At 24.2% G+C, this 115,343-nt stretch carries 156 protein-coding genes and 3 pseudogenes; 77 read left to right on the top strand and 82 right to left on the bottom strand.

Annotated features, from left to right (window positions below):
- The first annotated feature begins 64 nt into the window (after nt 1-64).
- The 4 genes from AACL03_RS00800 to AACL03_RS00785 all read left to right on the top strand — a co-directional run bounded on the left by AACL03_RS00800 (nt 65) and on the right by AACL03_RS00785 (nt 1,144).
- The gene (locus AACL03_RS00800) at nt 65-247 is read left to right on the top strand and encodes a hypothetical protein (protein WP_339038797.1); all 183 of its coding nucleotides are present in this window, start codon (nt 65-67) and stop codon (nt 245-247) included.
- Nucleotides 248-297: 50 nt separating this feature from the next.
- Nucleotides 298-420 (top strand): hypothetical protein, encoded by a 123-nt coding sequence (locus AACL03_RS00795; protein ID WP_338959729.1) that lies wholly within the window; start codon nt 298-300, stop codon nt 418-420.
- Between the two features lie 26 nt (nt 421-446).
- Nucleotides 447-590, top strand: coding sequence for a hypothetical protein (locus tag AACL03_RS00790; RefSeq protein ID WP_338959726.1), 144 nt, complete (start codon nt 447-449; stop codon nt 588-590).
- A 71-nt stretch (nt 591-661) separates the two neighbouring features.
- Nucleotides 662-1,144 (top strand): hypothetical protein, encoded by a 483-nt coding sequence (locus AACL03_RS00785; RefSeq protein ID WP_339038794.1) that lies wholly within the window; start codon nt 662-664, stop codon nt 1,142-1,144.
- Nucleotides 1,145-1,168: 24 nt separating this feature from the next.
- On the opposite strand, the gene AACL03_RS00780 is transcribed toward AACL03_RS00785, so the two are convergent.
- On the bottom strand, nt 1,169-1,462 hold the full coding sequence (locus tag AACL03_RS00780) for a hypothetical protein (RefSeq protein WP_252319642.1): 294 nt from the start codon (nt 1,460-1,462) through the stop codon (nt 1,169-1,171).
- A gap of 119 nt (nt 1,463-1,581) precedes the next feature.
- Here AACL03_RS00780 and AACL03_RS00775 point away from each other — a divergent pair, with 119 nt between their 5' ends.
- From AACL03_RS00775 to AACL03_RS00765, 3 genes are read left to right on the top strand one after another with little or no spacing between them, the layout of a single operon-like run.
- A complete protein-coding gene (locus AACL03_RS00775) occupies nt 1,582-2,445 on the top strand; it encodes a hypothetical protein (RefSeq protein WP_338959718.1) in 864 nt (287 codons plus the stop codon).
- A 40-nt stretch (nt 2,446-2,485) separates the two neighbouring features.
- Nucleotides 2,486-6,478 carry an ABC transporter permease gene (locus AACL03_RS00770; protein ID WP_339038792.1) on the top strand — a complete coding sequence of 1,331 codons (3,993 nt, stop codon included), beginning with the start codon at nt 2,486-2,488 and terminating at the stop codon, nt 6,476-6,478.
- Between the two features lie 20 nt (nt 6,479-6,498).
- Complete coding sequence (locus tag AACL03_RS00765) at nt 6,499-7,497, top strand: ABC transporter ATP-binding protein (protein WP_338959714.1); 999 nt, start codon at nt 6,499-6,501, stop codon at nt 7,495-7,497.
- 588 nt (nt 7,498-8,085) lie between these two features.
- Here AACL03_RS00765 and phoU read toward each other — a convergent pair.
- From phoU to rpmB, 5 genes are all read right to left on the bottom strand, one after another.
- Nucleotides 8,086-8,763, bottom strand: a complete 678-nt coding sequence (gene phoU, locus AACL03_RS00760; protein ID WP_174480791.1) for a phosphate signaling complex protein PhoU — start codon at nt 8,761-8,763, stop codon at nt 8,086-8,088.
- A gap of 37 nt (nt 8,764-8,800) precedes the next feature.
- Entirely contained in the window at nt 8,801-9,580 is a 780-nt protein-coding gene (gene pstB / locus AACL03_RS00755) for a phosphate ABC transporter ATP-binding protein PstB (protein WP_400255247.1), read from the bottom strand.
- A gap of 80 nt (nt 9,581-9,660) precedes the next feature.
- Nucleotides 9,661-11,682: a phosphate ABC transporter permease PstA gene (pstA, locus tag AACL03_RS00750; RefSeq protein WP_339038789.1), complete on the bottom strand. Its 2,022-nt coding sequence runs from the start codon at nt 11,680-11,682 to the stop codon at nt 9,661-9,663.
- A gap of 14 nt (nt 11,683-11,696) precedes the next feature.
- Nucleotides 11,697-12,662 carry a PstS family phosphate ABC transporter substrate-binding protein gene (locus AACL03_RS00745; protein WP_338959705.1) on the bottom strand — a complete coding sequence of 322 codons (966 nt, stop codon included), beginning with the start codon at nt 12,660-12,662 and terminating at the stop codon, nt 11,697-11,699.
- Nucleotides 12,663-12,925: 263 nt separating this feature from the next.
- Nucleotides 12,926-13,117, bottom strand: a complete 192-nt coding sequence (gene rpmB / locus AACL03_RS00740; protein ID WP_252320665.1) for a 50S ribosomal protein L28 — start codon at nt 13,115-13,117, stop codon at nt 12,926-12,928.
- A gap of 218 nt (nt 13,118-13,335) precedes the next feature.
- Between rpmB and AACL03_RS00735 the strand changes: the two genes are divergently transcribed.
- The 3 genes from AACL03_RS00735 to AACL03_RS00725 all read left to right on the top strand — a co-directional run bounded on the left by AACL03_RS00735 (nt 13,336) and on the right by AACL03_RS00725 (nt 14,968).
- On the top strand, nt 13,336-13,683 hold the full coding sequence (locus AACL03_RS00735) for an HPr family phosphocarrier protein (RefSeq protein WP_252320667.1): 348 nt from the start codon (nt 13,336-13,338) through the stop codon (nt 13,681-13,683).
- Nucleotides 13,684-13,792: 109 nt separating this feature from the next.
- Nucleotides 13,793-14,314: a transcription elongation factor GreA gene (greA, locus tag AACL03_RS00730; protein WP_339038787.1), complete on the top strand. Its 522-nt coding sequence runs from the start codon at nt 13,793-13,795 to the stop codon at nt 14,312-14,314.
- Between the two features lie 231 nt (nt 14,315-14,545).
- A complete protein-coding gene (locus tag AACL03_RS00725; RefSeq protein WP_338979630.1) occupies nt 14,546-14,968 on the top strand; it encodes a hypothetical protein in 423 nt (140 codons plus the stop codon).
- Between the two features lies 1 nt (nt 14,969).
- Here the strand turns inward: AACL03_RS00725 and AACL03_RS00720 are convergent, their stop codons facing one another.
- Nucleotides 14,970-15,173, bottom strand: a complete 204-nt coding sequence (locus tag AACL03_RS00720) for a hypothetical protein (protein ID WP_338959696.1) — start codon at nt 15,171-15,173, stop codon at nt 14,970-14,972.
- Nucleotides 15,174-15,388: 215 nt separating this feature from the next.
- On the opposite strand from AACL03_RS00720, the pseudogene AACL03_RS09950 reads away from it, so the two are divergent.
- A pseudogene (locus AACL03_RS09950) lies at nt 15,389-16,634 on the top strand (ISNCY family transposase).
- A 141-nt stretch (nt 16,635-16,775) separates the two neighbouring features.
- Here AACL03_RS09950 and AACL03_RS00705 read toward each other — a convergent pair.
- A complete protein-coding gene (locus tag AACL03_RS00705) occupies nt 16,776-17,267 on the bottom strand; it encodes a hypothetical protein (protein ID WP_338980346.1) in 492 nt (163 codons plus the stop codon).
- Nucleotides 17,268-17,299: 32 nt separating this feature from the next.
- Complete coding sequence (locus AACL03_RS00700; RefSeq protein ID WP_339038780.1) at nt 17,300-18,160, bottom strand: hypothetical protein; 861 nt, start codon at nt 18,158-18,160, stop codon at nt 17,300-17,302.
- A 130-nt stretch (nt 18,161-18,290) separates the two neighbouring features.
- Here AACL03_RS00700 and AACL03_RS00695 point away from each other — a divergent pair, with 130 nt between their 5' ends.
- The 13 genes from AACL03_RS00695 (at nt 18,291) to AACL03_RS00635 (ending at nt 29,590) form a co-directional block, all read left to right on the top strand.
- On the top strand, nt 18,291-19,241 hold the full coding sequence (locus AACL03_RS00695) for an IS30 family transposase (protein WP_339038665.1): 951 nt from the start codon (nt 18,291-18,293) through the stop codon (nt 19,239-19,241).
- A gap of 271 nt (nt 19,242-19,512) precedes the next feature.
- On the top strand, nt 19,513-19,710 hold the full coding sequence (locus AACL03_RS00690) for a hypothetical protein (protein ID WP_339038778.1): 198 nt from the start codon (nt 19,513-19,515) through the stop codon (nt 19,708-19,710).
- A 38-nt stretch (nt 19,711-19,748) separates the two neighbouring features.
- Complete coding sequence (locus AACL03_RS00685) at nt 19,749-19,946, top strand: hypothetical protein (protein ID WP_339038776.1); 198 nt, start codon at nt 19,749-19,751, stop codon at nt 19,944-19,946.
- Nucleotides 19,947-19,961: 15 nt separating this feature from the next.
- Nucleotides 19,962-20,120, top strand: a complete 159-nt coding sequence (locus AACL03_RS00680) for a hypothetical protein (RefSeq protein WP_338959443.1) — start codon at nt 19,962-19,964, stop codon at nt 20,118-20,120.
- Between the two features lie 40 nt (nt 20,121-20,160).
- A complete protein-coding gene (locus AACL03_RS00675; RefSeq protein WP_174481134.1) occupies nt 20,161-20,349 on the top strand; it encodes a hypothetical protein in 189 nt (62 codons plus the stop codon).
- A gap of 1 nt (nt 20,350) precedes the next feature.
- Nucleotides 20,351-20,536 carry a hypothetical protein gene (locus tag AACL03_RS00670; protein WP_174480219.1) on the top strand — a complete coding sequence of 62 codons (186 nt, stop codon included), beginning with the start codon at nt 20,351-20,353 and terminating at the stop codon, nt 20,534-20,536.
- 17 nt (nt 20,537-20,553) lie between these two features.
- On the top strand, nt 20,554-20,928 hold the full coding sequence (locus AACL03_RS00665) for a hypothetical protein (protein WP_339038774.1): 375 nt from the start codon (nt 20,554-20,556) through the stop codon (nt 20,926-20,928).
- A gap of 18 nt (nt 20,929-20,946) precedes the next feature.
- The gene (locus AACL03_RS00660; protein WP_339038772.1) at nt 20,947-22,131 is read left to right on the top strand and encodes a hypothetical protein; all 1,185 of its coding nucleotides are present in this window, start codon (nt 20,947-20,949) and stop codon (nt 22,129-22,131) included.
- Between the two features lie 14 nt (nt 22,132-22,145).
- Nucleotides 22,146-23,864, top strand: coding sequence for a hypothetical protein (locus AACL03_RS00655; RefSeq protein WP_339038770.1), 1,719 nt, complete (start codon nt 22,146-22,148; stop codon nt 23,862-23,864).
- A 3-nt stretch (nt 23,865-23,867) separates the two neighbouring features.
- On the top strand, nt 23,868-26,219 hold the full coding sequence (locus AACL03_RS00650) for a hypothetical protein (RefSeq protein ID WP_339038768.1): 2,352 nt from the start codon (nt 23,868-23,870) through the stop codon (nt 26,217-26,219).
- Between the two features lie 4 nt (nt 26,220-26,223).
- Nucleotides 26,224-26,346 carry a hypothetical protein gene (locus AACL03_RS00645; RefSeq protein ID WP_255495924.1) on the top strand — a complete coding sequence of 41 codons (123 nt, stop codon included), beginning with the start codon at nt 26,224-26,226 and terminating at the stop codon, nt 26,344-26,346.
- 18 nt (nt 26,347-26,364) lie between these two features.
- A complete protein-coding gene (locus AACL03_RS00640; protein WP_339038766.1) occupies nt 26,365-27,612 on the top strand; it encodes a hypothetical protein in 1,248 nt (415 codons plus the stop codon).
- On the top strand, nt 27,557-29,590 hold the full coding sequence (locus tag AACL03_RS00635) for a hypothetical protein (protein ID WP_339038765.1): 2,034 nt from the start codon (nt 27,557-27,559) through the stop codon (nt 29,588-29,590). Before AACL03_RS00640 ends, AACL03_RS00635 begins: the two co-directional genes overlap by 56 nt.
- A 58-nt stretch (nt 29,591-29,648) precedes the next feature.
- On the opposite strand, the gene AACL03_RS00630 is transcribed toward AACL03_RS00635, so the two are convergent.
- From AACL03_RS00630 to asnS, 28 genes are all read right to left on the bottom strand, one after another.
- Complete coding sequence (locus AACL03_RS00630) at nt 29,649-29,930, bottom strand: hypothetical protein (protein WP_339038764.1); 282 nt, start codon at nt 29,928-29,930, stop codon at nt 29,649-29,651.
- 17 nt (nt 29,931-29,947) lie between these two features.
- On the bottom strand, nt 29,948-30,133 hold the full coding sequence (locus AACL03_RS00625) for a hypothetical protein (protein WP_281748210.1): 186 nt from the start codon (nt 30,131-30,133) through the stop codon (nt 29,948-29,950).
- A 1-nt stretch (nt 30,134) separates the two neighbouring features.
- Nucleotides 30,135-30,323, bottom strand: a complete 189-nt coding sequence (locus AACL03_RS00620; protein ID WP_339038762.1) for a hypothetical protein — start codon at nt 30,321-30,323, stop codon at nt 30,135-30,137.
- 146 nt (nt 30,324-30,469) lie between these two features.
- Nucleotides 30,470-31,297, bottom strand: coding sequence for a hypothetical protein (locus AACL03_RS00615; protein WP_339038760.1), 828 nt, complete (start codon nt 31,295-31,297; stop codon nt 30,470-30,472).
- A 1-nt stretch (nt 31,298) separates the two neighbouring features.
- Nucleotides 31,299-31,496 carry a hypothetical protein gene (locus AACL03_RS00610; protein WP_339038758.1) on the bottom strand — a complete coding sequence of 66 codons (198 nt, stop codon included), beginning with the start codon at nt 31,494-31,496 and terminating at the stop codon, nt 31,299-31,301.
- 12 nt (nt 31,497-31,508) lie between these two features.
- Nucleotides 31,509-31,745 carry a hypothetical protein gene (locus tag AACL03_RS00605; RefSeq protein ID WP_174480108.1) on the bottom strand — a complete coding sequence of 79 codons (237 nt, stop codon included), beginning with the start codon at nt 31,743-31,745 and terminating at the stop codon, nt 31,509-31,511.
- Nucleotides 31,745-31,882: a hypothetical protein gene (locus AACL03_RS00600; RefSeq protein WP_339038756.1), complete on the bottom strand. Its 138-nt coding sequence runs from the start codon at nt 31,880-31,882 to the stop codon at nt 31,745-31,747. Before AACL03_RS00600 ends, AACL03_RS00605 begins: the two co-directional genes overlap by 1 nt.
- A complete protein-coding gene (locus tag AACL03_RS00595) occupies nt 31,875-32,120 on the bottom strand; it encodes a hypothetical protein (RefSeq protein WP_339038754.1) in 246 nt (81 codons plus the stop codon). The genes AACL03_RS00600 and AACL03_RS00595 overlap by 8 nt, the downstream gene beginning before the upstream one ends.
- A 263-nt stretch (nt 32,121-32,383) precedes the next feature.
- Nucleotides 32,384-32,647, bottom strand: coding sequence for a hypothetical protein (locus AACL03_RS00590; protein WP_339038752.1), 264 nt, complete (start codon nt 32,645-32,647; stop codon nt 32,384-32,386).
- 33 nt (nt 32,648-32,680) lie between these two features.
- On the bottom strand, nt 32,681-33,529 hold the full coding sequence (locus AACL03_RS00585; RefSeq protein ID WP_339038750.1) for a hypothetical protein: 849 nt from the start codon (nt 33,527-33,529) through the stop codon (nt 32,681-32,683).
- A gap of 9 nt (nt 33,530-33,538) precedes the next feature.
- Entirely contained in the window at nt 33,539-34,606 is a 1,068-nt protein-coding gene (locus AACL03_RS00580) for a hypothetical protein (protein ID WP_339038749.1), read from the bottom strand.
- A 2-nt stretch (nt 34,607-34,608) separates the two neighbouring features.
- Nucleotides 34,609-34,800, bottom strand: a complete 192-nt coding sequence (locus tag AACL03_RS00575; RefSeq protein WP_339038747.1) for a hypothetical protein — start codon at nt 34,798-34,800, stop codon at nt 34,609-34,611.
- 9 nt (nt 34,801-34,809) lie between these two features.
- Nucleotides 34,810-35,007 (bottom strand): hypothetical protein, encoded by a 198-nt coding sequence (locus tag AACL03_RS00570; protein WP_339038745.1) that lies wholly within the window; start codon nt 35,005-35,007, stop codon nt 34,810-34,812.
- A gap of 2 nt (nt 35,008-35,009) precedes the next feature.
- Nucleotides 35,010-35,333 (bottom strand): hypothetical protein, encoded by a 324-nt coding sequence (locus tag AACL03_RS00565; protein ID WP_339038743.1) that lies wholly within the window; start codon nt 35,331-35,333, stop codon nt 35,010-35,012.
- Between the two features lie 12 nt (nt 35,334-35,345).
- The gene (locus AACL03_RS00560) at nt 35,346-35,606 is read right to left on the bottom strand and encodes a hypothetical protein (RefSeq protein ID WP_339038741.1); all 261 of its coding nucleotides are present in this window, start codon (nt 35,604-35,606) and stop codon (nt 35,346-35,348) included.
- A gap of 31 nt (nt 35,607-35,637) precedes the next feature.
- A complete protein-coding gene (locus AACL03_RS00555) occupies nt 35,638-35,838 on the bottom strand; it encodes a hypothetical protein (protein WP_339038739.1) in 201 nt (66 codons plus the stop codon).
- A 1-nt stretch (nt 35,839) separates the two neighbouring features.
- Nucleotides 35,840-36,028: a hypothetical protein gene (locus tag AACL03_RS00550; protein ID WP_339038738.1), complete on the bottom strand. Its 189-nt coding sequence runs from the start codon at nt 36,026-36,028 to the stop codon at nt 35,840-35,842.
- On the bottom strand, nt 36,028-36,153 hold the full coding sequence (locus AACL03_RS00545; protein ID WP_339038736.1) for a hypothetical protein: 126 nt from the start codon (nt 36,151-36,153) through the stop codon (nt 36,028-36,030). The genes AACL03_RS00550 and AACL03_RS00545 overlap by 1 nt, the downstream gene beginning before the upstream one ends.
- Before the next feature lies 1 nt (nt 36,154).
- Nucleotides 36,155-37,018, bottom strand: coding sequence for a hypothetical protein (locus AACL03_RS00540; protein WP_339038734.1), 864 nt, complete (start codon nt 37,016-37,018; stop codon nt 36,155-36,157).
- Nucleotides 37,019-37,146: 128 nt separating this feature from the next.
- Entirely contained in the window at nt 37,147-37,422 is a 276-nt protein-coding gene (locus tag AACL03_RS00535) for a hypothetical protein (RefSeq protein WP_252321084.1), read from the bottom strand.
- Nucleotides 37,423-37,793: 371 nt separating this feature from the next.
- Nucleotides 37,794-38,729 (bottom strand): rolling circle replication-associated protein, encoded by a 936-nt coding sequence (locus AACL03_RS00530; protein WP_339038731.1) that lies wholly within the window; start codon nt 38,727-38,729, stop codon nt 37,794-37,796.
- Nucleotides 38,730-39,119: 390 nt separating this feature from the next.
- Nucleotides 39,120-39,284, bottom strand: coding sequence for a hypothetical protein (locus tag AACL03_RS00525; RefSeq protein ID WP_339038729.1), 165 nt, complete (start codon nt 39,282-39,284; stop codon nt 39,120-39,122).
- A gap of 45 nt (nt 39,285-39,329) precedes the next feature.
- On the bottom strand, nt 39,330-39,557 hold the full coding sequence (locus AACL03_RS00520; RefSeq protein WP_339038727.1) for a hypothetical protein: 228 nt from the start codon (nt 39,555-39,557) through the stop codon (nt 39,330-39,332).
- Between the two features lie 2 nt (nt 39,558-39,559).
- Complete coding sequence (locus AACL03_RS00515) at nt 39,560-39,715, bottom strand: hypothetical protein (protein ID WP_338957292.1); 156 nt, start codon at nt 39,713-39,715, stop codon at nt 39,560-39,562.
- 134 nt (nt 39,716-39,849) lie between these two features.
- Complete coding sequence (locus AACL03_RS00510; RefSeq protein WP_338958598.1) at nt 39,850-40,368, bottom strand: hypothetical protein; 519 nt, start codon at nt 40,366-40,368, stop codon at nt 39,850-39,852.
- A gap of 12 nt (nt 40,369-40,380) precedes the next feature.
- Nucleotides 40,381-40,521: a hypothetical protein gene (locus AACL03_RS00505; RefSeq protein WP_339038724.1), complete on the bottom strand. Its 141-nt coding sequence runs from the start codon at nt 40,519-40,521 to the stop codon at nt 40,381-40,383.
- 620 nt (nt 40,522-41,141) lie between these two features.
- On the bottom strand, nt 41,142-41,585 hold the full coding sequence (locus AACL03_RS00500; protein ID WP_338986645.1) for a hypothetical protein: 444 nt from the start codon (nt 41,583-41,585) through the stop codon (nt 41,142-41,144).
- A gap of 209 nt (nt 41,586-41,794) precedes the next feature.
- Nucleotides 41,795-43,213 (bottom strand): asparagine--tRNA ligase, encoded by a 1,419-nt coding sequence (asnS, locus tag AACL03_RS00495; RefSeq protein WP_422397100.1) that lies wholly within the window; start codon nt 43,211-43,213, stop codon nt 41,795-41,797.
- Nucleotides 43,214-43,394: 181 nt separating this feature from the next.
- Here asnS and AACL03_RS00490 point away from each other — a divergent pair, with 181 nt between their 5' ends.
- The 3 genes from AACL03_RS00490 (at nt 43,395) to tsaE (ending at nt 45,413) form a co-directional block, all read left to right on the top strand.
- Nucleotides 43,395-43,931 carry a hypothetical protein gene (locus AACL03_RS00490; RefSeq protein WP_339038722.1) on the top strand — a complete coding sequence of 179 codons (537 nt, stop codon included), beginning with the start codon at nt 43,395-43,397 and terminating at the stop codon, nt 43,929-43,931.
- A gap of 22 nt (nt 43,932-43,953) precedes the next feature.
- A complete protein-coding gene (gene pnuC, locus AACL03_RS00485; RefSeq protein ID WP_339038720.1) occupies nt 43,954-44,847 on the top strand; it encodes a nicotinamide riboside transporter PnuC in 894 nt (297 codons plus the stop codon).
- A gap of 95 nt (nt 44,848-44,942) precedes the next feature.
- Nucleotides 44,943-45,413: a tRNA (adenosine(37)-N6)-threonylcarbamoyltransferase complex ATPase subunit type 1 TsaE gene (gene tsaE, locus AACL03_RS00480; protein ID WP_286642683.1), complete on the top strand. Its 471-nt coding sequence runs from the start codon at nt 44,943-44,945 to the stop codon at nt 45,411-45,413.
- 8 nt (nt 45,414-45,421) lie between these two features.
- On the opposite strand, the gene AACL03_RS00475 is transcribed toward tsaE, so the two are convergent.
- The 4 genes from AACL03_RS00475 to ileS are packed head-to-tail and all read right to left on the bottom strand — an operon-like array spanning nt 45,422 to nt 51,092.
- Nucleotides 45,422-46,780 carry a hypothetical protein gene (locus AACL03_RS00475; RefSeq protein ID WP_339038718.1) on the bottom strand — a complete coding sequence of 453 codons (1,359 nt, stop codon included), beginning with the start codon at nt 46,778-46,780 and terminating at the stop codon, nt 45,422-45,424.
- The gene (locus AACL03_RS00470; protein ID WP_339040156.1) at nt 46,780-47,646 is read right to left on the bottom strand and encodes an RluA family pseudouridine synthase; all 867 of its coding nucleotides are present in this window, start codon (nt 47,644-47,646) and stop codon (nt 46,780-46,782) included. Before AACL03_RS00470 ends, AACL03_RS00475 begins: the two co-directional genes overlap by 1 nt.
- Nucleotides 47,591-48,298, bottom strand: a complete 708-nt coding sequence (gene lspA / locus AACL03_RS00465; RefSeq protein ID WP_338959421.1) for a signal peptidase II — start codon at nt 48,296-48,298, stop codon at nt 47,591-47,593. The genes AACL03_RS00470 and lspA overlap by 56 nt, the downstream gene beginning before the upstream one ends.
- Before the next feature lie 31 nt (nt 48,299-48,329).
- Nucleotides 48,330-51,092, bottom strand: coding sequence for an isoleucine--tRNA ligase (gene ileS, locus AACL03_RS00460; RefSeq protein WP_339038715.1), 2,763 nt, complete (start codon nt 51,090-51,092; stop codon nt 48,330-48,332).
- A 244-nt stretch (nt 51,093-51,336) separates the two neighbouring features.
- Between ileS and AACL03_RS00455 the strand changes: the two genes are divergently transcribed.
- The 7 genes and pseudogenes from AACL03_RS00455 (at nt 51,337) to rpoC (ending at nt 64,406) form a co-directional block, all read left to right on the top strand.
- A complete protein-coding gene (locus AACL03_RS00455) occupies nt 51,337-52,089 on the top strand; it encodes a TIR domain-containing protein (protein WP_339038713.1) in 753 nt (250 codons plus the stop codon).
- A gap of 508 nt (nt 52,090-52,597) precedes the next feature.
- Nucleotides 52,598-54,076, top strand: a complete 1,479-nt coding sequence (locus AACL03_RS00450) for a hypothetical protein (protein ID WP_339038711.1) — start codon at nt 52,598-52,600, stop codon at nt 54,074-54,076.
- A 192-nt stretch (nt 54,077-54,268) separates the two neighbouring features.
- Nucleotides 54,269-55,219, top strand: a complete 951-nt coding sequence (locus AACL03_RS00445) for an IS30 family transposase (RefSeq protein ID WP_339038665.1) — start codon at nt 54,269-54,271, stop codon at nt 55,217-55,219.
- A gap of 604 nt (nt 55,220-55,823) precedes the next feature.
- Nucleotides 55,824-56,315, top strand: coding sequence for a 50S ribosomal protein L10 (rplJ, locus tag AACL03_RS00440; RefSeq protein ID WP_252320296.1), 492 nt, complete (start codon nt 55,824-55,826; stop codon nt 56,313-56,315).
- Between the two features lie 40 nt (nt 56,316-56,355).
- A complete protein-coding gene (rplL, locus tag AACL03_RS00435) occupies nt 56,356-56,736 on the top strand; it encodes a 50S ribosomal protein L7/L12 (protein ID WP_339038709.1) in 381 nt (126 codons plus the stop codon).
- A 182-nt stretch (nt 56,737-56,918) separates the two neighbouring features.
- Nucleotides 56,919-60,617 (top strand): annotated as a pseudogene (locus AACL03_RS00430) (DNA-directed RNA polymerase subunit beta); the annotation flags it as partial.
- Between the two features lie 36 nt (nt 60,618-60,653).
- Nucleotides 60,654-64,406 carry a DNA-directed RNA polymerase subunit beta' gene (gene rpoC, locus AACL03_RS00425; RefSeq protein WP_339040155.1) on the top strand — a complete coding sequence of 1,251 codons (3,753 nt, stop codon included), beginning with the start codon at nt 60,654-60,656 and terminating at the stop codon, nt 64,404-64,406.
- Between the two features lie 76 nt (nt 64,407-64,482).
- On the opposite strand, the gene AACL03_RS00420 is transcribed toward rpoC, so the two are convergent.
- Together AACL03_RS00420 and AACL03_RS00415 are read right to left on the bottom strand one after the other, a co-directional pair.
- The gene (locus AACL03_RS00420; protein ID WP_339038705.1) at nt 64,483-65,658 is read right to left on the bottom strand and encodes a TIR domain-containing protein; all 1,176 of its coding nucleotides are present in this window, start codon (nt 65,656-65,658) and stop codon (nt 64,483-64,485) included.
- Nucleotides 65,659-65,807: 149 nt separating this feature from the next.
- A complete protein-coding gene (locus AACL03_RS00415) occupies nt 65,808-66,515 on the bottom strand; it encodes a hypothetical protein (RefSeq protein ID WP_339038703.1) in 708 nt (235 codons plus the stop codon).
- A 176-nt stretch (nt 66,516-66,691) separates the two neighbouring features.
- On the opposite strand from AACL03_RS00415, the gene AACL03_RS00410 reads away from it, so the two are divergent.
- Nucleotides 66,692-66,871, top strand: a complete 180-nt coding sequence (locus tag AACL03_RS00410; protein ID WP_339038701.1) for a hypothetical protein — start codon at nt 66,692-66,694, stop codon at nt 66,869-66,871.
- 12 nt (nt 66,872-66,883) lie between these two features.
- Here AACL03_RS00410 and AACL03_RS00405 read toward each other — a convergent pair whose 3' ends face one another.
- Nucleotides 66,884-67,834, bottom strand: coding sequence for an IS30 family transposase (locus AACL03_RS00405; protein WP_339038665.1), 951 nt, complete (start codon nt 67,832-67,834; stop codon nt 66,884-66,886).
- Nucleotides 67,835-68,107: 273 nt separating this feature from the next.
- Between AACL03_RS00405 and AACL03_RS00400 the strand changes: the two genes are divergently transcribed.
- Together AACL03_RS00400 and AACL03_RS00395 are read left to right on the top strand one after the other, a co-directional pair.
- The gene (locus AACL03_RS00400; RefSeq protein ID WP_339038699.1) at nt 68,108-68,428 is read left to right on the top strand and encodes an integrase core domain-containing protein; all 321 of its coding nucleotides are present in this window, start codon (nt 68,108-68,110) and stop codon (nt 68,426-68,428) included.
- Between the two features lie 250 nt (nt 68,429-68,678).
- Nucleotides 68,679-69,629, top strand: coding sequence for an IS30 family transposase (locus AACL03_RS00395; RefSeq protein WP_339038665.1), 951 nt, complete (start codon nt 68,679-68,681; stop codon nt 69,627-69,629).
- Nucleotides 69,630-69,641: 12 nt separating this feature from the next.
- On the opposite strand, the gene AACL03_RS00390 is transcribed toward AACL03_RS00395, so the two are convergent.
- Complete coding sequence (locus AACL03_RS00390) at nt 69,642-69,971, bottom strand: GNAT family N-acetyltransferase (RefSeq protein WP_339038697.1); 330 nt, start codon at nt 69,969-69,971, stop codon at nt 69,642-69,644.
- A 170-nt stretch (nt 69,972-70,141) separates the two neighbouring features.
- Nucleotides 70,142-70,546: pseudogene (locus AACL03_RS00385) on the bottom strand (IS3 family transposase); the annotation flags it as partial.
- 274 nt (nt 70,547-70,820) lie between these two features.
- Here AACL03_RS00385 and AACL03_RS00380 point away from each other — a divergent pair.
- From AACL03_RS00380 to AACL03_RS00305, 16 genes are all read left to right on the top strand, one after another.
- Nucleotides 70,821-71,756 carry a rolling circle replication-associated protein gene (locus AACL03_RS00380; protein ID WP_339038695.1) on the top strand — a complete coding sequence of 312 codons (936 nt, stop codon included), beginning with the start codon at nt 70,821-70,823 and terminating at the stop codon, nt 71,754-71,756.
- Nucleotides 71,757-72,144: 388 nt separating this feature from the next.
- Nucleotides 72,145-72,420, top strand: coding sequence for a hypothetical protein (locus AACL03_RS00375; RefSeq protein ID WP_338974505.1), 276 nt, complete (start codon nt 72,145-72,147; stop codon nt 72,418-72,420).
- A gap of 125 nt (nt 72,421-72,545) precedes the next feature.
- Complete coding sequence (locus tag AACL03_RS00370; protein ID WP_339038693.1) at nt 72,546-73,409, top strand: hypothetical protein; 864 nt, start codon at nt 72,546-72,548, stop codon at nt 73,407-73,409.
- A 2-nt stretch (nt 73,410-73,411) separates the two neighbouring features.
- On the top strand, nt 73,412-73,630 hold the full coding sequence (locus tag AACL03_RS00365) for a hypothetical protein (RefSeq protein WP_339038691.1): 219 nt from the start codon (nt 73,412-73,414) through the stop codon (nt 73,628-73,630).
- A gap of 29 nt (nt 73,631-73,659) precedes the next feature.
- A complete protein-coding gene (locus tag AACL03_RS00360) occupies nt 73,660-73,893 on the top strand; it encodes a hypothetical protein (RefSeq protein WP_338960396.1) in 234 nt (77 codons plus the stop codon).
- Nucleotide 73,894: 1 nt separating this feature from the next.
- Nucleotides 73,895-74,101: a hypothetical protein gene (locus AACL03_RS00355; RefSeq protein ID WP_174480862.1), complete on the top strand. Its 207-nt coding sequence runs from the start codon at nt 73,895-73,897 to the stop codon at nt 74,099-74,101.
- Nucleotides 74,102-74,122: 21 nt separating this feature from the next.
- Nucleotides 74,123-74,377, top strand: a complete 255-nt coding sequence (locus AACL03_RS00350) for a hypothetical protein (protein ID WP_174480864.1) — start codon at nt 74,123-74,125, stop codon at nt 74,375-74,377.
- An 11-nt stretch (nt 74,378-74,388) separates the two neighbouring features.
- Nucleotides 74,389-74,763 (top strand): hypothetical protein, encoded by a 375-nt coding sequence (locus AACL03_RS00345; protein ID WP_338960394.1) that lies wholly within the window; start codon nt 74,389-74,391, stop codon nt 74,761-74,763.
- Between the two features lie 2 nt (nt 74,764-74,765).
- Nucleotides 74,766-74,969 (top strand): hypothetical protein, encoded by a 204-nt coding sequence (locus AACL03_RS00340; RefSeq protein ID WP_339038688.1) that lies wholly within the window; start codon nt 74,766-74,768, stop codon nt 74,967-74,969.
- 2 nt (nt 74,970-74,971) lie between these two features.
- Nucleotides 74,972-75,163 (top strand): hypothetical protein, encoded by a 192-nt coding sequence (locus AACL03_RS00335; RefSeq protein WP_174479934.1) that lies wholly within the window; start codon nt 74,972-74,974, stop codon nt 75,161-75,163.
- A 2-nt stretch (nt 75,164-75,165) separates the two neighbouring features.
- Nucleotides 75,166-76,227 carry a hypothetical protein gene (locus tag AACL03_RS00330; RefSeq protein WP_339038686.1) on the top strand — a complete coding sequence of 354 codons (1,062 nt, stop codon included), beginning with the start codon at nt 75,166-75,168 and terminating at the stop codon, nt 76,225-76,227.
- 9 nt (nt 76,228-76,236) lie between these two features.
- The gene (locus AACL03_RS00325; RefSeq protein WP_339038684.1) at nt 76,237-76,398 is read left to right on the top strand and encodes a hypothetical protein; all 162 of its coding nucleotides are present in this window, start codon (nt 76,237-76,239) and stop codon (nt 76,396-76,398) included.
- Nucleotides 76,399-76,468: 70 nt separating this feature from the next.
- Complete coding sequence (locus AACL03_RS00320) at nt 76,469-77,392, top strand: hypothetical protein (protein WP_339038682.1); 924 nt, start codon at nt 76,469-76,471, stop codon at nt 77,390-77,392.
- Nucleotides 77,393-77,527: 135 nt separating this feature from the next.
- Nucleotides 77,528-78,397: a thymidylate synthase gene (gene thyA / locus AACL03_RS00315; protein WP_252320867.1), complete on the top strand. Its 870-nt coding sequence runs from the start codon at nt 77,528-77,530 to the stop codon at nt 78,395-78,397.
- Entirely contained in the window at nt 78,397-78,885 is a 489-nt protein-coding gene (locus AACL03_RS00310; protein WP_338959497.1) for a dihydrofolate reductase, read from the top strand. The genes thyA and AACL03_RS00310 overlap by 1 nt, the downstream gene beginning before the upstream one ends.
- Nucleotides 78,886-78,890: 5 nt before the next feature.
- Nucleotides 78,891-79,628, top strand: coding sequence for a lysophospholipid acyltransferase family protein (locus AACL03_RS00305; protein WP_338959498.1), 738 nt, complete (start codon nt 78,891-78,893; stop codon nt 79,626-79,628).
- A gap of 44 nt (nt 79,629-79,672) precedes the next feature.
- Here the strand turns inward: AACL03_RS00305 and AACL03_RS00300 are convergent, their stop codons facing one another.
- Entirely contained in the window at nt 79,673-80,749 is a 1,077-nt protein-coding gene (locus AACL03_RS00300) for a sulfite exporter TauE/SafE family protein (protein WP_339038679.1), read from the bottom strand.
- Nucleotides 80,750-82,198: 1,449 nt separating this feature from the next.
- Between AACL03_RS00300 and AACL03_RS00295 the strand changes: the two genes are divergently transcribed.
- The 12 genes from AACL03_RS00295 (at nt 82,199) to AACL03_RS00240 (ending at nt 87,216) form a co-directional block, all read left to right on the top strand.
- Nucleotides 82,199-82,717 carry a hypothetical protein gene (locus tag AACL03_RS00295; protein ID WP_339038677.1) on the top strand — a complete coding sequence of 173 codons (519 nt, stop codon included), beginning with the start codon at nt 82,199-82,201 and terminating at the stop codon, nt 82,715-82,717.
- Between the two features lie 134 nt (nt 82,718-82,851).
- Nucleotides 82,852-83,016: a hypothetical protein gene (locus AACL03_RS00290; RefSeq protein WP_338957566.1), complete on the top strand. Its 165-nt coding sequence runs from the start codon at nt 82,852-82,854 to the stop codon at nt 83,014-83,016.
- Between the two features lie 2 nt (nt 83,017-83,018).
- Entirely contained in the window at nt 83,019-83,456 is a 438-nt protein-coding gene (locus tag AACL03_RS00285; protein WP_338957565.1) for a hypothetical protein, read from the top strand.
- Complete coding sequence (locus AACL03_RS00280) at nt 83,446-83,739, top strand: hypothetical protein (protein ID WP_338957564.1); 294 nt, start codon at nt 83,446-83,448, stop codon at nt 83,737-83,739. The genes AACL03_RS00285 and AACL03_RS00280 overlap by 11 nt, the downstream gene beginning before the upstream one ends.
- Nucleotides 83,740-83,742: 3 nt before the next feature.
- Complete coding sequence (locus AACL03_RS00275; protein WP_338957563.1) at nt 83,743-83,904, top strand: hypothetical protein; 162 nt, start codon at nt 83,743-83,745, stop codon at nt 83,902-83,904.
- A gap of 96 nt (nt 83,905-84,000) precedes the next feature.
- The gene (locus AACL03_RS00270; protein WP_339038674.1) at nt 84,001-84,138 is read left to right on the top strand and encodes a hypothetical protein; all 138 of its coding nucleotides are present in this window, start codon (nt 84,001-84,003) and stop codon (nt 84,136-84,138) included.
- The gene (locus tag AACL03_RS00265) at nt 84,138-84,425 is read left to right on the top strand and encodes a hypothetical protein (protein WP_338957561.1); all 288 of its coding nucleotides are present in this window, start codon (nt 84,138-84,140) and stop codon (nt 84,423-84,425) included. Before AACL03_RS00270 ends, AACL03_RS00265 begins: the two co-directional genes overlap by 1 nt.
- A complete protein-coding gene (locus AACL03_RS00260; protein WP_338957560.1) occupies nt 84,418-84,930 on the top strand; it encodes a hypothetical protein in 513 nt (170 codons plus the stop codon). The genes AACL03_RS00265 and AACL03_RS00260 overlap by 8 nt, the downstream gene beginning before the upstream one ends.
- Complete coding sequence (locus AACL03_RS00255; protein WP_339038671.1) at nt 84,930-85,067, top strand: hypothetical protein; 138 nt, start codon at nt 84,930-84,932, stop codon at nt 85,065-85,067. Before AACL03_RS00260 ends, AACL03_RS00255 begins: the two co-directional genes overlap by 1 nt.
- Nucleotides 85,067-85,303, top strand: coding sequence for a hypothetical protein (locus AACL03_RS00250; protein WP_281748585.1), 237 nt, complete (start codon nt 85,067-85,069; stop codon nt 85,301-85,303). Before AACL03_RS00255 ends, AACL03_RS00250 begins: the two co-directional genes overlap by 1 nt.
- 11 nt (nt 85,304-85,314) lie before the next feature.
- A complete protein-coding gene (locus tag AACL03_RS00245; protein WP_339038669.1) occupies nt 85,315-86,139 on the top strand; it encodes a hypothetical protein in 825 nt (274 codons plus the stop codon).
- 126 nt (nt 86,140-86,265) lie between these two features.
- Nucleotides 86,266-87,216: an IS30 family transposase gene (locus AACL03_RS00240; protein ID WP_339038665.1), complete on the top strand. Its 951-nt coding sequence runs from the start codon at nt 86,266-86,268 to the stop codon at nt 87,214-87,216.
- A gap of 12 nt (nt 87,217-87,228) precedes the next feature.
- Here AACL03_RS00240 and AACL03_RS00235 read toward each other — a convergent pair whose 3' ends face one another.
- From AACL03_RS00235 to AACL03_RS00220, 4 genes are all read right to left on the bottom strand, one after another.
- On the bottom strand, nt 87,229-87,942 hold the full coding sequence (locus tag AACL03_RS00235) for a hypothetical protein (RefSeq protein ID WP_339038667.1): 714 nt from the start codon (nt 87,940-87,942) through the stop codon (nt 87,229-87,231).
- Nucleotides 87,943-88,116: 174 nt separating this feature from the next.
- Entirely contained in the window at nt 88,117-88,407 is a 291-nt protein-coding gene (locus AACL03_RS00230; RefSeq protein ID WP_339038647.1) for a cation-transporting P-type ATPase, read from the bottom strand.
- 297 nt (nt 88,408-88,704) lie between these two features.
- Entirely contained in the window at nt 88,705-89,655 is a 951-nt protein-coding gene (locus tag AACL03_RS00225) for an IS30 family transposase (RefSeq protein ID WP_339038665.1), read from the bottom strand.
- A 186-nt stretch (nt 89,656-89,841) separates the two neighbouring features.
- A complete protein-coding gene (locus AACL03_RS00220; protein ID WP_339038665.1) occupies nt 89,842-90,792 on the bottom strand; it encodes an IS30 family transposase in 951 nt (316 codons plus the stop codon).
- Between the two features lie 310 nt (nt 90,793-91,102).
- On the opposite strand from AACL03_RS00220, the gene yihA (AACL03_RS00215) reads away from it, so the two are divergent.
- The 3 genes from yihA (AACL03_RS00215) (at nt 91,103) to AACL03_RS00205 (ending at nt 94,967) form a co-directional block, all read left to right on the top strand.
- Nucleotides 91,103-91,717 carry a ribosome biogenesis GTP-binding protein YihA/YsxC gene (gene yihA / locus AACL03_RS00215; protein WP_338959507.1) on the top strand — a complete coding sequence of 205 codons (615 nt, stop codon included), beginning with the start codon at nt 91,103-91,105 and terminating at the stop codon, nt 91,715-91,717.
- 247 nt (nt 91,718-91,964) lie between these two features.
- A complete protein-coding gene (locus AACL03_RS00210; protein ID WP_339038661.1) occupies nt 91,965-92,465 on the top strand; it encodes a hypothetical protein in 501 nt (166 codons plus the stop codon).
- A 204-nt stretch (nt 92,466-92,669) separates the two neighbouring features.
- On the top strand, nt 92,670-94,967 hold the full coding sequence (locus tag AACL03_RS00205) for a cation-translocating P-type ATPase (protein WP_339038659.1): 2,298 nt from the start codon (nt 92,670-92,672) through the stop codon (nt 94,965-94,967).
- 31 nt (nt 94,968-94,998) lie between these two features.
- Here the strand turns inward: AACL03_RS00205 and AACL03_RS00200 are convergent, their stop codons facing one another.
- Nucleotides 94,999-95,949 carry an IS30 family transposase gene (locus AACL03_RS00200; protein ID WP_339038665.1) on the bottom strand — a complete coding sequence of 317 codons (951 nt, stop codon included), beginning with the start codon at nt 95,947-95,949 and terminating at the stop codon, nt 94,999-95,001.
- A gap of 162 nt (nt 95,950-96,111) precedes the next feature.
- Here AACL03_RS00200 and AACL03_RS00195 point away from each other — a divergent pair, with 162 nt between their 5' ends.
- A complete protein-coding gene (locus AACL03_RS00195) occupies nt 96,112-96,384 on the top strand; it encodes a hypothetical protein (protein WP_338959512.1) in 273 nt (90 codons plus the stop codon).
- A gap of 165 nt (nt 96,385-96,549) precedes the next feature.
- Here AACL03_RS00195 and AACL03_RS00190 read toward each other — a convergent pair whose 3' ends face one another.
- From AACL03_RS00190 to AACL03_RS00120, 15 genes are all read right to left on the bottom strand, one after another.
- Nucleotides 96,550-96,702 carry a hypothetical protein gene (locus AACL03_RS00190; RefSeq protein WP_339038657.1) on the bottom strand — a complete coding sequence of 51 codons (153 nt, stop codon included), beginning with the start codon at nt 96,700-96,702 and terminating at the stop codon, nt 96,550-96,552.
- Between the two features lie 111 nt (nt 96,703-96,813).
- The gene (locus AACL03_RS00185; RefSeq protein ID WP_339038663.1) at nt 96,814-97,674 is read right to left on the bottom strand and encodes a hypothetical protein; all 861 of its coding nucleotides are present in this window, start codon (nt 97,672-97,674) and stop codon (nt 96,814-96,816) included.
- Complete coding sequence (locus AACL03_RS00180; protein ID WP_338957725.1) at nt 97,674-97,931, bottom strand: hypothetical protein; 258 nt, start codon at nt 97,929-97,931, stop codon at nt 97,674-97,676. The genes AACL03_RS00185 and AACL03_RS00180 overlap by 1 nt, the downstream gene beginning before the upstream one ends.
- 9 nt (nt 97,932-97,940) lie before the next feature.
- Entirely contained in the window at nt 97,941-98,996 is a 1,056-nt protein-coding gene (locus AACL03_RS00175) for a hypothetical protein (protein ID WP_338956741.1), read from the bottom strand.
- Between the two features lie 29 nt (nt 98,997-99,025).
- Nucleotides 99,026-99,190, bottom strand: coding sequence for a hypothetical protein (locus AACL03_RS00170; RefSeq protein WP_339038654.1), 165 nt, complete (start codon nt 99,188-99,190; stop codon nt 99,026-99,028).
- Nucleotides 99,191-99,199: 9 nt separating this feature from the next.
- Nucleotides 99,200-99,397 (bottom strand): hypothetical protein, encoded by a 198-nt coding sequence (locus AACL03_RS00165; protein WP_338956743.1) that lies wholly within the window; start codon nt 99,395-99,397, stop codon nt 99,200-99,202.
- A 3-nt stretch (nt 99,398-99,400) separates the two neighbouring features.
- Nucleotides 99,401-99,724 (bottom strand): hypothetical protein, encoded by a 324-nt coding sequence (locus AACL03_RS00160; protein WP_338957437.1) that lies wholly within the window; start codon nt 99,722-99,724, stop codon nt 99,401-99,403.
- A 12-nt stretch (nt 99,725-99,736) separates the two neighbouring features.
- Entirely contained in the window at nt 99,737-99,997 is a 261-nt protein-coding gene (locus AACL03_RS00155; protein ID WP_338956747.1) for a hypothetical protein, read from the bottom strand.
- A gap of 34 nt (nt 99,998-100,031) precedes the next feature.
- Entirely contained in the window at nt 100,032-100,232 is a 201-nt protein-coding gene (locus AACL03_RS00150; RefSeq protein WP_338956748.1) for a hypothetical protein, read from the bottom strand.
- Between the two features lies 1 nt (nt 100,233).
- The gene (locus tag AACL03_RS00145; RefSeq protein WP_338956750.1) at nt 100,234-100,422 is read right to left on the bottom strand and encodes a hypothetical protein; all 189 of its coding nucleotides are present in this window, start codon (nt 100,420-100,422) and stop codon (nt 100,234-100,236) included.
- On the bottom strand, nt 100,422-100,547 hold the full coding sequence (locus AACL03_RS00140; protein ID WP_338956654.1) for a hypothetical protein: 126 nt from the start codon (nt 100,545-100,547) through the stop codon (nt 100,422-100,424). The genes AACL03_RS00145 and AACL03_RS00140 overlap by 1 nt, the downstream gene beginning before the upstream one ends.
- A 1-nt stretch (nt 100,548) precedes the next feature.
- The gene (locus tag AACL03_RS00135; RefSeq protein WP_339038651.1) at nt 100,549-101,406 is read right to left on the bottom strand and encodes a hypothetical protein; all 858 of its coding nucleotides are present in this window, start codon (nt 101,404-101,406) and stop codon (nt 100,549-100,551) included.
- 217 nt (nt 101,407-101,623) lie between these two features.
- Nucleotides 101,624-101,827, bottom strand: a complete 204-nt coding sequence (locus AACL03_RS00130) for a hypothetical protein (protein ID WP_338956753.1) — start codon at nt 101,825-101,827, stop codon at nt 101,624-101,626.
- Between the two features lie 59 nt (nt 101,828-101,886).
- Nucleotides 101,887-102,075: a hypothetical protein gene (locus AACL03_RS00125; RefSeq protein ID WP_339038649.1), complete on the bottom strand. Its 189-nt coding sequence runs from the start codon at nt 102,073-102,075 to the stop codon at nt 101,887-101,889.
- Between the two features lie 180 nt (nt 102,076-102,255).
- Nucleotides 102,256-102,546, bottom strand: coding sequence for a cation-transporting P-type ATPase (locus tag AACL03_RS00120; RefSeq protein WP_339038647.1), 291 nt, complete (start codon nt 102,544-102,546; stop codon nt 102,256-102,258).
- Between the two features lie 383 nt (nt 102,547-102,929).
- Between AACL03_RS00120 and AACL03_RS00115 the strand changes: the two genes are divergently transcribed.
- The 5 genes from AACL03_RS00115 (at nt 102,930) to AACL03_RS00095 (ending at nt 107,398) form a co-directional block, all read left to right on the top strand.
- A complete protein-coding gene (locus AACL03_RS00115) occupies nt 102,930-103,130 on the top strand; it encodes a hypothetical protein (protein WP_252320689.1) in 201 nt (66 codons plus the stop codon).
- A 69-nt stretch (nt 103,131-103,199) separates the two neighbouring features.
- Nucleotides 103,200-103,814, top strand: a complete 615-nt coding sequence (gene yihA, locus AACL03_RS00110) for a ribosome biogenesis GTP-binding protein YihA/YsxC (protein ID WP_338959507.1) — start codon at nt 103,200-103,202, stop codon at nt 103,812-103,814.
- 247 nt (nt 103,815-104,061) lie between these two features.
- A complete protein-coding gene (locus AACL03_RS00105; RefSeq protein ID WP_339038661.1) occupies nt 104,062-104,562 on the top strand; it encodes a hypothetical protein in 501 nt (166 codons plus the stop codon).
- A gap of 204 nt (nt 104,563-104,766) precedes the next feature.
- Nucleotides 104,767-107,064: a cation-translocating P-type ATPase gene (locus tag AACL03_RS00100; protein ID WP_339038659.1), complete on the top strand. Its 2,298-nt coding sequence runs from the start codon at nt 104,767-104,769 to the stop codon at nt 107,062-107,064.
- Nucleotides 107,065-107,125: 61 nt separating this feature from the next.
- Nucleotides 107,126-107,398: a hypothetical protein gene (locus tag AACL03_RS00095; protein WP_338959512.1), complete on the top strand. Its 273-nt coding sequence runs from the start codon at nt 107,126-107,128 to the stop codon at nt 107,396-107,398.
- A 165-nt stretch (nt 107,399-107,563) separates the two neighbouring features.
- On the opposite strand, the gene AACL03_RS00090 is transcribed toward AACL03_RS00095, so the two are convergent.
- The 15 genes from AACL03_RS00090 to AACL03_RS00020 all read right to left on the bottom strand — a co-directional run bounded on the left by AACL03_RS00090 (nt 107,564) and on the right by AACL03_RS00020 (nt 113,560).
- A complete protein-coding gene (locus AACL03_RS00090) occupies nt 107,564-107,716 on the bottom strand; it encodes a hypothetical protein (RefSeq protein ID WP_339038657.1) in 153 nt (50 codons plus the stop codon).
- 111 nt (nt 107,717-107,827) lie between these two features.
- Nucleotides 107,828-108,688, bottom strand: coding sequence for a hypothetical protein (locus AACL03_RS00085; RefSeq protein WP_338957723.1), 861 nt, complete (start codon nt 108,686-108,688; stop codon nt 107,828-107,830).
- Nucleotides 108,688-108,945: a hypothetical protein gene (locus AACL03_RS00080; protein ID WP_338957725.1), complete on the bottom strand. Its 258-nt coding sequence runs from the start codon at nt 108,943-108,945 to the stop codon at nt 108,688-108,690. The genes AACL03_RS00085 and AACL03_RS00080 overlap by 1 nt, the downstream gene beginning before the upstream one ends.
- Nucleotides 108,946-108,954: 9 nt before the next feature.
- The gene (locus AACL03_RS00075; RefSeq protein WP_338956741.1) at nt 108,955-110,010 is read right to left on the bottom strand and encodes a hypothetical protein; all 1,056 of its coding nucleotides are present in this window, start codon (nt 110,008-110,010) and stop codon (nt 108,955-108,957) included.
- A gap of 29 nt (nt 110,011-110,039) precedes the next feature.
- Nucleotides 110,040-110,204, bottom strand: a complete 165-nt coding sequence (locus AACL03_RS00070; RefSeq protein WP_339038654.1) for a hypothetical protein — start codon at nt 110,202-110,204, stop codon at nt 110,040-110,042.
- Nucleotides 110,205-110,213: 9 nt separating this feature from the next.
- Complete coding sequence (locus AACL03_RS00065; protein ID WP_338956743.1) at nt 110,214-110,411, bottom strand: hypothetical protein; 198 nt, start codon at nt 110,409-110,411, stop codon at nt 110,214-110,216.
- A gap of 3 nt (nt 110,412-110,414) precedes the next feature.
- The gene (locus tag AACL03_RS00060) at nt 110,415-110,738 is read right to left on the bottom strand and encodes a hypothetical protein (RefSeq protein ID WP_338957437.1); all 324 of its coding nucleotides are present in this window, start codon (nt 110,736-110,738) and stop codon (nt 110,415-110,417) included.
- A gap of 12 nt (nt 110,739-110,750) precedes the next feature.
- Complete coding sequence (locus AACL03_RS00055) at nt 110,751-111,011, bottom strand: hypothetical protein (RefSeq protein ID WP_338956747.1); 261 nt, start codon at nt 111,009-111,011, stop codon at nt 110,751-110,753.
- A 34-nt stretch (nt 111,012-111,045) separates the two neighbouring features.
- Nucleotides 111,046-111,246: a hypothetical protein gene (locus AACL03_RS00050; RefSeq protein WP_338956748.1), complete on the bottom strand. Its 201-nt coding sequence runs from the start codon at nt 111,244-111,246 to the stop codon at nt 111,046-111,048.
- Nucleotide 111,247: 1 nt separating this feature from the next.
- On the bottom strand, nt 111,248-111,436 hold the full coding sequence (locus AACL03_RS00045) for a hypothetical protein (protein WP_338956750.1): 189 nt from the start codon (nt 111,434-111,436) through the stop codon (nt 111,248-111,250).
- Nucleotides 111,436-111,561: a hypothetical protein gene (locus AACL03_RS00040; protein ID WP_338956654.1), complete on the bottom strand. Its 126-nt coding sequence runs from the start codon at nt 111,559-111,561 to the stop codon at nt 111,436-111,438. Before AACL03_RS00040 ends, AACL03_RS00045 begins: the two co-directional genes overlap by 1 nt.
- A gap of 1 nt (nt 111,562) precedes the next feature.
- The gene (locus tag AACL03_RS00035) at nt 111,563-112,420 is read right to left on the bottom strand and encodes a hypothetical protein (protein WP_339038651.1); all 858 of its coding nucleotides are present in this window, start codon (nt 112,418-112,420) and stop codon (nt 111,563-111,565) included.
- Nucleotides 112,421-112,637: 217 nt separating this feature from the next.
- Nucleotides 112,638-112,841: a hypothetical protein gene (locus AACL03_RS00030; protein WP_338956753.1), complete on the bottom strand. Its 204-nt coding sequence runs from the start codon at nt 112,839-112,841 to the stop codon at nt 112,638-112,640.
- Between the two features lie 59 nt (nt 112,842-112,900).
- Nucleotides 112,901-113,089 carry a hypothetical protein gene (locus AACL03_RS00025; RefSeq protein WP_339038649.1) on the bottom strand — a complete coding sequence of 63 codons (189 nt, stop codon included), beginning with the start codon at nt 113,087-113,089 and terminating at the stop codon, nt 112,901-112,903.
- 180 nt (nt 113,090-113,269) lie between these two features.
- Complete coding sequence (locus AACL03_RS00020; RefSeq protein WP_339038647.1) at nt 113,270-113,560, bottom strand: cation-transporting P-type ATPase; 291 nt, start codon at nt 113,558-113,560, stop codon at nt 113,270-113,272.
- A 383-nt stretch (nt 113,561-113,943) separates the two neighbouring features.
- Between AACL03_RS00020 and AACL03_RS00015 the strand changes: the two genes are divergently transcribed.
- The 3 genes from AACL03_RS00015 to AACL03_RS00005 all read left to right on the top strand — a co-directional run.
- Nucleotides 113,944-114,144: a hypothetical protein gene (locus AACL03_RS00015; protein WP_252320689.1), complete on the top strand. Its 201-nt coding sequence runs from the start codon at nt 113,944-113,946 to the stop codon at nt 114,142-114,144.
- A 69-nt stretch (nt 114,145-114,213) separates the two neighbouring features.
- On the top strand, nt 114,214-114,828 hold the full coding sequence (yihA, locus tag AACL03_RS00010) for a ribosome biogenesis GTP-binding protein YihA/YsxC (protein ID WP_338959507.1): 615 nt from the start codon (nt 114,214-114,216) through the stop codon (nt 114,826-114,828).
- Between the two features lie 247 nt (nt 114,829-115,075).
- A partial coding sequence (locus AACL03_RS00005) for a hypothetical protein (RefSeq protein WP_339038644.1) occupies nt 115,076-115,343 on the top strand: 268 nt, incomplete at its 3' end.

Here is a 115,343-nt window from a genome sequence, read left to right as displayed (position 1 = left end):
ATTAAATCAAGAATTATCAAAAACACAACAAACATTAATAACAGTAGAAGATAAAAATCAAAAATTGGTTACGGAAGTTAATCAATTAAAGGAAGAAAAAATAAAACTAGAAACTATTCAACAAGAAAATGGCATGCAAATAAAGGAGAAAGAAAAAAATATTTCTTTACTAGAAGGTAAATTAACAAAGATTGGTAATCAAACAACTGAAGAAGTTCAAAAACTACTTAAAGAAAAAAACAATTAGTTTTAGAAAAAGAAAAGTTAGAAACTTTAAATAAAAAAGGTAGTCAGAAGTTGACAAATTTAAATAAAAAAATACAAATGTTATCACAGTATAATCAAAATTTAGTAGCATTTACTGATAGTTATGATATAAAATCTTGTATTCATATTAACCCAGTTATTGAAAAAAAATAGTATCAAAAACATTAGTAGTTAGTGAAATGATGGAAGTAGTTGCACCACTATCAGTTTTAGTACCTACAGGTCAACAATTTTCAGTTTCAACTGAAAATTGAGAAGACGTTCATATTGCTAATGAATTAACACCAGGATTTTGTTTACAACCAAAATTATTTACAATGTAATTAGTATTATTATTTCGTATAAATAAGAATCATTAAAATTATGTTATAGTTTATATAGAGGTGACCATATAGTGAACAATGAGGTACTAAAAACAATTTTATTCAAGAAAGAAATAACTATCAAAGATAGAATATTATTTAAAACAATTTTTGAGGTTTTAAGTACTCTTTTTACTAATGAAGATGGTGTATCAATATTAAAAAGTGGTTATAAAATAAATGATTATCAACAAGTTTGATTTTTAACGATTAGTCCAAATAGCGAAAAAGAAGAAGTAATTAAAACAGGATATGCAAATTTTTTGTCAGAAGATTGAAATGTTATTTATCAATTTAATAGTACTAGTACAAGTGAAAAAAGAAAACAATTGGGTGAAAAATATATTAAAGATAAAGTAGAATTTGTTACTTTTGTAAAAATAAAAGAAAAATCAAAAGGCATTGGTTATCATTTTATAGGTATATTTGTTTTTGATGATTATCGTAGCAAAGATTATAAAACAATGGTTTTTAAAAAAATTAAAGATAGTTATAAATTAAATAAAAAGAGTTAATAAATATTTATTAACTCTTTTTATTTATAAAGATATATGTTTAGTTTGATTTTCACTTTCTTCTTCAAAAATAGTAATATTATTAAAATTAATCTCTTGTATCTTTTTTTTCAATGGTTTTGAAATAATTTTTCTATTTGAAAAAACTGTTGATGTATTTTTAGTTGGTTGTTCAACAGCTATTATTTTAGTAGTAGATGTAGTAGTTTGATAATTAGTAGTGGGGTAGTACATATAGTTTGAATCCATAGGTTGTAAATATTGATATTCATTATCAAAATTATTACTAAAGAATTTGATACAGCAGTTTCATAACATTTTCTTTTTTCCTTTTCTTTTTAAATATTTGAACACTATCTAAAACTAAATAATTGCATTATTTAATTTTAATAGTTTATAATTATAATAATAGCAAAGTTTATTTAAAGGTGAATATAATGTTACGTAGTAGTAATATTTTAAAAATTAATAGTATTAATAATTTTGAACAATTATTTATTTTTTTTGGTTTACCAGTTCTTTTTTTACTTTTAATTATGAAATTAACTTTTTTAATTACTATTAATTTTCATAAAAATAGTATTAATAATAAAAAAATATTTAATAAAACAAAAATCATTATTCTTCAATTTAGTTTATGATTTTTAGCACAATTTTGTTTATTTTTATTACCAGTTCAAGAAATGGTAATTAATATTAATTTTTTAGATTTAGAAAGTTTACCAATGCTATCATTGATTTCGATTTTACATTTATTTATTTGTTTTAGTTTTTTAAGCCGTAATAATAATCAAATTATGAAAGTGATGCGTTTTACTATTTTGTCAATTATTATAATTGCTATTATTTTACAATTTAATTTTACTATGATTAAAATATCATTACCATCAATAAATAACTTTATTTCAGTACTAATTTTAGTGTTCTTTTACTATTGATTAGGTTTCTTTTCATGAAAAATGTTTAGTGATAATTTATTTACAATTTTTAATTTAATTAAAAAAACTTGAGTAACATTATTTAGTAATTCTTCATTACCCAATATTATTAATAAACAATTTCCAGTAAAAGCATATACTAAAACTAAAATTATCATTTTAACATGGCAATTTAAAAAACAAATGTTTACTAATTTTGACCACCAAGTTTCTATTACTGATAATAATAAAAAACTTTTAATTGCTATTTTTAAGAAGAATTTAACTTATTTTTTAAGTGCCCAATTAACACTACTTATTACTAAAACTATTCAAGATTTAAAAACTTTAATTAATGGTTGAAAAATGGCTTTAATTCAATAACTTTTTTTGTTTTAAAATTTAAAAGAAAGGAAGAACGAATATGAAAAAACAATCATTTTTGCTTTTTAAAAATGCGTTTAAACAAGCATTTCGTAATAAAATTCAATTAGTTGGTTTAATTGTTTTAGTATTATTATCATCAACTATTTTTTCATTAATGCAAACAAGTTTAGCAAGAATTTCTGATGAATATTCAACATTAGTTGCAAAATCTAATTTACATGATTTTGTTATTGATTTATCTAATACTACTCCAAAAACTATTTCTAATAAAATCTCAACATCAACAACTGCTGTTGATGAAAAGAATGATTTTGATATTAACAATATTGCAAATGATGCTGGTAATGAATTTATATGAGATCGTGTTGAAGGCAGAACTATGCAATTAGATAATAGTAATCCTAGAATTTTAAAAATATTAACTTATAATCAAGATGCTCGTATTGATAAATTAATCATTAGTGATGGTTATCAAATAGGAGATAGTAATAATCCAGATAAAACTCCAAGTTGAAAACAGGTAGTTATTAATAAAGAATTTGCTCAAAAAAATAATTTGCATATTAATGATACAATTCGTGTGCAATCAGATCAATTAGGAAGTAGTTTAAAAGTTTCAGGATATGATTTAAATGATGCTGCTTATAGTAGTTATAATTGATTAAAAATTGTTGGATATGGTGTATCTGCTGATTTCACAACCCCAATTATTGATCAAACTACACCAATTCCAAATAAAACTCGTGAAGGTTTATTATACGTTGATCCAATGCAATTTGGTTTAAGTAAAAGGTTAGAAAAAAATAATTATATTTGATCATATGATAAAGCTAATGAAAAAATCACAATTTCTTCTGATAATGATCGCGAAATTTATTTTGTTGGAAAATCAACAATAGGTAAAATTAATGATATTAAATTAATTTCACAAAGTTTAAGAAGTAAATATATTAATACTATTGATTCTGATGCTGCTTTAGTATATAAGTTAGGAAATAATAAGTATACGTTTAATAATCGTACTGCTACTTTGAATGCAACTATTATTGGATTTAAAAGTTTATTAATTGGTTTATTGTTAATTGTTTTAATTATTACAGGAATTACAGTAATATTAATTACTTATAAAAATATTGATAATTCACGAACACAAATTGGAATTTTAAAATCATTAGGTTATAGTAATATTAAAATTTTAATTACATCTTTAGCTTATCCAATGGTAGCAGCACTTATTGGTACTATTTTAGTGTTTTTACCAGCAAGTGGTTTACAAATAATTATAGTTCAAACATTTGCCAACTATTTTAATCTAGATTTTGGTCATTTTATTTTTAATGGTTTAGGATTTATATATTGTTTAATTTTAATATTTGGTTTTTTATCAATTATTGCATGAGTTATTAGTGCTTTAACAGTTATTAAAAAACCAATAGATTTAATTAAAAACGAATCAGCTACTGTTAATTCTCGCTTTAGTCGAATTATTAAAACAAAAAGTATTAATCGTGGATTTTTAACAAGATTCCGTTTATCACTATTTACATCATCAATTGGAAAAATGGCAGCAGCATCATTAACTATGTTTTTAGGAACAACTTTAATGACAACATCTATTATTGGTCCAAAAATTATGGCTGATAATAAATTACTTTCTTTTACTGGTATGAATTATCACTCCTTAGTTGAATATGACATTCCGACTTATAATTCTCCATATAGTTTTTATAAAACTTATAATCCAAATAATAAAGATGATTGAACTTATACTTCTACTGTTGATAGTACTACTGGTGATACATATTGACATCCACCACGTTTTGATAATTCTGGACCATTAAATGATACTTTTGTTAAAGAATTATTAGAAAATAATATTAATGCTGAAGCATATGCTCCAATGTCAGATGAAACTAATCCCGGTGCTGCTATTAGTGATTTAGGATATACTGGTTTAACGTATTTAAATGGTAAAATGCTTACTAAAAACTTTTTAAATGGATTAGATTCTAGTGATATTAAAGATGCTTCTGTGATTGTTGGAATTATGGTACAAATGGCTTGACCAAATGCATTACCAATGTATGACACAGTTTTAAAAAATACTAATATTAACAGTTTTTATAGTGAGAATACTTATAATATTATTAGAAAATTTTATCAAAACTATCGAACAACAGTGGCAATGAATATTAGTGGTACGATTTCGAAGACTGGTAAGATTAGTACTAATCCTAATGATTTAGATATTACAAAATTCAAAGATTGAGCAAATACTAATATTCCTGCTTACAAAAATGCCTCAAGTAAGGGTCCTACTTTTATTAATGATATTGATAATTTAAGTTTTGATACTAGCGATAAATTATATCCGTGACATTTAACTAATGAAACACAATTATTGAATAATAATGCATCTGAAATTAGTGACAAAGAGCGTGATAGTTGAATTAATAAAGTTGGAATTTGATTTGGTGCTTTATTTTATAATAGAATGGGACAAACTGTAGTGCAAGGTGCTTATACTAAAAGCCCATATTTTATTCGTCAAAATATTGCCAAAGCTTATAGTGATCCCAATGCTCCTTTTAATGTTGCTTTTAATGTTGTGCCTTTTGATAAAGAAACTGATGAATTAGGAACTTACTTTATTGGTACTCCTGAAAAATTATTTAAACAGAACAAATATTTAATGAAAGTTTATGGTTTACAAAATCAACAACAGTTAGGCAAACCTTCAATGATGCAATTATATGATGCTGGAGGTTCTTCATTAAATCCACTTTTAGAACAAGAAAATAGTGATGATAGTATTAGTCTTGTTATTAATCAAACAATTGCTAAACAATTAAATTTAAAAATAAATGATGAATTTAAAATGAGTAGTAATGGTAATACTATGAAATTTAAAGATAATAATAAATTGAAACCTTTTGATTTGGATAAAATTAATATTGATAACATTGTTGGTGATAGTAAAAATGTTAATAATGTAACATTATTAAAACAACAAACTGGTTATACACAAGTTGATGAGTTAAAGGATGGGGCTTATGATAATATGGGTATTAATGCTACAAATATGTTAAAAGAAGTTACTGCTGGTAAGGTTGTTAATTCTTATAATGATAAGATAAGTTCTAAAACACCAACGTATAAAGTAGTTGGTATATATAATGGTTATGGTCAACCTAATGCTTATATTAGTAAAACTAATGCTGATAAAGTTTTATCATTTAATAAAACAAAAGAATTTTTATTTTTATTATTTAAAAAAGAATGAGAAGACAAAAAAACAACTTGTGATGTTGATTTTGGTAAATTAAAATCATTTAATGAATATCAAAATTTTCTTAATCAATTAAATGATCCCGTTATTTATAAACTTAATCAAATATTTGAAAATGAAAATCCAATCTTTAATTTTAAATTTTCAAATTCGCAATCATTACCAGATATAACTAATTCATTTTCAACTTCGCAAATGTATGGAGATTACAGTGCTTTTGGTTTAAATGGTGGTACTGATGGTTCTGGTACTTATCAAGGTTATGGTGCAGGTAGTGCTGTTAATATTACGCCACAAGATATCCATCATCAGTTGTTAAATCAAATTACTGCTTTAGTTGATACAGTATTGGTTGCATTTATTATCTTTTCATTAATCATTTCGTTCTTTATTATTTTATTAACAAGTAATTTAGTAATTTATGAAAATCGTAAAACAATAGCAACAATGAAAACACTTGGTTATAGTGATGCAAAAATAACTAATATTGTTATTGGTATGTATTTACCAGTGATTGCTGTTATGTTTGTTATTGGTTTTCCTGTAGGATGAATAATTGTTAAGTTTATTCTTAACTATTTAGCTGCTAATACAACATGGGTTTTACCATTATTCTTTGTTTGATGATTACCGCTTGTGGTTGGTTTAATTGTCTTTGGCATTTATGCAACAACCTTTATTATTGATTGATATGCCATGAAGAAGATTAATCCAATTAAAACTTTAAATGAAATTGATTAAAAGCAGAAAGGAATAAAAACATGAAAAATGATAAAAAAAACACTAAAAATTCAAGTGAACAAGTAACTAAAAATAAGTTAGAATCTAGTTTTACAAAGAAGTCAGTATCTAAAACCGAAGGTACAATACCACCAGTAACTCATAAATCTCATGATAAACCAGAATCAAAGGAAGAAATAGAAGCTAATAAAGCTAAATTACAAGCTTTTAAAGATAATCAAAAAGCAATTAAAAAATTAACAAAAACTCATTCAAAAGAAATTTTAGCAGGTAAAATTATATCAATGACTAATAATACTCCTGATACTCAAACTAATGTTATTGAATTATTTGATGTTAAAAAATCTTACTTAACTGGAGACTTAGAATATGAAGTATTAAAAGGAGTTAATTTAAAAATTAAATTAGGTGATTTTGTTGTTATCTTAGGACCATCGGGAAGTGGTAAGACAACATTATTAAATATTATTTCGGGATTGGATAAACCTAATACTGGTGATGTTTTTGTGGCCGGATACAATTTATCTTTATTAAAAGATAGTCATTTAACTAAATTTAGACGAGATAATGTTGGTTTTATTTTTCAACAATACAATTTATTAACTAACTTAACTGCTCGTGAAAATGCTGAAGTTGGTGAAAATCTTGCTAAAAATAAAAATATGAGTATTGATGATATTTTTCAAGTTATTGAAATGGATGAACATATGAATAAGTTTCCAAGTCAATTATCAGGTGGACAACAACAAAGAGTATCGATTGGTAGAGCACTAGCAAAAAATCCGACAATTTTATTTTGTGATGAGCCAACAGGAGCACTTGATGAGGAAATGGGGCGTAAGGTGTTAGAAATTTTATTGGATGTTAATCGAGAATATAAAACATCAATTATTATGGTTACTCATAATCCTAACTTCCAATATGTTGCAAATACTGTTATTAACGTTAAAAATGGTAAAATTATTAGTGTAAAGAATAATGAAAAACCAATGAAACCAAATGAAATAAATTGATCATAAGAAAAGGGTATAGATGGGGGTTGATTTAATAAATATAAGAAAAATGCATAAAAATATGCATTTTTCTTATATTTATATAGAGTAAATACTTGTATAAAGAAAAAAATATTAAATTATAAGAATCTAATAGAAAATACTATATTTTATTTAGTTTAATTATTTTTTAGAAAGAAAAAGGTGCAAGGTAATGAGTATTGGTTTAATTACATTTATTATATGAATATGTTTAGTAATTTGAATAGTGTTTTTAATTTGAGGTATAAGTTTATGTAATAGTAATAATGCATTAGGCATCATATTATTATTTTTAACATTAAATTTAATTGGTTTAATAATAGGAATTTCTTTATTATATAATAAAAATAAGCAAAATATAGATAACAAAAAAAATATTAATAGTAATATTAAAATAGAAGAATTAAGTTAAACATTCCTTTTTAGAAATTTTAATATTAAATTAAAAAATCATACCTTAATTTAATACAATTAAAAATAAAATAATAATAAGTATTATCATATTAAAGTATGACTTAAAAATATTTAAATGAAACTTGCAAAAAAGTAATTATTTTAACACTGATTGATAAATTATTCAGATATTTTTGTTGAAGATAAATCATAAAATTTACCTTTAATAATATATACTATTGTTTCACAAATGTTAACTAAGTGATCACCTAGTCTTTCAATATATTTCAACTGTTGCATTGTTGATGTATATTGAGAGAGTTGATCATTATTTTTGTTTACTTTTAACATATTGACAATGTTTTTCATTGATTCACGAAAACGATTATCAATATCAATATCATATTCTGCTGCTTGATAAGCTTTGTTAATATCATTTTCATTTATAGATTCACCAATTAAATCCATCATTTTAAATACTTTTTTCATTAATCCTGATAATTGAGATGTTAATTTAATTTCTGGTTTATATTTGACATTAAATTTGGATAAATTTTTAGCATAATTTGAAATACGTTCTAAATCACGAATAATATTCATATAGCCAATAATAGTACGTAAGTCAGTAGCAAAAGGATTTTGTTGAGCAATACTTCAAATTGCAGTAATTGTTAAACTTTCAGCGACTGTTCTAATTTCTTTATCGGTTTCAACAATTCTTTTTGACATGTCAAAATCTTGTGTTTCCATTGCTATTAAAGCGTCTTTATGTTCTTTTTTTACTTCTTTTAATAAAGTTAATAAGTTTTGTTTTAAATTTATGATATCTAAATCAAATCTACGGTTAATTATTTTCATTTTTTCCTCCTTTCTCTATAATTAATTATATATATTTTTAACCAAATCTGCCGGTAATATAATCTTCTGTTCTTTTATCTTTTGGTCGTGAAAATATTTTTTTAGTATTATTATATTCAATGACTTCTCCATTTAAGAAAAAAGCAGTTTTATCAGAAATTCGTGCTGCTTGTTGCATTGAATGAGTAACAACAATAATTGTAAAGTCTGATTTTAAATCATTCATTAAGTCTTCAATTTTAGATGCGGCAATCGGATCTAGAGCTGAAGTTGGTTCATCCATTAATAGTACTTCTGGTTTTAGGGCAATAGCACGAGCAATACATAAACGTTGTTGTTGGCCGCCTGATAATGATAATGCTGAATCAAATAAGTGTTGAGCAACTTCATCTCATAAAGCCGCTTTTTTTAAAGCATCTTCGACAATTTGATTTAGAATCTTTTTGTTTTTAATGCCTTGATTTTTTGGACCATATGCAACATTATCATAAATTGACATTGGAAAGGGATTAGGTTTTTGAAATACCATTCCAACTTTAGTTCGTAATGAAATAATATTTTTTTTATTTTCATAAATATCTTCATTATTGAATAATATTTGTCCATTAATTTTAACACCATCAATTAAATCATTCATTCTATTTAAAGTTCGTAGTAATGTTGATTTGCCACAACCACTTGGTCCAATAAAAGCGGTTACTTGATTACGACTTATTTCTAAATTTATATTAAATAAAGCCTGTTTTTTACCATGATTATAGAAGAAATTTAAATTTTTAATAGTAAAAACATAATTACTTTTTGGAATATTTTCTATATTTGATAAATTATTTGATTTGTTATTTGGTTTTTTCTTAAATTTATCTTTCACTTTTAAAAAGTAAGGTTTAATCACATTTACTTTTCTTTTTTTATTGCTATTCGCTGATTCTTTCTTGCTTTCATTTTTTCTTTTAATAATTCAATTGAGCATTTTGTTTTCACCCCGATTCCTGTTGTTAAACTTTTTTCAAAATGTTTTGCTATAAAATTTAAAATAAATATTAGTATAACTGTTATTAGTGCTGTTTGGTACATCATTCCTAATTTATTAGGGTCATTTGATTCTTTATTAACTAATAAAATATGGGTTGTTAAAGTTTGTCCTGAACTTAAGAAACCTTTATTGGGAAAAGCAACAGTGCTTCCTAATGTTAGATAAACTGGTGCTGATTCACCAATAATTCTACCCATTGATAAAATCATACTAGTAATAATGCCACCAATGGCAGCTGGAATAACTACTTTTCTTATTGTTTCAAATTTACTAGCACCTAGTGCTAATGATGCTTCACGGTATTCAATAGGTACTGATTTTAATGTATCTTCTACTGCTCTAATAATAAGTGGTAAAATAACAATTGTTAATGTTAAACTAGCAGCAATTGCTGAGAAACTTATTTGTAAGAAAGTAATAAAAAAAGTAAATCCAAACATACCAAAGATAATTGATGGCGTAGAAGATAAGGTATTTAGCACAAAACGTAATATTGAAGCAAATCAACCATTTTTGGCATATTCGTGAAGATAAATTGCGCCAATAATACCTAATGGCATAGCAATAGTAATTGTTGTTAATACCAATAAACATGTCATTGTGATAATTGATAAGTAACCTTCATCACCGGTTGTTCAAATTAAAGCTGCAAAATTAAAATTGAAAACGCTACTACCAGCATTACCACTAATGTTGAAGATACCATTAATAATAATATCACCAATAATTCAAATAATTAATCCCATAGTAATAAAACAAGCTAGCCCCATAAAGAATAATCGAAAATAGTCTTTAAAGTGTTTTCAGCCTTGATTTTTAATAGTTTTTTCACTAATAGTTAACATTAGTTGATTATCAGATAGATTTATTTTTTTTAAATTATAATTTCGTGGTTTTTTATGACCTTTTGCTTTTTTATCACTACGTTTATAAATTATTAAAACAATAAAGTTAATGATTGAAACTATAATAAATAAAAATAAACCAATTCCATATAATGCTGATATTTGTTGAGAACTAACTGCTTCTCCAATTTCTAGTCCAATTACTCCCGCTAAAGTAGAAATTGAACTAAATAAAAATGCAAGTGGACCATGTGCAAAATTGGGGGTTAGAGTACTATTACCAGCAATCATGACAACGGCCATTGTTTCACCAATGACTCTTCCAAATCCAAAAATTATTGCACCAATGATTTTGGTTTTTGCCGCTTTAAAAATGACTTTAAAACTAGTGTCAGTCCTGCTAATACCTAGTGCTAATGATGCATATAGATAAGATTTTGGTACTCTAGTAATAGCATTAACAGATAATGAAATAATTGTTGGTAATGCCATCATTGATAAAATAAAACTTGCTGTCATCATATTTTCTTTGGTTGGTGCTCCCATTTTTACAAAAATAGGACCAATGGTCATTAAACCAAAAGCACCAAAAACAACTGAAGGAATACCAGATAATAATTCTACTAAAGTTAATGTTGTTTTTTTTCATTTTGGTGGTAAAAATTCACATATAAATAATGATGTTAGTAAACTTAAAGGAACAGCAAGTATCATTGAAAATAGCGCAACTCAAAAAGTGGCAACGATAAAGGCAATAATACCAAAACTATTAGCACTAGGTAATCATTTACTATTTCCTAACATTTTAAATCAATTTAGAAAACTCATATTACTAAATGTTTGACCGATAATAAAACCAATTAATAATGAAGCGGCAATTAGTGCTAATGAAGATATAGACAATACACAAATTTTAGCAATCAAATCATAAGTATGTTTTTTTTGTTCACTAATAAAAACATTTTTTGGATCATGATTTTTATTAAAATGATTAAAAGTTATTTTATGTCAAAACTTTTTAAAAGATTTGGATTTCATTTATTAATACTCCTTTATGGAAATTTCCTTAATCACTGATTTAAATCATTATTCAATTCGTCAGTTAATGGTACTGCTGATTGTGCGTACTGAGCTTCTGAAAAAGCAGGAACTACGTATTCGTTATGACCTGGATAGTCAGGAATAAACAAGAATTTTAGAAATTTAACTAAAGTATTAATTTGTTTAAAATTTTTATTTATTAAACCTGTAAATGGTCGTGATAACTGATAAGTACCATTTTTAATGGTATCTAAACTTGGAACAATTTTTTCTCAATTAGCAATATGAATAGTAGCGAATTGTTTATTCGAATCTAATTGTTTTTTATCTGAATATGAACTATAGCCAACACCACCACTAGACATATTAAACATTTGTGTACTTGAATTAACGGTTATTGCTTGTGGATAATATGCTTTTGAATCACCCAGAACTTTTTCATTAAAAACATCTCGTGTTCCTGAACCATTTTCTCTAGTATAAGGTAAAATTTTGAGGTCACAAGTTGGTTTGATTCAACCTTGATTTGGTTCTGAAGTATTTTGTGGAAATAAATCTCTTCAGAAAATAGGTGATTTCGATAAATACATTTTTTTTACTTTATCTTGTGTAAAATTTAGAGGTTTATCATTACCTAAGAATTTTTGTGGTAGATTATAAACTAGAATCATGCCATCTTTTGATAAAACAAAAGAAATTAAATTATTATCAGGAGTTGTATATTCTTTTGAAAGTCAGCCAATACCAAACATATTTTTATTAACGGGAATTACTGCTGCATCTGAACCTAAACTGTTATAAGTAAAATCTGCTTCTTTATGATTATCAGGATAGTCTTCCATTAATGTATGCATTAAAGGTGCTACTGAAGTTGAACCGCCCATAATAAAATAGGGTTTATGACTAACTAAAGTTACAATAAAAATACTAATCATTGTGATTAATCAAAATAATGACAAAATTCTTTTTTTTAGCATATAAATCCACCCAACTGAGAGTTTTTTTTATCATACACGTATTATAACAATATAATTGATAAAAACTAGAAAAATTATTTCATTTTTATAAAAAATGTAGGTTCTAGACTATATTATTAATATTTTTTTAGTAATTAAAAAATGGTACTACTAGTTAACTTAATACCATTTTATTAAATATTTTTTTAATATAAAAAATAAAAGAAAAGTATTTCTCTTTTATTAGTATTCTTTATTTATATAATTCAAAAGATAAAATAACTTTATTTTTTATTATCTAAAGCATTATTTTTCTTTAAAGTTTTTAAAGTACGAGCACTAATCATTAAAGTTTTTCCACCAATTTTTACTGGTTGTAAGTTTGGATTTCATTTTCTTCTAGAAGAGTTCATCGCATGCGAACGGTTGTTACCAGCTAGTGGACCAATACCACTTAAAGCACATTTTCTTGCCATAGTTATTTTCTCCTTATTAATGTTTTAACTAATAAATAATACCATATTTATTTATTTATTTTAAAAAAAATTAAAATTTATTTGTAAAAAATTGAATATTTACTAGGACATTATTTTAATAAGAAAAATTTAAATTATATATTTTTTTTAAAAAAATAAAAAATATGTTATAAATAAACTATATTATACAAATTTTTAAGAAATCTTGGAGGAAAAAAATGAATTGTATTATTTATGCTGTGCAAATTGATGATGAAAAAAAGATTGGTTTACATGCACGACCAATAGCCAAAATTGCTGCTGCTATTAGTAAGTATAAAAATATTGAGGTAGAAGTCATTAAATTACCTGATAATGCAGATATTACGAAGCCAGTAAAACTTACTGGTAATGAAACTAAAGTTAAAGCTAAGTCAGTTCTTAATTTTCTAGGTTTACAAGCAAAAAATTTTAGTAAAATTGCTTTTATTATTACAAAAATGGATGAAAAAGAAGAAGATAAAAAACTTGAAGAAGTTAAAACAGAAATTATTTCTTTATTAAAAGAAGAAAAATTAATAAAGTAAATGGTTTTAAAAAAAGTATTCAAAAGAATACTTTTTTTAAAACCATTTATCCTTATGATATAATTATTTACGTTCTTAAAATATTAAATTATATAAATGGAGGCATTTAATGAGCGAAATTAACAAAAATAAAGAAATAATAATTTCAGAACAAGGTTTAGAAAAGTTAAAAACTGAATTATATAAACGAATTAATGTTGAACGTGAATCGATAAAAGAACGATTAAAAGCAGCTAGGGCTGATGGTGATTTATCAGAAAATGCTGATTATACTAGTGCGCGTGAAGAGCAAGGTAAAAATGAAGCACGCATTCAAGAACTTGAAACGATTATTACTAGTGCTGTTATTCTTGAAGAACAAAAACAACGTAAAAATAGTAATATCAAAGCAGTTCGTGTTGGTAGTTGAGTAACAATTGTAAAAATTAAAGATGGTAAAATTGTTTCTGATTCAGAAAAAAAATTTAAAATTGTTGGAAGTATTGAAAGTAATCCATTTGAAGGATTAATTTCTAATGAGTGCCCATTAGCAGTATCAATTATGAATTGTGTTGTTGGTGATATTGGTGATATTAAAGGTATTAAAGAAACATATAGGGTAAAAATTATAGAAGTAAAAAATCAATTATAAATAATTTAATTAAAAATGATCACTATTTATTAGTGATCATTGGGAGATTGTCAAAAATCCGGAATAAATTAAAACATATATAGTCTTATTATGCTTAGACAAGAAATAATTTGGATTTTTATGAAATTGTATTTAAATAATATAATTTTTTTCAATAAATTGCAACTAAAATACTTATAATTAAGTTATCTAGGTGTTAAACTTATTGTAAAAGTTAAGGAGAATTTAAAGATGAAACTTAAAGCAATTAAAAAATTACAGTTAATAACTGTATTACTATTTGTTTTAACTATTTTAATAACTATTATTGCTTTAATATTAATTGGTATTTCAAATTTTAGTTATAATAATTATGAACAGATTAAAATTACAAATGGATTTAATATTTTAAAAATTTATAGTACATATTTTATTTTATGTCATTGTGCAAATCATATATGTTTATTTCATATTTTTCAAAATAATGATAATTATTATAATTGAATTCAATTGCAAATTGGAGTTATTTTATTAATAATAGTGATGCCGATTTTTATATTTATAATTATAGCATTAGCTTTTTTCATTATTGGCTTAAAAAGAAAAATAAAAAATAATAATTTTTGAGATGCTATTGCAAATTGTGAAATAATAAGTAATTATTACATTCATTAAATTATGTTTCTAAATTTATCTTATTACATTTAAAAATAACCATTTTAATGTAAATCAAAATATTATATGTTCTATTACCAAGCATTTCTTTTAAAACATGTCAAATATTAGTTTCTGTAAAACAACCAATATTTCATTTTGCACCTTGATTTTCAATACCTTGTTTATTATTTTTAAAATATTTTTTCTTTATTTTTGGGAGCATACCGATGTTGTCAATAATATTCAAATTTGTCTTTAAATTATAAGTTTAGACGAGAATAATTTAGACTTCAATATGCAATTGTAAGTTAATCTTAACACTTCAAAAATATTAGTCAACAATAATACTTACTTTTTGTCATTATTTAGTGATAATTTCCTATTAGTTATCGAGCAAAAATTTCCCAAAAGTAAAGTTAAATATACTTGGTGATAAATATGGAAAGAAGCATGACTATGAAAGAAAAATATAAGTTTAATATTATAAATGACATTATTATTAATAAATTATCTAAACATCAAGCTAAGAATAAACTTAACCTAACTATTAGAAGAATTAACCAATTAATTCAAATTTTCAATAGAGAAGGTAAAGTTGGTTTTATTCATAAATCCCGAAATAAAATTTCTAATAAAACAACAAATTTTGAAATCAAAATTAAGATTATAAATTTATATAAAACCAAATATTATAATTTTAATTTTCAACATTTCCATGAGAAATTAAACAATGAAGAAAAAATTAAAATTTCATATAGTACACTTTATACTATATTAATTAAAGAAAAAATTACTTCACCAAAAAGACATAAAAATAAGAAAAATAACTTGCATCCTACAAGAAACCGAAGAACAAATTTTGGTGAATTAATTCAAATGGATGCAAGTAATCATCATTGATTTGGTAAGGATAAACCAAAAGCTTTTTTACATGCTGCAATTGATGATGCTACAGGAAATATTGTCGGACTATGATTTGATCATCAAGAAACATTAGATGGTTATTATAATGTTTTTTATCAAATTTTAACTAAATATGGCATACCAAAAACATTTTATACTGATAATAGAACAGTTTTTGGATATAAAAAAACAAATCGATGCTGGCAAAATAAACACGGAAAATGATACTTATACTCAATTCCAAAAGTCTTGTAATGATTTAGGTGTTGAAATTATTAGAACTTCCATTCCACAAGCTAAGGGTAGAATCGAACGCTTATTTGGAACACTTCAAAGTCGCTTAATTAGTGAACTTAGACTTAATAAAATTAAAAATTTAGAAGAAGCTAATCAATTTCTTAAAATATATATAAGTATTTTTAATAAGCAATTTGCCTTACCTATTGATAATAATAAATCTGCTATGATTAAAGCTCCAAACCAAGAAGAAATAAATATTTATCTTTCAAGATTTTCTAAAAGAAAAACGGATAGTGGTTCAACTATAACATATTATGGTAAAAAGTATTTTCCTTATAAAAATAGCAAAGTTCAATACATACAACCTAGAACTGATGTAATTGTACTTAAATCGTTTATTAATGAGTTATATCTTAGTTATAATCATCAAATATATGAATTAAAAGAAATAGCACCAAAACCAATTATCAAAGAAGATTTGATAAAAACTAAAAAGGTTTATATACCAAATAAAAACCATCCTTGAAGATATGGATACTAATAATACCAAATTAAAATTAGATAAAATTCTTTTTATAAAAGATTATTTTTGTGAATACTTAACTATATAAAATTTTAAATCGTTTGTCGAGCAGCAAATTTGATGCCTTAAAATTGATTTTAAAGATATAAAAAAATAAAATTATACACCACCAATAGCACAAGCACCAGAAGCCATTGTTGTAATACCACCAACAACATTACCAATTATGGGAATAGTATTTAAAGCACCATTAACAATAGTTAATGTGTTTTCACAATTTAAATTTGATTTATTTTCTAGATTTAGAAGTCTGTTGTCAAGTTCATTAACTTGTTTTTTTAAAGTTTCAAAATCTGCTTTGATTCCTTGAATATTTTTGTTTAATTCATCTAACTTTAATTCATGTTCAATTAAAGTTGAAATATAACTTCAATCTCTTATATAACCTTTTATTATTTCTTTTTCTTGTCTTTTTCAATTATATAATGCTTGAGGATTAAATGTTTTAGAATTATTGATTGCTTGTGGTAAAGTAGAATTTCATTCATTTATATGTGCAAATCATTGTTTAACTTTTGAATCATTTGCTATAATATTTGAAATTTCATTAAATTTATCTTGTGTTACATAGGTAAAAGTTGGTTTTGTCAAACCATAAGAATAGGGACTAAAAGTACCAACAATTATTTTTTTTCAAAATAGCCAATAAAGTGTGAGTAATTAGATTTATCCAATAAATAAACTTCTGATAATTTAAAATTATGATATTTTTTCTTTATGGCACTTTTAATTTCGTTATCAACGTTATGATTAATTTTTCCTAAATTAATTTTTATATCTTTATTTCAATCTGGAAAATCATTTTCTAAATTATCAAGACGATTATTTGGATAATATTTCTCATCTTCTGTTATTATTCTTACTGATTCAAAATCAAATCAATTAAATGGTTTTTCATAAAGTACAATTTCTATACGTTCTTTTCTAGAACTATCTGTATATACTTTTTCAATTTTTGAAAAATTATCTCAAATTGTTTTACCTACTTGTTGTATTTCTTTTCATGTTCATGGAAAAATTGCAGTAATTGAAATATCATTAGAATTATATCGTTGCATCATATCCTCTTTAAATTTTTCGCCAAGTTCTCATGCAGGATTATCTTTTCAATAATGATAATCAGCTATTATTCCTTCAAAAGTTTTTGGTGTAAATGAACAAGTTACTTTACCTCAACTACCCCTTATTTCGTTTTTACCATTTAATGTTCTTTTTAATCGATTTCTGTGTTTTTCATGACGATGTTTATTCATATTTATTTTGCTATTTGTTGTTGGGTTGTTAATAATAAAATCTGTTTGATTATTACTTGCAAAATTTAATTGTTGATTTACTAAATCTAAACTAGTCGTATTTTTTCTAACTCAATTTTTAATATTTGAATTATCAATTGACTTACCATTAATACCTTGTATTTTATTATTTAAAAGTGGAGCAGTTAATACTCACAATTTAAATCAATAACTTGGACTAAAATATTTCATAATTTTGTTCTCCTTTGAAAGTAAATGCTGAGTTATACTTGTAAGTGCAAGTAAATAAAATTGCAAAAAATTCTCATATAAAAATTTCATAATGCTAAATTTAGTTTAGAAAAAAGTAAGGAGTTTTTATATGAGTTATAAACATCTTGGCATAGATGAAAGAATTTATATTGAGAATCAATTGAAATTTAAATTTAAAATTAGTGAAATAGCTAAAAATCTTAATCGAAGTATTAGTACTATTATTCGAGAAATTAATAGAAATAAAGATAATAATCATTATTTTTCATTAATTGCACAAAATAAAGCTGAAAATCGAAAACAATCACATATTAGTTTTCATAAGTTTAAAAATAAGAATTTAGTAAAATATGTACAACAAAAATTACTATTAGGTTGATCACCTGAACAAATTTATGGCAGAATTAAAAATTTTCATAAAGAATGAGTTATTAGTTTTAAAACAATTTATACTTGAATTTATTTTGGAATGCTTGATAAAGTTACTAGTAAAAATTTAAGAAGAAAAGGTAAAAAACGAAAATCTAAAGAAAATCGTGGCAAGTTTAATGGTAAATCAATTAAAGAACGAGATATAAATGTTAATGATCGTATAACACTTGGTCATTGAGAAGGAGATACTATAGTATCATCACGAGGTAAAAGCAAATCATGTTTAATAACTTTAGTTGAAAGAGTATCACGATTTACTTTAGCAATATTAGTTAAAAACAGAACTACTAAAGTTATTAATAAAAATGTCAGTTATTATTTATCAATTCTTCCTAAAAACATTGTTAAAACTATTACTTTTGATCGTGGCAAAGAATTTTCAAATTGACAACAACTTGAAAAAAATTTAGATGTAAAAATTTATTTTGCCAATCCATATTCACCTTGACAAAGAGGTACTAATGAAAATACTAATGGTTTAATTAGAGAAAAATTTCCTAAAAAATTTATTTTTTCAAAAACTAATAAAAATGAAGTTCATAAATTTATATTGTCTTTAAATCAAAAACCGAGAAAAATACTAAATTATCTTTCACCAATCGAATATTTGGATAGAAAAATAATTTAGTTGCACTTACCTTTACAATTTAGCATTTGGTAAAAAATTAGGTTTAGATATTTGAAATTTAAATCAAAGACCAAATACAAAAACTAAATTAATTAATAGTAGTAAAAAAATACTATTAGGTTTAGGAATAATTGGTTTAGCAAATTATAGTAAATGAACTGAAAATAATATTAATCCTATTATTCCAACAACACCAACTCCAATAACTACTACAACTACAACTGAGGGTCCTCCATGATTATTATTAAATAAGCAAGAAAATCAGTCATTAATGGATTGAGATACTTATATTTCATTAAATGCTTATGGTATATCAAATCTTATTAATGGATTAACGGAGTTAGTACCTAATAAATTTGAAACAATAAGAAAGATTTGTAATATGGCTACTGGTGGATGTTTAATATCAAGTGGTGTTGCTATGGGTATTAATAATGATTTTATAATGCTTATGCAGTACCTACCATAATTGCTGGTGCAAGTGAAATTATCCATAATTTAATACCTATGGAAACTACAAATCATAATGAAGAAATGCAAGAAACATCATTTAATGATGAAACTGCAAGATTAATTAATGACAATAGATTTACTATTAATAGTGAAACTGCAAGTCAATATTATGGTAGTGATAATATGAGCGAAGTACCATTAAATAATGATAATGCTTCATTAAATTGAGATTACAATCACATGAGTTTATAAGGGAGGTGAAAAGCAATGAATAAAGAAAAAATTATTGAATATTATAATAATGAAATTCAGACATATAAAGAAAGATTGGAACAATTAAATAAAGAAATATCTGTATTAGTAAAAATTATAAGTAATTCACAGTCAATGATTGAAAGAATTAATGGTGGTCAATTTGATGAATAATTAAAAATTAAAAATAAATAGTTGAAAGGAAAATATTGAAATGAAAGAATTTTTACATGAATTAATAATTATTGGAACAAGTGTTGGAACATTAATTTGCAGAGAAATTATTGTTTTATTAAAAAGATTTATCACAACTCCAAAACATGTTAGAGCAAATAACAAAATTATAAAACATCAAAAAAAATTAGCAAAATTAAATGAAAAAATTAATAAAGGAGAAAAATAATATGACAAAAATTGAATTTAATGAAAAATATAGAAAACAAGATATCAGTATTGATAGAGATTTTGATTTACATATTGATAATTGTTTTAAATTTTCTGATATCAATACATTAGAAAATGCTGTTAATGATTATAAAAAACTAATAAGTGAAATGCCACAATTAGTTAAAGATTGATTACTGGGATAAGATTAGGAGAATGTTAAATGTTAGAAAATGAAGATAATGTTCAACAAACAACTGAACCTTTAACTGAAAATAATGCTCAACAAGAAATAGAAAATAAAGTTAATGAAGCAGAAAATAAGTTAAATAAACTTAATCAAGAAATTAAAGAAAAAGAAATGATTAATATATTTAAAAAATATCAAGTTAAAACTGAATTTTATGATTATTTAAAATTTAAAACTAATAATTTAGAAAATTCAAAAATTGAAGAAACTATTAAAAAAATGATTAAAGAACAACCAGTATTTAAAGAAACAATTAATACAGGTGGCAATAAACAAATAATTATTAATAATAAACCAAATGATAAAGAAAATTTTTTAATTAATTATAAAAAGAAAAATTATTTATAAACGAAAGGAAGAAATAAAATGTCAGTACCATTTAATCAAAATTTAGACAATACAGAGAGATTAGTAGAAGCACCAGAATTTATAGAGTTTTTTAAAATTTCAAATAGTCCATGGGCAAACTTTTTCCCTACTGAAATTGTTGACTCAGTAAATATTGAGTTTATTGTTAAAAAACCAAAAAAACCAGAAGTTAAAATTATTGCTTGAGATGATAAAAGTAAAAGATATGAATTACCATATGTTGATACAGATAAAATTAGTAAAAAAATAACTAAAAAATATCTTGCAGGAGAAATGATTGGTGAAGTTGATTTATTTGCAGATAATGGGCAAAATTTACTAGAAAGTATGCAATATGAAGTTGCAAATGATTTAGCAGATAAATTGGCAATTGATGATACACAAGCAATTGCAAAATTTGCTACTAAAATCGATATTGAAGATACAACACCAGTAGGCTATTTAAAATCAATGTTATCTGCTTGAAATACTTTGTTTCAATTTAGAAATATTGCAAATAGTAAATTTTTTATTACTAATGGTCTTTATGATAGTTTAGTTTATTTAGCAGATAATAAAGGTTTAATTACTGATAATCAGTTGGCACAACAATTACGTTTAAATGGAAATAATTTATATGTAAAAGGTGTATTATGTGAAATCGTTCTTGATGACTATATGGTTTTTACTAATGATAAAAATGAACAACAATTAATGACCTTTATTTTAGCAACACCAAGAGCAATGAAAAGATACATGATAGAAAATACAGTTATTTATGTAGATTTTATTAAAGATGATAAAGCAGGAAGAGCATATAAAGTTGCTGGTGAAGTTGTTGGAGAAGCAATACCATATATTTCTAATAATGAAACAACATCAAGATGAATGTTATGTGGAGTTATTAAAACAGAAAAAACTGATTTAAAAACTAAAATTACAAGTTTAACAATTGATATTACTGCAAATGTTAATAACAATAATAGTGAATTAAATACACAAATAAAAAGTACTAATGAACTTAAATCATTAAATCCAAATTTAACAAATCCAACTATTAAATATTTTAGTGATGCACAAGGAAAAACTAATGTAAGTAATCAAAAACAAAAAGCCGGTGACTTATATATAACTATTACTGCAAATGTTAATGACTTAAATTATAAAGGAACAACAAATCAAATTAAAATAACTCTTAAATAAAGGAAATTAATACCATGCCAATCGGTACAACTAATACAGCAATACTTTTAAACATAAATAAACCCAAACATACTAGAATAAGTAAACAACAAGAACATAAAAGTTGATGATGAGAAATTTTAGAAATGATTGGTGTACAAGTAATAGCAGTAGCACTTGCTCCTTTTACTGGTGGATTAAGTGAAAGCGTAGCCCTTGGATTAGGTGCAAGTGATTTAGTTGCTAGTATTAGTGCTGTTGGTGTAGAATTTTTAACTGATTTTACTATTAATCAAGTTTATGATTATTTAAAAGGAAATGTAACAAAATTAAATACTTTCTTTAATATACTACCTGCATTTGCTGGACTGAATAAAATTAGTCGTGGTTATCGTACAACTAAATTTATTAAATTAGCACAAGAAACTAAAACATTAGAACAAGTTGGTATTAAAGAAGTAAAAAACTTACAAGAAATTATTAGTCAAGTAGGTGGAAAAGAAATTTTAACAGATAAAATTATTGGTAATAAACGTTATTTAATGAATTATAGTTTTACTCCTAATCGTGAAACAGTATTACGAGATTTAGGTTATGTTGCTGAAAGACAATATAAAAATAATTTTCAAAAATTAGAAGCACAGGAGTTAAAAGATTACTTATTATTACAAAATACATTAATAAAATTAAGTCCACAATTAACTCCTAAATTTAAAATCAAAGATATTGAAAAAGCAAATAATTTTTTAAAAAAATATAATACTGATTTAAAAAAAGTATTATCTATGAACCAACATGATTGATTAAATTTAGTTCATACAATACACACAGAAAATAGATATGGAAAAACTTTAATTTTGGATTTACAAAAAATTCGTGCTAATGCTATTAAATTTGATTTTAAAAATAATGTTATTCATCAACTTGTTTTAAAAGCAAATCAAAGTTTTAAATATTTTGATATTAGATTTTATTTAAAAAAAGGTTTAAATAAATTTTGAAAAGATACACCATATTTTGAAAAAATAAGAGAAAGTATATATAAATTACAAGAAAAATTTGAAAAGTTAGAAAAACAAGCATTTGAAAAAATTAATAAATTAAAACAAAAAGCAACTGATTTATTTACTAGTGCAGAAAAAAGAACAATTAAACATGCACAATTAATTCCATTAAATTCACCAGTATTTATGGGTTGTAAAATTCAACCTTTATCATTAGATAAATGTGCAATTACTATTTATCATCGCAATCCTAAATATAAACCAATTACAGTTGTTGATAGTATTCTTAAAGCAAAAACTTTTGTTACTCAAATACATCCATTTCATTGATATCGTTGATATAGTGGTTGATACATGGGTTATGGTATTAATCGTAATAAATGATTAAAAGCAATAGCATTTGCTCCACCAGTGGTGCAACAAATAATTAGAGATAGTTTTAAAGTATATAGAGAAATATTTAGAATAATAAGAACTTATCATAAAGTAGTAAATGTTATTAATAATCCTATTGAAAATATTAACAAATCATTTAAAAATGTTGGTTTAAAATTTTCAGTAAATACTTTATTTGGTACTGGATTATTACATCATTTAGAAAAGTTTGCATATAGTCAAGTTGTAGCAAAAAGTAAGAAAAAATTAAAAAAAGGCAAAAATAAAATACAAAAAGAAATTGAACATATAACACATAAAAAAACAAAAAAACATACTCATCATTATAAACAAGCATTTTTTAAGGAATGATAAATTATGATTAATAAACTTTGAACTGATGTCAGTCTTGAAAATTATAATAACTGATATCCATTAACTGGAAAAATTACAAAAACACCACAGCAATATATACAAACATGACCTAATGTTAATGATTGATTTAAAACTTTTGCTATTCGTGCTCAAAATGATATTAATGCTTATCTTGATTTTATTTTATCTAAATTTCCTTTTGATAGTTTTAAAGATGAGTTAATTAAAGAAACATTAAGAGATATGGTTTATGTAATGGTTGAACATTGAGTATTTAATCGTACACCAATTGAATTTAATGTTGATGCTACTATTCAATTTAATAATGGTAGTCAATTTAGTGCAAATAGTACTCCTACAATTAATGTTTGAGATTTAGCACCTAGTAGAATGAAAATATGAGCAAGATTAACAGAATTAAAACAAATATTTTCAAGTTATAATGATGATGAAATAGATGTTGAAAAAATTGACTTAAAAGCATTTTATACTAGAAATCAAGTTGATGAATTAATTGAACAACAAAAAGAATTTACATTATCAAAACAAATTAAATTATATGATGATTTAGTTGATGATAATGAAAATGAAATATACAGAGGTCCTGTTAGTAAATTTGTTAATAAAGGTTATGTTGCAACAGAATATGATCCAAAAACTGAAACTATGATTTTAGATTGACCTAATGAAATTGGAACATTACCACCTGATGTTTTACAAAACAATCCACAAATTGGTGATTATACACATGCACCAACTTGTGATTTTTCTGCTAAACAACAAAAACGAATTACTACAAATGAAAATGAAATTACCAAATTAAATAGTGAATTAATTAAAGCAAATGAAAATATTAATGATGTTAAAAATAATTGATTTAATATTGAAACTAGTCCCTTATGAAAAAAAGTTGAAAATAATAATATAGAAACATTTAAATGATATTTTATTAAAATCAGTTATCAATATTCAACAGAAAATAACTTTATGAAATTTTATAAAGTAATTAAAATTTATTTAAATAATATTTTTCATGAATTTGAATTGTTAAATGTTGATTCCATGACTTATAAAGAACAAATACAAAATAAAAATATTTTAAATATTGGAACTATTTACTATAACAATAGAAATAAAACATTTAGTGGTGGCGGTAATTCTTATCCTGAACGTGGAAAAATTAATTTAATTGGTGATATACAAGAAATATATCAATATATAGGAAAAGGTGCACCAACTGAATTTATAGCAGAAGAAAATACTGAACGTGATTATTATACAAAACTAGAAACTAATAATTTATTAGATAAAAAACAAGATAAATTAATTGCTGGTACTAATATAACTATTGATGAAAATAATAAAATTAGTGCTACTGGTGGTAAAGTAGATTTATCTGATTATTATAAAAAAGAAGAAGTAGATAAAAAATTAGAAGATACAAAAGCACAATTTCCGATTGCATTTCAAATAAATGCTCTAAGTCAAGAAATTCCTAATTTAAAAACTACTGATAAAACTATTGCTGGGGCTATTAATGAAAATAAAACTAATATTGATAAAAAGAAAGATAAAGAAAATTGAGTTGTAATAGGAAATAGAGTTGATAATAGAACATGAAGTAATTTTGATATTAATCTTGGTAAAACATATCGTGTATTTATAACATGAGAAAGACTTGCACCATTACAAAATGGTTATCCATTAATGTTATTGTTTAAATCAGCACAAGCAGTTGGAACTGGTACGTGAACTCTTATTATTGGTAAAATTGATAATAAAGAAGCTTCTTTAATTCTTAATGCTGATTATACTAAGGTTAATAAATGAAGTTTATTTATTAAATGTGAAATTGATGGTGGTGCTATATTTAATTTTGAGGAATTAAAAGAAAATACTTATCAAATTACTAGTGATACATTAGATATTACTTCACCAAGTGTAATTAATATAGATAAACCAATTAAAATTAATTCAAAAAGTTTAGAAACAAATGAAATAGAAGAAAATAATTGAGATATTGAATTAAAAAATAATCCAACACCAAGTCCAAATATTCCACAATGAAAAGAAGTTGGAACAAAAGAAGATAATAAAACTATTAAGTATAATTTTATTAAAAATAAAAGATATCGTATTTATTATAATTTTACTCCTACAAATGATAATACAAAATCTTCTTGAATATGTACAGAATTTATATATGTTAATACAACACAATATTTAAATTGTATGATTACACAAGATTATATTTATATTTGATTACAATTAAATATATATAGTATATTTTTAACTACTGCACCATATCCACATTTATATGGAAAAATTTTAAAATTAGAAGAATTACAGGAATAATATTATGTTTTTTAAAATTATAAAAATTATTTTAGGTTTAATAGGAGTAATTCTATCATCTGCAACTGCTGGTTTAATTATATTTATTATTGTAAAAATCATATTAAAAATTAATCAAATATTTTAAAGAAAGGTGGTGAATATTATGTTAAGTTTATTTAAAAGAAAAGATAAAAGCAATATTAATGATAATCAAAGTGAAAAATTAAAATTTTTAACTAATAAAAATAAAAGTACACATGCTTCTATTTTAAATTATTTTGGTTTTAATGATTTTAACCATGAAACTTATTTTACTGATTTTGTAGCAGAAAATAATGCTAATTTATATAATGCTCCATTAGAAATTAATAATGAAACCATTAAACAATATTTAATTCAACAAGAATTTTATAGAAAAAATTGAAATTCTATTTTTAAATTAAGTAAATTAGGAATTAGTGGTTATTTAATTTATATTGCAAATGATAATTTATATTTTCAAGTAGTTGACATACAACAAAGAGTTTATGATATTACTGGTAAATTAATTCAATGTACTATTTTTTATGATAATTATGAACAAAATGCACAAACTGTAAGATTATTTGAAGTTTATACATTAAACAATGAACAAGTAACAATTAATCGTGCAATTTATAGTATTAATGATACTAAAAAACAAAATAAATTAGATTTTAAATCATACATTAATAATCCCAATTTAGTACAAGAACAAATACTAAATATTAATTATATACCAATAGCAATTATGAGAAATAAAGCAAATGAACAAGCAGATTGTGAAAAAGTAATGGATAAAATTAAAGCACTAGATGTTATTTATGAACAAATTGTTTTAGATACTATTTTAAACTCACCTAAATTTATATTTAGTCAAACTTATGGTAATGTTCAATCAGCATTAGAAGAAGCAGTAAGAACTTTGGTTACTAAAAACTACATATTTAAAAGTGGTGGAGATAATAATGAACAAAACGAAAATATCAATATGACAAATAGTAATTTTAAAGGTAAAAATTTAACTGATATATATGATTGAAATGTTAATGAAATATTTAAACGTTGTGGTATTCATATACCAAGTCAAAAGAAATCAGCACAACAATCAGTTCCAGAAAGTACAGCAGTTAATATTTCAACCATTAATTATATTGAACAAAAATTATGACAATTTAATATTGATATTCTTAAATTTATTCAAATATTAGTACGTATGGATAAAGATTTATTAAATAGTAAAACATTTAACATTAATGATGAACAAAAAATTAATAATTTAACAGTTAAATTAAAATTATTTAACCCCGAAAATAACCAATTAATAGGAGATAACAATGGAAAACAACAACAAACCACAAACGAAGTTTCCTCAGAAACAGAAACAAACTAAACTTAATCAAGCAGAAATAGAAAATGATTATTTAATCGATAATATCCCTTATGACTTTACTAATATGATGCGTGCTACTAGTGACCCAGACATTAATAGAGCATATGATGAATTTAAAAAAAGAACAATTTATATTTATGAAATTGAACGTTTATTTAAAAACAATGAAAATAATAGTTTAAGATTTTCAGCAAACACTATTAAAATAGGTTTTATTGATATTGATAAAGTATTAAAAACTATTGCAGTTGAAACATCTGATTTTACTATGCAATTAAATCAAAGAGCAAGTACTAACATTAATGATAATACAATTGAATATAGTATGACTGATATTAAAAATTTAATTTTTCAAGAAATAAATTTATTAAATCAATTTAAATTATATGCAGTATCTATTAATGAACCATTAACTGAAAATAACATTGATAATTTATATATTATTAATAATTATTCACAACCTTATCAAAATCCAAAAACTAGAAGCACTAAAAGTATAACTATTATTAAAATTAAAGATTTTAAAACAAGAGATGGTTATCCAATCATTATTAAATTACAAAAACCATTAGATAAAGATACCAAAGTAATTGGTTTAAAAATTAAAGCTCCTAGAAGCATGATTTTTGGCAATATAAAGGTACTTGGTGAAGTTGACAATATGGAAGTATACCCAAAGTTATTTGTGAAAGATAAGATAGCATTTCCACTATTATCAATGCCTATTGAAACTCAACCAAAAGTTAGAATATTACAACAATGATTTAGTAAACAAATATTACCTTGAAATTTAGCAAAACAATTTATTGGAAAAGAAAAATCAGTTTTAGATTTAATTGCTATTGGTGGAGGTACTGAAACAAGAAAAGAAATTATTAATAATGCAAGAGTAACAAATGCTAAAATTGGTTATGATGTTACTAAAAATTCAAAAGTATGACCCTTATCTGATGAACTAGAATTAAAAGATACAAAATTAGAGTCATGATTTTTAGCAGGTAACTATAATTTATTTATTTCTACAACAAATAAATTTCATGATGTTGAATTAGAAATAAATGATAAACCACCAATTGATAGTTTACAACAGTTATTACTAGATATGCTAAGTTATACATATAACTACAATAGAAATTTTGAAGGTGCTAAATATAATGATAAAACTGGTAAACCCGATAATGATATAGCAAAATTAAGAGCAAAATTTGAAGGACAAAAACCCGAAGAAGTAATAACCAATTTGTTTAAACAATGAGAATTAGATTATCCAAATTACATAAATTTACTACAAGTGAAAATATTTAAACAAATATTTATAATGTTATCAAAATATATTTATTCAAGTATGTCAATTAATAAAGGTTTAAATGATGATAATAAAATTTTATTACCTTATTTTTTTGAATTAAAATCAAAACCAATACATCAAAATGAAAATAAAATTTGAGAGTATAAAGATATAAAAGTTATATTACACTCTTCATATTTTGATTTGACTGATATTAATAATATCAAATTAAAAAGTAATGATATTAGTCAAAATGAATTATTTAAGTTAGATGATAATCAATTTAATTGATTATCTATAACTAATGAATTAGAAAGTAACAATATACCTTCATTAATTCCTGCTGATTGAACACTTGGTAATGGAGAATACGGAAAATACTTTACAAGAACAATTATTGAAAAAAATAAAATTGAAAATGTTTTAAATTTATATGGTTCAAATAAATCACAATTATTTTCAAAATTAGAATTTTATAAAGAAATTTTACAAATTAATAATAATAACGAATTTGAATTACAAATAGAAAATCCGATTAATAATTTAAATCGGATTGAAATTAGTGGCATATTTGGTGCTGGAAATTATGATTTAATTTTAATGACAGATAAGCAAGAAATAAATTTACAAAATATTAATTTATTTGATAAATATAACGAAAATATTTCTTATATAAATTTAGAGATATAATTATTCAAAATAATTATTTGTATAAGTACCATCTCATTTTACATCTTCATCATGATGTTTAAATTTTAAATACTGGTTGCTCTTTAATCATTTTTTTAATAGTTTCTTCAATTTTTGAATTTTCTAAATTATTAGTTTTAAATTTTAAATAATCATAAAATTCATTTTTAACTTGATATTTTTTAAATATATTAATTATTTCTTTTTCTTTAATTTCTTGATTAAGTTTATTTAATTTATTTTCTGCTTCATTAACTTTATTTTCTATTTCTTGTGAAGAAGCATTATTTTCAGTTAAAGGTTCAGTTGTTTGTTGAACATTATTTTCATTTTCTAACATTTAACATTCTCCTAATCTTATCCTAATAATCAATCTTTAACTAATTGTGGCATTTCGCTTATTAATTTTTTATAATCATTAACTGCATTTTCTAATGTATCAATATCAGAAAATTTAAAACAATTATCAATATGTAAATCAAAATCTCTATCAATACTGATATCTTGTTTTCTATATTTTTCATTAAATTCAATTTTTGTCATATTATTTTTCTCCTTTATTAATCTTTTCATTTAACTTTGCTAATTTTTTTTGATGTTTAATAATTTTGTTATTTGCTCTAACATGTTTTGGAGTTGTGATAAATCTTTTTAATAAAACAATAATTTCTCTACAAATTAATGTTCCAACACTTGTTCCAATAATTATTAATTCATGTAAAAATTTTTTCATTTGAATATTTTCCTTTCAACTATTTATTTTTAATTTTTAATTATTCATCAAATTGACCACCATTAATTCTTTCAATCATCGATTTTGAATTACTTATAATGCTTACTAATAAGGCCATTTCTTTATTCATAAATTATTCACCTCCTTTATAAACTCATGTGATTATAATCTCAATTTAATGAAGCATTATCATGATTTAATGGCACTTCGCTCATATTATCACTACCATAATATTGACTTGCAGTTTCACTATTAATAGTAAATCTATTATCATTAATTAATCTTGTAGCTTCATTTGTAAATGGTGTTTCTTGCATTTCTTGATTATGATGTATAGTTTCAATAGGTAATAAATTATGGATTATTTCACTTGCACCAGCAACTATGGTAGGTACTGCATAAGCATTCATAAAATCATTATTTATACCCATAGCAACACCACTTGAAATTAAACAACTACCAGTAGCCATATTACAAATTTTTCTTATTGTTTCAAATTTATTAGGTATTAACTCAGTTAATCCACTAATAAGATTTGATATACCATAAGCATTTAAACTAATATATGTATCTCAATCCATTAATGACTGATTTTCTTGCTTGTTTAATAGTAATCATGGTGGACCTTCTGTTGTAGTTGTAGTAGTTATTGGAATTGGTGTTGTTGGAATAATAGGATTAATATTGTTTTCAGTTCATTTACTATAATTTGCTAATCCAATTGTTCCTAAACCTAAAATAATTTTTTTAGAACTATTAATTAATTTAGTTTTAGTATTTGGTCTTTGATTTAAATTTCATATATCTAAACCTAATTTTTTACCAAATAATAAACTATTAATTGAACCTAATACTGGATTTGCAATTACTTGACCATAATAAGCACTTGTACCAATCATTGCACAAATTGGACTTATTCCAGTTCTAATTAATTTAGTTAAAGTATAATTTGATTGATTTTCTATACTTGGCATTTTATTTTCCTTTAATTTGTTTTAAATCATTTAATAGTTCTATAAATTTTTTCATCTCTTTTGAATGATAATCAATGCTTCAATAATCATCATTTCAATTAAAAATTATATGTGTATCTGAATGTAAAAATTCAACATTATCAATAAAAAATAATTTTTCATCTACATTTCATTTAATTAAAAATTCGCGTTTAGTCATATTTAATCTCCTTTAATTTTCTAATTTTTTAATTGTTACTTTAATTCAACCTTGATAAACATCATTATCACCAACTATTAATGCAACATTACTTTCTGGGTCAGAAACAATTATGTGTTTGGATTTAACATTTGGGTATTGTCTTAAAATAATTGCTCTAATATCATTACTTGTATGAATTGCTTTTGGAAATGGTGATAATATTTCAATTTCATCTTTATTTTCAAACAAAGTAGGTAATATTATCATTAGTCAAATTCACCTTTTTCTATTTTTTCAATTAATAAATTTAAAATACTTTTGTCAAAATCAGATTTTGTATAATTAATTTTTTTAGTTCATTTAATTATATCTTTCATATATTTAAGTAATTTTTCTTTATTCATTATCAAAGTCTCCCTCATTAATATAAATCTGAAGATTAAATAAAACACTTTCTTTTCCTATTTTAAATAAATTACTAGAATTAGATTCTTTATTTTCTTTTAGAGTTGTTATAATAAAATTAATTAATTTTTCTTTATTAATACAATTTTTATGTCTTGATTTATTAATTTCATCAACTTTAATTCTATGTTCTTTACAATATGCTCTTCCATATTCATCAAATTGCTCATCTGTCATATTTTCACATTGTCTTTGTCTTTGTTCATTTTTAATTTCATCATAATATGGTTCATGAATAAATTTTTCAAATGTTATTGTTTCAGTTCATGTACATCTATATTTGATTATTTTTTTTCTAAATTTTTTGCAATTGAATTTAATAATTTTAAAACTTTATATTCATTTTTTAATTCTTTAATAATAAATATTAAAAATATTATTAGTGTTATGCTTGTTATTAATATTGGTACTATTAATAAAATTTTTCATAATATCATTTTTTACTCTTTTCATTTTTTAAATCATTTAACATTGATTGAACAAAATGCACGATTTTTAGGAATATTTAAAGTATTAAAAATTTGACCAGTTACTAAAATTTCATCATTTTTGTTTAATAAAATACATCGATTATAAAGTTTTGGTTTATTAAAAATTAAAGTAACATAGTTTAATCCATTTCATTGAGCACCAAGTAATAGGGGCTTTGCCCCTCGTTGCTTCGCAACTCACCCCAGCGGGGCTAAACCCCGCGGCCAACCCAACAAAAGGTTCTTTGTTGGTTCCGGCCATTTTTTTTAATTTTTATCTCCCTTTTTCTTTAAAATATTATCCAATTTATCTAAACCAGCAGACTTAATATCACTATAAGTCATATCAATACTACTTGCTTCTTTAAGGTATTTCTTAGGTGACAATTCACTTTTAAGTTCATGCACATAATGTAAAGCACGTGAATTATACCTTTTTAACCAATGTCTAGGAAAAAATAAAGTCATAGCCATTGCTTCACCACTATAACTTGGAGGCATAATACCTCTTTTAATCATTTTCTTTGTTCTACGACGTGAAAATACTACTTTATTATAATCCTCAATATTAGTATATAAATTAAGATTAAATATAACAATAAAACCCAAAAAACGCATACGTTTAACTTGAACAACATACTCTACTTTTTCTCTTGCTTGTACTGGTATTCTATTAGGGTGTTGTTCAATCAAATACATTGTACCATTAAACATGTGACCTATTAACTTACAAAATTGTCCTAAACTTTCTTGTTGATTTTTAAACTGTACTCCTAAATCATTAGAATTTATTTTTAATGCTAATTCATCTAAAATTATTAAATCTTGTTCCTCAAAAGCATAATTACTTGCTAACTGATTAAAAGTAAAAACATCGTTATAATTAACCAAATAAGAATAACCAGTCTTTAACTTAATAGGGAAAGGACTAACTACTCGTTTCTTATGAGTTTGTGCTAAACAACAAGCAAGGGCAGATTTGCCAGTTCTTGGAGGTGCTGAAATAATATAACTACCAACTCGTTTTAAAATTTTAACATTACGAATAGTTATAAGAATTGGATAAATAATTATAATCAAACCTATAACTAATAACACATAACCATATCAAGGCATAATAAACTCCTAACCTATAATTAAACTAATTGCTCTAACAAATAATCATAAAGGTATAATATTTTCTATTCCACTAACAATATCAACATTTAAAGCAGTACTAATCGTATCTGAAAAAATGTGTCGTAATAAACTATCTGTTGTAAAAAGAAATTGTCTTAATGGCTCAACTGGTAAAACTTTACCAACAACTCCATAAAGTACTCATCTAAAAGCATTACGTAAATGTCCAAAAACATCATATCAACTTGGTCTTTCATATTCAGGATTAAAAGGACTATTTGGTGGTGCTGGCGTTATATTTTCACTTGAAAAAATATTGATTTGACCAAAATTCAACTGTGGTGAAAAAGTTGGTCTAGTTGATTCACCATGAACATCAAAAAATACTGTTAAATGTCTTAAATTTGGAACACGAATAGGCATGGTAACAAAATTATATAAATCTTGTTGATAAATATCATTATCCACTTTACCTTTAAAAACATATTTTGTATCACCAACATAATCTAAAAAACTAAAAGTAAAATTAGCAGTAAAAGTTTTAAAATATTCATATTCAAAATAAAACATAAAACCTTGAATATAAAAACTTAAAGGTTTATCAATTTCAAAATTTAACTGTGTTTGAAAATTTATAATACTTTTACCAGTATTAACAAAATTTAAATTATTAGTATTATTCTTTGCAACATAATTATGATTAAACATAATACGTGAAAATTTATCTAATTGTTTTCTATTAAAAGTATAAAAAGTATAAACGCCAGTTCCCATATCTATCATTTGTGACGGAACACCAACTGTATCACTATAATAATAACACGTATATAAACCCTCATTATTACCTATAAATTCACCACTTACTAATTTTAAATCCGGTTGGTCAACATCAAAATAAGCAGAATTTCATGGTATTGTTGCTCAATCATCAAAATTATGATACTTAACATGTTTAACCATTTCTTTTGTAATATCATAATTAACGACATTAGGGTCATTTGAAACAATTAAACTAGTTGGTGCTTGAACAGAAGTATTTACAACAAAAAACAATTTAGCAAATTTAAATCACATAATTATTTACCAAACAAACATCTTAAAACTCATCATAAACCATAAAATATAATAAATCCAATAAAAAACTGCGTTCCATAAACTACTAAATTTCATAAAATAGTAGTAAATTGGTCAACTGGACTTCCTATAAACATAGTTCAATAATCAACTATACATTGATGTATTTTATTGTAAATATCTCAAATACTCATACTTAACACCTACCCAAACAATGACCTAAAAATAAATTTAATACTACGATAAATAAAATTAAAAAATACACCTAATACCAACCAAAAAGTCAAATTAAACAAAATATAAACTTCATCAGTAATATTAGTTTGATTTAAAAATATACTAATATCATTACTAGAAAATATAAAAATTAAATGCAATATACTATTCACAAAATCACTCATAATTAAGTACCTACAAACTTTCCTTTTTTATTTTCAACACCCTTAGCCTTATTTCTTAAACGTTTTCTTTCATGTTGCTTAGCAATTTGCTTTCCAACAAATTTTGAACCACCTTTAATATTTTTATAACTTTGTTTTACAGTCCCCGATGTAGAAACTGGCTGAATATCAATATTTAAAAAAACTGACATTGCAAACTTTATTAAAAGAATAAAAACAACAAAAGTTCCCAAATTAAAACCTAAATCTGCCATTGGTAAATTTCAAAATTTCATAAAAATTTGTCCAAATAGTTCTAAAATTTTTGAAATAAAAGCAACACCCATAATAAACTACTCCTATATTATTTTTAATAATTTTAAAATTAATGAAAAAGTAAAAAGTACTAAAATAATTGCTAACAATGGTGCTGGCATAGAAACTATTTGTTGTGAACTATCACCAAAAATAAAACTTTTAATAACCAAAGATAAATTATATAAACCAGAAAAATCAGTAATATAACTTTGTAAAATATTTTGCACAATATTATTTAAAGAAGGTAAAAGTTTACCTAATAAAGGAAAAACAAAAATTATTGCAAAAAATAATTTAATCATAACTATTACCTCCTAAAAAACCTAATAATTTCTATCTAAATCCACGAATAATATGTCCTATGAATTCTTTAATAAATACTAAAACCATCATAAATATTGGAATTAAGACTGGTCAATTTGTCATTATTGAATCACCAGCAAATACTCAATTAAAAACATAACTAAAAGATTCTAATAATTTTTGACCAATACCTCCAATCATATTTAATAGTGCGGTTAAACCTGCGGGCATTCTAATAACCTCCCTCCTCTAACTCTTTTCTTGCTCTTTCTTTACGTTTTTGTTCTTTACAATATCAACAATCAGGTTCAATTACCTCATGTTTTTTATGTTTAAATTTTCAAACTAACTTTTTAATAGAATCTTTAAAAAATCAAGAAGTTCCCAGAACAGCAATTATCACAACTAGTCATTTAACCATTATTTTTTACCTCCTAAAAAATTATTAAAACTCATATTTTCACTTAATCTTTGTTCAAAATTTCTTTTTGCCTTTTTCTTATGCAACTTTTGTCTTGGCATATTTTTTCATTTATCTTTTTTCATTTTAAACACCACCTAACGTATAAGCATAAGAATAATCCCAATTTAAACTTGCTCTATCTAAATTAATCTCCGATATACTATCATCATTTAAATCAACATCAATCATACTGTTATTTGTACTTTGATAATCATTAATACTAGCATTAATTAATCTTGCTCTTTCATCAGTAAACACTTCTTGTAATTCTGTATTATTATGTGTACTTCCCAAAGGTAACAATAAAGTATTAATAATCTCACTTGCTCCGGCAATAATAGTAGGAATAGCAAAATAATTACTAAAATCATTATTAATACCCATAGCAACACCACTACTAATCAAACAACCACCAGTACCCATATTTGCTATCTTTCTTATATTTTGAAACCTATTAGGTATTAATTCAGTTAAACCACTAATAACATTTGCTATACCAAAACTATTTAAAGATATATAAGTATCTCAATCTACAAAAGGCATATCAATTATTGGTTTAACAGTTGTAAAGGGTGAATAAGTTGGTCTTGGTGGTTCAGTAGGACAAGGTGGTCAAAAACATGGTTCATCTCTTAATAAAGAAACTGACTTATCTACACACTGCACAAACTTAGCATAATTAACTAAACCAATTGTTCCTAAACCTAAAAATATCTTTTTATAATTATTAATCACTTTATTTCTAGTAGTGGGTCTTTGATTAATATTTCATATATCAATTCCTAACTTCTTACTAAATAACAAAGAATTAATAGAACCTAATACTGGGTCTTTTAAATATTGACCATAATAAGCACTAACTCCAACCATAGCACTTAATGGACTTAATCCAGTTCTTAAAATTTTAGTTAAAGTATAATTACTAGTTTGCTCTAATACATTAGGCATAAATAAAACTCCTTACTTTATATACTAATAAGGAGCTTATATATGAACTATAATCTAATTCATTGGGGCTTAAAATGAAAAATATATAATCCATATATAAGCCCCTTATTTAATTATTTGTTGATATATTATTTTCATTCAGTAATATCTACAATAGTACCGGATAAATCCAATTTTAAATCATAATAATTACCAACTTTAAAACTAAGTTTATGTAAATATTGTGTAAAATCATTAACTACTAACGGATTATATCATTTATCCCGTACTTTACCGGTAGGTATATTAGTTTGTTTATTAATTTCTAAAAAGGTTAAAACATCAAATTTCAAATTTTGACCTTGATTATTTTTATCAGGTATCATTCTATTTTTATCAATATTAACTAATTGAACTTTGAACATAAAAATTACCAACTCTTTCTATATAAAATATAAATTGAATTGGCAAACAATTATAAATAATTAAATTAAAAATACATAACTATAAAATTAATTTAATAAATAAAAAGTTCTTAATATTAATATTTAACTATCCCGGACAAGGAATTGTTACCAATTCAAATAAGTTAAATAAAATTTTAAAAACTAATTTAAAACATATTTACTTATGTGTAAATAATATCATAATTAAACAAAATATCAATAAATATACAACAAAAAAGTAAGCATTATCATTTCTTGTCCGAAAAACAATAATACTTACCATAATTAAAGTATAACAAAATCACAAAAAAATACAAATATAGTATTATTTTACTTGAAAAAATTTAAAATTAATGTAAAACTCGCTTATTTAAAAATATTTTTTCAATTTTACTTTTATCAAAAACTTTATAAATAAAATCTAAAATATCATTTCTATTAAATTTATTTTTTAATCAATATCTAAATCGTAAACTTTCTAAACTAATATAATAGTTAAAATCTTTAAAGTAATCACAACTAGCAATATAATCATAACTTCCGCCAATTAAATAAGTAACACCTTGTTCATTTGATTTAGTTTTAAATAAATAAAATTCTTTTGCTTTTTCACATGCTTGTACTAATTCTTGTAAACTTAACATTTTAGTACCACGAACTACAAGCGGATTTTTACAATTTCTACTAAAAGAATATGCTTGAATACCAACATCTTTTTGATTTAAAGATTTAATATTTTCTTGTACTTTTGTTACATATTTACTCAAATATTTAACCACAAATTCATTTGTACCTTTATGTACAACTTTTAAATCAATACCTTTATTATTACCAACATGTGGTCATCATTTAGTTATCATACTATAAGGTATTTTACGATTAAATAATATATGAAAATGAACTGCACCACGCTTTTGATATTCATAAACATAAAAATATCTTAATTCACCTAAATATTTAGAACGTTTAGGGTCATTTCATCAACGTTTTAAACGTTTAAAGAATAATTGTAAATCATGTTTTGCTTTTCTAATATCAGTTTCATTTTTATGATAAGTTAAAGTTAAAAAACTTAAAACTTTTGCATTATAAAAATTATGTAATGCTTTTTGAACTAATTTACATTTAGTACGAACATTATTATTTCTTAATTTAGTAATATTACCAATATTCTTTATACCTAATTTATTTCTTTCATTTTTTAAAATATCAATAGGTAAAACAACATTTTTAACATAACAAGCATAAAAAATTTTTTTAACATAAAAATTATATGAAATATTCATTTATAATCATCTCGGACAAGAATTTTTAATAAAATTAAATGATTTATAAAAAAATATAAATCTTTAATAAGCATATCATTAAAAATTAAAAAAAGAGGTATTTATGAAAATTTTTAAACGCATTATTAGTTCTATTTCTATACTTTTATGTATCACAATTATTTGAATTCCTATTCATTTTTTCTTAAAAACTTTAATGTATGGAGATAAACGAGAAAATCAAAAAAATAAAAAAGAAAACATCAACTAAGATGTTTTTTTAAAATTCTAAACTTGCGGTGAAAAAATGATACTTAACGAACACTATAATATAATTCCTTATTACCTTTTTCGTAATATTTTGCTTCAATAGTGTTACTTAGTTTTACTGTTAATTTGACATAATTGGCTTTATCTTTCATTTTTATAATTCCTTAAATAGTATTGAATATGCTTATATGCATCTTGTTCATGTTTTGTTAATTTTATATTTCCTTTATAATTTTCTATTTTATTTTTATTTTTTGGTTCACTTTCTTGATAATCTCAGTTCATAATATCTTGAACTAATACCATTAACGCGCCAATAATTTTAGGAGTTGCTAATGGATTAGTTAATAACTACTTTGAACTTAAAAAGAAATTTTCTACAATAACTAATATTTTTTTATCAAAAAATTGTTCTTTAATTATCGATAGTATTCTTTTAAAACGATTTTTACTTTCAAAAACATGTGTTGTGTTGAATGTTTCCGTATAAATAATTCTATTTGTTTCATTTGAATATATAACAATTCCATTATTACCAATTCCAGCGGGGTCAATTCCAATAATTAAGTCATATTGCATAATTAATCAAATTCACCATTTTGAATTTTTTCTTGTAATTTCATTATTAATTTAAGTTTTCAATTACTAATATTAATTTTAATTTCATCACTAATATCATCTTTAAGTAATTCCATAAATTCATTATCAAGATAATAAATTAATTTTTCTTTATCCATATTTATACCTCCTACTTAACCTAATATTTAAAATACAGTCATAACAAATTGCTTTACTATTTTTATCTCTTAAAAAATATTTTCTGGTTTTTATATCATTGGTATTAAAGAATAAATAATCTAATTTATTTTGTTTACATGTTCAACAAAAATACTTTTTCATTATGAGTTGAAATTTCCTTATAAGAAGTAACTATATAATTAATTGGTAAATCATCATGTTTATATGGATTATTTATTTTAAAACCTTTTCTGTTTTCTTCTCACGTAATGTTATATTTAAAACAAGGATTAGTAATTTTAGTTTTGTTATCTGTTATTTCACCCATAAATCAACTATTATGCTGTTCATAAAATGTTAATTGTTCAAGTTTTATATCATTAAGATAATATTCTTTTGGAGCAGTTGGTTTATTAACAGTTATTTTTTGGTCTTTAATATATGGTTCTAATAACTTTATTAATTCATTACCACTTAATTCTTTTTTAATATTTTCTAAATTAAAAACTCAATATGTGTAACTGTTATCAACAATAAAAGAATTATTTTTAATCATTCATTTTGGAAGTGATAATTTATATTCAACATAATCAATAAGAATAGATTGTGGTTTATCTTTAACAATTTGTTCTTTTTTAAATTCTATTTGCATAATAATCCTTTCCTAATATGTTCTGTTGCTTCTAGCATAAAGAACATATATTTTGATTTTTAGATTATTAATAATACTACTATTCGTTTTATTCATTCCAGCAATTCTGGGCTCAAAAATAAATTGTGAAATTTTAAAAAGAAATCGAGGCATTCGGTTCAATTTTTTACAAGTTTGAAATTTATTTTCTCGCCCAAAAAATTTTTCAAAAAAAATAAAAAATAAAACCAACACTTGCTCACTGGGGAGTGGCAAGGTTGGTTAAATAAAGAATAGAATTAATACAATAGGTCCCTACAACAGGTCTATATACACTAGTTTCCAATTCGCTCCCACCCCAAGAATTACCATTTCTGGTTAGTATATTTTATTAGGCATCATCCACTTCTTATTTATTCATGCAAGTCCACATGCTAGCCACTATTTTGAACAACTGTGTTGTGGTTCACTTTTTTAATTCCTTAACACGTGTTGATAATAGTATTAAAGAAAATTATTAAAAATTTTAAAATTTTACAATTACAAAAAAAGACAAGATTATTTCTTGTCTTTTTCCTTAATAACTTTGATAATATTTTTTATTTTTTTTAAATGTATATTTTTTAAAATACGTCGAATATAAATTTAAAAATTTAAGGGTTAAAGAGAGTAATTTTGTCTAATTTTCATTATTTTTCAAATAATTCATTTTTGGAAATAAGTTACTAATATTGGAATAAATTATTTCGTAAATTTGACAACCGTCCGTGATCATTTTTAATTAAATTATTAATTTATAATTGAACAGAATGATAATTATAAGTTTTGTTTTCTTTAGTATCTAAATTACTTTGTTGTTTGATTTTTTCAAAATTATTATCTGGGATTTTTAAGCAATCATTTAGTAATTCTTTTATGTTAGAATTTTCAATATTAAAGTTTTCACATATTTCTTTTAAAGAAAGTTTAGTTTCAAAGTATGTTTCATCATTTTTAATAGTTATACCTTCTTTAATAATTTTATTTTTTAAGTCATTAATTTCAGTTATATATGATGAATTTGGTAAATTAAAAGTTGCTGTTATTACTCATGGGATATCTATTTTTTTAGATGCAACTGCATTATGGTAAGCATTTTTTAAAAATTCTTGTAATTCTTTAGAAAAAATGGTTGCTTTTGAACTATTGTAAATTGAGTGTTGAACATTAATTAGATCTTTTTGATTATAATCAATCATTATTTCTAAATTTAAAAGTATTATTTTTTAATATTGTTTTTATAATTTCATATGACTTTGGCATATAAATATCCTTTCTTTTTTTAACTTATTAATAATTATTTAATACTAAATTAATTATATATTATGTTGGATTTTAATGTAGTAATAGGAGTTTTAAATAACATTATAAGTTTAATTTAAAAAGATATTATTAAAATATTATTATTTTAGAATAATAAGTTATTTGGTGTACGAGGAAAAGGAATAACATCTCTAATATTATTAATACCAGTAATAAACATTAAAAATCTTTCTAGACCTAAACCAAAACCAGCACTTGGTGCATATCCATATTTTCTTAAATCAAAATATCATTGTAGATCATTACCCTCAATTTTGAATTGGGTTTTATTTTTTAGTAATTGTTCATAATTATCTTCACGAACAGAACCACCAATTAATTCACCAATCCCTGGCACTAATAAATCCATAGCTGCCACTGTTTTTTGTTGTGGATAATTACTATCAATTGGATTAAGTTTCATGTAAAAAGCTTTGATGGTTTGTGGATAGTTAATAACAAAAGTTGGTTGTTTAGTTATTTCTTCACATAAATATCTTTCATGTTCTGATTGTAAATCAATTCCTCATTTAATTTCATTAAATTCAAATTTTTTTCCTTTTTTTTGCGCATTTAAAAGTAATTCAATGACTTCTGTATAAGTAATAACTTTAAAATCAGATTTAAAATCGGCAATTTTTTCTAATTTTTCAATTAGTGATTGTTCATTTTTAGTTTCTTGTTTTTGTTCTAAAAATTTTAATTCAGAATTACAATTATTTAGAACATCTCTAATAACAGTTTTTATTAGTTTTTGGGCTAGTATAATATTATCTTGTAGATTACTAAAGGTAAATTCTGGTTCTACCATTCAAAATTCTGCTGCGTGACGTGTAGTATTAGATTTTTCAGCACGAAATGTTGGTCCAAATGTATAAACTTTTTGTAAAGATTGAGCGTAGGCTTCAGCATTTAACTGACCACTAACAGTTAATGAGGCTTTTTTCCCAAAAAAATCCTTTTCATATTTATCATTAGTTATAGTAGTAACAATAAAATTTTCACCAGCACCTTCAGCATCATTAGCTGTAATAAGAGGACTATGTAGGTAAATAAATTGATTATTATGAAAAAAATTATGAATAGATCATGATACTTGATCACGAATTCTAAATAATGACAAGAAAGTATTAGTACGAACACGTAAGTGTGCATGTTCACGAAGAAATTCATTTGTATGTTCTTTTTTTTGAATTGGATAATCATTAGCGCATATGTTGTAGACAGTAGCAGTAATTACTTTTAGTTCAAATGGTTGTTTCGCATTTGGTGTTAAAATTAAATTACCAGTAATAGTAACAGCACTACCAGTAGTAACATTAGTTAAATTGTTAGTATTTTCTAAATTTGGATCATATACTACTTGTAAGTTATTAATTGAAGAACCATCGTTTAAATCTAAAAACCCAACTTTTTTACTATTTCGATTAGAACGAACCCAACCGTTAACAGTTACTTGTGTTGGTATTTTTTTAGTTTTATCGTTACTATTAATAAATAAATTATTAATTGTGTAAATCATTATTGTTCCTCCTATTTATTTTTATATAATAAATAAATTATATATTAACTATTATCTTAGTAGGGAATTATTTATGATTTTTTTCATTAATATTTGGGATAAATTTTATTTTTAGTTAGTATAAAATTTCAAATTGAATTTTAAGTTAATGTTATAATATTACTTATAGTAAAGGGGATTTATTATGGGCAAATTTTTAAAGTTAATTACTAATGGCTTTATGACAGGTGTTAGGGAACTATGATGTAATAATGAAGGAGTTGCAGTTTTACCTTTTGTATATAAATACAATCAATATTGATTTTTATTAATGAAAGAAAAGAATCCTTTATTTGAAAATAAAAAGATATCATTTTTTAGTACTCTAACAGGTGGTTGTAAATTAGGTAAATCATCACTAGAAACTGTTAAGAATGAAATTTTAGAAGAGACAGGAATTAATATTAGAAGCTTAAAACTTGATTGTATTTATAGACTTGGTAGTTACTATGCTAATAAAACTTCAATAAAAATATGACATTTTTATGCTGTTGATTTATCTAGTTTGAATTTAGATTTAAAGTTAAGTTATTTTGGTAAAGGTGATGGTAGTATTGGTGAAAATGGTATTAATGGTATTTTTATTAATGAGAGTGAACTAGATAAAGTTAATGATGCACTTACATTGGCAATTTATGGAAAATTACGATTGAATAATACAATAGTGAACATAAATAAATAAATAAATTTAAAAGGAAGAAAATATGTTTAAAGATATAAAATTTAGATTTATAAAAAGAAAGAAAAATATAAAAGAATTTTTATTATCAATACCCAAAGATCTTAATAAAATTCCATTTTCTGCTAAAGTAGCTATTATTTGTTTAGGGATTTTTATGTTATGAAATACATTTTTTGATTTGAATCATTTTATTAATCCTAATTTATATCCTTCGGTTTGAACTATTGTAAATCGTCAAGTTTATCATCCTTGACAGCAAGTATTATTATTCTTAAATGGTATTGCTGCTTTTACTAATGTTATTTGTATAATTTTAATTTCATTTGGTAAAATTTCTAATTTTTTTTGAGGCTTTTTTTCTGTTACTATTTATGGTTGTATTGCTTTAGTTTGAGATTATGTTAGTGATATGCAGTTGAATTTATTTTTCTTTTTGCCTTTTCAATTTATTGGCTATAGTTTATGGAAATTTCATTTAGATTCACAACAAGAAATAATTTCTAAACGTTTAAATTTAAAAACAAGTATTGTTACTATTTACTTTGCAATTGTTTTATCAGTATTTTTTTATTTTGAAATTCCTGAATTTTCACGTGTAATTTTAGGGAAATATGATTTTGATGGTAATACTTTTCAACAAGTTTTACCACATATTCTAGATTCATTAACTAATTCTTTAAGTATTGTTGCGCAAATACTAATGTTATTACGTTTTCGTGAACAATGAATTTTTTGAATAATTGTTAATATTTTTCAAATAGCTATGTATTCGGGAGTTGCTCATAATCGTTTGGATGTAAATCTTTTATTAATGTGAATTGTTGCTCTTGGTAATTCTGGTTTTGGTTTTTATCAATGATTTTTTGTAAGAAGTAAAGAAAAAGTAGTAGTTAAAAAAGAAACATATGAGCAGTAATAACTTTTAAATAAGAAAAATAATAATTTAGAAAATAAGTTATTATTTTGTATAATAGTTTGTAAAGTATAAAATAATTATCAAAGAAGGTTATTATGAAAAAAAATGTATATATATTAAAAAATTTAGATGACACTAATACTCTTGCCAAAATAATTGCTAAAATTGCTAAACCAAATTTAATTTTATTATTAAATGGTCCGCTTGGTAGTGGTAAAACGCAAATTACTAAATTAATTGGTAATTTACTTGGAGTTAAAAATATTATTAATTCACCAACTTTTATTATTTGAAATAAGTATCAAACTAAATATGAATGAAATTTAATTCATATGGATGCTTATCGTTTAATTAATCCTCATTTAGAAGAATATTATGAAATAATGATGAATAATTTTATGATAATTGAATGATCGGAAAGATTAAAAATTAATTTTAATAATTATTCATATATTGCTATAGATTTTAAAATTATTGATATTAATAGTAGACAGATAGTTATTAATACTAATCTTCTTACAAAAGAGGAAGAAAAGTATTTATTTGATGCATTAAAAAAAATATAGAATTTTTTTTATACTTGTATGTGAAAGTAATTAAGCATAATACTATTAATAGTACTTTGACTAATTAGACCAAGTTTTTGATATTGTTTTAATACTTCTAAAGTATAATTATTATCATCAACAGGATAATAATTATTTAAACCTCAAAGTAAACCAGCAAATAATACTAATGAACCAATAGCAATTGGACTAAAAGCATAATACACAGTTATTTTACGATTATGATATCCGATTAAAGAAGCAAATAATCATCCTGTGACAAAAGCAATCATTCAATATAATAATGTCACTACTTGTTGATCAGTTATAAATCAAAATATTAACATTAATAAAATAGTTGTAAAGAAACGACTCATAATTGGAGTTTTAAATAATTTATAATTTCAAATGAAAGGTAACATTGCTCCTAATGAAATTACAGGAAAAACTCAAAATCCTGACATGATATTAATATTATCAACAACACTTTGTAAAATACCGGTTAGAATCATTGCACCAATTCAAATGAAAATTGCTTTTCATCATCCATAAAATCCTTCAACAAATCTACCAACACGATAAAACATTCAAAGTGAAAATATTAAATTAATAGGAGCTGAAGGATTTATATCATTACCAGCAAATGGATAAATTAATCACCTTCAATATTGATAAGCACCAAATATTAAGTTATGATAATTGGCACCAAAAAGCAAATGTTGTTGTTTATAATCTAATGCTAATCAATCATCTTGACTAAGGTTTATAATTACTAGAAAAACAACAAGTGTAATAATAGGAATTATAAAAAGAAATCAGGTAACTGCCAAATTAGCATTAGTACATTTTTTTAATGTTTCGCTTAAGTAACGACGGTTTTGAAAATTAACTTTTTTTCAATTATCACTTAAAGTTCCAGTACTATTATCTTCATTAGTCTCTTCATTATTTTCGGTTTCAGTTTCAAGTTGGGGTAAGTCTACCTTAATAAATTTAGTAATACTAGGATAAAATTTAGATAATTCTTGAACAATTTTGTCACTAGTAGCAATAATAACATCAACCGCTGGTGACATTCGATTTTCGTTTTGGTTATCATCATTTAAAATAACCATTAAATAACGAATATCTTTAACACCTTCATCTGCTAATTGTTTATGTAAAATTTCATAAACTTCATCTTTATTTTTTAAATGGTGAGGATTAAAATTATTTTCTTTAATAATTTTAATGATATGATAAGTATTACTATCTTTATTAGTTAGATATACTTCACCTTTAACATGTAGTTTTAATTCTTTAGGAACATTAAATGGTCGATAATCTTGATGACTAATAAAATAATCAACTAATTGTAAACCTAAAATATCTAGAATATTATCATCCATTATTTAACACTTTCCTTTCGTAATAATTGTAATTTATTTTCAAAAAAATCAGGTAAATTACATTCAAAAGTCATAACTTTTTTAGTTGTGGGATGAGTAAAAGTAATGACTTTAGCATGTAAGTATTGTCCAATATTAGCATTTTCCAATTTAAACTTGCTGTATAAAGGGTCATTTACAATTGGATGTTCAATTCACTCAAAATGAACACGAATTTGGTGTGTTCGACCAGTTTCTAATTGACATTGAACTAAAGTATAGTCTTTAAATCGCTCAATAACTGTAAAATGAGTAGTTGCTTTCTTACTATTTTGTTCATTGACCATCATTTTTAGACGATTATTATTGCTTCTAGCAATAGGCGCTTTAATGGTTCCTGATCTACCTTTAATTGTACCATGAACTAATGCAATATAAATTCGTTTAATTTCATGTTTTTGTAATTGTTCTGCTAAAATATGATGACTAATTTTATTTTTAGCTACTAATAATAACCCTGTCGTTTGTTTGTCAATACGATGAACAATGCCTGGACGTAAATTATTTTCATCAATATTTTCAATTTTAGATTGGAATAATAATCCGTTAACTAAAGTATTATCTCAATTACCTGCTCCTGGGTGGACAACCAAATTATTAGGTTTGTTAATAACAAGAATTTCATTATCCTCATAAATTATTTCAAAATCAATTGCAGTTGCTTTTAAAGTGTTCTCTTTTTCATTTTTAATAATAATATTTATTTCATCATTATTTTTTAATAATAAGTTAGCTGATGAAATAGTTTTATTATTAACTATTACTTGCCCATTAGTGATTAAATTTTGGATAAAATTTCGTGAATAATGATGTTCTGTTAATACCATTGCTAAATATTTGTCGATGCGGATATTTTTGTTTTCATGATATGTTAGTTTTATCATCTTTTGATTTTCTATCATTGATGATTGTTGTGAATGTTCCGTTGTTGACTTCATTATTGTGTTCTCCAAACTTTTCTTGATAGGCATTAATTATGGTTCCAATAATTATTTGTAGAATAATAATTGTGATACCAATGGTAATAAATATATCCGCAGTATTAAAAATAGTATATGGTGGGAATAGTTGTCATAATAAAAAGTCAATAACACCACCATTATGTAAAAATCTATCGGTTAAATTACCGATTGTTCCTGCAATAACAAAACTGAGACCTAGTGCTCTGTTAATAGATTTAGTAAATAATAGTCAGGTGCTACTAGCAATTGCTACTAGAAAAGCAAAAGTTATTAGAAAGATTTTTTGATTTTGAAAAAAACTAAAAGCAGAACCATAATTAATAATAAATTTTAAATTAATAAATCCGGGTATGAATTTATATTCTTCACCAACTTTTATTCCATTTTGTACTGCTAATTTTATCATTTGATCAGTGACAATTAGAATAATAATTGCACAAAAACAAATTATTTTAGTTAATCATTTTCAATCACGTGTTTTTAAATGATTTTTAATTGCTAATCAAGAAAATTCCATAATTACTTCTTTCTAAACTAATATTAGTTATTTACATTATTAAGGATAACACTTCAAAACAACGATTACAAACATCTTCTTTTGTTTCATTAACAATTAATCAACAGCGAGGACATTTAGTACCCTCTTTTGTTTTAACATTAATAGTTCAGTCATTAACGTTGCTATTATTATAATTAATATTAACTTCACTAACAATTAATAATTGTGCTAATTCTTTTTCATCAATTGTTGATAAGATATTATGATTATCTTTAAAAATAATAGTCACTATTGTTTCTAAGGCTGTTTTAACAATTTTGTCTTTTTTAGCTTGTTCAATAACTTTATTAACTTCATTTTTAAAGTTAATAAAATATTCTCATTTTTCCATTAGTTTTGTTGGTTTGTTTAAATTTCATGGTTGTGGAAATTTTTTTAAATGAATAGAATCACTGCTTGTGTTTAAATCTTTTTTAGTTAAACTTTGGAATGCTTCTTCAGTAGTGTGTGGTAAAATAGGGGCTAATAAACCAATTAAAGTTTTTACTATTAAAAACATTGTCATTTGTACTTGTTTTCTTCTAATATCATTTTTGCTATTAACATATAAAATATCTTTAGTAAAATCACAATAAAAAGCAGACAAATCATTAGTAACAAAATTTAAAATTAAATGATAGATAGTATTAAATTGATAAGTTTGATAATTTTCATTAATTTTAGTCACTAATCCGTTTAATTTATTTAAAATATATTGATCAACTTCTGATAAACTATTAATAATTTCTTCTTCTGTTTTATTTTCAATAGTTTTGATATCTAAATCAAATAAATTACCTAGTAAGAAACGAAAAATATTTCTGATTTTACGATAGTTTTCACTAACTTGTTTTAAAATTTCAGTACCAATTCTTGTATCATCAGTAAAATCAACACTGGCTACTCATAATCGTAAAATATCAGCACCATTAGTATCACAAATTGATTTAACACTAATAACATTACCAATTGATTTTGACATTTTATTGCCTTTAGCGTCAGTTACAAAACCATGTGCCAGCAAGTTTTTATAGGGACTACTATTATTAGTAATAGTTCCTGTTGTTAAACTTGAATTAAATCAACCACGAAATTGATCATTACCCTCCAAATATAAATCTGCTGGTCAAGGTAAATTATTATTTTTAATAACTGCTAAGTGGGAAACGCCACTATCATATCAAACATCCATGATGTCTTGTTCTTTATAAAAAATACCATTTGGACTATCTTTATGTTGATATTTAGGTGGTAATAAATCTTTTGCTTCTTTTTCGAATCAAATATTTGAACCATGTTTAGCAAATAAATCAGCAACATGATTAATAAGGTTTATATCCATGATTGGTTCTTTTTTTTCGGTGTAAAAAATTGGAATTGGTAATCCTCAAGCACGTTGACGAGAAATGCATCAATCATAGCGATTATTTGTCATTAATAACATTCTTTTTTTTGCTCATTCAGGAACAAAATTTACTTTATTAATATTTTTAGTAAGTAATGGTTTGATTTTTTCAATAGCGATAAATCATTGTAAAGTGGCACGATAAATAACGGGTTTTTTAGTTCGTCAATCATGTGGATATTGATGTTTAAATCATTTCATACCAATTAATGTACCATTATTTTTTAAGCGCTCAACAATAATTTTATTAGTATCATCATAAAATTTATTGACTAATTGTTCATCATTGATTTCTGCTGTAAATTGACCTTGATCATTAATTGGACAAAGAATTTTGATATTATGTTTTAATCCTAAATCAAAATCTTCTTCACCAAACGCTGGAGCAGTGTGAACAATTCCAGTTCCATCATTTATAGTAACATGAGAACCATGAACGATTGGAGTTTTTCTTTGATATAATGGATGTAATGCTGTTAATCCAATTAAATCTTTACCAGAAATTGTTTTAACAATTATAAAATCGGTGATGTTGTTTGCTTTAGTAAAAGAATCAATCAATGGTTGTGCAATAATATATTGTTGTTCATTAGTTTTAATAATACTATATGTAAATTCTTCATTTACTGCTAACATTTGATTGCTAGGAATGGTTCATGGTGTTGTTGTTCAAATTATTAGTGAGGTAGGTAAGTTAAATATTTTTTTTTCATCATTTAGTAAAAAGGCAACATAAATAGCAGCACTAGTTTTTGTTAAATATTCAACTTCAGCTTCAGCTAAGGCACTTTCGCTTGATGGTGATCAATATACAGGATATAAATTACGATATACTAGTTTTTTTTCTACCATTTTAGCAAAAACTTTAATTTGTTCAGATTCATATTTTTTATCATAAGTAACATAATGATCTTCAAAATCTGTTAATAATCCTAATGTTTTAAATTGATTAATTTGATTAGCAACTTGCAGTTCTGCATATTTTTGACATTGTTTTCTAAAATCTGATACTGCTATTGTTTTACGATTAATTCCCGAGTTAGTAACTGCTGTTTCAATAGGTAAACCATGCGTATCTCAACCTGCAATATAGGGTGCATAATAATTGCTACTATTATAATAGCGAACAATAATATCTTTTAAAATTTTATTTAATGCATGTCCTAAATGTAGATCACCATTAGCATATGGAGGTCCATCATGAAGAATAAAAGTTTTCGTAGATTTTTTATTTTTGTTAATTAGTTGTTGATATATTTTTTGGTCTTGTCAATATTTTTGTAGTTGTGGTTCTTTTATAGTTAAATTAGCACGCATTTCAAAGTTAGTTTGAGGCATTAATAATGTATCTTTATAGTTTTTATTCATGTATATTATTCTCCTTTAAAATAACAAGTTTTATTTGTACTAATTATTCTTTTTTATTCTTAAATCATTATACTAGTAATTACTTGAAATTTGTATAATATTTACTTTATTTTAATAATAAGATTTTATAAAACTTAAAAGTTAAAAATATTACTTTTAGTGAGTATTATTTTATAATAAAGTATAAACTTATTAAAGTTTATAAAAAATATTTTTAAAATTTTAAAAAAGAGGTTAATGAATAATGTTAAAAATTTTTATTTCATATCATCATTTAAGAGAACAAAAAGCAAAGGATGAATTATCAGAATTAATTTCGCAATGTTATGGAGAATATTTTGAAGTGAAAGACGTATCTGTAAAACTAGGTGATATTGATCCGCAATTGCCTCCTAAAAAGATATTTAAAACTATTAGAGAAGAGTATTTAAAAGATTCAGATACTACTGTAGTTATTTTAGGAAAACATACAAAATGTAGAAAACATATTGATTGAGAAATTGCATCTTCATTATCAATATATGGTAGTCTTCATCGAAGGGGAAAAAATGGTTTATTAATACTTTTAACTGATGATTTTATTAAAAAAGCAAAAAAAAATTGTGATTTTAATGATAATGATTACAAAACTTTAATTAATGAACAAAATTCTACTCCAAGAATTTATGAAAATGTAATAAATAACTATGCAATCGTTGAAAGTTTTTCAAATGTAGTTTCAAATCCTTTAAAGTTTAAAAAATTACTTGATAAATGTCAAGATAAAGTTAAAACTGAAAAATTGAAAAAAAACTTTGATCTTTTCAAAGAAATAAATTTGTTTGAAGAAAATATAGAAGATTGTCCAAAAAAATCTAAAAATAAACTAAATTGTTATTTTTCAAAAAAACATAAATCAAAAAAATTATTTTTTGAAAAAGTTAAAACTGAAGTTAATAATAATGAAAAACTTTTTAGTTATGAAAAACTTTTAAAAGATTTTCATTATTATTATTAAGGTTAAAAATTAAAAAATATACTTTTTTATCAATTATTTAAGAAAATTTTATGTAATCAGAATGTTGTTTTAAATAATATTTTTAATTAGAAAAAAATAAATAATTAAATACCAATAAGAATACAGATGTATATTAGTAGTTAATTATAAATATCAAAAATATATAAAATTAAAAAGGTTTTATTTTTTTTAGTAAATAAAACTAAAAAAACTTTATTTTAGTAGTATAATAAAAATACTTACTTAGTTAAGGGTAAGTAAATATTCATTGCGGTTGGCACCTAACAGTGAATAGGAGTTACCATTATTGGTAACTCTTTTATTTTAAATAATTATTATATACCTCAAAATTTAATAATATTTAAATTATTTATATAATATGAAAATAAAAAATATTGTAAAAATTTCTAAAATTTGGTAAAAGATAAGTGTAAAACTAAATATAGTTTTTAACCCATTGCTTTGTTTGTAAGTAAATGGGTTTTATTTTACTAAGAAGGTGTATAAAATGCGTGATAATGATAAAAGAAAATCAACAACATTTCAGCGAATAATGGAAAATAATCCAGAAAATATTTTTGCTCAAACCGATGGTTCTATAAAAAAAAGACATGGAGGTTTAGCAATAAAATCTTCTAGAAGTGAAAATAGTTTAAATGAATCAAATAATGAAGCAAATAATGATAGTAATGTTTTAAATAAATATAAATATAATTGTCTTACAATTATAGAAGATCAAAAGATAAGTAAACTTAGAGAAGAAATTTTTAATTTTACAAAACAATTAGAAGATGTCAAAAGAACAAATGATGATTTAAATAAAAAATTAACTATTGTTAGAGAAAATCTTTTTGAATTAGAAATTATTCAACTTAAACCATTACTTGATGATTTAAAACGTAAAGAAAGAAAAATGGAAATAAATAAAACTAAGAAACAAAATACAACCGATAGTGAATTTAGAGAATATTTTGCGCTTAAAGAAACAATATCAGATAAAGAATTAGAAATTGAAGAACAAAGAAATATAAAAAAAGAATTGAATAATAATATTGAAAAAAATAATTCTAAAATTGAAGAATTAGAAAATACTATAAGCAATTTAAATAGTGAACTAGATAGTTATAGTGATGATTGGATGCCGTTATCATTAAAAGAAAATATTAATAGAAGAATAGAACTACAAAGAAAAATTGATGAAGAAATTTTTCCAATTGAAGATAAGATATTTTATATAACAACTTTAGTTTATAATGATGAATCAATTTTTGAAGAAATAATATATTTTGATAATAATGAAAAAAATGAGGTTGAAGTTTGAAAACAGACTAAAAAGTACCAGAGTATTGAAGAATATAAAAAAAGCACTTGTTTAATTGATAAAGAAAATGCAAATAATATTAGTACAATGCCAGTTAAAGAATTATTAAAAGAACAAATGGAATTAAAATCAAAGCCATCTAAAACCGAGTGAAAAGTTTGGGTTATTATTTTAGTCATTACTATTGTTATTGCTGTTCTTCCAAATTTGCTTCCTGTGATTTTAGCTCCTTATTTGGCTGCTGCAGTAGTGGCAGCAATTAAGATTGATATTGCTATTGCTTCAGTTTTTATTAGTGGAGGTTTTAAAGCAATTACATCAGTTTTTTCAACTGCATCAAAAAAAGTTGAATCATGAATTTATAATAAAATATTTAAAAATAATAAAGATAAAAAAGAAAAAGAAAAAAAAGAAGTTAAATCAGTATCTAAGGATTTAACAAGTGATAAATTAGAAACTAAGTTAGAAACACAATTTAATATATTAAAACAAGAACTGGATGGTAGAAAACTTAAAACTATAAATGAACTAATGAATGATAAAACAATAATAAATGTTGAAAATAATATAATTCCAGTTGAAAATCAGTTTGATGTAGATAAAGCAAATTCTATGGCCAATATGCAACCTCCTACAAATGTAAGACAACGACGTTATTCATTTTAAAATATAACGATAATTAGTTTAATTATTCTTACTTAATTAAGTAAGAATAATTTTTTATATATTTTTATATATATTTTTAATAAAAAATGCTGAGTTATACTTGTAAGTGCAAGTAAATAAAATTGCAAAAAATTCTCATATAAAAATTTCATAATGCTAAATTTAGTTTAGAAAAAAGTAAGGAGTTTTTATATGAGTTATAAACATCTTGGCATAGATGAAAGAATTTATATTGAGAATCAATTGAAATTTAAATTTAAAATTAGTGAAATAGCTAAAAATCTTAATCGAAGTATTAGTACTATTATTCGAGAAATTAATAGAAATAAAGATAATAATCATTATTTTTCATTAATTGCACAAAATAAAGCTGAAAATCGAAAACAATCACATATTAGTTTTCATAAGTTTAAAAATAAGAATTTAGTAAAATATGTACAACAAAAATTACTATTAGGTTGATCACCTGAACAAATTTATGGCAGAATTAAAAATTTTCATAAAGAATGAGTTATTAGTTTTAAAACAATTTATACTTGAATTTATTTTGGAATGCTTGATAAAGTTACTAGTAAAAATTTAAGAAGAAAAGGTAAAAAACGAAAATCTAAAGAAAATCGTGGCAAGTTTAATGGTAAATCAATTAAAGAACGAGATATAAATGTTAATGATCGTATAACACTTGGTCATTGAGAAGGAGATACTATAGTATCATCACGAGGTAAAAGCAAATCATGTTTAATAACTTTAGTTGAAAGAGTATCACGATTTACTTTAGCAATATTAGTTAAAAACAGAACTACTAAAGTTATTAATAAAAATGTCAGTTATTATTTATCAATTCTTCCTAAAAACATTGTTAAAACTATTACTTTTGATCGTGGCAAAGAATTTTCAAATTGACAACAACTTGAAAAAAATTTAGATGTAAAAATTTATTTTGCCAATCCATATTCACCTTGACAAAGAGGTACTAATGAAAATACTAATGGTTTAATTAGAGAAAAATTTCCTAAAAAATTTATTTTTTCAAAAACTAATAAAAATGAAGTTCATAAATTTATATTGTCTTTAAATCAAAAACCGAGAAAAATACTAAATTATCTTTCACCAATCGAATATTTGGATAGAAAAATAATTTAGTTGCACTTACCTTTACAATTTAGCAAATATATAATTTTATTGAGTATTTAAAGGTAGAAAAAATATTCAAAAAGTGAAAGGAATAATAAATTAAAACAAGAAGCACATGCTAAAAATGCTGATAAAATAAATAAAGCTTGAGGAGAAAAAAATGAATCTGAAAGAAGAGAAAGAGTTTGTAAAAATCTTGAGTTAGATAAATCAAAAATAAATAGTGAATCTTCTTCAAGTGAAAGCAAAAACTCTAGTAGTAAAAACAGTAACCAGTTATAAAAAAAACAATTTTTTTAATTAAAATAAACTTCAATATGAAGTTTATTTTTAATTTATTTTTTTAATCTTAATTAAGATATTGATGAAATTAGCATTTATGTTATTAAAAATAGTGTTTATTTAATCTTTTGTAAATTTTTCTTGATTTTAATATATATATATCATATAATATACAAGCTAGAATAAGCCAAAGACAGCAACGGACTTTTGTCTTAATTATGTTGCTCAGGTAATTTCCATCATTATATATGCATGTGATTTATTCGGTTTTGCTCCGAGTTTTATTTACTACTTATTGCTAGTTATTTCAGAATAATAAGGAGGTGTACTTATGCGCCCAGCAATGGTTGAAAAACAAAAAACTATTGATTTAATTGCTAAGCAAATTAATGATTCAAAAACAACAATTGTTGTACAATATCAAGGTATGAATGTTGAAGAAATTAGTTCTTTACGTAAGGAATTAAGAGCTAAAGGTGCAACATTCACTATTTATAAGAATAATTTAGTTGCTCGTGCTTTAAAAAAAGAATATTCATCGCTTGAAAGTAGTTTAGTTGGCCCAAATGGTTTTATCTTTGGATTTGAAAACGACTTAGAAACAGCTAAAATAGTTTCTAATTATGCTAAAATTAATAAATTATTAGTATTAAGAGGTGGCATTTTTGAAGGGAAAGTTATTGACCAAAGTGAGTTACAAAAAATAGCTTCATTACCATCAAAATTAGAATTAATTTCAATGTTAGCTTCTTGTTTACAAGCACCAGTTCGCAATTTGGCTTTAGCAATTAAAGCAGTAGCCCAACAAAAAGAAAACGCATAATTAACACTTATTAAATAAAAAAAATATGGAGGAAAAAATAATGGAAAATATTACAAATAAACAAATTATTGAACATGTTAAAACAATGACAGCAGTTCAATTAAAAGAATTAGTTGAATTAATTGAAACAACTTTTGGAGTAACTGCAGCAGTTGCTTCTGCACCACCAGCAGCTAAAGAAGAAGCAACAAAACCATCAACAGTTTCTGTAATCTTAAAAGAAGTAGGAGACAAAAAAGTTGATGTTATTAAAGCAGTTAAGGCAATTGTTGGTGGTACAATGTCTTTAATGGATGCTAAAAAAATGGTTGATGCAGTAGCAACAGGACCACAAAAGATTTTAGAAAATATTGATACAGCAAAAGCAACAGAACACGAAGCAACGTTAAAAGCCGTTGGTGCTATTGTTGAAGTTAAGTAGTTCAAATATTAAAAATTTATATGAAAACCAGTTTTAATTAATACTGGTTTTCTGTTTGTTATTTAACTAAAAATTATCAACTTAAAACTTAATATTTTATCAAACTAATTAGTAATTTAATACTAATTAACTGAAATCAAATTATTTGATTTTAATAAATTTTTAAAATTGGAGATGAACCAATGTCATATACTACAAAACAATTTGGTCATTATGCAAAAAGACGTGACTATACTAAAGTATCAGGAAATTTAGATCTTCCTGATTTAATTTCAATTCAACGTGATACTTATAAATGATTTATTGATACAGGAATACAAGAAGTATTTAATGAAATATTTCCGGTAACTGATAATGATAATCGTATTATTTTATCATTGATTGATTGAGAATTTCGTAAACCAAGAAGAACATTAAAAGAAGCAAAAGATGAGTCAAAAACTTATGAAGCACCAATCTATACAAAATTATCTTTATCAATTCATGAAAATAATCGTCATTTAACTATTGCTGCTAAAGATAATATTTTAGATTATTTAATGCGTTGAATTAAAGACCAATTTGGTATTAAAAACATTAATGAACCAAAAGTTAGCGATAATATATATTATTTTGAAGAAAAAAATGTTCATGCTAATAGTGAATTTTCAACTATTGAAGTTACTATTAAAAGTAGAGAAGAAGATGTTTTAATTGTTGATTATACATTAACTCGTGAAGGAGATGTATTTTTAGGTGATTTTCCATTAATGACACAAAAAGGAACCTTTATTATTAATGGAAGTGAAAAGGTTGTTGTTTCACAATTAGTTCGTTCACCAGGTGCATATTTTAAAATTGAAATTGATCCAAAAACCGGATTATATAAATTTTTAGGTGATTTAATTCCATCACGTGGAACTTGACTAGAATTTGAAACTGATTTTAAACGTAATAAATTAGTTGGTAATAAAAATGCAATTAAAGATATTATTCAAGTTAAAATTGAAAAATCACGTAAAATTGCAGTAACCACTTTACTTACTGCCTTAGGATTAACTAAAGATGATGTTATTAATATAATTGGTAAAGATGATGTTTTATTGAATACTTATGAATATGATGAACATCAAAATTGACCAGCAGCAGTACAAGAAATTTATAAAAAAATTAAAGCTGGAGAAACTGCCAGTGTTGATGGTGCTGCAAAATTTTTAACTGGATTATTATTTGATTCAAAAAAATATGATTTAACAAAAGCAGGAAGATATAAGTTAATTCAAAAATTAGCTATTACAGATCGTGTTTTAAATTACACTCTAGCTGAAGATATTAAAGATATTAGAGGTAAAGTTGTTTTATCCAAAAAAACAGTAATTGGTAAATCACAATTAGAAATTCTAAAAACAGTATTAGAAGAAGGAGCATGTTTAGTACCTTTAAAAACATCAATTAGTGATAGTGAACCAAAACATTATGTGCAGTTAATTAAAGTTTATAATGATAAAGAAAGATTAAATGAAGTTATTAATGTTGTTGGAATTAATCCTAAATGTAAAGAAGTAATTATTACTATTGCTGATATTTTAGCAACTCTTTCTTATATTTTAAATTTTGTTCATGGTATTGGTAATGCTGATGATATTGATCACTTAGCAAATCGTCGTATTCGTACAATTGGTGAATTACTACAAAACCAATTTCGTATCGGAATGGGACGTATTGAAAAAAATGTTAAAGAAAAAATGTCAACTACTGATAGTGATAAAATGAAACCAGCAAATATTACAAATAATAAACCATTAACAGCTGTTATTGGTGAGTTTTTTAACTTATCACAATTATCACAATTTATGGATCAAACTAATCCATTAGCAGAATTGGCTAATAAAAGACGTTTAACTGCTTTAGGACCTGGTGGATTATCACGTGATCGTGCTAGTTTAGAAGTTCGTGATGTTCACTATTCTCACTATGGAAGAATTTGTCCAATTGAAACTCCTGAAGGACCTAATATTGGTTTAATCAATAATTTAGCCACTTATGCTCGTATTAATGAATACGGTTTTATTGAAACACCTTACCGTCAAGTAATTGCAGGTAAAATTACTAATGAAATTAAATATTTAACTGCCGGTGAAGAAAAGAATTATATCATTGCACAAGCTAATATTGAATTAGATACTAATAATGTTATTAAAAATAATAATGTTATTGCTCGTAGTAATGGTCAAAATATTATTGTTGGACCAAACGAAGTTGAATATATTGATGTTTCACCAAAACAAATTGTGTCAATAGCTACAAGTTGTATTCCCTTTTTAGAAAATGATGATGCTAACCGTGCTTTAATGGGTGCTAATATGCAACGTCAAGCAATTCCATTATTAAAACCACAAACACCAATTGTTGGTACGGGTGTTGAGTATGCTGTTGCTCGTGACTCAGGATTAGCTATTGTTGCTAATTTACCGGGAGTTGTACAATATGTTGATTCTCATGAAATTATTATTAAATCAGAAGATGAAATAACAACTTATGAGTTAAGTCGTTTTGAACGTAGTAATCAAGGAACAGCAGTAACTCATGTGCCATTAGTAAAAGTTGGTGATAAAGTTGAAGTTAATCAAATTTTAGCAGACGGACCTTCAATGAAAGATGGTGAACTTGCATTAGGACAAAATGTAATTATTGCTTTCATGACTTGACATGGTTATAACTATGAAGATGCTATTATTATTAGTGAACGTTTAGTAAAAGATGATGTTTATACTTCAATGCATATTGAAGAATATAATTTAGAATGTCGAAAAACAAAACAAGGTAAAGAAGAAATTACACGTGAAATCCCTAATACTTCTGAACAATCAAGACGTTATCTTGATGATGAAGGAATTGTTTTAATTGGAACTGAAGTTAAAGAAGGAGATATTCTTGTTGGTAAAGTTACACCAAAAGGTCAAACACAATCAACTGTTGAAGAAAAATTATTAGCAGCTATTTTTGGTGAAAAATCACGTAATGTTAAAGATAATTCATTACGAGTACCTAATGGTGGTGGTGGAATTGTTCAAGGTATTAAACGTTATAAACGTGAAGATGGTTTTGACTTACCTTCAGAAGTAGAAGAAGTAGTTAAAGTATTTATTGTACAAAAACGTAAAATCCGAGAAGGAGATAAAATGGCTGGAAGACACGGAAATAAAGGTGTTATTTCTAAAGTCTTACCAATTGAAGATATGCCTTTCCTAGAAGATGGAACACCGGTTGATATTATGTTAAATCCATTAGGAGTACCATCGCGGATGAATATTGGACAAATTCTTGAATTACACTTAGGAATGGCTGCTAAAACTTTAGGAATTAAAGTAGCAACCCCTGTTTTTGATGGTGCAAAAAATCAAGACTTGTTAGATATTATGAAAGAAGCAAAATATAATGACTTTGATAAATTAACATTATATGATGGTTTAACTGGTGAAAAGTTTGCCAAGAAAATTTCAGTTGGTGTTATGTATATGTTAAAACTATCACACATGGTAGATGATAAATTACATGCTCGTAATGTGGGTCCATATTCATTAATTACTCAACAACCATTAGGTGGTAAGGCACAAAATGGTGGACAAAGATTTGGAGAAATGGAAGTTTGAGCATTAGAAGCTTATGGTGCTGCTCATACTTTACAAGAAATCCTAACTATTAAATCTGATGATATTAAAGGTAGAATTAAAACTTATGAAGCGATTCTACGTAATAAACAAATTCCAACGCCAGGTATCCCTGAATCATTTAATGTTTTAACAAAAGAACTACAAGGTTTAGGAATAAATATTGTGTTAATTGACGAAAAAGGTCAAGAACAAAAAGTGGTAACTTACGATGAAGAAGTCGAAAGTTATCTTGAGGATTAGAAAAGGAGTAATAAATATATGCAAATGCAAAAAAATTCAAAACATTATACTGCCCTTAAAATTTCTCTTGCTTCTCCCGATCAAATTCGCTCATGATCACATGGAGAAATTACAAAGCCAGAAACAATTAATTATAAGTCATTAAAACCTGAAAAAGATGGATTATTTGATGCACGAATATTTGGACCAACTAAAAATTATGAATGTACTTGTGGTAAATATAAGAAAATAAAAAATAAAGGTAAAGTTTGTGAACGTTGTTTAGTAGAAATTACTGAAGCAATTGTTCGACGTGAACGTTTAGGACACATTGAGTTAGAAGAACCAGTAACTCATATTTGAATGTTAAAGGCTTCTCCTTCAAGAATTGCGTTAGCATTAGATATGAAAGCTAAAGACTTAGAAGAAGTAGCATATTTTGTTTCTTATATTGTTTTAGATCCAGGGACTGCTAAAGGTTTAAAACAAAAAATGATTATGGATTTAGGTAATGCTAAATCTTCAACTGATACTCGTAATCGTTTACGTAAAGTATTTGCACAAATTTTAGAACAATTAGAACCTTCTTCTTTTGCTTATACTCGTGCTCAAATGTTAACTGATACTTTAGCAGATACTTCACGTCCATTTTCAATGGATGAATGTGCTCAATTTATTACTAAACATACTGGAACAAAATTTGGAATTGGTGCTTCAGCTATTGAGTATTTATTAAAAAATATTAATTTAGAAAAAGAATTTCTTGCCATTAAAAAACAATTGACAAACAAGAAATCACAAACTGATCGTAGAAAACTAGAACGTCGTTTAGATGTTATTGATTCATTTGCTAAATCAGGAAATAAACCAGAATGAATGGTATTACATGCTATTCCGGTGATTCCACCTGATATTCGTCCAATTATTCAGTTAGATGGTGGTCGTTTTACAACATCAGAAATTAATGATTTATATCGAAGAATTATTATTCGTAATGAACGCTTAAAAAAAGTAAAACAAATGGGAGCACCAATCTTAATTATTAATAATGAAAAAAGAATGTTGCAAGAATCAGTTGATGCTTTATTTGATAATGAACGTAAAGCACGTCCAGTAACAGGAAGAGATAAACGTCCATTAAAATCTTTAACTTCAACATTAAAAGGAAAACAAGGACGTTTCCGTCAAAACTTATTAGGTAAGCGTGTTGATTATTCAGGTCGAAGCGTTATTGCTGTTGGTCCGGAATTAAAAATGTATCAATGTGGTATTCCTCGTGATATGGCAATTATTTTGTTCAAACCTTTTGTTGTGCAAAGATTAGTTCATCAAGAATTAGCTTTAAATATTAAAATTGCTGAAAAATTAATTGAAATTCAAGATGAACGAATTTGAGATGTTTTAGAAGAAGTAATTAAAGATCGTCCTGTCTTATTAAACCGTGCTCCAACTTTACACCGTTTAGGAATTCAAGCATTTGAACCAATTCTAGTTAAAGGGAAAGCTATTCGTTTACACCCACTAGTAACTCCTGCTTTTAATGCTGACTTTGATGGTGACCAAATGGCTGTTCACGTGCCAATTACTCAAGAAGCAGTAGCTGAAGCAAGAAGTTTAATGTTAGGTTCAAAAAATATTTTAAGTCCTAAAGATGGTAAACCAATTGTTACGCCAACTCAAGATATGGTTCTTGGTAATTATTATTTAACTATTGAAAAATTAGATGAATTAGGTCAAGGTTCAATTTTTAAAGATGTTAATGAAGCAATTAAAGCTTATGATACAAAACAGGTTTCATTACATGCTATTATTGGAATTCGTGTTGCTAGTTTAGGTGCAAGTAAATTTGCTGCTACCGATCAAAATAAATTTTTAATTACTACTATTGGTAAGATTATTTTTAATCAAATGTTTTCAGAAAGAATGCCATTTATTAATCGCCCAAATATTATTAATTTAACTGAAACTCATAATGAAGATTTAGTTGCCACTGATGTTGATTTTCGTGAATTTATTAAAAAAAGAGTTATTGTTGAACCATTTAAGAAAAAAGCTTTAGCAGATATTATTCATAAATATTTTAAAACTTTTGGAACTCAATTAACTGCACAAATGTTAGATAAAATGAAAAATCTTGGTTTTAAATTTTCAACAATTTCAGGAACAACAATTTCTGCAGGCGATGTTGTATCTTATTCAGGTAAAACAAGATTATTTAAAGAAGCAGATGAATATGTTAAAACAATTAACAAGTTTTATAAACAAGGTATGTTAACTAATCGTGAGCGTCATTACCATATTATTAATAAATGAAGTGGTATTAAAAACAATATTCAAGTTGAACTAGAAACAGTTTTAAGAAAAGATATTGAAAATCCAATCTTTATGATGTGAGATTCAGGTGCTAGAACTAATATTAGTAACTTTACTCAATTAGTAGGGATGCGTGGTTTAATGAATAATCCAAAAGGAGAAGTTATTGAATTACCAATTAAATCTTCATTCCGTGAAGGATTAAATGTTTCAGAGTTCTTTATTTCTACCCATGGTGCTCGTAAAGGAATGGCAGATATGGCGCTTAAAACTTCTGACTCAGGTTATTTAACAAGAAGACTAGTTGACGTTTCACAAGATATTATTGTTACTGAAGAAGATTGTAATACCGGTAATGGCTTTATAATTAGTGACGTTGTTGACCAAAAACGTAATAATATTATTGTGCCGTTATGTGACCGTTTATTTGGACGTTTTGTTCAAGGTGATGTTGTTGATAGTAAAAATAATGTAATTGTTGCAAATAATGAATTAATTACTGAAAAATTAGTAGAAACAATATTAGAGGCAAAAATTACAAAAATAAATATTCGTTCAGTTTTAACTTGTGAAGCAAGTTATGGTGTTTGTCAAAAATGTTATGGTATTAATTTAACAACAGGTTCTATTGTTGCTATTGGCGAAGCAGTTGGAATTATTGCAGCGCAATCAATTGGTGAACCAGGAACTCAACTAACGATGAGAACTTTCCATACTGGAGGAGTTGCTGGTGGTAGTGATATTACCCAAGGATTACCAAGAATTAAAGAATTATTAGATATTACTAATCCCAAAGGTGCTGTTGCTATTATTAGTGAATTTGATGGTAAAGTAACAGATATTCGTGAAGAGCAAGGAATTTATACAATTACTGTAAAGTCAAAACTTGACTATAAAGAATACAAAACTCAATATAATGCGCAGGTAAGAATTAAAATTGGTGATAATGTTAAGATTGGCCAAAAACTAACTGAAGGTGCAATTAATATTACACAATTACTAGAAGTAGCAGGAATCATTGAAGTTCAACAATATATTTTAAAAGAAGTACAACGTGTTTATCGTTTACAAGGAATTGAAATTTCTGATAAGTATATTGAAATTATTGTAAAACAAATGTTGAATCGTATTTTTGTAGTTGAAGGTAATGATTCACCATTATTGCCTGGAGCGATTGTTGATATCAAAGAATTTAAGAATGTTAATGCCAAAATTATTGTTGCTGGTAAAAAACCTGCTTTTGGTCATCCAATTATTTTAGGGATTAAAAAAGCACCATTAGAATCAGAATCATTCTTGGCTGCTGCTTCTTTCCAAGATACAACAAGAGTATTAACTAATGCTGTTATTAAGTCAAAACAAGATAATTTACGTGGTTTAAAGGAAAATGTTATTTTAGGAAACTTGATACCGGCCGGTACTGGTTTAATGCCAACTGAGAAGTTAATAGGTATGGGTAATTCTTCACTTGAAGAAGAATACTAAATTAAATTAAAATAAAAAGTGAGAATTTTATTCTCACTTTTTAAATATTTATATTTTATTTTATTAGTTGTATGTTTTAAAGATAGGATAAATATATTTCTGGACATTCTTGTGTATAATTAATTTTACCAGAATTTATAAATTTTTTTGTTTTTTTATTAAACACTTGCATTGTTTTTTCAGATTTTTCTTTTGCTTCACATTCTTCTGAATTATCTTTTTTATGGAGATGTATTCTTTTAAAATTTTCGTCTTTCAGTATACTTGTTTCTTGTAGTTCACTACCAATTCCATTATCTTTACTATTATGTTTTAAAGATAATTTTCTTAAAAGATTACTTTTATTATCATCTTTAGTAAAGTCCGTTGTAATTTCTTGTAGTAATTGATTGTTAATTTCACTATCTTGACTTAAAGTTAATATTACATTATTTATTTTTTCCTCTGATTTAGAAGGTACTACGATATTACTATCATCATCTTCGTTAAAATCATTATCTTTATTTGAAGTTAATTTTGCATTATCTATTTCTTCGTCTGATTCAGAAAGTATTTCAATATCACTATCTTCTTCTTTAAAACCATTATCTTTATTTGAAGTTAATTTTGTATTATCTATTTCTTTTTTTTCATTAAAAACAGTATCTTTAGTATTATCTTTTAAAACAGTTGGTTTTAAAAAACTAGGGCTGATAACATTTTGATAAAACATTTCTTCTTTTTTATGATTAGATTGAACTTTATCAAGTAAATTTTTAAGAATTATTATATCTGAAAAGATTTCATCATAAGTAGCAATAATTGCATGTTTATTTATTACGGTTTCATATATTCTTTGACCAGCATTTTCTTGGGTGATTAAAGAAGAATAATCACAAGTGTTATTAAAATTACAATTTGTTTTTGCTTTTTTAATAAAATCAGCAGTTAAAAGTATTATAAAACTATTTATCTTCTTTCTTCTATTTAAACTTCCATATTTATTTAATGAAGCTTCAATTTCTCAGTCAATATGTTGTCTACATTTTGTATGTATTCCTAGAATAAGAATAGTAATAGTTGTATCTTTTAAATGATTTTGTCTAATAGTTTTAGCGATTTCATTATTTGATCATGTGGTATCAATATCCCCTATTTCTACAGACATGTCTTTTATATTTAAATAATTAGCATACTTTTTAATTAACTCTGCTAATTGGTCTTTTTCTTCTTGTTCTCTTAGATGATGATATGAAATAAAAATTTTTCTCACTGTTTAACTCCTTTTTTTAACATTATTAAAAATTATGTTTTATAATTTTTTTGATTATAAAACATAAGTCTTAATAGGTAATTTTAAAGATATTGTTTTAAAAATTTAAATTTGTTTTTTACTTATATTTTATTTAAACATTTAATATTTTAATCTGTGTAGTTTAATAATTTTTTGATTTGTTCATTAGTTGCAGTTGAAAGTGAAAGTATTGAAATAAAATATAAGTATTTGTTTTCTATTAAATCTTTTCTAACTTTATCAATTTGGTTTCAAAAATCTTCGATTTCTTTTTTGCTTAAATTTTCATCATTAATGATGAAATTACCATTAGTGTCTATTTTTGTTAGTGATCTACTAGCAATTAAGATTGGTCTGATTTTTAAATTCATAATTTTTAAAATTACATCTGTTACTAAGTTATTGTTATCGGAAGTTAATAATAATTGTTTACTTTCATCAAAAGTATTTTTAATACTTTTAATTGCTTCAGAAACTCTTCCTTCGGATTTATTTACTAATATTGAACTTGTCAAAATTATAAAAAAATTTCAGGCAATTTTTGTTGGTTTTTTATTAATTCCACTTTCTGATTTTAGAAATTTTTTAAATAAATTTATATCAACATCTCTAATAAATATTTCTTTAAAATATTTTCTTAGTTTTATTTTTAATTCTTTTTTCGTTCCTATGATTTGACTAAAATCATTTGAAGAAAGTATTCTTTTAACTTTGTTTTTTTGTTTATAATTTAATAAAAATTTTATTAGTAAAAACATTAAAAGTAATATAAAAGAAATAAGTAAGCTAGAACCAGAAATAACACCTATTCAACTAAATACTTCATTTTGACTCAATTTAATTTTCCTTTCAAATAACATGAAATATGATATTGATATTTAATCTTAATTATACATAGACATAATAAAAAATAAATATTTATTAAGTGTATTTTACAAATTTTTGAATATGTGAAAGGGTCACCCCTAAGTTGCAAAAAACAATGTTTTAAGTTAGTAAGGAGACTCTTTTTATGACAAGATATAGTAAGGAACTAAAATTAAAAATAATAGAACAATATTTTGCTGGTAAATCTGCCACAACATTAAGCAAAGAAAATAAAGTTAGTAGAAAGATAATTTATATTTGATTTATAGCACCTAATTTACTAAAACAATCTGATGATAGCATTAGTTTTAGTGCTAAATTGTAAAGGTAAGTGCAACTAAATTATTTTTCTATCCAAATATTCGATTGGTGAAAGATAATTTAGTATTTTTCTCGGTTTTTGATTTAAAGACAATATAAATTTATGAACTTCATTTTTATTAGTTTTTGAAAAAATAAATTTTTTAGGAAATTTTTCTCTAATTAAACCATTAGTATTTTCATTAGTACCTCTTTGTCAAGGTGAATATGGATTGGCAAAATAAATTTTTACATCTAAATTTTTTTCAAGTTGTTGTCAATTTGAAAATTCTTTGCCACGATCAAAAGTAATAGTTTTAACAATGTTTTTAGGAAGAATTGATAAATAATAACTGACATTTTTATTAATAACTTTAGTAGTTCTGTTTTTAACTAATATTGCTAAAGTAAATCGTGATACTCTTTCAACTAAAGTTATTAAACATGATTTGCTTTTACCTCGTGATGATACTATAGTATCTCCTTCTCAATGACCAAGTGTTATACGATCATTAACATTTATATCTCGTTCTTTAATTGATTTACCATTAAACTTGCCACGATTTTCTTTAGATTTTCGTTTTTTACCTTTTCTTCTTAAATTTTTACTAGTAACTTTATCAAGCATTCCAAAATAAATTCAAGTATAAATTGTTTTAAAACTAATAACTCATTCTTTATGAAAATTTTTAATTCTGCCATAAATTTGTTCAGGTGATCAACCTAATAGTAATTTTTGTTGTACATATTTTACTAAATTCTTATTTTTAAACTTATGAAAACTAATATGTGATTGTTTTCGATTTTCAGCTTTATTTTGTGCAATTAATGAAAAATAATGATTATTATCTTTATTTCTATTAATTTCTCGAATAATAGTACTAATACTTCGATTAAGATTTTTAGCTATTTCACTAATTTTAAATTTAAATTTCAATTGATTCTCAATATAAATTCTTTCATCTATGCCAAGATGTTTATAACTCATATAAAAACTCCTTACTTTTTTCTAAACTAAATTTAGCATTATGAAATTTTTATATGAGAATTTTTTGCAATTTTATTTACTTGCACTTACAAGTATAACTCAGCTAGTGTTAATAAACCATTAGAAAAAATTGCTTTAGATATTAGTGAATTTAAAATTAATAATCAAAAATTATATTTATGAGCATTTGTTGATTTTTATTCACGAAAAATAGTACATCACCACTGATCTAAAAATCAAGAAAAATCACATCTTATAAAATCTTTAAAAAACATGTCTAATAAATATAATTTGCATAATACAATCGTTTATACTGATCGCGGAATACAGTTTAGAACTCATGATTATTGAAATTATGCTAAAAAAAATAATATTCAATTAAGCATGACAGATGGCTATGCTTCATATCAAAATGCAATTGTTGAAACTGTATTTAAAATTTTAAAAGTTGGTTATTTTAAAAGACAAAAATTCAAAAATATAAATGTATTTTTATTACATATGAATCATGGTATTTGAAAATATAACAATACAAGATTCCATACAAAAATAAAAAATATCCCAGAAAAAGTGTTTCAATTACTTTTTCACTAGAGTGTAATTATTGCAACTTAGGGGTGACCCTTTCCCTCAAAATATCAAAAGTGGTCCAGTAAATTAGGAACTAATCACCTTTGAAAATTAAATTTATTGTTGGATAAGGTAAATTAAAATTATCCAATTCTTTTCTATCATTAAATGCTGAGTTATACTTGTAAGTGCAAGTAAATAAAATTGCAAAAAATTCTCATATAAAAATTTCATAATGCTAAATTTAGTTTAGAAAAAAGTAAGGAGTTTTTATATGAGTTATAAACATCTTGGCATAGATGAAAGAATTTATATTGAGAATCAATTGAAATTTAAATTTAAAATTAGTGAAATAGCTAAAAATCTTAATCGAAGTATTAGTACTATTATTCGAGAAATTAATAGAAATAAAGATAATAATCATTATTTTTCATTAATTGCACAAAATAAAGCTGAAAATCGAAAACAATCACATATTAGTTTTCATAAGTTTAAAAATAAGAATTTAGTAAAATATGTACAACAAAAATTACTATTAGGTTGATCACCTGAACAAATTTATGGCAGAATTAAAAATTTTCATAAAGAATGAGTTATTAGTTTTAAAACAATTTATACTTGAATTTATTTTGGAATGCTTGATAAAGTTACTAGTAAAAATTTAAGAAGAAAAGGTAAAAAACGAAAATCTAAAGAAAATCGTGGCAAGTTTAATGGTAAATCAATTAAAGAACGAGATATAAATGTTAATGATCGTATAACACTTGGTCATTGAGAAGGAGATACTATAGTATCATCACGAGGTAAAAGCAAATCATGTTTAATAACTTTAGTTGAAAGAGTATCACGATTTACTTTAGCAATATTAGTTAAAAACAGAACTACTAAAGTTATTAATAAAAATGTCAGTTATTATTTATCAATTCTTCCTAAAAACATTGTTAAAACTATTACTTTTGATCGTGGCAAAGAATTTTCAAATTGACAACAACTTGAAAAAAATTTAGATGTAAAAATTTATTTTGCCAATCCATATTCACCTTGACAAAGAGGTACTAATGAAAATACTAATGGTTTAATTAGAGAAAAATTTCCTAAAAAATTTATTTTTTCAAAAACTAATAAAAATGAAGTTCATAAATTTATATTGTCTTTAAATCAAAAACCGAGAAAAATACTAAATTATCTTTCACCAATCGAATATTTGGATAGAAAAATAATTTAGTTGCACTTACCTTTACAATTTAGCAAATATAAATCCATTTTTTAAATAAAAACTGTAAGCTCTAGTATTTTGTTCATTGACATCAACTTGATTTATATTAAATTCTTTAATTAATTTTTTTAATATTTTTGAACCAAATCCTTGATTTAAATAATTTATATCTAAAAATAAAGCTTCTAATTTTTGTTCTAAAATAATCGAAAATCCAATAACTTGGTTATAATCATTTTTATATCATAATTGAACATTTAAATTATTTAAATTTTCTTTTAGTGTTTTATTAAATAACAAAAAATGTTCATGTTTTAAAAACACATGTGTTTTTAAAACATTTTTTTCCAAATTTTATGAACCAAATTAAAATCTTTATTTTCTTTTACTATTATATATTTAAGATTTTCCACAAATTTTTCTTCCTTTATGTACTGTTTTTAAATTTTATCACATAAAGTGTTGCCTTTTCAACTAAAATGGCATTGGTTAGATAAGTGGAATGGCAACACTTTTTAGGACTATTTTTTGGTAGACATTTGTTTTTGATAATTAATTGGAGTTAAGTAGTTTAGAGTGCTATGAATTCTTATGTTGTTATATCAATTGATATAATCAAATAATTGTAGTTTTAATTGGATAAATGATGTAAAAATTTGTTATTAATAAATTCGGTTTTGAAAGTTTTAAAATTTGCCTTAGCAACAGCATTGTCATAAGGACAGCCTTTTTTGCTTAAAGAGCGGGTAATGTTGAATGCTAGTAAAAGTTTATTAATAGTTTTATTATTAAACTCATTACCGCGATCAGTATGAAATATTTGGATATCTTTTAAACAGCGATTTGATTGCTTAAATGCTTTATGTACCAATGATGCATCTTTTTAGTACCTACACTATATCTCCAATAATTTCACGGTTAAATAGGAAAGGGTCGCCCCTAAGTTGCAAAAAACAATGTTTTAATTTAGTAAGGAGACTTTTTTTATGACAAGATATAGTAAGGAACTAAAATTAAAACTTAGATAAAAAAATATTTTTTGTTAAAATATAATTGATTTAGTTAAGTATCATTTTTCACCGCAAGTGTAAAGTTTGATACTTTTTTTATTTTCTATGATAAGATATATAAAGATTTATATTTATTTATAAATCATTCAATTTTATTTTTATAAAAATTTCATGCGAGGAATGTTTATAAATGAATATTTCATATAATTTTTATGTTAAAAAAATTTTTTATGCTTGTTATGTTAAAAATGTTGTTTTACCTATTGATATGTTAAAAAATGAAAGAAATAAATTAGGTATAAAGAATATTGGTAATATTACTAAGTTAAGAAATAATAACGTTCGTACTAAATGTAAATTAGTTCAAAAAGCATTACATAATTTTTATAATGCAAGAATTTTAAGTTTTTTAACTTTAACTTATCATAAAAATGAAACTGATATTAGAAAAGCAAAACATGATTTACAATTATTTTTTAAACGTTTAAAACGTTGATGAAATGACCCTAAACGTTCTAAACATTTAGGTGAATTAAGATATTTTTATGTTTATGAATATCAAAAACGAGGAGCCGTACATTTTCATATATTATTTAATCGTAAAATACCTTATAGTATGATAACTAAATGATGACCACATGTTGGTAATAATAAAGGTATTGATTTAAAAGTTGTACATAAAGGTACAAATGAATTTGTGGTTAAATATTTGAGTAAATATGTAACAAAAGTACAAGAAAATATTAAATCTTTAAATCAAAAAGATGTTGGTATTCAAGCATATTCTTTTAGTAGAAATTGTAAAAATCCGCTTGTAGTTCGTGGTACTAAAATGTTAAGTTTACAAAAATTAGTACAAGCATGTGAAAAAGCAAAAGAATTTTATTTATTTAAAACTAAACCAAATGAACAAGGTAATACTCAATTAATTGGCGGAAGTTATGATTATGTTGTTACTAGTGATTATTTTAAAGATTTTAACTATTATATAAGTTTAGATAGTTTAAGATTTAGGTATTGATTAAAAAATAAATTTAATAAAAATGAAGTTTTAGATTTTCTTTATAAAGTTTTTGATAAAACTAAAATTGAAAAAATATTTTTAAAAAATCGTATTCTACATTAATTTTAAATTTTTTCAAGTAATATATATACTATATTTGTATTTTATTTTGTTTTTGTTATACTTTTATTATAGTAAGTAATGTTTATTTTACTCGCATGGAATAAAATATTACTTACTTTTTCATTTTTATATTTATTGATTTTTTTATAATATTTGATATTATTAATTTATAAGTTTATATTGTTTTAGATTAGTTTTTAAATAATATTTTACTTATTTGAATTGGTAACAGTTCCATGCGAGGAATAGTTAAATATTAATATTAAAAACTTTTTATTTATTAAATTAATTTTGTATTTATAATATTTTTAATTTAATTACTTAATTGTTTGCCAATTCAATCTATTATTTTTTTTATTAAAATTTATAGAAAGGATTGGCAATTTTTATGTTTAAAACTCAATTAGTTAATATTGAAAAAGATAAAATGATACCCGATAAAAATAATCAAGGTAAGTTTTTAAATTTTGATGTTTTAACTTTTTTGGAAATTAATAAACAAACAAATATACCTACTGGTAAAGTAAGAGACAAATGGTATAATCCAACAGTTGTTAATGATTTTTCAAAATATTTACATAAATTAAATTTAAAAGTTGGTAATTATTATAATTTAGTTTTGGATTTATCCGGTACTATTGTAGATATTACTGAATGAAAATAATGTATAAAATAAAAATTAAATAAGGGGCTTATATATGGATTATATATTTTTCATTTTAAGCCCCTAATGGATTAGATTATAATTCATATATAAGCTCCTTATTAATAAAGTAAGGAGTTTTATTTATGCCTAATGAGTTAGAACAAACTAGTAATTATACTTTAACTAAAATTTTAAGAATTGGATTAAGTCCATTAAGTGCTATGGTTGGAGTTAGTGCTTATTATGGTCAATATTTAAAAGACCCAGTATTAGGTTCTATTAATTCTTTGTTATTTAGTAAAAAGTTAGGAATTGATATATGGAATATTAATCAAAGACTAACTACTAGAAATAAAGTTATTAATAGTTATAAAAAGATATTTTTAGGTTTAGGAACAATTGGTTTAATAAATTATGCTAAGTTTGTTCAGTATGTAGATAAGTTAGTTTCTTTATTAAGAGATGAACCTTGTTTTTGACCACCATGTCCTACTGAACCACCTAAAACAACGTATCCACCATTTACAACTGTTAAACCGATAATTGATGTTCCTTTTGTAGATTGAGATACTTATATATCTTTAAATAGTTTTGGTATAGCAAATGTTATTAGTGGTTTAACTGAGTTAATCCCTAATAGATTTCAAAATATAAGAAAGATAGCAAATATGGGTACTGGTGGATGTTTGATTAGTAGTGGTGTTGCTATGGGTATTAATAATAATTTTAATAATTATTTTGCTATTCCTACGATTATTGCCGGTGCAAGTGAGATTATTAATACTTTATTATTGCCATTGGGAAGTACACATAATAACAGTGAATTACAAGAAATATTTACAGATGAAAGAGCAAAATTAATTAATGCTAGTGTTAGTGATTATCAAAGTACAAATGACAGTATGGTTGATGTTGATTTAAATGATGATAATATGTCGGAGATTAATTTAGATAGAGCAAGTTTAAATTGGGATTATTCTTATGCTTATACATTAGGTGGTGTTTAATAATGGAAAATAAAGAAATTAAAAAAAAGTGGTATGACACTCCTAAATTTCATGTTTTTTTGTTTTATTGTTGGTTTTTTTCTATGGTTTGAACTGTTGCTGAAATACATAATATTATAAATGGTAATTTTGATTTTTTTATTGGTTTAGATTTAGGCATTAATATTTTACTTTTTGTTTTAGTAATTTTTTATGAGTTATTTAGTTTAATTGATTTTTAAAAAAAAAGAAAAAAAGGAAGTGATAAATAATGGATATGAAAGAAATTATAAAATATGTGTTATATATTGGTGGTTTTTGTTTAATTCTTTGATTTTGTAGAAATTGAATACGTGAAGGTATAGAAAAATATAAACATAGAAAACATGTAAAGGAGAATGATAGTGAGCCTGATTGTATTTTTTGTCGTAAAGATTTTGAAAAGAAGAAACGTAAATTAGAAATGGAAAAACAACAAAAAGAATTAGAGAAAGGGGGTGATTAATATGCCCGCTGGACTATCAGCATTATTAACCATGATAGGTGGTGTAGGACAACAATTATTAAATGCTTTTACTTATATTTTTGGTTGAGTATTTACTACTGGTGATGGTGGAACACTTACAAATTGACCAGTGTTAATTTCAATTGTATTTATGGTTCTTGTATTTATTAAGCAGTTTGTTGGTCATATTATCCATGGAACTCATTAGTAATTAGAAAGGAGTAAGCAAATGGTAAAGTTATTTTTTAGTTTGGTTTTTGTTTTACCATTATTGGGTAGACTTTTACCAGTTGTTAATACTTTGGTACAAACTATTTATATGCAGTATTTAAGTTCTTTTGCTGGATTACATACTGTGACACTTTTTATTAAGTCGTTTTTTTATGATAGTTTATACACTTTACCTTTGCCTATTCTTGCTTTAATAAATGTTAGTTTTGTATTTTATTTAATTTTAGGATTATTTAGATTTACAAGACATTAGGATGTGAAATTATGTTTATACCTTTTATTACAACTGTTATGCAATTATTTGCTTCAATTTTTATGAAGTTTTTTAGTTTTCCACTTGGTGATTTAGGTTTTAATTTAGGTACGTTAATGATATTTTTGATTTTGCTTAGATTTGCATTTAGGGTTATTTTACCCGAATTAATGTTACCAACATTAGGTTTAGGATATGCTGTTAAGTTCATTGGTAAAAGTTCTGTTTCTTTGGGTGTTGGTACTGGTCAACAAATTGCTAAGAGTTATCAAAGACGCGTTGAAAAAGTAAAAACAAGAAATAAACAACAAGGTAAGTTTAAAGGTGGTGCTGGCGGTAATAAGTTTACTGGTAGTTCAACTCGTGACTTTGGTATTGGTGATTAATTATGTCTAATTTTGTTATTAGTATATTGCATTTTATTTTTATATTTTCTAGTAATGATATTGGTATATTTTTAAATCAAACTAATATTACTGATGAAGTTTATATTTTGTTTAATTTGACTTTTTGATTGGTATTAGGTGTATTTTTAATTTTATTTATCGTGTTATTAAATTTGTTTTTAGGTCATTGTTTGGGTAGGTGTTAAGTATGAGTGTTTTAGAAATTTACAATAAAATACATCAATGTATAGTTGATTATTGAACTATGTTTATAGGTAATCCAGTTGATGATTTTACTACTATTTTATGAAATTTAGTAGTTTATGGAACACAGTTTTTTATTGGATTTGTTTTGTTTTATGGTTCATGGTGAATTTTAAAATGTTTGTTTGGTAAATAATTATGTGATTTAAATTTGCTAAATTGTTTTTTGTTGTAAATACTTCTGTTCAAGCACCAACTTCTTTAATTGTTTCAAATGACCCTAATGTTGTTAATTATGATATTAAAAAAGAAATGATTAAACACGTTAAGTATAATGATTTTAATGATTGAGCAACTATTCCATGAAATTCTGCTTATTTTGACATTGACCAACCGGATTTAAAATTAGTTAGTGGTGAAATTATAGGTGGTGTAGATAATGATTTGGATTTTGAATATCAAAGTGATGTTGTAGGTGTTAAAAAGACAACACTTAATACTGGAACTGGTGTTTATTCTTTTAGGAGATATCAGTTAGATGATATTTCCCGTATTATGTTCAATCATAATTTTATTCAATATGGTAAAAAAAATCGACTTCTTATTCATAATGTAAATCATTGAGTTAAACCTTTAAATTTACGTTTTGAATTAAATTTTGAAATTGATAAACCTTTAAGTTTTTATATTCAAGGTTTTATGTTTTATTTTAATTATGAGGCTTTTTCTACATTTACTGGTGATTTTTCTTTTAGTTTTTTAGATTATGTTGGTGATACAAAATATGTTTTTAAAGGAAAGATTGGTAATGATGTTTATATGCAAGATTTGTATAATTTTGTTACTATGCCGGTTCGTGTTCCAAATTTAAGACATTTAACTGTATTTTTTGATATTCATGGAACTACAAATTTAACTATTCCACCAGAGGTTTCATTTGGTCAAATTAATATTTTTTCAAGTGAGAAAGTAACACCAGTTCCGCCAAATAGTCCTTTTAACCCTGAGTATGAGCGTGTTAGTTGATATGATGTTTTTGGTCATTTGCGTAATGCTTTTAGATGAGTACTTTATGGTGTTGTTGGTAAAGTTTTACCAGTTGAACCATTAAGAGAATTTTTTACTAAACTTGATGGATTATTGAGGCGTATTTTTGATGATACTATTAGTTCTGTTTTAAATGTTGATTTTACTAGTGGTTTAGAACAAGTTTTAACTTTATGAGTATTTTTAAAAGCAGTTGGATTTTTAGTTGGTTAGGAGTTTATTATGAAAAAGAAAGATTTATTTGAAATTTGTAGTGGAGTTATTTTTTGTTTTTTAATATCATCGTTTACTGCGTTATTTTTTGATTTTGATGTAGATAAATTAAAGTTATTTTTTGAAAATGCTAGTTTTGGTTCAAAAATTTTATTTTTCCTTTTATTTTAAGTTCATATTTTGTAGATTTTTGTTTTTGAATTAAAAATAAGTTTAAAAATAAAAGTAAGGTGGTTAAATAATGCCTTGATATGGTTATTTACTTTTAGGAGTTATATTATTAATAATACTTTATCCATTTTTAATAACTAGAAAAAATATAAAGATATTACAACGTGTAGGTAGTTATATTATTTCAGCACCACCACGTACTGGTAAATCTGCTCTTGCTTGTTGTTTAGCACAAAAACATAAGGGTAGGGTAGTAAGTCCTATTCCTATTAAAGTTCGTAATGAATATAGTTATCGCTGTTCTTATGATGATGTTTTTAAATTTAATCAATTAAATAGTAATTATGCTTTTAAAGAGTGTGATATGGTTGTTTTAGATGAGTTAGGTTTGAAAATTAATAGTAATGATTTGTCGCCCGAATTTAAAGAAACACAAGAAAGTTTAGGAATGTTTTGTAAATTAATAGGTCATAATTTTAATGGAATTATGTATATGATTGAACAACACCCCGATAGAATACCAAAACAAGCACGTGAAAAAGTGGAATATATTGTGCAAGTTAAAAGAATGCGTATTTTGTTATTTTTAGTTAAGTTTAAACTAAATATTTATACTAATGTTGATGATTATAATAAAGTTGTATTATCTAAAAGACAAACAAAGCGAATAATTAAACGTGGTGGATTACCACCTAGTTATAGTGGTGAAACTATGACTTTTAGTTTATGATTTCCTAGGTCTTATTTACAAAGATATAATAGTCGTGCTTTAAATTATATTCATTCTTTAAAGAGTGAATTAAGTACTGTTAAAGACTATGAACAATCACAAGCATTAGATTTTACTGTTGATGATATTAGAGCAGTAGGATTAGATAAGTTGGATAATATATTACAAACTGAAAAGAAAGAAACTCAAAATACTGTATGCCGTACTTGTTATTATAGAAATAAATATTCTAAGAAAAATAAGAAAGATGTTAAAATAGAGTAAACCTATATTATTGGTCGAAGCCAACCAACCAAGGTTCTGGTTGGCTGTGGCGTTTACGCCACTGGGGTGAGTTGCGAAGCAACGAGGGGCAAAGCCCCTATATACTTGATTTGATTTATGAAAGAGGTAATGATTATGAAACAATATTTAGATTTATGTCAATATGTTTTAGAAAAAGGATATAAAAAAGCTGATAGAACAGGCACTGGTACTGTTTCTACTTTTGGTTATCAAATGCGTTTTGATTTACAAAAAGGTTTTCCCATATTAACTACAAAAAAAGTTCATTTTGCTTCTATTGTTCATGAGTTATTATGATTTATTGCTGGTGATACTAATATTGAATATTTAGTTAAAAATAATGTTAGAATTTGAAATGAGTGACCTTATAAGAAATTTATGGAAAGTAAAAAATATCAAAATGAAACTTTAGAAGAATTTGTTGAAAAAATTAAAACTGATCATCAATTTGCTCTTGAATTTGGTGATTTAGGACCTGTTTATGGTAGACAATGACGTAATTTTAATGGTGTTGATCAATTGCAGGAGTTAATAGAAAATTTAAAAAACAATCCTTTTTCACGAAGACACATTTTATCAGCATGAAATCCTGCAGAAATTAAGAATATGGCACTACCACCATGTCATACTTTAATTCAATTTTACGTTTCTGATGATAAAAAATTATCTTGTCAATTATATCAACGTAGTGCAGATATTTTTTTAGGAGTTCCTTTTAATATTGCTTCTTATGCATTATTAACAATAATGTTAGCACAAATATGTGGCTATCAGTTAGGAGAATTTATTCATACTTTAGGTGATGCTCATATTTATAGTAATCATTTTTCACAAATTAATGAACAATTAAGTAGAAAACCAAAATCATTGCCAATTTTAGTTATTAATAAAAATATTACTAATTTATTTAATTTTAAATTTGAAGATTTTAAATTAGAACAATATGATCCATATCCGTTGATTAGAGGTCAGGTTGCAGTATAATGGTAATTTTAGTTTGAGCAATGACCAAAGAAAAGGTAATTGGTTTTAATAATAAATTGCCCTGAAAAATTAAAGAAGAAATGCAATATTTTCAGAGCATTACTTTAAATAAAAATGTATTAATGGGTTCAAAAACTTTTGAAAGTATTGGCAAACCACTAAAAAATCGTTACAATATAGTTGTTACTAATCATCAAGAACGTTATCAACAATTTCTAAATGATAATAATATTACTTTCACAAATGATATTATTTCATATTTAAAACAATATCAAGGTAATAAAAAAAGAGATATTTGTATTATTGGTGGTGCTGAAATTTATAAGCAGGCATGAGATTATGCTGATTATTTATATGTTTCAGTCATTAAAAATTTATATAATGGTGATCTTTTATTTCCTGTTAGTAATTTTTCTGATTTTAAATTAATCAAAACAACAGAATTTGCAGAATTTGTAGCGAATGTGTATCAAAGAAAGGAAAAATAATAATAATGAACATTTGAAAAGCAATTTTAACTTGACCTTATTTATTACAAACTTATAGTAAATCAGGTTCAATGACAAGAAAGGTATTAAAAGACCCAAGTTTAGTTTCTGAAGCAAAACGATATATTTGATTGAAAAAACGTGTGCGTTATATTAAATGATTATATAATATTAAATTAACCGTTCATAACATTGAAAATTGACCAAAAAGAAAAGGTTGTGTAATGGTTGCCAATCATCAATCAAATTTTGATCCATTATTAGTATTATCGGTAAATGATTATAGTTTATATGCACCTTTAGGTTTTATTGCAAAAGAAGAATTAAAAAAAAGCCATTTGGCACGAAGATTTATTTTTTTAATTGATGTTTTATTTATTGATCGTAATAATCCACGCACAGCCATTACGACTTTTCAAGAAGCAAAGGAATTAATTAGAATTCCGCGTACAATGATGATTTTTCCAGAAGGAACAAGAAGTCATCAACAAGAAATGCAAGAATTTAAAGCAGGTGCTTTTAATATGGCATATCAATCTTATGTACCAATTATTCCTGTTACTATTATTAATTCTTATCAAATTTTTGATCGAAAATATAAAGGCAAAAAAGATATTCATCTTATTTTTCATAAGGCAATTGAACCAAGTGAATTTATTAAATTATCTACTGATGTATTATCAAAGCAAGTATTTAATATTATTAAAAAAGGAATTGATGATTTTAGCAATAATAAAATTTAAGTAGTAATAATAAAAGGTTGTTAGTTAACAACCTTTTATTATGTTTAAGAGTCAATAATTAATTTCTGATGTGATTTTTGTTTTTTATAATTACGTAAATTTTTTACTGATGTAATTATTAGTGAAGAAGATGTATATCAAATTATTACGATAATTAATCATAGTAGGATATTAATAAATTGTTCTTTATTTAAGCCAAGACCATTTTGTAATAATAAGAATACACTTAAGTAAGCACAAATAACACCAATTGATCCACCTAGTGTGAAAGCAATTGCTGGTTTAATTTCATAGTTTTTATCTTTAATAAAACGTGTACCAGCAACTGGCATTAAAAAAGCTGCAGATCCCATCATAATTGGAAAAGCACATTCAGCGTTAAGACCTAATAAATAAGTAGTTGCCATTGCTGGAGCATAAATACCAATGCCTAATGCCATGAAAGCACCAAGGATAAAGAATATACTAATACCAACCAAATATTTTCATCAAATATCAAGACTATTATTATTACCCGCTGTTGGCATAATTCCAATTTGTTTTTGACCTAAAAGCATGATAATTGAAACAATAAATAATAGAACGCCAATAAATAGTTGTGATCAACTAAGTTTAATTTTATTTGCGATAATGGCGCCTAAATAGGCACCTAATGTTGCAGCAGAAATTAATGAAACTAGTGTTGGTCATGCTACTTGAATTAAAGCAATAAAAATAATTGCTTCTAAACAAGTAGGAATACTATGACCAACATTCATAATTCCTAAAATTTTTTTATCATTACGTACCTGTTTTGTTAATTTTAATAAAATAATACTTACTGCAAATGAACCAATACCAATTGTGTCACAAAAATCAGCAATAAAACCAATTATTTCTAGTTTTCAAAATCGTTGTTTAAAATTATCTTCAAAATTATGGATATGTTCTTTATCAAATTGTGAATAACTATTTTTTATAAGATATCATGTAAAAATTGCTACTATTATTAACAAAATAGTAATAAAAATAATAGCAACAATTGAGGGTTTTCAAATATTTGTTAAAAATAAAGTAAGTAATAATACAAATAAAGAAATAGGAATTATTAATAAACTATAGTATATTGTTTTTTTATTCATAGTTTTGTTCCTTTTTCTTTTAATTTTATTTTTGTGTTATTTAGAATTTTATCATGAAAAAATACAAAAAAATATTATTATTTTTTAATTTTTATATTTCTATTTTTTACTAAAATTATATTTTTAATGATTGGAAATAGTTTAAAATTATTTATTATTTTTTAACACTTTATTTATTAAAAAAATATAATAAAATTAACTTTAATTATTTAATTATTTAACAAAATTAATAAATTAAATAATTAAAGTTAATCTAAACTTAGGGGGTTTATATGAAAAAATATTTATCTATATTAACAGCACTAACTTTGACTACTGGAACAAGTCTAGTAACTAGTTCAATGGTTAACTCAAATGTAATTAAAACAAAACAAATCCAATAAAAAACTGTGTTCCATAAACTACTAAAATTGCTCATGTTGCTGGTTTTAATTTTAAAGATAGTCAAACTAGTAGTATATCTAAAACAGTAAGCAATATTGATACTAGTATTAGGAGTTATAAATTACTTTTAAAAGATAGTAAAGTAGGATATTGTTGATCTGATGGTAGTAATGCAGGATGACAAGATCAAGTTGTATATAGTCAGAAAGAGTTTAAGGGAGGTTCCCAAAAAAGTAGGAAGATGAATTACTAGATAAATAAATTCTTTTCAATATTACCATTTCAAAATGATGATAGACAAATTAAATTCTCTTTTAGCCTTAAATTTATATTCGACGTATTTTAAAAAATATACATTTATAAGATAAAATAAAAATTATTTTCAAAGGAAAAAGACAAGAAATAATCTTGTCTTTTTTTGTAATTGTAAAATTTTAAAATTTTTTATTATTAGCACCCTTTAAATATCTACTACACGCAGTGACCAAGTAGGAGAAAGTTAATAATTAATAACCCTCTTTAACGCTATTATCAACAAGTGTTAGGGAACTAAAAAAGTGAACTACAACACAGTTGTTAAAAATAGTAGCTAGAACATGTGGACTTGCATGAATAAATAAGAAGTGGATGATGCCTAATAAAATATACTAACCAGAAATGGTAATTCTTGGGGTGGGAGCGAATTGGAAACTAGTATATATAGACCTGTTGTAGGGACCCATTGTATTAATTCTATTCTTTATTTAACCAACACTTGCTCACTGGGGAGTGGCAAGGTTGGTTTTATTTTTTATTTTTTTTGAAAAATTTTTGGGCGAGAAAATAAATTTCAAACTTGTAAAAAAAATTGAGCGGGACCGGTTCAATTAAAATATTAATTTGCTAAACGCAAATTAAATAAATATTGAATCGAATGCCTCAATGTTTTTTAAAATTTCACAATTTATTTTTGAGCCCAGAATTGCTGGAATGAATAAAACAAATAGTAGTAAGAATTATTAATAATCTATAAAAATATATGTTCTTTATGCTAGAAGCAACAGAACATATTAGGAAAGGATTATTATGCAAATAGAATTTAAAAAAGAACAAATTGTTAAAGATAAACCACAATCTATTCTTATTGATTATGTTGAATATAAATTATATCTTCCAAAATGAATGATTAAAAATAATTCTTTTATTGTTGATAACAGTTACTCATATTGAGTTTTTAATTTAGAAAATATTAAAAAAGAATTAAGTGGTAATGAATTAATAAAGTTATTAGAACCATATATTAAAGACCAAAAAATAACTGTTAATAAACCAACTGCTCCAAAAGAATATTATCTTAATGATATAAAACTTGAACAATTAACATTTTATGAACAGCATAATAGTTGATTTATGGGTGAAATAACAGATAACAAAACTAAAATTACTAATCCTTGTTTTAAATATAACATTACGTGAGAAGAAAACAGAAAAGGTTTTAAAATAAATAATCCATATAAACATGATGATTTACCAATTAATTATATAGTTACTTCTTATAAGGAAATTTCAACTCATAATGAAAAAGTATTTTTGTTGAACATGTAAACAAAATAAATTAGATTATTTATTCTTTAATACTAATGATATAAAAACAAGAAAATATTTTTTAAGAGATAAAAATAGTAAAGCAATTTGTTATGACTGTATTTTAAATATTAGGTTAAGTAGGAGGTATAAATATGAATAAAGAAAAAATACTTGAATATCTTAAAGATGAATGAGAATGAAATAAAGAAATGAGAGACGATGAAAAAGTAACTAAACTTTGAAAAAGTTGTTTTAATGGAAGATTAAATCTTATATCTCAATTAAATCAAAAAATTAAAAATGGTGAATTTGATTAATAATGCAATATGACTTAATTATTGGGATTGACCCCGCTGGTATTGGTAATAATGGAATTGTTATATATTCAAATGAAACAAATAGGATTATTTATACAGAAACATTCAACACAACACATGTTTTTGAAAGTAAAAATCGTTATAAAAGAATATTATCAATAATCAAAGAACAATTTTTTGAAAACAAAATATTAGTTATTGTAGAAAATTTCTTTTTAAGTTCAAAACAATTATTAACTAATCCATTAGCAACTCCTAAAATTATTGGTTCATTAATGGTATTAGTACAAGATGTTTTCAACTGAGATTATCTAGAAAACCAACCAAAAAATAAAAATAAAATAACAAATTATAAAGGAAATATAAAATTAACAAAACATGAACAAGATGCATATAAACACATTCAATACTATTTAAGGAATTATAAAAATGAAAGATAAAGCCAATTATGTCAAATTAACAGTAAAACTAAGTAACACTATTGAAGCAAAATATTACGAAAAAGGTAATAAAGAATTATATTATAGTGTTCGTGGTCAATGAAATGGTTTAAACTATGTTACTTTAATTTTTAATAATCCAAAATTTTATAACCGATGTATTTTATTAAACAAAAACGATGAAATTATTGTAACTGGTCAAATTTTTAATACTTTAAACATTCCTAAAAATCGTGTATTTTGTTCAATTAATGTTAAATGATTTAAAAAATGAAAAGAGTAAAAAATGATATGATGAGAAATTTTATTAATAGCACCAATATTAATAACAAGTATAACACTAATAATATTTTTAATATTTATTATTAAAGAATTAAAAAATGAATATAAAGTATTAAAAATATTAAGTGAAATTGCTAATCAAATTGAAAATAAGGAGAATAAATAATGAAATGTTTTCTTTGCATGCATGGAGAAATATATTCTCCAAAAACCTTGTATAAAATAAAAAAATTGAAAAAAATAATTTACCAAGATAGAGATATTGAGAGATATTGATAGTGAAGATTTTAAGAAAAGATATGAATATCTTTTAAAAAAATTAGGTGATGGTGATAATCAAATTATTTGAATAAATTTATTAATAAAGCAAGAAAGAAATAATAGAAAGGAGAATAAATAATGAATAAAGAAGTATGTTGTGAAGATTGTTGTGTATGTGATAAAAAACATGATTTATTTACTTGTGAAAAAAACTGCTGAGAAAATGTATGTGAACATTGTTATCAAGGTGATAAAGAACATAGAAATAAAGTTGATGAAATTAATAAATCAAGACATAAAAATTGTATTAATAAAGAAAGATTTATGCAATATCTTAAAAACACATATCGCTTAAACGGATATTATGAAGAAGTTTATAAACCAATTAAAACCAGAATTAAAGACCGGTGATTTGATAATGACTAATTATTTACTTTCAATTGACCCAAGTATTAAAAATACTGGATTTACTTTATGAAAAAAAGTTTATTTACATGATAAATATGATTTTTGAAATTGAAAACCAATATTTGTTAAAAGTTATAATTTAAAAGAATATGATGGACAAAGAAAATTTTATTGAGATATAAAAGTTAATGATAATGAATTGGATTTAATTATTGAACGTGGTACTTTTAATTCAAAAAATGGTATTGGTTATGAAACTCAAGAACATTTACGTGGTTTTATTGCAGGACAATTTAATAAATTATTAACAAAAGATATGTTAATAAGTCCAAGTGAATGAAAGAAATGATATGAACGTTATGACCCACCTATTTTTTGATTAAGACCTTGAGATAAAGAACTAAGTATATATGTTGCTGAAGAAATTATTAAAGAAAATAATTGAAATATAAAAATATCAAATCATGATGAAGCAGATAGTTTATTAATTGGTTGATATTATTTAAATAAGGAGAATAAATAATGAATAAAGAAAAATTACTTAAATATATGAAAGATATAATTAAATGAACTAAAAAAATTAATTATACAAACTCTGATTTGGACAAAAATATTTTAAATTTATTAATTGAAAAAATAGAAAAAGGTGAATTTGACTAATGATAATATTACCTACTTTGTTTGAAAATAAAGATGAAATTGAAATATTATCACCATTTCCAAAAGCAATTCATACAAGTAATGATATTAGAGCAATTATTTTAAGACAATACCCAAATGTTAAATCAAAACATATAATTGTTTCTGACCCAGAAAGTAATGTTGCATTAATAGTTGGTGATAATGATGTTTATCAAGGTTGAATTAAAGTAACAGTTAAAAAATTAGAAAATTAAAGGAGAATAAAATGCCAAGTATAGAAAATCAATCAAATTATACTTTAACTAAATTAATTAGAACTGGAATAAGTCCAATTTGTGCAATGATTGGTACAAGTGCTTATTATGGTCAAGTAATTGCAAATCCAGTATTAGGTTCAATTAATAGTTTATTATTTGGTAAAAAATTAGGTTTAGATATATGAAATTTAAATCAAAGACCAAATACTAAAAGTAAATTAATTAATAGTTCTAAAAAAATATTATTAGGTTTAGGAACAATTGGTTTAGCAAATTATAGTAAATGAATAGAAAATAATATTAATCCTATTATTCCAACATCACCAAGTCCAATAACTACTACAACTACAACTGAGGGTCCTCCATGATTATTATTAAATAAACAAGAACATCAGTCATTAATGGATTGAGATACTTATATTTCATTAAATGCTTATGGTATTTCAAATCTTATTAGTGGATTAACTGAGTTAATACCTAATAAATTTGAAACAATAAGAAAGATTTGTAATATGGCAACTGGTGGATGTTTAATATCAAGTGGTGTAGCAATGGGAATTAATAATGATTTTAATAATGCTTATGCAGTACCTATTATTATTGCTGGTGCAAGTGAAATAATCCATAATTTACTACCTATGGAAACTACAAATCATATTGAAGAAATGCAAGAAACACCATTTAATAATGAAACTGCAAGATTAATTAATGATAATAGATTCACAATTAATAGTGAAACAACTAGTCAATATGGTAGTGATAATATGAGCGAAGTACCATTAAATCATGATAATGCTTCATTAAATTGAGATTATAATCACATGAGTTTATAAAGGAGGTGAATAATTTATGAATGCTGAGTTATACTTGTAAGTGCAAGTAAATAAAATTGCAAAAAATTCTCATATAAAAATTTCATAATGCTAAATTTAGTTTAGAAAAAAGTAAGGAGTTTTTATATGAGTTATAAACATCTTGGCATAGATGAAAGAATTTATATTGAGAATCAATTGAAATTTAAATTTAAAATTAGTGAAATAGCTAAAAATCTTAATCGAAGTATTAGTACTATTATTCGAGAAATTAATAGAAATAAAGATAATAATCATTATTTTTCATTAATTGCACAAAATAAAGCTGAAAATCGAAAACAATCACATATTAGTTTTCATAAGTTTAAAAATAAGAATTTAGTAAAATATGTACAACAAAAATTACTATTAGGTTGATCACCTGAACAAATTTATGGCAGAATTAAAAATTTTCATAAAGAATGAGTTATTAGTTTTAAAACAATTTATACTTGAATTTATTTTGGAATGCTTGATAAAGTTACTAGTAAAAATTTAAGAAGAAAAGGTAAAAAACGAAAATCTAAAGAAAATCGTGGCAAGTTTAATGGTAAATCAATTAAAGAACGAGATATAAATGTTAATGATCGTATAACACTTGGTCATTGAGAAGGAGATACTATAGTATCATCACGAGGTAAAAGCAAATCATGTTTAATAACTTTAGTTGAAAGAGTATCACGATTTACTTTAGCAATATTAGTTAAAAACAGAACTACTAAAGTTATTAATAAAAATGTCAGTTATTATTTATCAATTCTTCCTAAAAACATTGTTAAAACTATTACTTTTGATCGTGGCAAAGAATTTTCAAATTGACAACAACTTGAAAAAAATTTAGATGTAAAAATTTATTTTGCCAATCCATATTCACCTTGACAAAGAGGTACTAATGAAAATACTAATGGTTTAATTAGAGAAAAATTTCCTAAAAAATTTATTTTTTCAAAAACTAATAAAAATGAAGTTCATAAATTTATATTGTCTTTAAATCAAAAACCGAGAAAAATACTAAATTATCTTTCACCAATCGAATATTTGGATAGAAAAATAATTTAGTTGCACTTACCTTTACAATTTAGCATTTCAATCTGGAAAATCATTTTCTAAATTATCAAGACGATTATTTGGATAATATTTCTCATCTTCTGTTATTATTCTTACTGATTCAAAATCAAATCAATTAAATGGTTTTTCATAAAGTACAATTTCTATACGTTCTTTTCTAGAACTATCTGTATATACTTTTTCAATTTTTGAAAAATTATCTCAAATTGTTTTACCTACTTGTTGTATTTCTTTTCATGTTCATGGAAAAATTGCAGTAATTGAAATATCATTAGAATTATATCGTTGCATCATATCCTCTTTAAATTTTTCGCCAAGTTCTCATGCAGGATTATCTTTTCAATAATGATAATCAGCTATTATTCCTTCAAAAGTTTTTGGTGTAAATGAACAAGTTACTTTACCTCAACTACCCCTTATTTCGTTTTTACCATTTAATGTTCTTTTTAATCGATTTCTGTGTTTTTCATGACGATGTTTATTCATATTTATTTTGCTATTTGTTGTTGGGTTGTTAATAATAAAATCTGTTTGATTATTACTTGCAAAATTTAATTGTTGATTTACTAAATCTAAACTAGTCGTATTTTTTCTAACTCAATTTTTAATATTTGAATTATCAATTGACTTACCATTAATACCTTGTATTTTATTATTTAAAAGTGGAGCAGTTAATACTCACAATTTAAATCAATAACTTGGACTAAAATATTTCATAATTTTGTTCTCCTTTGAAAGTAAATATAAAAATATTTACTTTCAAAACAAAGCAACTTTTATTTGTTAAATTTTACTTCTTTTTTATTTTTTTTGATAAATATTTTTGGGAAATTTTCACTCGATATTGACAGTATGCTTTTAAACTCAAAATAATACCTAAATTAAAGGCGTTTATTTTGTGATACCTATACTATTAATTATATTGAATGGTCCAAAATATGCTTTTAAAAATTCTAAAATTCAATTAAATTTTGTATTTTTTAAAGTATTAATACCATATTTTTTTCTTCTTATTTCAATTTGGTCTGTTTTAAGACCAAAATTATGTAAATCTAAATTTTTTAGTAATTGTTTTTGGTTAAATTGTGCAATTTGTTTAATATAATCACCATTTGTGTAAACTAATGGTTTTTTAAAACTAAATTGTAATTTAAAATAAATTTTGTTTAAAAAAATCTTCATAATTTCTTTACCTCCTTATTTTTCTTATTTTAAGACTTTTAAATAAGGATTTAGAAATTTATTAACACGGTAAAAAAATATTTTTTTAGTAAAAATACTAGGAGAATATTTGACTGAATCTTTATTTAAAAGTACACTTTTAAAATTACTAATTTTTAAATTAGTATTGTTTTTATTATTATAAATGGAATCGCTGTCAGTCATGATATCACTCTCCTTTATCCTTTGACATTTTAACATGTTTCTCTTTAAAAAGTTAACTTTTTTTAATTTGCTAAATTGTAAAGGTAAGTGCAACTAAATTATTTTTCTATCCAAATATTCGATTGGTGAAAGATAATTTAGTATTTTTCTCGGTTTTTGATTTAAAGACAATATAAATTTATGAACTTCATTTTTATTAGTTTTTGAAAAAATAAATTTTTTAGGAAATTTTTCTCTAATTAAACCATTAGTATTTTCATTAGTACCTCTTTGTCAAGGTGAATATGGATTGGCAAAATAAATTTTTACATCTAAATTTTTTTCAAGTTGTTGTCAATTTGAAAATTCTTTGCCACGATCAAAAGTAATAGTTTTAACAATGTTTTTAGGAAGAATTGATAAATAATAACTGACATTTTTATTAATAACTTTAGTAGTTCTGTTTTTAACTAATATTGCTAAAGTAAATCGTGATACTCTTTCAACTAAAGTTATTAAACATGATTTGCTTTTACCTCGTGATGATACTATAGTATCTCCTTCTCAATGACCAAGTGTTATACGATCATTAACATTTATATCTCGTTCTTTAATTGATTTACCATTAAACTTGCCACGATTTTCTTTAGATTTTCGTTTTTTACCTTTTCTTCTTAAATTTTTACTAGTAACTTTATCAAGCATTCCAAAATAAATTCAAGTATAAATTGTTTTAAAACTAATAACTCATTCTTTATGAAAATTTTTAATTCTGCCATAAATTTGTTCAGGTGATCAACCTAATAGTAATTTTTGTTGTACATATTTTACTAAATTCTTATTTTTAAACTTATGAAAACTAATATGTGATTGTTTTCGATTTTCAGCTTTATTTTGTGCAATTAATGAAAAATAATGATTATTATCTTTATTTCTATTAATTTCTCGAATAATAGTACTAATACTTCGATTAAGATTTTTAGCTATTTCACTAATTTTAAATTTAAATTTCAATTGATTCTCAATATAAATTCTTTCATCTATGCCAAGATGTTTATAACTCATATAAAAACTCCTTACTTTTTTCTAAACTAAATTTAGCATTATGAAATTTTTATATGAGAATTTTTTGCAATTTTATTTACTTGCACTTACAAGTATAACTCAGCATTTATATAATTTTAGGAAAAAGATGATTACTATAAAATATTCAAATTTATTTTATGTGCTAAATTGTAAAGGTAAGTGCAACTAAATTATTTTTCTATCCAAATATTCGATTGGTGAAAGATAATTTAGTATTTTTCTCGGTTTTTGATTTAAAGACAATATAAATTTATGAACTTCATTTTTATTAGTTTTTGAAAAAATAAATTTTTTAGGAAATTTTTCTCTAATTAAACCATTAGTATTTTCATTAGTACCTCTTTGTCAAGGTGAATATGGATTGGCAAAATAAATTTTTACATCTAAATTTTTTTCAAGTTGTTGTCAATTTGAAAATTCTTTGCCACGATCAAAAGTAATAGTTTTAACAATGTTTTTAGGAAGAATTGATAAATAATAACTGACATTTTTATTAATAACTTTAGTAGTTCTGTTTTTAACTAATATTGCTAAAGTAAATCGTGATACTCTTTCAACTAAAGTTATTAAACATGATTTGCTTTTACCTCGTGATGATACTATAGTATCTCCTTCTCAATGACCAAGTGTTATACGATCATTAACATTTATATCTCGTTCTTTAATTGATTTACCATTAAACTTGCCACGATTTTCTTTAGATTTTCGTTTTTTACCTTTTCTTCTTAAATTTTTACTAGTAACTTTATCAAGCATTCCAAAATAAATTCAAGTATAAATTGTTTTAAAACTAATAACTCATTCTTTATGAAAATTTTTAATTCTGCCATAAATTTGTTCAGGTGATCAACCTAATAGTAATTTTTGTTGTACATATTTTACTAAATTCTTATTTTTAAACTTATGAAAACTAATATGTGATTGTTTTCGATTTTCAGCTTTATTTTGTGCAATTAATGAAAAATAATGATTATTATCTTTATTTCTATTAATTTCTCGAATAATAGTACTAATACTTCGATTAAGATTTTTAGCTATTTCACTAATTTTAAATTTAAATTTCAATTGATTCTCAATATAAATTCTTTCATCTATGCCAAGATGTTTATAACTCATATAAAAACTCCTTACTTTTTTCTAAACTAAATTTAGCATTATGAAATTTTTATATGAGAATTTTTTGCAATTTTATTTACTTGCACTTACAAGTATAACTCAGCATGTTATTATTAATTAATGTTACGTGTTACTTTAATAATTAAAATAATAGGAGTTGGCTGCATTATTTTTTGGTTTTGGTATATGACCATTAGATAATATTCATTTTACTAATTTTATTAATATTAATAAAAATTAAAATAATAAATAATAATTAGTTTAAATTTTAACTATTGACTATAATATATTTTTGAATAAGAGGTAAAAAATGGAACGAATTAAGCAAGCACAATTTTTAACTAGTGCTATTAAAGAAGAACAATGGCCGCAGGATGAAATTCCTGAATTTTGTTTTGTTGGTCGCAGTAATGTTGGTAAATCAACATTTTTAAATACAATTTGTAATAATGGTAAGTTAGCTAGAGTTTCACAAACACCTGGTAAAACACAAATGCTAAATTTTTTTACAATTAATAATAATATTTGTCGCTTTGTTGATGTTCCTGGCTATGGTTTTGCTAAAGTATCAAATGAAAAAAAAATCCAATTTGCGACAATGATGGATGAATATTTTCAGTCACGAAAAAATTTAAAAGCAGTTTTTTTATTATTAGATTTAAGACATGCACCCAGTAAAGATGATATTGATATGTTGGAATATTTACAACATTATCATTTAAAAATTCATTTAATTGCTACTAAAGTTGATAAAGTGAAAAATAGTCAATTAGTAAAAAATAAAAAATTAATATTATCAACTTTAAAACTTAGCACTAATACTCCTATTATTTTATTTTCTAGTATTAGTAAACAAGGAATTGATTTAGTAATTAGTAAATTAACAGATGATGTTAATACTGATGAAGTTGAAGTAGAAACTTAATAGTATAATATTTGTTGCTATAAAAAAGATAAAAGTTGTTTAATATGTATATATTCTTATCTATTTTTTATTTATATTGATTATAAACCAGTATATCTATAAATTGTATATGATAGTTTGCAATTATTAAAAATATCAATATTCAGTATAGAAAAGAATATAATAATAATTAAACTTAATATAAGTTTTTAACTCATTATTTTGATAAAAATAAATGAGTTTTTATTTGAAAGGAAGATTAAAAGAAATGCCTATAAAAAATGAAATTTTACAAAATCTTGAAGCAAAATCAGAAGAAAATGTAGAACAAAAACCTACAAAATGAAAAAAATTTAAAACAAAACATCGAACAACCGCAAAAATTATAAAAGTGACTAAAGGTGCTGCTGTTGGTGCTTTGTATATTAATCCTATTGCTCAAATAAGCGCTTTAGTTACTGCTATTGTTGCGGGTGGTGTTAGTGACCGTTCTGAAGAACAATTAAAAACTGATATAATAACTGCTGCTGCTAGTGCTGGTGCTGTTGGTGGGATTGCCAATGCTGTAATATTACCTGTTTGTATTCCTGTTGGTGCTGCTGTTGGTGCTATTACTTTTGGCATAGATGCAGCAAAAAAATTTGATGAAAAACAAAGAAGACAAATTGAAGTTGACAATGATAAGTTTGCAGATAAAAAAACCGCTATAAATAATATAGATTCACAAATTGAAGTAAAAATAGAATCAAAGAAAATGGCCAGTTTATAATTAATTTTTAGATTTAAGATAGTCTATGTTATAATATAAGTATATTACTTTTTAAGGTAATAAATCCCCAATAACATGATTGGGGATTTAGTGTTTTTAATATTTTTTAACATTAAAATGTGTATAATTTATTTTTGTATATATTGTGTGTTAAAAAATAATAAAAAAGATTAAAATATTAAAATTTGAGGAGATGAAGTTAATATGAATAATACAAGTGATATAAATGATAATTTTGTTATTAGTAGAGCAGTACTGTCAGATGTTTCATGTACCTCTTGTGCTAGTGTCATCGAAAGACATTTTACCAAAGAAGATGGTATTACTGTTAGTATCAATTTTGCTACTAAAAAAGCACAATTTAGTTATGATCCTAAGTTTTGAAATGAAAAAAAAATTAAAAAAGCAATGCATCATTTAGGATATGAAATTTGTAAGTTTGAAACTGAGATTAAAGATATAAAAACGAGTCACCAAGTTGATATGAAAGATATTACAGATGATCATAGTAGTCATAGTCATAGTAGTGAACAACATCAATCTCATATGTCAGAACAACATCATAATCATCAACATAATGTTAAATTACGTGATTTAATTGAACTTATTATTGGTTGAATATTGTTACTACCATTATTATTAATTATGATACCTAATACTTCATTTTTTGATAGTTTACGTAATCCTTATGTCCAACTTGCACTAGCACTTCCAATTCAATTTTATTTTGGTCGTAAATTTTATATTGGTATTTATCGAGAATTAATTAAACAAAAATGACCCGGTATGCATACTTTAGTAGTACTAGGAACAACAACGGCATTTATTTTTTCTATTTATTTAATGATAATTAATAAAACCGAACACTTATATTTTGAAGTTAGTGCTTCAATTATTATGATTGTTTTACTTGGTGATTTAATTAGTGCTGTTGCACAGAAAAGGGCTACTAGTGGCTTAGAAAGTTTAATGTCATTAAAGCCAAAATCAATCTTAAAATATGATTATAATACCAAAACAGAAACTTTTATTAATATTGAAGATGTACAATTAAATGATATTTTAATTATTCGAAAAGGTGAAAATATTCCTACTGATGGTCAATTAATTAGTGAAGAAGCATTTATTAATGAATCAATGTTAACTGGTGAATCGCAAGTTATTACGAAACAAGTTAACCAAAATTTAATTGGTGGAACTAATAATGTTGGTGATAGTTTTAGAATGAAAGCAACTAAAATTGGTAAAGACACAGTATTAGCAAGTATTATTAAGGCAGTTGAAGATGCACAATCTCAGAAACCAAAATTACAAAAATTGGCTGATAAAATTTCTGGGTGATTTACACCAACTGTTATTTTAATTGCCATTTTAGTTTTTCTTATTCGTTATTTTGCAGTAGGTAATGGTGTGCAAGAATCATTAGAAATTGCAATTGCAACTTTAATAATTGCTTGTCCTTGTGCATTAGGGATTGCAACACCATTAGCAGTTGCTGTTGGAATTAATAAAGCAGCAAAAATAGGAATTATTTATAATAAGGCTAGTGCTTTTGAAAAAATTACTAAGATTGATACCATTTGTTTTGATAAAACAGGAACATTAACTACTGGTAATTTGGTTATTACTAAAATTTATGGTCAAGAAAAACATGTTAATAAGGCAATTGCTATGGAAAAACATTCAACACATCCTTTGGCTTTAGCTTTTTCTTTATATGCTAATACTAATAATGTTGGACAATCATTGACAATTACCGAAGTTAAAGAACAAATTGGTTTTGGTATTAAAGCAAAATATCAAACTGAAGAATTACAAATTTCATCACTTGAAAATTTACAAAAAGCAAAAATGCCATTTAGTCCATTTCTAAAAACATTTGATTTTGAAACAGTTACTCCTAGCCAGAAAGTATTGGCATTGGCAATTAATAAAGTTGTTACTAATATTTTTATTTTAGAAGATGAATTACAAACAAATGCATTATTAACAATTGAAAAAGTTAAAAAACAGGGAATTGAGGTTATTTTAATTAGTGGTGATAATGAATCACAAACACTTGCTATTGCTAATCGCGTTGGGATAGAAACATACTTTGCTAATGTTACACCACAAGGTAAATCACAAATTGTTGCTGATTTACAAGCAAAAGGGAAAAAAGTAGCGTTTGTTGGTGATGGTATTAATGATGTTATTGCCTTAGAACAATCTGATTTAGCAATTGCAATGGGCTCTGGTAGTGATATTGCTAAAAAAATTGGTGATATTACTATTCTTGATAATGATATTAGTATTATTTATAAGGCTATTGTTTTAACTAAAAAAACTAAAAATAATATTTGAATGAATTTTATTTGAGCATTTAGTTATAATATTATCATTATTCCATTAGCTGCTGCCGGATTTATTATTCCACCGTTGGCTGCAATTGCGATGGCTCTTTCTGATATAACTGTTGTTGGAAATTCATTAATTTTTAAATGAAGAAAATATAAATATTAGATAATATGCTAAATTGTAAAGGTAAGTGCAACTAAATTATTTTTCTATCCAAATATTCGATTGGTGAAAGATAATTTAGTATTTTTCTCGGTTTTTGATTTAAAGACAATATAAATTTATGAACTTCATTTTTATTAGTTTTTGAAAAAATAAATTTTTTAGGAAATTTTTCTCTAATTAAACCATTAGTATTTTCATTAGTACCTCTTTGTCAAGGTGAATATGGATTGGCAAAATAAATTTTTACATCTAAATTTTTTTCAAGTTGTTGTCAATTTGAAAATTCTTTGCCACGATCAAAAGTAATAGTTTTAACAATGTTTTTAGGAAGAATTGATAAATAATAACTGACATTTTTATTAATAACTTTAGTAGTTCTGTTTTTAACTAATATTGCTAAAGTAAATCGTGATACTCTTTCAACTAAAGTTATTAAACATGATTTGCTTTTACCTCGTGATGATACTATAGTATCTCCTTCTCAATGACCAAGTGTTATACGATCATTAACATTTATATCTCGTTCTTTAATTGATTTACCATTAAACTTGCCACGATTTTCTTTAGATTTTCGTTTTTTACCTTTTCTTCTTAAATTTTTACTAGTAACTTTATCAAGCATTCCAAAATAAATTCAAGTATAAATTGTTTTAAAACTAATAACTCATTCTTTATGAAAATTTTTAATTCTGCCATAAATTTGTTCAGGTGATCAACCTAATAGTAATTTTTGTTGTACATATTTTACTAAATTCTTATTTTTAAACTTATGAAAACTAATATGTGATTGTTTTCGATTTTCAGCTTTATTTTGTGCAATTAATGAAAAATAATGATTATTATCTTTATTTCTATTAATTTCTCGAATAATAGTACTAATACTTCGATTAAGATTTTTAGCTATTTCACTAATTTTAAATTTAAATTTCAATTGATTCTCAATATAAATTCTTTCATCTATGCCAAGATGTTTATAACTCATATAAAAACTCCTTACTTTTTTCTAAACTAAATTTAGCATTATGAAATTTTTATATGAGAATTTTTTGCAATTTTATTTACTTGCACTTACAAGTATAACTCAGCATATATAAATTAATAATAAATAAAAAAGTACTTTATTTTTTTGAAAGGGGAAATTTAAATGGCTAGACAAAATGAAGAAAAAAGAGCAGAGCTTGATCAAAAGATATCTATTTTACAGGAAATGATACGTATTATAGAAGAAAAAAATAATGTTGAACCAAACCCTGATGAAAAGTTGATTAGAATTAATCAACTGATAATTGATGATTATAAGAACAAACTTTCTCTATTAGTAAAAGAAAGAGAAAATAATGATTGAGAAACAATTAATTTAGAAGATATTGATAAACCATCTACAAGTCAAAATAAATGAAGTTTATCAAAAATATAAAAAAAGTTACCTTTCTCTATAACCCTACTAGGTAAGTATTTTGATTATACTTTATCATTGTTGATTTGTATAGCAATTTTAGTGTTTTTTTAAAATTTCAATATTTTTTTATATTTAAAAGAGTCAGATTTTAAATCTGACTCTTTTAAGGAATTATCTGTTTATCTATTTGTTTTTAGGATTTTCTTCAGCATTAGCTCATAATGCTGCTGCTTTTCCAAAAGCCTCAGTATGTTTTAATTCTGGGTGTTCTGCTTTAACTTTTGGCAATGTAGTTTTCATAAAAATATTAAAAACAGTAGGTTTTTTTGCTGTCATATTTTCCTTCTCCTTTCACTTTTCTTCAAGTATATAGGGACTTCGTCCCTCGCCACTACGTGGCTCACCCAAATTATAGTCCCAGTAGGTTCACTGGGACTATAATCATTTTTATTTATCTTTATTTTTAAGTTTATCTTTTTTCTTTAAAATATTATCCAATTTATCCAAACCAGCAGACTTAATATCAGTATAAGTCATATCGATACTACTTGCTTCTTTAAGGTATTTCTTAGGTGACAATTCACTTTTAAGTTCATGCACATAATGTAAAGCCCTAGAATTATACCTTTTCAACCAATGTCTAGGAAAAAATAAAGTCATAGCCATTGCTTCACCGCTATAACTTGGAGGCATTATGCCTTTTTTAATCATTTTCTTTGTTCTACGACGTGAAAACACTACTTTATTATAATCCTCAATATTAGTATATAAATTAAGATTAAATATAACAACAAAGCCCAAAAAACGCATTCTTTTAACTTGCACAACATACTCTACTTTTTCTCTTGCTTGTACTGGTATTCTATTAGGGTGTTGTTCAATCAAATACATTGTACCATTAAACATGTGACCTATTAACTTACAAAATTGTCCTAAACTTTCTTGTTGATTTTTAAACTGTACTCCTAAATCATTAGAATTTATTTTTAATGCTAATTCATCTAAAATTATTAAATCTTGTTCCTCAAAAGCATAATTACTTGCTAACTGATTAAAAGTAAAAACATCGTTATAATTAACCAAATAAGAATAACCATTTTTTAATTTAATAGGAAAAGGACTAACTACTCGTTTTTTATGAGTTTGTGCTAAACAACAAGCAAGAGCAGATTTACCAGTGCGTGGTGGCGCTGAAATAATATAACTACCTACACGTTTTAAAATTTTAACATTACGAATAGTTATAAGAATTGGATAAATAATCATAATCAAACCTATAACCAATAACACGTAACCATATCAAGGCATTATTTAACCACCTTATTTTTATTTTTAAACTTACTTTTAATTCAAAAACAAAATTTCATAAAATATGAACCAAAAACAAAAGAAAAAATAAAATTAAAAATAAACAATAAAAATTGAACATCAAAACCAGAATTTTCATAAAATAATTTTAATTTATCTACATCAAAATTAAAAAATAATGCAGTAACTAATGATGTTAAAAAACAAACAACAACTGTAATCAAAATTTCACATCAAAACAATCTTTTATTTTCCATAATAAACTCCTAACCTATAATTAAACTAATTGCTCTAACAAATAACCATAAAGGTATAATATTTTCTATTCCACTAACAATATCAACATTTAAAGCAGTACTAATCGTATCTGAAAAAATATGTCGTAATAAACTATCTGTTGTAAAAAGAAATTGTCTTAATGGTTCAACTGGTAAAACTTTACCAACAACACCATAAAGTATTCATCTAAAAGCATTACGCAGATGACCAAAAACATCATATCAACTAACACGTTCATACTCAGGGTTAAAAGGACTATTTGGTGGTACTGGAACAATATCTTTGGAAGAAAAAATATTCATCTGACCAAATTTAACATGCAAACCGTCACGATTAGTTAACGAAGATAAATCAAAATCAATTGTTAAATGCTTTAAATTTGGAACACGAACCGGCATAGTAACAAAATTATATTTTCCTAAATTATAAACACTATCTTTATCATTTAATACACCTTTAAAATTATAACGAATATTACCCTCATAATCTAAAAATGAAAATGTATAAATAGAAGAAAAATAACTAAAATATTCAGCAGAAATATAAAACATAAAACCTTGTATATAAAAACTCAAAGGTTTTGTAATTTCAAAAGTCAACTTAAAACTTAAATTATTAGAAACATTATAATTTCAAAAAACTAACTCATTAAACTTACCAGTTTGTATATAATTATGATTAAATAAAATAAGAGATAACTGGTTTAAATCTTGCTCTGTAAAATCATAATTTGTAGACAAATCACTAACTCGTCTATCAAAATTACCTACCACATCAGAATGAAATTGAATTGAATAAGGAGTATCAGTAGTTTTATGTACAACAGCAGAAACTAATTTTAAATCTGGTTGGCCAACATCAAAATAAGCAGAGTTTCATGGAATAGTTGCTCAATCATTAAAATCATTATATTTAACGGGTTTAACCATATCGCTAGTTATAGTGTAATTACTTTCACTAGGTGCATTAAAAACAATTAAACTAGTTGGTGCTTGAACAGTACTATTTACAACAAAAAATAATTTAACAAACTTAAATCACATAATTATTTACCAAATAAACATTTTAAAATTTACCATGAACCATAAAATATAATAAATCCAATAAAAAACTGAGTTCCATAAACCACTAAATTTCATAAAATAGTAGTAAAATCATCAACTGGACTACCTATAAACATAGTTCAATAATCAACTATACATTGATGTATTTTATTGTAAATATCTCAAACACTCATAATTAACACCTACCCAAATAATGACCTAAAAACAAATTTAATACTACGATAAATAAAATTAAAAAATACACCTAATACCAACCAAAAAGTCAAATTAAACAAAATATAAACTTCATCAGTAATATTTGGTTGATTTAAAAATATACTAATATCATTACTAGAAAATATAAAAATTAAATGCAATATACTATTAACAAAATCACTCATAAATTAAGCACCTACAAACTTCCCTTTTTTATTTTCAACACCCTTAGCCTTATTTCTTAAACGTTTTCTTTCATGTTGTTTAGCAATTTGCTTTCCAACAAATTTTGAACTTCCTTTAATATTTCTATAACTTTGCTTTACAGTACCCGATGTAAAAACTGGCTGAATATCAATATTTAAAAAAACTGACATAGCAAACTTTATTAAAAGAATAAAAACAACAAAAGTCCCCAAATTAAAACCCAAATCTGCCATTGGCAAATTTCAAAATTTCATAAAAATTTGCGCAAATAATTCTAAAATTTTTGAAATAAAAGCAACACCCATAATAAACTACTCCTATATTATTTTTAATAATTTTAAAATTAATGAAAAAGTAAAAAGTACTAAAATAATTGCTAACAATGGTGCTGGCATAGAAACTATTTGTTGTGAACTATCACCAAAAATAAAACTTTTAATAACCAAAGATAAATTATGTAAACCGGAAAAATCAGTAATATAACTTTGCAAAATATTTTGCACAATATTATTTAAAGAAGGTAAAAGTTTACCTAATAAAGGAAAAACAAAAATTATTGCAAAAAATAATTTAATCATAACTATTACCTCCTAAAAACAACTTTAGTTTTTTCTACCTAAATCCACGAATAATATGTCCTATAAATTCTTTAATAAATACTAAGACCATCATAAATATTGGGATTAAAACTGGTCAATTTGTCATAATTGAATCACCAGCAAATACTCAATCAAATACATAACTAAAAGATTCTAATAATTTTTGGCCAATACCTCCAATCATATTTAATAGTGCGGTTAAACCTGCGGGCATTTTAATCACCTCCCTCCTCTAATTCTTTTCTTGCTCTTTCTTTCCGTTTTTGTTCTTTACAATATCAACAATCGGGATCAACTATATCATGTTTTTTATGTTTAAATTTTCAAACTAACTTTTTAATAGTACCTTTAAAAAACCAAGAAGTAGCAAACACAGCCAATATTACAACTATTCATTTAACCATTATTTTTTACCTCCTAAAAAATTATCAAAACTCATATTTTCACTTAATCTTTGTTCAAAATTTCGCTTTGCTTTTTTCTTATGTAACTTTTGTCTTGGCATATTTTTTCATTTATCTTTTTTCATTTTAAACACCACCTAATGTATAAGCATAAGAATAATCCCAGTTTAAACTTGCTCTATCTAAATTAATCTCCGACATATTATCATCATTTAAATCAACATCAACCATACTGTCATTTGTACTTTGATAATCACTAACACTAGTGTTAATTAATTTTGCTCTTTCATCAGTAAATACTTCTTGTAACTCTATATTATTATGTGTATTGCCTAATGGCAACAATAAACTATTTATAATTTCACTTGCTCCCGCAATTATCGTAGGAATAGCAAAATAATTATTAAAATTATTATTAATTCCCATAGCAACACCACTACTAATCAAACATCCACCAGTAGCCATATTACATATCTTTCTTATTGCTTCAAATTTATTAGGTATTAACTCAGTTAAACCACTAATAACATTCGCTATACCAAAACTATTTAAAGATATATAAGTATCTCAATCTACAAAAGGCTTATCAATTACTGGATTAGGAGTTGGTATTGGAGTAGGAATTGGTGGTTCAGTAGGACAAGGCGGCCAAAAACAAGGTTCATCTCTTAATAAAGAAACTGACTTATCTACATACTGAACAAACTTGGCATAGTTAATTAAACCAATAGTCCCTAAACCTAAAAATATCTTTTTATAACTATTAATAACTTTATTTCTAGTAGTTGGTCTTTGATTAATATTCCATATATCAATTCCTAACTTTTTACTAAATAACAAAGAATTTATAGAACCTAATACTGGGTCTTTTAAATATTGACCATAATAAGCACTAACACCTACCATAGCACTTAATGGACTTAATCCAGTTCTTAAAATTTTAGTTAAAGTATAATTACTAGTTTGCTCTAATTCATTAGGCATAAATAAAACTCCTTACTTTATATACTAATAAGGAGCTTATTTATGAATTATAATCTAATCCATTGGGGCTTAATGAAAAATATATAATCCATATATAAGCCCCTTATTTAATTTTTACTTATTTCTTTTATTCTCTTTTTTTATTCGTTCCATTTCATTAGCAACTCTGTAACACATTTCACAACCATATACTCGTTCATAAGTTCAATCACTACATTTATGTCTCATAATTTAACTTACTTTCTTGCTGTCTCATTGCCTTATTTAAAGCAATATCTAATATACAATTTGGACAATAATATTTTCTAGTATATAAGTTTTGTAAAACTCTTTTAGGACAAATAACTTGGTCACAAAGTTTACACATATAAATAGCTAAATGAAACGGTTGTCCACAAGAACAATTATTACTTCTAGCCATAATTTAAAATTAACTCCTAACATAAAATAATTATTTAAAATTACCCTTTTAATAAATAACTATTTTCAATTAGAAAGTTTTTTAATATTACCGCTTAAATCAAGTTCAAGTGAATAAAAATTACCAACTTTTAAATCAAGAGTAGATAAACAATTATTAAAATCACTAGCAAATTCCGGATTATATCATTTATCACGTGTTTGACCAGTTGGCACACTTGTTTGTTTGTTTATTTCTACAAACTTCAAAACATCAAACTTTAATGTTTGACCTTTATTATTTTTATCGGGAATAATACGCCCTTTTTCAATTTTTATTTGTTAAATTTTACTTCTTTTTTATTTTTTTTGATAAATATTTTTGGGAAATTTTCACTCGATATTGACAGTATGCTTTTAAACTCAAAATAATACCTAAATTAAAGGCGTTTATTTTGTGATACCTATACTATTAATTATATTGAATGGTCCAAAATATGCTTTTAAAAATTCTAAAATTCAATTAAATTTTGTATTTTTTAAAGTATTAATACCATATTTTTTTCTTCTTATTTCAATTTGGTCTGTTTTAAGACCAAAATTATGTAAATCTAAATTTTTTAGTAATTGTTTTTGGTTAAATTGTGCAATTTGTTTAATATAATCACCATTTGTGTAAACTAATGGTTTTTTAAAACTAAATTGTAATTTAAAATAAATTTTGTTTAAAAAAATCTTCATAATTTCTTTACCTCCTTATTTTTCTTATTTTAAGACTTTTAAATAAGGATTTAGAAATTTATTAACACGGTAAAAAAAATATTTTTTTAGTAAAAATACTAGGAGAATATTTGACTGAATCTTTATTTAAAAGTACACTTTTAAAATTACTAATTTTTAAATTAGTATTGTTTTTATTATTATAAATGGAATCGCTGTCAGTCATGATATCACTCTCCTTTATCCTTTGACATTTTAACATGTTTCTCTTTAAAAAGATAACTTTTTTTAATTTATATAATTTTAGGAAAAAGATGATTACTATAAAATATTCAAATTTATTTTATGTTATTATTAATTAATGTTACGTGTTACTTTAATAATTAAAATAATAGGAGGTAAACATGAATACATTTGTAATAGTTGGTATTATTATAATAGCTATTGCTATTATTAGTTTTATGTTATTATTTAAAATTATAAAATGACTTGCTATTTGTATTATTGTTGGTGGTATCATTTTGGCTGCATTATTTTTTGGTTTTGGTATATGACCATTAGATAATATTCATTTTACTAATTTTATTAATATTAATAAAAATTAAAATAATAAATAATAATTAGTTTAAATTTTAACTATTGACTATAATATATTTTTGAATAAGAGGTAAAAAATGGAACGAATTAAGCAAGCACAATTTTTAACTAGTGCTATTAAAGAAGAACAATGGCCGCAGGATGAAATTCCTGAATTTTGTTTTGTTGGTCGCAGTAATGTTGGTAAATCAACATTTTTAAATACAATTTGTAATAATGGTAAGTTAGCTAGAGTTTCACAAACACCTGGTAAAACACAAATGCTAAATTTTTTTACAATTAATAATAATATTTGTCGCTTTGTTGATGTTCCTGGCTATGGTTTTGCTAAAGTATCAAATGAAAAAAAAATCCAATTTGCGACAATGATGGATGAATATTTTCAGTCACGAAAAAATTTAAAAGCAGTTTTTTTATTATTAGATTTAAGACATGCACCCAGTAAAGATGATATTGATATGTTGGAATATTTACAACATTATCATTTAAAAATTCATTTAATTGCTACTAAAGTTGATAAAGTGAAAAATAGTCAATTAGTAAAAAATAAAAAATTAATATTATCAACTTTAAAACTTAGCACTAATACTCCTATTATTTTATTTTCTAGTATTAGTAAACAAGGAATTGATTTAGTAATTAGTAAATTAACAGATGATGTTAATACTGATGAAGTTGAAGTAGAAACTTAATAGTATAATATTTGTTGCTATAAAAAAGATAAAAGTTGTTTAATATGTATATATTCTTATCTATTTTTTATTTATATTGATTATAAACCAGTATATCTATAAATTGTATATGATAGTTTGCAATTATTAAAAATATCAATATTCAGTATAGAAAAGAATATAATAATAATTAAACTTAATATAAGTTTTTAACTCATTATTTTGATAAAAATAAATGAGTTTTTATTTGAAAGGAAGATTAAAAGAAATGCCTATAAAAAATGAAATTTTACAAAATCTTGAAGCAAAATCAGAAGAAAATGTAGAACAAAAACCTACAAAATGAAAAAAATTTAAAACAAAACATCGAACAACCGCAAAAATTATAAAAGTGACTAAAGGTGCTGCTGTTGGTGCTTTGTATATTAATCCTATTGCTCAAATAAGCGCTTTAGTTACTGCTATTGTTGCGGGTGGTGTTAGTGACCGTTCTGAAGAACAATTAAAAACTGATATAATAACTGCTGCTGCTAGTGCTGGTGCTGTTGGTGGGATTGCCAATGCTGTAATATTACCTGTTTGTATTCCTGTTGGTGCTGCTGTTGGTGCTATTACTTTTGGCATAGATGCAGCAAAAAAATTTGATGAAAAACAAAGAAGACAAATTGAAGTTGACAATGATAAGTTTGCAGATAAAAAAACCGCTATAAATAATATAGATTCACAAATTGAAGTAAAAATAGAATCAAAGAAAATGGCCAGTTTATAATTAATTTTTAGATTTAAGATAGTCTATGTTATAATATAAGTATATTACTTTTTAAGGTAATAAATCCCCAATAACATGATTGGGGATTTAGTGTTTTTAATATTTTTTAACATTAAAATGTGTATAATTTATTTTTGTATATATTGTGTGTTAAAAAATAATAAAAAAGATTAAAATATTAAAATTTGAGGAGATGAAGTTAATATGAATAATACAAGTGATATAAATGATAATTTTGTTATTAGTAGAGCAGTACTGTCAGATGTTTCATGTACCTCTTGTGCTAGTGTCATCGAAAGACATTTTACCAAAGAAGATGGTATTACTGTTAGTATCAATTTTGCTACTAAAAAAGCACAATTTAGTTATGATCCTAAGTTTTGAAATGAAAAAAAAATTAAAAAAGCAATGCATCATTTAGGATATGAAATTTGTAAGTTTGAAACTGAGATTAAAGATATAAAAACGAGTCACCAAGTTGATATGAAAGATATTACAGATGATCATAGTAGTCATAGTCATAGTAGTGAACAACATCAATCTCATATGTCAGAACAACATCATAATCATCAACATAATGTTAAATTACGTGATTTAATTGAACTTATTATTGGTTGAATATTGTTACTACCATTATTATTAATTATGATACCTAATACTTCATTTTTTGATAGTTTACGTAATCCTTATGTCCAACTTGCACTAGCACTTCCAATTCAATTTTATTTTGGTCGTAAATTTTATATTGGTATTTATCGAGAATTAATTAAACAAAAATGACCCGGTATGCATACTTTAGTAGTACTAGGAACAACAACGGCATTTATTTTTTCTATTTATTTAATGATAATTAATAAAACCGAACACTTATATTTTGAAGTTAGTGCTTCAATTATTATGATTGTTTTACTTGGTGATTTAATTAGTGCTGTTGCACAGAAAAGGGCTACTAGTGGCTTAGAAAGTTTAATGTCATTAAAGCCAAAATCAATCTTAAAATATGATTATAATACCAAAACAGAAACTTTTATTAATATTGAAGATGTACAATTAAATGATATTTTAATTATTCGAAAAGGTGAAAATATTCCTACTGATGGTCAATTAATTAGTGAAGAAGCATTTATTAATGAATCAATGTTAACTGGTGAATCGCAAGTTATTACGAAACAAGTTAACCAAAATTTAATTGGTGGAACTAATAATGTTGGTGATAGTTTTAGAATGAAAGCAACTAAAATTGGTAAAGACACAGTATTAGCAAGTATTATTAAGGCAGTTGAAGATGCACAATCTCAGAAACCAAAATTACAAAAATTGGCTGATAAAATTTCTGGGTGATTTACACCAACTGTTATTTTAATTGCCATTTTAGTTTTTCTTATTCGTTATTTTGCAGTAGGTAATGGTGTGCAAGAATCATTAGAAATTGCAATTGCAACTTTAATAATTGCTTGTCCTTGTGCATTAGGGATTGCAACACCATTAGCAGTTGCTGTTGGAATTAATAAAGCAGCAAAAATAGGAATTATTTATAATAAGGCTAGTGCTTTTGAAAAAATTACTAAGATTGATACCATTTGTTTTGATAAAACAGGAACATTAACTACTGGTAATTTGGTTATTACTAAAATTTATGGTCAAGAAAAACATGTTAATAAGGCAATTGCTATGGAAAAACATTCAACACATCCTTTGGCTTTAGCTTTTTCTTTATATGCTAATACTAATAATGTTGGACAATCATTGACAATTACCGAAGTTAAAGAACAAATTGGTTTTGGTATTAAAGCAAAATATCAAACTGAAGAATTACAAATTTCATCACTTGAAAATTTACAAAAAGCAAAAATGCCATTTAGTCCATTTCTAAAAACATTTGATTTTGAAACAGTTACTCCTAGCCAGAAAGTATTGGCATTGGCAATTAATAAAGTTGTTACTAATATTTTTATTTTAGAAGATGAATTACAAACAAATGCATTATTAACAATTGAAAAAGTTAAAAAACAGGGAATTGAGGTTATTTTAATTAGTGGTGATAATGAATCACAAACACTTGCTATTGCTAATCGCGTTGGGATAGAAACATACTTTGCTAATGTTACACCACAAGGTAAATCACAAATTGTTGCTGATTTACAAGCAAAAGGGAAAAAAGTAGCGTTTGTTGGTGATGGTATTAATGATGTTATTGCCTTAGAACAATCTGATTTAGCAATTGCAATGGGCTCTGGTAGTGATATTGCTAAAAAAATTGGTGATATTACTATTCTTGATAATGATATTAGTATTATTTATAAGGCTATTGTTTTAACTAAAAAAACTAAAAATAATATTTGAATGAATTTTATTTGAGCATTTAGTTATAATATTATCATTATTCCATTAGCTGCTGCCGGATTTATTATTCCACCGTTGGCTGCAATTGCGATGGCTCTTTCTGATATAACTGTTGTTGGAAATTCATTAATTTTTAAATGAAGAAAATATAAATATTAGATAATATATAAATTAATAATAAATAAAAAAGTACTTTATTTTTTTGAAAGGGGAAATTTAAATGGCTAGACAAAATGAAGAAAAAAGAGCAGAGCTTGATCAAAAGATATCTATTTTACAGGAAATGATACGTATTATAGAAGAAAAAAATAATGTTGAACCAAACCCTGATGAAAAGTTGATTAGAATTAATCAACTGATAATTGATGATTATAAGAACAAACTTTCTCTATTAGTAAAAGAAAGAGAAAATAATGATTGAGAAACAATTAATTTAGAAGATATTGATAAACCATCTACAAGTCAAAATAAATGAAGTTTATCAAAAATATAAAAAAAGTTACCTTTCTCTATAACCCTACTAGGTAAGTATTTTGATTATACTTTATCATTGTTGATTTGTATAGCAATTTTAGTGTTTTTTTAAAATTTCAATATTTTTTTATATTTAAAAGAGTCAGATTTTAAATCTGACTCTTTTAAGGAATTATCTGTTTATCTATTTGTTTTTAGGATTTTCTTCAGCATTAGCTCATAATGCTGCTGCTTTTCCAAAAGCCTCAGTATGTTTTAATTCTGGGTGTTCTGCTTTAACTTTTGGCAATGTAGTTTTCATAAAAATATTAAAAACAGTAGGTTTTTTTGCTGTCATATTTTCCTTCTCCTTTCACTTTTCTTCAAGTATATAGGGACTTCGTCCCTCGCCACTACGTGGCTCACCCAAATTATAGTCCCAGTAGGTTCACTGGGACTATAATCATTTTTATTTATCTTTATTTTTAAGTTTATCTTTTTTCTTTAAAATATTATCCAATTTATCCAAACCAGCAAATTTAATATCACTATAAGTCATATCGATACTACTTGCTTCTTTAAGGTATTTCTTAGGTGACAATTCACTTTTAAGTTCATGCACATAATGTAAAGCCCTAGAATTATACCTTTTCAACCAATGTCTAGGAAAAAATAAAGTCATAGCCATTGCTTCACCGCTATAACTTGGAGGCATTATGCCTTTTTTAATCATTTTCTTTGTTCTACGACGTGAAAACACTACTTTATTATAATCCTCAATATTAGTATATAAATTAAGATTAAATATAACAACAAAGCCCAAAAAACGCATTCTTTTAACTTGCACAACATACTCTACTTTTTCTCTTGCTTGTACTGGTATTCTATTAGGGTGTTGTTCAATCAAATACATTGTACCATTAAACATGTGACCTATTAACTTACAAAATTGTCCTAAACTTTCTTGTTGATTTTTAAACTGTACTCCTAAATCATTAGAATTTATTTTTAATGCTAATTCATCTAAAATTATTAAATCTTGTTCCTCAAAAGCATAATTACTTGCTAACTGATTAAAAGTAAAAACATCGTTATAATTAACCAAATAAGAATAACCATTTTTTAATTTAATAGGAAAAGGACTAACTACTCGTTTTTTATGAGTTTGTGCTAAACAACAAGCAAGAGCAGATTTACCAGTGCGTGGTGGCGCTGAAATAATATAACTACCTACACGTTTTAAAATTTTAACATTACGAATAGTTATAAGAATTGGATAAATAATCATAATCAAACCTATAACCAATAACACGTAACCATATCAAGGCATTATTTAACCACCTTATTTTTATTTTTAAACTTACTTTTAATTCAAAAACAAAATTTCATAAAATATGAACCAAAAACAAAAGAAAAAATAAAATTAAAAATAAACAATAAAAATTGAACATCAAAACCAGAATTTTCATAAAATAATTTTAATTTATCTACATCAAAATTAAAAAATAATGCAGTAACTAATGATGTTAAAAAACAAACAACAACTGTAATCAAAATTTCACATCAAAACAATCTTTTATTTTCCATAATAAACTCCTAACCTATAATTAAACTAATTGCTCTAACAAATAACCATAAAGGTATAATATTTTCTATTCCACTAACAATATCAACATTTAAAGCAGTACTAATCGTATCTGAAAAAATATGTCGTAATAAACTATCTGTTGTAAAAAGAAATTGTCTTAATGGTTCAACTGGTAAAACTTTACCAACAACACCATAAAGTATTCATCTAAAAGCATTACGCAGATGACCAAAAACATCATATCAACTAACACGTTCATACTCAGGGTTAAAAGGACTATTTGGTGGTACTGGAACAATATCTTTGGAAGAAAAAATATTCATCTGACCAAATTTAACATGCAAACCGTCACGATTAGTTAACGAAGATAAATCAAAATCAATTGTTAAATGCTTTAAATTTGGAACACGAACCGGCATAGTAACAAAATTATATTTTCCTAAATTATAAACACTATCTTTATCATTTAATACACCTTTAAAATTATAACGAATATTACCCTCATAATCTAAAAATGAAAATGTATAAATAGAAGAAAAATAACTAAAATATTCAGCAGAAATATAAAACATAAAACCTTGTATATAAAAACTCAAAGGTTTTGTAATTTCAAAAGTCAACTTAAAACTTAAATTATTAGAAACATTATAATTTCAAAAAACTAACTCATTAAACTTACCAGTTTGTATATAATTATGATTAAATAAAATAAGAGATAACTGGTTTAAATCTTGCTCTGTAAAATCATAATTTGTAGACAAATCACTAACTCGTCTATCAAAATTACCTACCACATCAGAATGAAATTGAATTGAATAAGGAGTATCAGTAGTTTTATGTACAACAGCAGAAACTAATTTTAAATCTGGTTGGCCAACATCAAAATAAGCAGAGTTTCATGGAATAGTTGCTCAATCATTAAAATCATTATATTTAACGGGTTTAACCATATCGCTAGTTATAGTGTAATTACTTTCACTAGGTGCATTAAAAACAATTAAACTAGTTGGTGCTTGAACAGTACTATTTACAACAAAAAATAATTTAACAAACTTAAATCACATAATTATTTACCAAATAAACATTTTAAAATTTACCATGAACCATAAAATATAATAAATCCAATAAAAAACTGAGTTCCATAAACCACTAAATTTCATAAAATAGTAGTAAAATCATCAACTGGACTACCTATAAACATAGTTCAATAATCAACTATACATTGATGTATTTTATTGTAAATATCTCAAACACTCATAATTAACACCTACCCAAATAATGACCTAAAAACAAATTTAATACTACGATAAATAAAATTAAAAAATACACCTAATACCAACCAAAAAGTCAAATTAAACAAAATATAAACTTCATCAGTAATATTTGGTTGATTTAAAAATATACTAATATCATTACTAGAAAATATAAAAATTAAATGCAATATACTATTAACAAAATCACTCATAAATTAAGCACCTACAAACTTCCCTTTTTTATTTTCAACACCCTTAGCCTTATTTCTTAAACGTTTTCTTTCATGTTGTTTAGCAATTTGCTTTCCAACAAATTTTGAACTTCCTTTAATATTTCTATAACTTTGCTTTACAGTACCCGATGTAAAAACTGGCTGAATATCAATATTTAAAAAAACTGACATAGCAAACTTTATTAAAAGAATAAAAACAACAAAAGTCCCCAAATTAAAACCCAAATCTGCCATTGGCAAATTTCAAAATTTCATAAAAATTTGCGCAAATAATTCTAAAATTTTTGAAATAAAAGCAACACCCATAATAAACTACTCCTATATTATTTTTAATAATTTTAAAATTAATGAAAAAGTAAAAAGTACTAAAATAATTGCTAACAATGGTGCTGGCATAGAAACTATTTGTTGTGAACTATCACCAAAAATAAAACTTTTAATAACCAAAGATAAATTATGTAAACCGGAAAAATCAGTAATATAACTTTGCAAAATATTTTGCACAATATTATTTAAAGAAGGTAAAAGTTTACCTAATAAAGGAAAAACAAAAATTATTGCAAAAAATAATTTAATCATAACTATTACCTCCTAAAAACAACTTTAGTTTTTTCTACCTAAATCCACGAATAATATGTCCTATAAATTCTTTAATAAATACTAAGACCATCATAAATATTGGGATTAAAACTGGTCAATTTGTCATAATTGAATCACCAGCAAATACTCAATCAAATACATAACTAAAAGATTCTAATAATTTTTGGCCAATACCTCCAATCATATTTAATAGTGCGGTTAAACCTGCGGGCATTTTAATCACCTCCCTCCTCTAATTCTTTTCTTGCTCTTTCTTTCCGTTTTTGTTCTTTACAATATCAACAATCGGGATCAACTATATCATGTTTTTTATGTTTAAATTTTCAAACTAACTTTTTAATAGTACCTTTAAAAAACCAAGAAGTAGCAAACACAGCCAATATTACAACTATTCATTTAACCATTATTTTTTACCTCCTAAAAAATTATCAAAACTCATATTTTCACTTAATCTTTGTTCAAAATTTCGCTTTGCTTTTTTCTTATGTAACTTTTGTCTTGGCATATTTTTTCATTTATCTTTTTTCATTTTAAACACCACCTAATGTATAAGCATAAGAATAATCCCAGTTTAAACTTGCTCTATCTAAATTAATCTCCGACATATTATCATCATTTAAATCAACATCAACCATACTGTCATTTGTACTTTGATAATCACTAACACTAGTGTTAATTAATTTTGCTCTTTCATCAGTAAATACTTCTTGTAACTCTATATTATTATGTGTATTGCCTAATGGCAACAATAAACTATTTATAATTTCACTTGCTCCCGCAATTATCGTAGGAATAGCAAAATAATTATTAAAATTATTATTAATTCCCATAGCAACACCACTACTAATCAAACATCCACCAGTAGCCATATTACATATCTTTCTTATTGCTTCAAATTTATTAGGTATTAACTCAGTTAAACCACTAATAACATTCGCTATACCAAAACTATTTAAAGATATATAAGTATCTCAATCTACAAAAGGCTTATCAATTACTGGATTAGGAGTTGGTATTGGAGTAGGAATTGGTGGTTCAGTAGGACAAGGCGGCCAAAAACAAGGTTCATCTCTTAATAAAGAAACTGACTTATCTACATACTGAACAAACTTGGCATAGTTAATTAAACCAATAGTCCCTAAACCTAAAAATATCTTTTTATAACTATTAATAACTTTATTTCTAGTAGTTGGTCTTTGATTAATATTCCATATATCAATTCCTAACTTTTTACTAAATAACAAAGAATTTATAGAACCTAATACTGGGTCTTTTAAATATTGACCATAATAAGCACTAACACCTACCATAGCACTTAATGGACTTAATCCAGTTCTTAAAATTTTAGTTAAAGTATAATTACTAGTTTGCTCTAATTCATTAGGCATAAATAAAACTCCTTACTTTATATACTAATAAGGAGCTTATTTATGAATTATAATCTAATCCATTGGGGCTTAATGAAAAATATATAATCCATATATAAGCCCCTTATTTAATTTTTACTTATTTCTTTTATTCTCTTTTTTTATTCGTTCCATTTCATTAGCAACTCTGTAACACATTTCACAACCATATACTCGTTCATAAGTTCAATCACTACATTTATGTCTCATAATTTAACTTACTTTCTTGCTGTCTCATTGCCTTATTTAAAGCAATATCTAATATACAATTTGGACAATAATATTTTCTAGTATATAAGTTTTGTAAAACTCTTTTAGGACAAATAACTTGGTCACAAAGTTTACACATATAAATAGCTAAATGAAACGGTTGTCCACAAGAACAATTATTACTTCTAGCCATAATTTAAAATTAACTCCTAACATAAAATAATTATTTAAAATTACCCTTTTAATAAATAACTATTTTCAATTAGAAAGTTTTTTAATATTACCGCTTAAATCAAGTTCAAGTGAATAAAAATTACCAACTTTTAAATCAAGAGTAGATAAACAATTATTAAAATCACTAGCAAATTCCGGATTATATCATTTATCACGTGTTTGACCAGTTGGCACACTTGTTTGTTTGTTTATTTCTACAAACTTCAAAACATCAAACTTTAATGTTTGACCTTTATTATTTTTATCGGGAATAATACGCCCTTTTTCAATTTTTATTTGTTAAATTTTACTTCTTTTTTATTTTTTTTGATAAATATTTTTGGGAAATTTTCACTCGATATTGACAGTATGCTTTTAAACTCAAAATAATACCTAAATTAAAGGCGTTTATTTTGTGATACCTATACTATTAATTATATTGAATGGTCCAAAATATGCTTTTAAAAATTCTAAAATTCAATTAAATTTTGTATTTTTTAAAGTATTAATACCATATTTTTTTCTTCTTATTTCAATTTGGTCTGTTTTAAGACCAAAATTATGTAAATCTAAATTTTTTAGTAATTGTTTTTGGTTAAATTGTGCAATTTGTTTAATATAATCACCATTTGTGTAAACTAATGGTTTTTTAAAACTAAATTGTAATTTAAAATAAATTTTGTTTAAAAAAATCTTCATAATTTCTTTACCTCCTTATTTTTCTTATTTTAAGACTTTTAAATAAGGATTTAGAAATTTATTAACACGGTAAAAAAAATATTTTTTTAGTAAAAATACTAGGAGAATATTTGACTGAATCTTTATTTAAAAGTACACTTTTAAAATTACTAATTTTTAAATTAGTATTGTTTTTATTATTATAAATGGAATCGCTGTCAGTCATGATATCACTCTCCTTTATCCTTTGACATTTTAACATGTTTCTCTTTAAAAAGATAACTTTTTTTAATTTATATAATTTTAGGAAAAAGATGATTACTATAAAATATTCAAATTTATTTTATGTTATTATTAATTAATGTTACGTGTTACTTTAATAATTAAAATAATAGGAGGTAAACATGAATACATTTGTAATAGTTGGTATTATTATAATAGCTATTGCTATTATTAGTTTTATGTTATTATTTAAAATTATAAAATGACTTGCTATTTGTATTATTGTTGGTGGTATCATTTTGGCTGCATTATTTTTTGGTTTTGGTATATGACCATTAGATAATATTCATTTTACTAATTTTATTAATATTAATAAAAATTAAAATAATAAATAATAATTAGTTTAAATTTTAACTATTGACTATAATATATTTTTGAATAAGAGGTAAAAAATGGAACGAATTAAGCAAGCACAATTTTTAACTAGTGCTATTAAAGAAGAACAATGGCCGCAGGATGAAATTCCTGAATTTTGTTTTGTTGGTCGCAGTAATGTTGGTAAATCAACATTTTTAAATACAATTTGTAATAATGGTAAGTTAGCTAGAGTTTCACAAACACCTGGTAAAACACAAATGCTAAATTTTTTTACAATTAATAATAATATTTGTCGCTTTGTTGATGTTCCTGGCTATGGTTTTGCTAAAGTATCAAATGAAAAAAAAATCCAATTTGCGACAATGATGGATGAATATTTTCAGTCACGAAAAAATTTAAAAGCAGTTTTTTTATTATTAGATTTAAGACATGCACCCAGTAAAGATGATATTGATATGTTGGAATATTTACAACATTATCATTTAAAAATTCATTTAATTGCTACTAAAGTTGATAAAGTGAAAAATAGTCAATTAGTAAAAAATAAAAAATTAATATTATCAACTTTAAAACTTAGCACTAATACTCCTATTATTTTATTTTCTAGTATTAGTAAACAAGGAATTGATTTAGTAATTAGTAAATTAACAGATGATGTTAATACTGATGAAGTTGAAGTAGAAACTTAATAGTATAATATTTGTTGCTATAAAAAAGATAAAAGTTGTTTAATATGTATATATTCTTATCTATTTTTTATTTATATTGATTATAAACCAGTATATCTATAAATTGTATATGATAGTTTGCAATTATTAAAAATATCAATATTCAGTATAGAAAAGAATATAATAATAATTAAACTTAATATAAGTTTTTAACTCATTATTTTGATAAAAATAAATGAGTTTTTATTTGAAAGGAAGATTAAAAGAAATGCCTATAAAAAATGAAATTTTACAAAATCTTGAAGCAAAATCAGAAGAAAATGTAGAACAAAAACCTACAAAATGAAAAAAATTTAAAACAAAACATCGAACAACCGCAAAAATTATAAAAGTGACTAAAGGTGCTGCTGTTGGTGCTTTGTATATTAATCCTATTGCTCAAATAAGCGCTTTAGTTACTGCTATTGTTGCGGGTGGTGTTAGTGACCGTTCTGAAGAACAATTAAAAACTGATATAATAACTGCTGCTGCTAGTG

Origin of the sequence: Spiroplasma endosymbiont of Andrena trimmerana (genome assembly GCF_964019575.1) — a bacterium.
Classification (GTDB): domain Bacteria; phylum Bacillota_I; class Bacilli_A; order Mycoplasmatales; family VBWQ01; genus Spiroplasma_E.
This window is presented reverse-complemented; position numbering and strand designations above follow the sequence as displayed.